At 57.2% G+C, this 111,801-nt stretch carries 112 protein-coding genes, 4 tRNA genes and 2 pseudogenes (2 of these 118 running past the window's edge); 68 read left to right on the forward strand and 50 right to left on the reverse strand.

Annotated features, from left to right (window positions below; genetic code table 11):
- From IEX40_RS07595 to ccoN, 6 genes are all read right to left on the reverse strand, one after another.
- On the reverse strand, positions 1-457 hold the 5' portion of the coding sequence (locus tag IEX40_RS07595; RefSeq protein WP_188746935.1) for a FixH family protein. 50 nt of this gene lie to the left of the window's left edge; the window shows 457 of its 507 coding nt (coding positions 1-457); it begins with the start codon at positions 455-457; its stop codon lies off the left edge, out of view.
- Positions 458-533: 76 nt separating this feature from the next.
- Positions 534-1,955 (reverse strand): cytochrome c oxidase accessory protein CcoG, encoded by a 1,422-nt coding sequence (ccoG, locus tag IEX40_RS07600; protein WP_188746937.1) that lies wholly within the window; start codon positions 1,953-1,955, stop codon positions 534-536.
- Between the two features lie 266 nt (positions 1,956-2,221).
- Entirely contained in the window at positions 2,222-3,115 is an 894-nt protein-coding gene (ccoP, locus tag IEX40_RS07605) for a cytochrome-c oxidase, cbb3-type subunit III (protein ID WP_188746939.1), read from the reverse strand.
- The gene (locus tag IEX40_RS07610; RefSeq protein WP_188746941.1) at positions 3,112-3,306 is read right to left on the reverse strand and encodes a cbb3-type cytochrome oxidase subunit 3; all 195 of its coding nucleotides are present in this window, start codon (positions 3,304-3,306) and stop codon (positions 3,112-3,114) included. Before IEX40_RS07610 ends, ccoP begins: the two co-directional genes overlap by 4 nt.
- 7 nt (positions 3,307-3,313) lie before the next feature.
- Positions 3,314-3,934 (reverse strand): cytochrome-c oxidase, cbb3-type subunit II, encoded by a 621-nt coding sequence (ccoO, locus tag IEX40_RS07615; protein ID WP_188746943.1) that lies wholly within the window; start codon positions 3,932-3,934, stop codon positions 3,314-3,316.
- A 22-nt stretch (positions 3,935-3,956) separates the two neighbouring features.
- A complete protein-coding gene (gene ccoN, locus IEX40_RS07620; protein ID WP_188746945.1) occupies positions 3,957-5,387 on the reverse strand; it encodes a cytochrome-c oxidase, cbb3-type subunit I in 1,431 nt (476 codons plus the stop codon).
- A gap of 442 nt (positions 5,388-5,829) precedes the next feature.
- Here ccoN and rlmM point away from each other — a divergent pair, with 442 nt between their 5' ends.
- Positions 5,830-6,903: a 23S rRNA (cytidine(2498)-2'-O)-methyltransferase RlmM gene (gene rlmM / locus IEX40_RS07625; protein ID WP_188746947.1), complete on the forward strand. Its 1,074-nt coding sequence runs from the start codon at positions 5,830-5,832 to the stop codon at positions 6,901-6,903.
- Between the two features lie 9 nt (positions 6,904-6,912).
- Here rlmM and IEX40_RS07630 read toward each other — a convergent pair whose 3' ends face one another.
- Complete coding sequence (locus IEX40_RS07630) at positions 6,913-7,194, reverse strand: antibiotic biosynthesis monooxygenase family protein (protein ID WP_188746949.1); 282 nt, start codon at positions 7,192-7,194, stop codon at positions 6,913-6,915.
- Positions 7,195-7,331: 137 nt separating this feature from the next.
- Here IEX40_RS07630 and tusA point away from each other — a divergent pair, with 137 nt between their 5' ends.
- The 3 genes from tusA to trxC all read left to right on the forward strand — a co-directional run bounded on the left by tusA (position 7,332) and on the right by trxC (position 8,708).
- Positions 7,332-7,574, forward strand: coding sequence for a sulfurtransferase TusA (gene tusA / locus IEX40_RS07635; RefSeq protein WP_188746951.1), 243 nt, complete (start codon positions 7,332-7,334; stop codon positions 7,572-7,574).
- Positions 7,575-7,576: 2 nt separating this feature from the next.
- On the forward strand, positions 7,577-8,179 hold the full coding sequence (locus IEX40_RS07640; RefSeq protein ID WP_188746954.1) for a ProQ/FINO family protein: 603 nt from the start codon (positions 7,577-7,579) through the stop codon (positions 8,177-8,179).
- A 94-nt stretch (positions 8,180-8,273) separates the two neighbouring features.
- Positions 8,274-8,708, forward strand: coding sequence for a thioredoxin TrxC (trxC, locus tag IEX40_RS07645; RefSeq protein ID WP_188746956.1), 435 nt, complete (start codon positions 8,274-8,276; stop codon positions 8,706-8,708).
- Between the two features lie 11 nt (positions 8,709-8,719).
- On the opposite strand, the gene IEX40_RS07650 is transcribed toward trxC, so the two are convergent.
- The 7 genes from IEX40_RS07650 to IEX40_RS07680 form a co-directional block, all read right to left on the reverse strand.
- The gene (locus IEX40_RS07650; protein WP_188746958.1) at positions 8,720-10,666 is read right to left on the reverse strand and encodes a bifunctional diguanylate cyclase/phosphodiesterase; all 1,947 of its coding nucleotides are present in this window, start codon (positions 10,664-10,666) and stop codon (positions 8,720-8,722) included.
- A 17-nt stretch (positions 10,667-10,683) separates the two neighbouring features.
- On the reverse strand, positions 10,684-11,316 hold the full coding sequence (locus IEX40_RS07655; RefSeq protein WP_308421596.1) for a transglutaminase-like cysteine peptidase: 633 nt from the start codon (positions 11,314-11,316) through the stop codon (positions 10,684-10,686).
- Between the two features lie 148 nt (positions 11,317-11,464).
- Positions 11,465-12,532, reverse strand: coding sequence for a DUF3080 family protein (locus IEX40_RS07660; protein WP_188746962.1), 1,068 nt, complete (start codon positions 12,530-12,532; stop codon positions 11,465-11,467).
- Positions 12,474-13,850 carry an MATE family efflux transporter gene (locus tag IEX40_RS07665; protein WP_188746964.1) on the reverse strand — a complete coding sequence of 459 codons (1,377 nt, stop codon included), beginning with the start codon at positions 13,848-13,850 and terminating at the stop codon, positions 12,474-12,476. Before IEX40_RS07665 ends, IEX40_RS07660 begins: the two co-directional genes overlap by 59 nt.
- 138 nt (positions 13,851-13,988) lie before the next feature.
- Positions 13,989-15,740, reverse strand: a complete 1,752-nt coding sequence (locus IEX40_RS07670) for a PHA/PHB synthase family protein (protein ID WP_188746966.1) — start codon at positions 15,738-15,740, stop codon at positions 13,989-13,991.
- Positions 15,741-15,866: 126 nt separating this feature from the next.
- Positions 15,867-17,378, reverse strand: a complete 1,512-nt coding sequence (locus IEX40_RS07675) for a methyl-accepting chemotaxis protein (protein WP_308421597.1) — start codon at positions 17,376-17,378, stop codon at positions 15,867-15,869.
- Positions 17,379-17,413: 35 nt separating this feature from the next.
- Positions 17,414-17,941, reverse strand: coding sequence for a PAS domain-containing protein (locus tag IEX40_RS07680; protein ID WP_188746967.1), 528 nt, complete (start codon positions 17,939-17,941; stop codon positions 17,414-17,416).
- A gap of 133 nt (positions 17,942-18,074) precedes the next feature.
- Here IEX40_RS07680 and IEX40_RS07685 point away from each other — a divergent pair, with 133 nt between their 5' ends.
- Positions 18,075-18,326, forward strand: coding sequence for a glutaredoxin family protein (locus IEX40_RS07685; RefSeq protein WP_188746970.1), 252 nt, complete (start codon positions 18,075-18,077; stop codon positions 18,324-18,326).
- Between the two features lie 11 nt (positions 18,327-18,337).
- Here the strand turns inward: IEX40_RS07685 and IEX40_RS07690 are convergent, their stop codons facing one another.
- Positions 18,338-20,296, reverse strand: coding sequence for a transglycosylase SLT domain-containing protein (locus tag IEX40_RS07690; protein ID WP_188746972.1), 1,959 nt, complete (start codon positions 20,294-20,296; stop codon positions 18,338-18,340).
- A 156-nt stretch (positions 20,297-20,452) separates the two neighbouring features.
- On the opposite strand from IEX40_RS07690, the gene IEX40_RS07695 reads away from it, so the two are divergent.
- A complete protein-coding gene (locus IEX40_RS07695; RefSeq protein WP_188746974.1) occupies positions 20,453-22,354 on the forward strand; it encodes an ATP-binding cassette domain-containing protein in 1,902 nt (633 codons plus the stop codon).
- Between the two features lie 20 nt (positions 22,355-22,374).
- On the opposite strand, the gene IEX40_RS07700 is transcribed toward IEX40_RS07695, so the two are convergent.
- Positions 22,375-22,818, reverse strand: coding sequence for a universal stress protein (locus IEX40_RS07700; protein ID WP_188746976.1), 444 nt, complete (start codon positions 22,816-22,818; stop codon positions 22,375-22,377).
- Positions 22,819-22,895: 77 nt separating this feature from the next.
- Between IEX40_RS07700 and IEX40_RS07705 the strand changes: the two genes are divergently transcribed.
- Both IEX40_RS07705 and IEX40_RS07710 read left to right on the forward strand, forming a co-directional pair.
- Entirely contained in the window at positions 22,896-23,399 is a 504-nt protein-coding gene (locus tag IEX40_RS07705) for a hypothetical protein (RefSeq protein ID WP_188746978.1), read from the forward strand.
- Between the two features lie 9 nt (positions 23,400-23,408).
- Positions 23,409-23,630 carry a DUF1653 domain-containing protein gene (locus tag IEX40_RS07710; RefSeq protein WP_188746980.1) on the forward strand — a complete coding sequence of 74 codons (222 nt, stop codon included), beginning with the start codon at positions 23,409-23,411 and terminating at the stop codon, positions 23,628-23,630.
- 10 nt (positions 23,631-23,640) lie between these two features.
- Here the strand turns inward: IEX40_RS07710 and IEX40_RS07715 are convergent, their stop codons facing one another.
- The gene (locus IEX40_RS07715; protein WP_188746982.1) at positions 23,641-24,351 is read right to left on the reverse strand and encodes a DNA topoisomerase I; all 711 of its coding nucleotides are present in this window, start codon (positions 24,349-24,351) and stop codon (positions 23,641-23,643) included.
- 198 nt (positions 24,352-24,549) lie between these two features.
- On the opposite strand from IEX40_RS07715, the gene topA reads away from it, so the two are divergent.
- Positions 24,550-27,186 (forward strand): type I DNA topoisomerase, encoded by a 2,637-nt coding sequence (topA, locus tag IEX40_RS07720; RefSeq protein WP_188746984.1) that lies wholly within the window; start codon positions 24,550-24,552, stop codon positions 27,184-27,186.
- An 18-nt stretch (positions 27,187-27,204) separates the two neighbouring features.
- Positions 27,205-27,732: a DUF6586 family protein gene (locus tag IEX40_RS07725; RefSeq protein ID WP_188746986.1), complete on the forward strand. Its 528-nt coding sequence runs from the start codon at positions 27,205-27,207 to the stop codon at positions 27,730-27,732.
- Positions 27,733-27,740: 8 nt separating this feature from the next.
- Here IEX40_RS07725 and IEX40_RS07730 read toward each other — a convergent pair whose 3' ends face one another.
- Both IEX40_RS07730 and lexA read right to left on the reverse strand, forming a co-directional pair.
- Complete coding sequence (locus IEX40_RS07730; RefSeq protein WP_188746988.1) at positions 27,741-28,145, reverse strand: SulA-like leucine-rich domain-containing protein; 405 nt, start codon at positions 28,143-28,145, stop codon at positions 27,741-27,743.
- Between the two features lie 15 nt (positions 28,146-28,160).
- On the reverse strand, positions 28,161-28,772 hold the full coding sequence (lexA, locus tag IEX40_RS07735) for a transcriptional repressor LexA (protein ID WP_188746990.1): 612 nt from the start codon (positions 28,770-28,772) through the stop codon (positions 28,161-28,163).
- Positions 28,773-28,899: 127 nt separating this feature from the next.
- Here lexA and dinG point away from each other — a divergent pair, with 127 nt between their 5' ends.
- The 5 genes and pseudogenes from dinG (at position 28,900) to IEX40_RS07760 (ending at position 34,427) form a co-directional block, all read left to right on the forward strand.
- Positions 28,900-31,026, forward strand: coding sequence for an ATP-dependent DNA helicase DinG (gene dinG / locus IEX40_RS07740; protein WP_188746992.1), 2,127 nt, complete (start codon positions 28,900-28,902; stop codon positions 31,024-31,026).
- 121 nt (positions 31,027-31,147) lie between these two features.
- Positions 31,148-32,344: pseudogene (rhlB, locus tag IEX40_RS07745) on the forward strand (ATP-dependent RNA helicase RhlB); the annotation flags it as partial.
- A 344-nt stretch (positions 32,345-32,688) separates the two neighbouring features.
- A complete protein-coding gene (locus tag IEX40_RS07750; RefSeq protein WP_188746996.1) occupies positions 32,689-32,898 on the forward strand; it encodes a hypothetical protein in 210 nt (69 codons plus the stop codon).
- Between the two features lie 23 nt (positions 32,899-32,921).
- Positions 32,922-33,944, forward strand: a complete 1,023-nt coding sequence (locus IEX40_RS07755; RefSeq protein ID WP_188746998.1) for an NAD(P)H-dependent glycerol-3-phosphate dehydrogenase — start codon at positions 32,922-32,924, stop codon at positions 33,942-33,944.
- A gap of 3 nt (positions 33,945-33,947) precedes the next feature.
- The gene (locus IEX40_RS07760; RefSeq protein ID WP_188747000.1) at positions 33,948-34,427 is read left to right on the forward strand and encodes a SixA phosphatase family protein; all 480 of its coding nucleotides are present in this window, start codon (positions 33,948-33,950) and stop codon (positions 34,425-34,427) included.
- Here the strand turns inward: IEX40_RS07760 and IEX40_RS07765 are convergent.
- Positions 34,366-36,048, reverse strand: a complete 1,683-nt coding sequence (locus IEX40_RS07765; protein WP_188747002.1) for a PglL family O-oligosaccharyltransferase — start codon at positions 36,046-36,048, stop codon at positions 34,366-34,368. The two genes, IEX40_RS07760 and IEX40_RS07765, sit on opposite strands and share 62 nt — an antisense overlap.
- A 199-nt stretch (positions 36,049-36,247) precedes the next feature.
- Here IEX40_RS07765 and IEX40_RS07770 point away from each other — a divergent pair, with 199 nt between their 5' ends.
- Genes IEX40_RS07770 through IEX40_RS07780 form a run of 3 tightly spaced genes read left to right on the forward strand, consistent with a single transcriptional unit; the run spans position 36,248 to position 38,879 of the window.
- Complete coding sequence (locus IEX40_RS07770; RefSeq protein WP_188747004.1) at positions 36,248-37,132, forward strand: alpha/beta fold hydrolase; 885 nt, start codon at positions 36,248-36,250, stop codon at positions 37,130-37,132.
- Positions 37,132-37,983 carry a DUF4892 domain-containing protein gene (locus IEX40_RS07775; RefSeq protein ID WP_188747005.1) on the forward strand — a complete coding sequence of 284 codons (852 nt, stop codon included), beginning with the start codon at positions 37,132-37,134 and terminating at the stop codon, positions 37,981-37,983. Before IEX40_RS07770 ends, IEX40_RS07775 begins: the two co-directional genes overlap by 1 nt.
- Before the next feature lie 2 nt (positions 37,984-37,985).
- Positions 37,986-38,879, forward strand: coding sequence for a patatin-like phospholipase family protein (locus tag IEX40_RS07780; protein WP_188747007.1), 894 nt, complete (start codon positions 37,986-37,988; stop codon positions 38,877-38,879).
- On the opposite strand, the gene folE is transcribed toward IEX40_RS07780, so the two are convergent.
- A complete protein-coding gene (gene folE / locus IEX40_RS07785) occupies positions 38,865-39,404 on the reverse strand; it encodes a GTP cyclohydrolase I FolE (protein WP_188747009.1) in 540 nt (179 codons plus the stop codon). The two genes, IEX40_RS07780 and folE, sit on opposite strands and share 15 nt — an antisense overlap.
- A 92-nt stretch (positions 39,405-39,496) precedes the next feature.
- Positions 39,497-40,054 carry a Smr/MutS family protein gene (locus IEX40_RS07790; protein ID WP_188747011.1) on the reverse strand — a complete coding sequence of 186 codons (558 nt, stop codon included), beginning with the start codon at positions 40,052-40,054 and terminating at the stop codon, positions 39,497-39,499.
- Positions 40,055-40,117: 63 nt separating this feature from the next.
- On the opposite strand from IEX40_RS07790, the gene prmB reads away from it, so the two are divergent.
- The 7 genes from prmB to phaR all read left to right on the forward strand — a co-directional run bounded on the left by prmB (position 40,118) and on the right by phaR (position 45,606).
- Complete coding sequence (gene prmB / locus IEX40_RS07795; protein WP_188747013.1) at positions 40,118-41,038, forward strand: 50S ribosomal protein L3 N(5)-glutamine methyltransferase; 921 nt, start codon at positions 40,118-40,120, stop codon at positions 41,036-41,038.
- A 39-nt stretch (positions 41,039-41,077) separates the two neighbouring features.
- The gene (aroC, locus tag IEX40_RS07800; RefSeq protein ID WP_188747015.1) at positions 41,078-42,169 is read left to right on the forward strand and encodes a chorismate synthase; all 1,092 of its coding nucleotides are present in this window, start codon (positions 41,078-41,080) and stop codon (positions 42,167-42,169) included.
- Between the two features lie 47 nt (positions 42,170-42,216).
- Positions 42,217-42,699 carry an adenosylmethionine decarboxylase gene (speD, locus tag IEX40_RS07805; protein ID WP_188747016.1) on the forward strand — a complete coding sequence of 161 codons (483 nt, stop codon included), beginning with the start codon at positions 42,217-42,219 and terminating at the stop codon, positions 42,697-42,699.
- A complete protein-coding gene (gene speE, locus IEX40_RS07810; RefSeq protein ID WP_188747018.1) occupies positions 42,680-43,534 on the forward strand; it encodes a polyamine aminopropyltransferase in 855 nt (284 codons plus the stop codon). The genes speD and speE overlap by 20 nt, the downstream gene beginning before the upstream one ends.
- A 15-nt stretch (positions 43,535-43,549) precedes the next feature.
- Complete coding sequence (locus tag IEX40_RS07815) at positions 43,550-44,728, forward strand: MFS transporter (protein WP_188747020.1); 1,179 nt, start codon at positions 43,550-43,552, stop codon at positions 44,726-44,728.
- Positions 44,729-44,810: 82 nt separating this feature from the next.
- Positions 44,811-45,065: a DUF6489 family protein gene (locus tag IEX40_RS07820; RefSeq protein ID WP_188747022.1), complete on the forward strand. Its 255-nt coding sequence runs from the start codon at positions 44,811-44,813 to the stop codon at positions 45,063-45,065.
- Between the two features lie 40 nt (positions 45,066-45,105).
- The gene (gene phaR, locus IEX40_RS07825) at positions 45,106-45,606 is read left to right on the forward strand and encodes a polyhydroxyalkanoate synthesis repressor PhaR (protein WP_188747025.1); all 501 of its coding nucleotides are present in this window, start codon (positions 45,106-45,108) and stop codon (positions 45,604-45,606) included.
- A gap of 3 nt (positions 45,607-45,609) precedes the next feature.
- Here phaR and phaC read toward each other — a convergent pair whose 3' ends face one another.
- The 3 genes from phaC to IEX40_RS07840 form a co-directional block, all read right to left on the reverse strand.
- Complete coding sequence (gene phaC, locus IEX40_RS07830; protein ID WP_188747027.1) at positions 45,610-46,674, reverse strand: class III poly(R)-hydroxyalkanoic acid synthase subunit PhaC; 1,065 nt, start codon at positions 46,672-46,674, stop codon at positions 45,610-45,612.
- On the reverse strand, positions 46,671-47,636 hold the full coding sequence (locus tag IEX40_RS07835; RefSeq protein ID WP_188747029.1) for a poly(R)-hydroxyalkanoic acid synthase subunit PhaE: 966 nt from the start codon (positions 47,634-47,636) through the stop codon (positions 46,671-46,673). Before IEX40_RS07835 ends, phaC begins: the two co-directional genes overlap by 4 nt.
- Positions 47,637-47,734: 98 nt before the next feature.
- A complete protein-coding gene (locus tag IEX40_RS07840; RefSeq protein WP_308421598.1) occupies positions 47,735-48,643 on the reverse strand; it encodes a LysR family transcriptional regulator in 909 nt (302 codons plus the stop codon).
- Positions 48,644-48,774: 131 nt separating this feature from the next.
- Between IEX40_RS07840 and leuC the strand changes: the two genes are divergently transcribed.
- The 13 genes from leuC (at position 48,775) to purF (ending at position 63,947) form a co-directional block, all read left to right on the forward strand.
- Positions 48,775-50,196 carry a 3-isopropylmalate dehydratase large subunit gene (leuC, locus tag IEX40_RS07845; protein ID WP_188747031.1) on the forward strand — a complete coding sequence of 474 codons (1,422 nt, stop codon included), beginning with the start codon at positions 48,775-48,777 and terminating at the stop codon, positions 50,194-50,196.
- A gap of 11 nt (positions 50,197-50,207) precedes the next feature.
- Entirely contained in the window at positions 50,208-50,858 is a 651-nt protein-coding gene (gene leuD, locus IEX40_RS07850; RefSeq protein WP_188747033.1) for a 3-isopropylmalate dehydratase small subunit, read from the forward strand.
- A gap of 25 nt (positions 50,859-50,883) precedes the next feature.
- Entirely contained in the window at positions 50,884-51,966 is a 1,083-nt protein-coding gene (gene leuB, locus IEX40_RS07855) for a 3-isopropylmalate dehydrogenase (protein WP_188747035.1), read from the forward strand.
- 118 nt (positions 51,967-52,084) lie between these two features.
- Positions 52,085-53,200, forward strand: a complete 1,116-nt coding sequence (gene asd / locus IEX40_RS07860) for an aspartate-semialdehyde dehydrogenase (protein WP_188747037.1) — start codon at positions 52,085-52,087, stop codon at positions 53,198-53,200.
- 90 nt (positions 53,201-53,290) lie between these two features.
- Positions 53,291-54,292: an Asd/ArgC dimerization domain-containing protein gene (locus IEX40_RS07865; protein WP_188747039.1), complete on the forward strand. Its 1,002-nt coding sequence runs from the start codon at positions 53,291-53,293 to the stop codon at positions 54,290-54,292.
- Between the two features lie 171 nt (positions 54,293-54,463).
- Positions 54,464-57,334, forward strand: coding sequence for a motility hub landmark protein FimV (locus IEX40_RS07870; RefSeq protein ID WP_188747041.1), 2,871 nt, complete (start codon positions 54,464-54,466; stop codon positions 57,332-57,334).
- Between the two features lie 4 nt (positions 57,335-57,338).
- On the forward strand, positions 57,339-58,202 hold the full coding sequence (gene truA / locus IEX40_RS07875) for a tRNA pseudouridine(38-40) synthase TruA (RefSeq protein ID WP_188747043.1): 864 nt from the start codon (positions 57,339-57,341) through the stop codon (positions 58,200-58,202).
- Between the two features lie 37 nt (positions 58,203-58,239).
- Positions 58,240-58,863, forward strand: a complete 624-nt coding sequence (locus tag IEX40_RS07880) for a phosphoribosylanthranilate isomerase (protein ID WP_188747045.1) — start codon at positions 58,240-58,242, stop codon at positions 58,861-58,863.
- 170 nt (positions 58,864-59,033) lie between these two features.
- Positions 59,034-59,894, forward strand: a complete 861-nt coding sequence (gene accD / locus IEX40_RS07885; protein ID WP_188747047.1) for an acetyl-CoA carboxylase, carboxyltransferase subunit beta — start codon at positions 59,034-59,036, stop codon at positions 59,892-59,894.
- A gap of 50 nt (positions 59,895-59,944) precedes the next feature.
- A complete protein-coding gene (gene folC / locus IEX40_RS07890; RefSeq protein WP_188747049.1) occupies positions 59,945-61,228 on the forward strand; it encodes a bifunctional tetrahydrofolate synthase/dihydrofolate synthase in 1,284 nt (427 codons plus the stop codon).
- Between the two features lie 36 nt (positions 61,229-61,264).
- Positions 61,265-61,816, forward strand: coding sequence for an SPOR domain-containing protein (locus tag IEX40_RS07895; protein ID WP_188747051.1), 552 nt, complete (start codon positions 61,265-61,267; stop codon positions 61,814-61,816).
- A gap of 63 nt (positions 61,817-61,879) precedes the next feature.
- Positions 61,880-62,374 (forward strand): CvpA family protein, encoded by a 495-nt coding sequence (locus tag IEX40_RS07900; protein ID WP_188747053.1) that lies wholly within the window; start codon positions 61,880-61,882, stop codon positions 62,372-62,374.
- Between the two features lie 49 nt (positions 62,375-62,423).
- Positions 62,424-63,947 (forward strand): amidophosphoribosyltransferase, encoded by a 1,524-nt coding sequence (gene purF / locus IEX40_RS07905; RefSeq protein WP_188747055.1) that lies wholly within the window; start codon positions 62,424-62,426, stop codon positions 63,945-63,947.
- A 40-nt stretch (positions 63,948-63,987) separates the two neighbouring features.
- Here purF and thpR read toward each other — a convergent pair whose 3' ends face one another.
- Complete coding sequence (gene thpR, locus IEX40_RS07910; RefSeq protein WP_188747057.1) at positions 63,988-64,536, reverse strand: RNA 2',3'-cyclic phosphodiesterase; 549 nt, start codon at positions 64,534-64,536, stop codon at positions 63,988-63,990.
- 38 nt (positions 64,537-64,574) lie between these two features.
- Between thpR and IEX40_RS07915 the strand changes: the two genes are divergently transcribed.
- On the forward strand, positions 64,575-65,588 hold the full coding sequence (locus IEX40_RS07915; RefSeq protein WP_188747058.1) for a tRNA dihydrouridine synthase: 1,014 nt from the start codon (positions 64,575-64,577) through the stop codon (positions 65,586-65,588).
- On the opposite strand, the gene amrS is transcribed toward IEX40_RS07915, so the two are convergent.
- The gene (gene amrS, locus IEX40_RS07920) at positions 65,557-66,663 is read right to left on the reverse strand and encodes an AmmeMemoRadiSam system radical SAM enzyme (RefSeq protein ID WP_188747060.1); all 1,107 of its coding nucleotides are present in this window, start codon (positions 66,661-66,663) and stop codon (positions 65,557-65,559) included. The two genes, IEX40_RS07915 and amrS, sit on opposite strands and share 32 nt — an antisense overlap.
- A 64-nt stretch (positions 66,664-66,727) precedes the next feature.
- On the opposite strand from amrS, the gene amrB reads away from it, so the two are divergent.
- Both amrB and amrA read left to right on the forward strand, forming a co-directional pair.
- The gene (gene amrB, locus IEX40_RS07925; RefSeq protein WP_188747062.1) at positions 66,728-67,528 is read left to right on the forward strand and encodes an AmmeMemoRadiSam system protein B; all 801 of its coding nucleotides are present in this window, start codon (positions 66,728-66,730) and stop codon (positions 67,526-67,528) included.
- Positions 67,506-68,078 carry an AmmeMemoRadiSam system protein A gene (amrA, locus tag IEX40_RS07930; RefSeq protein ID WP_188747064.1) on the forward strand — a complete coding sequence of 191 codons (573 nt, stop codon included), beginning with the start codon at positions 67,506-67,508 and terminating at the stop codon, positions 68,076-68,078. Before amrB ends, amrA begins: the two co-directional genes overlap by 23 nt.
- A 40-nt stretch (positions 68,079-68,118) precedes the next feature.
- Here the strand turns inward: amrA and IEX40_RS07935 are convergent, their stop codons facing one another.
- From IEX40_RS07935 to acnB, 3 genes are all read right to left on the reverse strand, one after another.
- Positions 68,119-68,538, reverse strand: a complete 420-nt coding sequence (locus IEX40_RS07935) for an Hsp20 family protein (RefSeq protein WP_188747066.1) — start codon at positions 68,536-68,538, stop codon at positions 68,119-68,121.
- 134 nt (positions 68,539-68,672) lie between these two features.
- On the reverse strand, positions 68,673-69,095 hold the full coding sequence (locus IEX40_RS07940; RefSeq protein WP_188747068.1) for an immunity protein Imm33 domain-containing protein: 423 nt from the start codon (positions 69,093-69,095) through the stop codon (positions 68,673-68,675).
- 140 nt (positions 69,096-69,235) lie between these two features.
- Positions 69,236-71,833: a bifunctional aconitate hydratase 2/2-methylisocitrate dehydratase gene (acnB, locus tag IEX40_RS07945; protein ID WP_188747069.1), complete on the reverse strand. Its 2,598-nt coding sequence runs from the start codon at positions 71,831-71,833 to the stop codon at positions 69,236-69,238.
- A 288-nt stretch (positions 71,834-72,121) separates the two neighbouring features.
- On the opposite strand from acnB, the gene IEX40_RS07950 reads away from it, so the two are divergent.
- Genes IEX40_RS07950 through IEX40_RS07975 form a run of 6 tightly spaced genes read left to right on the forward strand, consistent with a single transcriptional unit; the run spans position 72,122 to position 76,004 of the window.
- A complete protein-coding gene (locus IEX40_RS07950; RefSeq protein ID WP_188747071.1) occupies positions 72,122-72,583 on the forward strand; it encodes a hypothetical protein in 462 nt (153 codons plus the stop codon).
- A 53-nt stretch (positions 72,584-72,636) separates the two neighbouring features.
- Positions 72,637-73,692, forward strand: coding sequence for a hypothetical protein (locus tag IEX40_RS07955; protein ID WP_188747073.1), 1,056 nt, complete (start codon positions 72,637-72,639; stop codon positions 73,690-73,692).
- 11 nt (positions 73,693-73,703) lie between these two features.
- Positions 73,704-74,354 (forward strand): hypothetical protein, encoded by a 651-nt coding sequence (locus IEX40_RS07960; protein WP_229680640.1) that lies wholly within the window; start codon positions 73,704-73,706, stop codon positions 74,352-74,354.
- Between the two features lie 27 nt (positions 74,355-74,381).
- On the forward strand, positions 74,382-74,744 hold the full coding sequence (locus IEX40_RS07965) for a roadblock/LC7 domain-containing protein (protein ID WP_188747075.1): 363 nt from the start codon (positions 74,382-74,384) through the stop codon (positions 74,742-74,744).
- 39 nt (positions 74,745-74,783) lie between these two features.
- A complete protein-coding gene (locus IEX40_RS07970; RefSeq protein WP_188747076.1) occupies positions 74,784-75,245 on the forward strand; it encodes a PAS domain-containing protein in 462 nt (153 codons plus the stop codon).
- Positions 75,246-75,257: 12 nt separating this feature from the next.
- A complete protein-coding gene (locus tag IEX40_RS07975; RefSeq protein WP_188747078.1) occupies positions 75,258-76,004 on the forward strand; it encodes a phosphate/phosphite/phosphonate ABC transporter substrate-binding protein in 747 nt (248 codons plus the stop codon).
- 76 nt (positions 76,005-76,080) lie between these two features.
- Here the strand turns inward: IEX40_RS07975 and IEX40_RS07980 are convergent, their stop codons facing one another.
- A complete protein-coding gene (locus IEX40_RS07980) occupies positions 76,081-76,908 on the reverse strand; it encodes a M48 family metallopeptidase (RefSeq protein ID WP_188747079.1) in 828 nt (275 codons plus the stop codon).
- A 235-nt stretch (positions 76,909-77,143) separates the two neighbouring features.
- On the opposite strand from IEX40_RS07980, the gene IEX40_RS07985 reads away from it, so the two are divergent.
- Positions 77,144-77,770, forward strand: coding sequence for a MiaE family protein (locus IEX40_RS07985; RefSeq protein WP_188747081.1), 627 nt, complete (start codon positions 77,144-77,146; stop codon positions 77,768-77,770).
- Between the two features lie 2 nt (positions 77,771-77,772).
- Here the strand turns inward: IEX40_RS07985 and IEX40_RS07990 are convergent, their stop codons facing one another.
- The gene (locus IEX40_RS07990) at positions 77,773-78,498 is read right to left on the reverse strand and encodes a UDP-2,3-diacylglucosamine diphosphatase (protein ID WP_188747083.1); all 726 of its coding nucleotides are present in this window, start codon (positions 78,496-78,498) and stop codon (positions 77,773-77,775) included.
- Between the two features lie 2 nt (positions 78,499-78,500).
- Positions 78,501-79,022, reverse strand: a complete 522-nt coding sequence (locus IEX40_RS07995) for a peptidylprolyl isomerase (RefSeq protein ID WP_188747085.1) — start codon at positions 79,020-79,022, stop codon at positions 78,501-78,503.
- Positions 79,023-79,230: 208 nt separating this feature from the next.
- Between IEX40_RS07995 and IEX40_RS08000 the strand changes: the two genes are divergently transcribed.
- From IEX40_RS08000 to clpX, 10 genes are all read left to right on the forward strand, one after another.
- Entirely contained in the window at positions 79,231-80,910 is a 1,680-nt protein-coding gene (locus tag IEX40_RS08000; protein ID WP_188747087.1) for a glutamine--tRNA ligase/YqeY domain fusion protein, read from the forward strand.
- Positions 80,911-80,927: 17 nt separating this feature from the next.
- Positions 80,928-81,800: a hypothetical protein gene (locus IEX40_RS08005; RefSeq protein ID WP_188747089.1), complete on the forward strand. Its 873-nt coding sequence runs from the start codon at positions 80,928-80,930 to the stop codon at positions 81,798-81,800.
- 43 nt (positions 81,801-81,843) lie between these two features.
- A complete protein-coding gene (gene cysS / locus IEX40_RS08010; protein ID WP_188747091.1) occupies positions 81,844-83,232 on the forward strand; it encodes a cysteine--tRNA ligase in 1,389 nt (462 codons plus the stop codon).
- 173 nt (positions 83,233-83,405) lie between these two features.
- Positions 83,406-83,482 (forward strand) — tRNA-Arg (locus tag IEX40_RS08015).
- A gap of 41 nt (positions 83,483-83,523) precedes the next feature.
- Positions 83,524-83,599: transfer RNA gene (locus tag IEX40_RS08020), tRNA-His, on the forward strand.
- A 44-nt stretch (positions 83,600-83,643) separates the two neighbouring features.
- A tRNA-Leu gene (locus IEX40_RS08025) sits at positions 83,644-83,728 on the forward strand.
- Positions 83,729-83,741: 13 nt separating this feature from the next.
- A tRNA-His gene (locus tag IEX40_RS08030) sits at positions 83,742-83,817 on the forward strand.
- A 274-nt stretch (positions 83,818-84,091) separates the two neighbouring features.
- The gene (gene tig, locus IEX40_RS08035) at positions 84,092-85,432 is read left to right on the forward strand and encodes a trigger factor (protein ID WP_188747092.1); all 1,341 of its coding nucleotides are present in this window, start codon (positions 84,092-84,094) and stop codon (positions 85,430-85,432) included.
- Between the two features lie 118 nt (positions 85,433-85,550).
- Positions 85,551-86,186 carry an ATP-dependent Clp endopeptidase proteolytic subunit ClpP gene (gene clpP / locus IEX40_RS08040; RefSeq protein ID WP_229680641.1) on the forward strand — a complete coding sequence of 212 codons (636 nt, stop codon included), beginning with the start codon at positions 85,551-85,553 and terminating at the stop codon, positions 86,184-86,186.
- Between the two features lie 90 nt (positions 86,187-86,276).
- On the forward strand, positions 86,277-87,557 hold the full coding sequence (gene clpX / locus IEX40_RS08045) for an ATP-dependent Clp protease ATP-binding subunit ClpX (RefSeq protein ID WP_188747094.1): 1,281 nt from the start codon (positions 86,277-86,279) through the stop codon (positions 87,555-87,557).
- Between the two features lie 61 nt (positions 87,558-87,618).
- Here clpX and IEX40_RS08050 read toward each other — a convergent pair whose 3' ends face one another.
- Complete coding sequence (locus tag IEX40_RS08050) at positions 87,619-88,845, reverse strand: EAL and HDOD domain-containing protein (RefSeq protein ID WP_188747096.1); 1,227 nt, start codon at positions 88,843-88,845, stop codon at positions 87,619-87,621.
- A gap of 132 nt (positions 88,846-88,977) precedes the next feature.
- On the opposite strand from IEX40_RS08050, the gene ylqF reads away from it, so the two are divergent.
- The 4 genes from ylqF to IEX40_RS08070 all read left to right on the forward strand — a co-directional run bounded on the left by ylqF (position 88,978) and on the right by IEX40_RS08070 (position 91,301).
- Complete coding sequence (gene ylqF, locus IEX40_RS08055; protein WP_188747098.1) at positions 88,978-89,886, forward strand: ribosome biogenesis GTPase YlqF; 909 nt, start codon at positions 88,978-88,980, stop codon at positions 89,884-89,886.
- Entirely contained in the window at positions 89,876-90,163 is a 288-nt protein-coding gene (locus IEX40_RS08060) for a hypothetical protein (protein ID WP_188747100.1), read from the forward strand. The genes ylqF and IEX40_RS08060 overlap by 11 nt, the downstream gene beginning before the upstream one ends.
- Positions 90,164-90,258: 95 nt before the next feature.
- Positions 90,259-90,483 (forward strand): CDGSH iron-sulfur domain-containing protein, encoded by a 225-nt coding sequence (locus IEX40_RS08065; protein ID WP_229680643.1) that lies wholly within the window; start codon positions 90,259-90,261, stop codon positions 90,481-90,483.
- Positions 90,480-91,301, forward strand: coding sequence for a TIGR01458 family HAD-type hydrolase (locus IEX40_RS08070; protein ID WP_229680644.1), 822 nt, complete (start codon positions 90,480-90,482; stop codon positions 91,299-91,301). Before IEX40_RS08065 ends, IEX40_RS08070 begins: the two co-directional genes overlap by 4 nt.
- Before the next feature lie 6 nt (positions 91,302-91,307).
- On the opposite strand, the gene IEX40_RS08075 is transcribed toward IEX40_RS08070, so the two are convergent.
- From IEX40_RS08075 to IEX40_RS08120, 10 genes are all read right to left on the reverse strand, one after another.
- Positions 91,308-91,496 (reverse strand): YgaP family membrane protein, encoded by a 189-nt coding sequence (locus IEX40_RS08075; protein ID WP_188747103.1) that lies wholly within the window; start codon positions 91,494-91,496, stop codon positions 91,308-91,310.
- Between the two features lie 86 nt (positions 91,497-91,582).
- A complete protein-coding gene (locus tag IEX40_RS08080; RefSeq protein ID WP_188747104.1) occupies positions 91,583-92,236 on the reverse strand; it encodes a Crp/Fnr family transcriptional regulator in 654 nt (217 codons plus the stop codon).
- Between the two features lie 195 nt (positions 92,237-92,431).
- Positions 92,432-94,027 carry an isocitrate lyase gene (locus IEX40_RS08085; protein WP_188747106.1) on the reverse strand — a complete coding sequence of 532 codons (1,596 nt, stop codon included), beginning with the start codon at positions 94,025-94,027 and terminating at the stop codon, positions 92,432-92,434.
- Between the two features lie 531 nt (positions 94,028-94,558).
- A complete protein-coding gene (locus tag IEX40_RS08090) occupies positions 94,559-95,722 on the reverse strand; it encodes a cupin domain-containing protein (RefSeq protein WP_229680645.1) in 1,164 nt (387 codons plus the stop codon).
- Positions 95,719-95,970: a hypothetical protein gene (locus tag IEX40_RS08095; RefSeq protein WP_188747110.1), complete on the reverse strand. Its 252-nt coding sequence runs from the start codon at positions 95,968-95,970 to the stop codon at positions 95,719-95,721. The genes IEX40_RS08090 and IEX40_RS08095 overlap by 4 nt, the downstream gene beginning before the upstream one ends.
- A 67-nt stretch (positions 95,971-96,037) precedes the next feature.
- The gene (locus IEX40_RS08100; protein WP_188747112.1) at positions 96,038-96,766 is read right to left on the reverse strand and encodes an RNA methyltransferase; all 729 of its coding nucleotides are present in this window, start codon (positions 96,764-96,766) and stop codon (positions 96,038-96,040) included.
- A 127-nt stretch (positions 96,767-96,893) separates the two neighbouring features.
- On the reverse strand, positions 96,894-98,258 hold the full coding sequence (gene purB, locus IEX40_RS08105; protein ID WP_188747114.1) for an adenylosuccinate lyase: 1,365 nt from the start codon (positions 98,256-98,258) through the stop codon (positions 96,894-96,896).
- Between the two features lie 106 nt (positions 98,259-98,364).
- On the reverse strand, positions 98,365-99,051 hold the full coding sequence (locus tag IEX40_RS08110; protein WP_188747116.1) for a lysogenization protein HflD: 687 nt from the start codon (positions 99,049-99,051) through the stop codon (positions 98,365-98,367).
- Positions 99,051-100,166, reverse strand: coding sequence for a tRNA 2-thiouridine(34) synthase MnmA (gene mnmA, locus IEX40_RS08115; RefSeq protein ID WP_188747118.1), 1,116 nt, complete (start codon positions 100,164-100,166; stop codon positions 99,051-99,053). Before mnmA ends, IEX40_RS08110 begins: the two co-directional genes overlap by 1 nt.
- An 18-nt stretch (positions 100,167-100,184) precedes the next feature.
- The gene (locus tag IEX40_RS08120; protein ID WP_188747120.1) at positions 100,185-100,628 is read right to left on the reverse strand and encodes an NUDIX hydrolase; all 444 of its coding nucleotides are present in this window, start codon (positions 100,626-100,628) and stop codon (positions 100,185-100,187) included.
- Positions 100,629-100,756: 128 nt separating this feature from the next.
- Here IEX40_RS08120 and moaE point away from each other — a divergent pair, with 128 nt between their 5' ends.
- On the forward strand, positions 100,757-101,233 hold the full coding sequence (gene moaE / locus IEX40_RS08125) for a molybdopterin synthase catalytic subunit MoaE (RefSeq protein ID WP_188747123.1): 477 nt from the start codon (positions 100,757-100,759) through the stop codon (positions 101,231-101,233).
- Here moaE and IEX40_RS08130 read toward each other — a convergent pair.
- Positions 101,187-101,798, reverse strand: coding sequence for a pseudouridine synthase (locus IEX40_RS08130; protein WP_188747125.1), 612 nt, complete (start codon positions 101,796-101,798; stop codon positions 101,187-101,189). The genes moaE and IEX40_RS08130 overlap by 47 nt on opposite strands.
- 213 nt (positions 101,799-102,011) lie before the next feature.
- Complete coding sequence (locus IEX40_RS08135; protein WP_188747126.1) at positions 102,012-102,218, reverse strand: cold-shock protein; 207 nt, start codon at positions 102,216-102,218, stop codon at positions 102,012-102,014.
- 235 nt (positions 102,219-102,453) lie between these two features.
- Between IEX40_RS08135 and clpS the strand changes: the two genes are divergently transcribed.
- The gene (clpS, locus tag IEX40_RS08140; protein ID WP_188747709.1) at positions 102,454-102,786 is read left to right on the forward strand and encodes an ATP-dependent Clp protease adapter ClpS; all 333 of its coding nucleotides are present in this window, start codon (positions 102,454-102,456) and stop codon (positions 102,784-102,786) included.
- A 15-nt stretch (positions 102,787-102,801) separates the two neighbouring features.
- Positions 102,802-105,060 carry an ATP-dependent Clp protease ATP-binding subunit ClpA gene (gene clpA, locus IEX40_RS08145; RefSeq protein ID WP_188747128.1) on the forward strand — a complete coding sequence of 753 codons (2,259 nt, stop codon included), beginning with the start codon at positions 102,802-102,804 and terminating at the stop codon, positions 105,058-105,060.
- Between the two features lie 37 nt (positions 105,061-105,097).
- Here clpA and infA read toward each other — a convergent pair whose 3' ends face one another.
- The 4 genes from infA to trxB all read right to left on the reverse strand — a co-directional run bounded on the left by infA (position 105,098) and on the right by trxB (position 107,846).
- Positions 105,098-105,316, reverse strand: a complete 219-nt coding sequence (gene infA / locus IEX40_RS08150) for a translation initiation factor IF-1 (protein ID WP_091824146.1) — start codon at positions 105,314-105,316, stop codon at positions 105,098-105,100.
- A 129-nt stretch (positions 105,317-105,445) separates the two neighbouring features.
- Positions 105,446-106,153, reverse strand: a complete 708-nt coding sequence (locus tag IEX40_RS08155; RefSeq protein WP_188747130.1) for an arginyltransferase — start codon at positions 106,151-106,153, stop codon at positions 105,446-105,448.
- 4 nt (positions 106,154-106,157) lie between these two features.
- A complete protein-coding gene (gene aat / locus IEX40_RS08160) occupies positions 106,158-106,862 on the reverse strand; it encodes a leucyl/phenylalanyl-tRNA--protein transferase (RefSeq protein WP_188747131.1) in 705 nt (234 codons plus the stop codon).
- Between the two features lie 27 nt (positions 106,863-106,889).
- Positions 106,890-107,846: a thioredoxin-disulfide reductase gene (trxB, locus tag IEX40_RS08165; protein ID WP_188747133.1), complete on the reverse strand. Its 957-nt coding sequence runs from the start codon at positions 107,844-107,846 to the stop codon at positions 106,890-106,892.
- Between the two features lie 260 nt (positions 107,847-108,106).
- Here trxB and IEX40_RS08170 point away from each other — a divergent pair.
- From IEX40_RS08170 to IEX40_RS08180, 3 genes and pseudogenes are all read left to right on the forward strand, one after another.
- Positions 108,107-110,656 (forward strand): annotated as a pseudogene (locus IEX40_RS08170) (DNA translocase FtsK); the annotation flags it as partial.
- Positions 110,657-110,661: 5 nt separating this feature from the next.
- A complete protein-coding gene (lolA, locus tag IEX40_RS08175; RefSeq protein ID WP_188747137.1) occupies positions 110,662-111,294 on the forward strand; it encodes an outer membrane lipoprotein periplasmic chaperone LolA in 633 nt (210 codons plus the stop codon).
- Positions 111,294-111,801 carry the 5' portion of a replication-associated recombination protein A gene (locus tag IEX40_RS08180; protein WP_188747139.1) on the forward strand. Its footprint extends 845 nt past the window's final position, so 508 of the gene's 1,353 nt are visible here — the first part of the coding sequence; the start codon lies at positions 111,294-111,296; its stop codon lies beyond the right edge, outside the window. The genes lolA and IEX40_RS08180 overlap by 1 nt, the downstream gene beginning before the upstream one ends.

Below are 111,801 nucleotides of genomic sequence, written 5' to 3' on the forward strand. Positions count from 1 at the left end.
TCTCGACGCGCAGCTGCCACTCTTTATTCAACGGTTCGAGGATGACATATCGCTTGCCGACAAGCTCGGCCTGAAGGTTGCTGCCATACAGGCCGCGGCCATCGACCGAACGTAGATGCAGGATCTGATCGTATTTCTGGTGGGAAGGGTGGATCAGGCTCAGCTGCAGGTCTTGCGGCAAGGACTCCTTGCTTTGCAGCTGCAGGCGGATATCTCCGGTCAAGGAGTCGATCATCAGCTGACCATGGATGCCGAGCCGAGCCGCCATCTCTTCACGGGAGTGGTCGATGTTCAAGCCTCGCGCCACCTTGTAATAGTCGTCTTTCACCACCCCGTCGCTGGTACTGATCGCGAGGTATATGAAGACCGGTGCGTAGATCATCACCGCAATCAGCGGGGCGAGTACAAACCAGAGCCAGGTCTGTTTGTACCAGGGGGATTGGCTTTGTTCACTCATGGGATACCTCGAAATAGAGCGGCCGGGACTGACCCGGCCGCCATTCTAAACTAATTCGTTTTCGACTTGGACACTACTATCGTGCCGGAGTTGGTCCGATAAAGCGGTTGTCCTCGGTAATGCTGATAGAGGGGTTGTCCAGCGCTTCGACTGTGAATTTGATGTCGTAGTTCGGCAGCTCGATATCCGCCGGATCCATGTGCACCCGAACGGGGTAATCGAGCAACTCCCCGGCCGCAATACTGACGACGTTCTCACTTTCCAGGGACAGCCCTTCCGGACCGGTGAGGGTGATCCGATACTGATGCGCTACCTGTTCCTTGTTGGCCAGCTTGAGGGTGTATACGTTTTCGATCATGCCGCCGGATGTCATGGTGTACAGCTGGCCGCGATCTCGAATGATGTCGACCTCAAGCGGTACGCGGCTGTACAGGGTGTACGCAAACGCAGCGAACATTGCGATCAGCGCGATGAAGTAGCCTATGAGGCGAGGGCGGAACAGGTGGGTTTTCTTGCCGCTCAGCGAGTGCTCGGTGGTGTAGCGAATCAGGCCGCGAGGATAGTTCATGCGATCCATGATGTCATCGCACGCGTCGACACAGGCGCCGCAGGCGACGCACTCATACTGCAGGCCGTCGCGAATATCGATGCCGACCGGGCAGACGTGCACGCAGTTGCCGCAGTCTATGCAGTCGCCCAGGCCCTCTGCCTTGTAGTCCGAACCCTTTTTGCGACTGCCGCGCTGTTCTCCGCGTTTTTCGTCATAGGAGATCACCAGCGTGTCCTGGTCGAACATGACGCTCTGGAAGCGAGCGTAGGGGCACATGTAGATGCACACCTGTTCGCGAAGCCAGCCGGCATTGCCGTATGTGGCGACGGTGAAGAACGCCAGCCACCAGGTTTCCCAGGGGCCGAGATCGAAGGCCAGGATGCTAGGAACCAGTTCGCGGATAGGCGAAAAATAACCGACAAAGGCGATTGCGCTGGCGGCAGCGATGGCCAGCCAGAGCAGGTGCTTGGCGCTTTTGCGCATCGCTTTCTCGCCGTTCATTGGGCTTTTGTCCAGTTTCATCCGCTTGTTGCGATCACCTTCGGTCACGCGCTCTGCCCAGATAAAGAGCCAGGTCCAGACGAACTGTGGGCAGGCATAACCGCACCAGAGGCGACCAGCGAAAACGGTGACGAAAAACAGGGTGAAGGCAAGAACGATCAGCAGCCAGGAGAGCAGCATGAAGTCCTGGGGCCAGAAGGTGAGTCCGAAAACATGGAACTGTCGGTTGGGTAGGTCAAACAGCACTGCCTGGCGACCGTCCCACTGCAGCCAGGAAATGCCGTAGAACATAATCAACATCATGGCACCGGATATGATGCGCAGGTTCTTGAACAGCCCTTTGTAATACTTGACGTAGATATGCTCACGCTTGGCGTAGAGGTCGAAAGTTTCCTTGTCGCCAGCACCTTTTTTGGGTGTTAAATCTTTCACTGGAATCTGATTCATGCCTTACCACCGCAGGTGAATGTACATATAGACCTGCTAACACTAGGTCTATTAGGTGTTGCGAATATTACAGTGCTCGCGGTGGGGATTACCAGCGGGTGAGTATCCCCGGTCGCCATCAGTCACAACGGCGTGTCGCCGTGACTGGTCGGATTCAAGCATCAGGGGGATGATATCGTTTTGCGGGTGTTGTTGCACATGACAGGGGGCAACAAAAAAGGCGGCAAGATTTCATCACGCCGCCTTTCTGTGTTACTGGATCGAGATTACTGCTGTGACAGGCTGTACACGTAAGCTGCGATCAGGTGAATCTTCTCGTCAGAGAGCAGATCCTTGTGTGCCGGCATGACGCCCGCGCGGCCGTTGCGGATGCTGTGAGCAACCTGCTCGAAGCTGCCGCCGTAGAGCCAGGTGTTGTCGGTCAGGTTCGGTGCGCCCAGTGCCTGGGTGCCCTTGCCTTCCGCGCCGTGACAAGCTGCGCAGAGAGCCTGGAACTGGCTCTGGCCACGAGCGACCGCCTCGCTATCCAGGTTTTCAGCGCTGCCGCTCAGGGACAGTACATAGCTGGTAACGTCACGTACGCCATCTTCACCCAGCACCTGGCCCCAGGCCGGCATGCCGCCATTGCGGCCATTGGCAATGGTGGCTTTGATAGTGGCGGGATCGCCACCGTAGAGCCAGTCACTGTCGGTCAGGTTGGGGAAGCCGTATGCGCCGGTGCCCGCTGAACCGTGGCAGAGAGAGCAGTTGTTGGCGAACATGCGCTGGCCCATCTTCAGCCCCGTTTCCTCGTTCTGCAGTTGTTCGACCGACAGGGCGGCGAACTGCTCGAACATCGGACGGTACTGCTCTTCGGCGTGCGCCATCTCCTCTTCCCACTGACCATGGGAACTCCAGCCCAGCAGGCCTTGGAAGTTGCCTAGACCGGGGTAGAGGGCCAGGTAGCCCAGACCGAAGATGACTGTGCCCAGAAACATCTGGAACCACCATTTCGGCAGCGGGTTGTCGTACTCTTCGATACCGTCGAACTCATGTCCCAGAGTCTCTTCGGTGGTCTCTTTATGTTTCTCGCTTTTCCGGGTTGCAAACAGCAACCAGGTGCAGCCGAGAATTACGGCTAGGGTAATGACTGATACCCATGCGCTCCAGAAAGCACTCATTTGTCGTTTCTCCCGTTACTGGCGTCGCTATCCTGCGTTTTGGGCTTATCCTGCTCCTCATCAGCGAAGGGAGCCTGAGCAGCCTCGTCATACTTTTTGCTGTTTTTCGGGTTCGCCACCCAGATAAACAGGGCGACGAACGTGATCAGCATGATGACCGGCAGGTAGGGGCCATAAACTTCGTAACTCACTGAATAGTTACCGCTTGTTGGTGTAGACGCTATGCAGCTTGCCAAGCGACTGCAGGTAAGCGACAAGAGCATCGATCTCGGTCTTGCCGGCAACCGCTTCGCGTGCCGTGGCTACATCTTCGTCGGTGTACGGGACACCCAGCTTGCGCAGTGCTTCCATCTTGGCCTCGGTGTCCTGTCCGGTCAGTTTGTTCTTGAACAGCCAGGGGTAGGAGGGCATTTTGGATTCAGGTACTACATCGCGCGGATTGTTCAGGTGCGCTTTGTGCCAGTCGTCGGAGTAACGTCCGCCTACACGGGCCAGGTCCGGACCGGTACGCTTGGAACCCCAAAGGAACGGGTGCTCCCAGACATGCTCGTCTGCAGTGGAGTAGTGGCCGTAGCGCTCGGTTTCAGCACGGAAGGGGCGGATCATCTGGGTGTGGCAGACGTGGCATCCTTCCTTGATGTAGATATCGCGGCCCTCAAGTTCCAGTGCGGAATACGTGCGCAGGCCTTCGATCGGCTGAGTCGTAGAGCTCTGGAAGAACAGGGGAACGATTTCGGCCAGACCACCGCCGCTGATCACGATGATGATCAGCAGGATCATGAGGCCGATGTTCTTTTCAATCGTTTCGTGTTTGATCATTGCTATCTGCTCCTCGTCTCAATCAAGCAGTCTGAGCTGATGGCTCAGCTGCTTCAACAGAGCTTCCGGCACGGACTGTCTGCCAGACGTTGTATGCCATCAGCAGCATACCGGTCAGGAAGAACGCGCCGCCCAACCAGCGGACGAAGTAACCTGGGTGGCTGGCCTCGAGTGCTTCGACGAAGCTGTAGGTCAGGGTGCCGTCCTGGTTGACTGCACGCCACATCAGACCCTGAAGGATACCGTTAACCCACATAGAGCAGATGTACAGAACGGTGCCGATGGTCGCGAGCCAGAAGTGGGTATTGATCAGCGCAGCGGAGTACATCTGAGCCTTGCCGAACAGGCGCGGGATCATGTGGTAGATCGCACCGATGGAGATCATGGCTACCCAGCCCAGAGCGCCAGCGTGTACGTGACCCACGGTCCAGTCAGTATTGTGCGACAGAGCGTTGACGGTCTTGATCGACATCATCGGGCCTTCGAAGGTGGACATGCCGTAGAACGACAGGGAAACCACCAGGAAGCGCAGGATCGGGTCGGTACGCAGCTTATGCCAGGCGCCAGACAGGGTCATCATGCCGTTGATCATACCGCCCCAGGAGGGAGCCAGCAGGATCAGGGACATGACCATGCCGACAGACTGAGTCCAGTCCGGCAGGGCAGAGTAGTGCAGATGGTGACCGCCAGCCCACATGTAGGTGGCAATCAGCGCCCAGAAATGCACGATCGAGAGGCGGTAGGAGTAAATCGGGCGCTCAGCCTGCTTCGGAACGAAGTAGTACATCATGCCCAGGAAACCCGCGGTCAGGAAGAAGCCTACGGCGTTATGGCCGTACCACCACTGCACCATGGCGTCTACGGTGCCAGGATACAGAGAGTAGGACTTCAAGAAGGTTACGGGTATCGCCATGCTGTTGACAATATGGAGCACTGCAACAGTGATGATGAACGCCATGTAGAACCAGTTGCCGACATAGATGTGCGATGTTTTGCGCAGCTTCACGGTGCCGAGGAACACGACGGCGTAGGCCACCCACACAGCGGTGATCAACAGGTCGATCGGCCACTCCAGCTCGGCATACTCCTTGGCGGAAGTGATGCCCAGTGGCAGAGTGATTGCTGCCGCCAGGATTACGGCCTGCCAACCCCAGAACGTGAACGATGCCAGGGCGTCGGAGAACAGGCGCGTCTGACTGGTGCGCTGCACAACGTAATACGATGTGGCAAACAGGGCACAACCACCGAACGCGAAGATAACCGCGTTGGTGTGTAACGGACGGATACGTCCGTAGCTTAACCAGGGAAGGTCAAAGTTTAGTGCTGGCCAGACCAGCTGGGCCGCGATAAGGACGCCAACGCCCATACCGACAATACCCCAGACTACCGCCATGATGGCGAACTGGCGCACGACTTTATAATTGTAAGTCGGGTGTTCAGTTGCAGTGCTCATGTCAGGCTCTCATCAACAAGCTAGGAATAGTAAGAAGAGTTCCGCCGGCAATTATCTGGTAATACCCCATCTATTTCAACGCGATGTTGCAGTGCACTGTGGCGCATTGTCGCACCGTGAAAGTGCTATGAACTTATATTTATTAATAGCTTTTGGATGGGGGTGAATATTTATAACTTGTTGTATTTAAAGTATATATGTATTTTTTGTCGTCCAGGTAGTGCGGCATTTTCTGATTCTGTAGTTCGAATTTTGTTCGCTGGGTGAGCGCAGCCCTGAAAACAAAGAATGCTTTGCTTGATATGGATCAAGCCGGTGAATTTGGGTCGTTCTAGGTCTTTAGTATTAAGTTGGAGGGCCGGAAGTGTTGAGCATTATCGACCGGCTGTTATAGTGCGCCGTTCAAAATCCAGTCGCCCCACAAAAATCGAGAACTTGCCATATGACACAACCCGATTCTCTCCTGCTTCTCTGTCGTGCTGGTTTCGAGGGCGAGTGTGCTGCCGAACTCACTGAGCTTGCCGCAGCCTCGGGCTTTTATGGCTATCCGACCCTGGAGCGTAATGCGGGCTTTGTCGTGTTCCATGTGCAAGCCCCAGCGACAGCACTGCAGCTGATTGAAACTGTGCGCTTTCGCCGCCTTATCTTTACCAGGCAGTGGTTTGCTTGCGGGGCTATGCTGGAGGGGCTCGATCCGCGTGATCGTTTGACGCCTGTTGCGGAAAGGGCTGCGGAACTCCCCAAGTGTACAGAGTTGGTGATTGAAACCGCCGATACCACCGCCGGGCGTGAACTGCAGGGATTTGGGCGCAAGTTCGCTTCCGCCGTTGCACCCAAGTTGCGTCAGACCGATCTACTGGGCAAGCGTGGGCAGAAGGCAGACTGGCGCCTGCATCTATTGGTGCTCAGTGGGCGGGATATGTGGCTGGGTGTGGCGCCAGTACGTAACAGTGCCCCTGATCCTGGCGGGATAATTCGTCTGAAGTTTCCGGTCGCAGCGCCAAGTCGATCGACGCTAAAGCTGGAGGAGGCGTGGCACTGGTTTATTCATAAGGGGCAATGGGAGCAGCGGCTGGCACCGGGGATGAGGGCCGTTGATCTGGGGGCCGCGCCCGGTGGTTGGACCTGGCAGCTTGTTCAGCGCGGTATGTTTGTTACCTCGGTCGATAATGGGCCGATGAATCCGGATCTGATGGAGACCGGGCAGGTAGAGCATCTGCGAGAGGATGCGTTTGTTTATCAACCGTCGAAACCGGTGGACTGGATGGTCTGCGATGTGGTGGAGAAGCCTGCGCGCACCACCGCGATGGTGATCGAATGGGCGTTGAACGGTTGGGCTCGCGATATGATCTTCAATCTGAAGCTGCCGATGAAGCAGCGCTATGCGGAAACTCGCACCTGCCTTGAGCGTATAGAAGAGGCGTTGGGAGATGCTGGTTTGCGTTGGCGCTTGCAGGCTAAACAGCTCTATCACGACCGGGAGGAGATCACCTGCTGGTTGAGTCTTGAGCGCTGATGTCGATGTCTAGTGCTCGAAGATGGTCACGCGCTCTTCCGTCTTAAACAGCGGTTCCAGCGCTTCCATCATCTCCTTGCGCTCTTCGCTACCGTGCCAGCGCTGCCAGTCGCTGACCGTGCGGAAGGTGGCCATTACCAGACGATGGTTGGGATCATCGATATTTCGCAGCACCTCGCCAGAGATAAAGCCGTGGGCCTGCATTGCTTTCTGCAGGAGTTCGCGGGACAGGCGGTCGTAATAAATCCCCAGATCCTCGGCGATGTGGCGTTCTATCATTACCCTGATCATCCACTATTTCCTCCATAATGATGACTCATGCATACAGCATAATTCAGTGTGGCGGGGCTGCAAACCGAAGCGGTTGGCGGTTTCTCTGCATCGGGTTATTTGCGACAATAGCCGCCTTCGTCTCATAGGATCCGTTCATGGTACATATTGAAGCAGATCAGACTTTGGATGCATGTGGCCTTTTCTGCCCGGAGCCGGTGATGATGTTGCACAATCGGGTGCGTGAGCTGGCCGAAGGTGAGGTTCTATGTATCAGGGCGACAGACCCGTCGACCCAGCGCGATATTCCCAAGTTCTGTCATTTTCTCGGGCACGAGTTGCTTGGGCAGGATACTGAAGAGGGTGTGTTCGTGTATTACATCCGTAAAGGGGCGGCCTGAGCGTGACGGATATCGAAAGATTGAGCGAGCAGACCCAGGCGCTGCTCGATGAGTGTGAAAATCGTCTAGCAACCCTGGAGGTCAATATCCCCCAGGTAGGTAAATCGACAGATGAGAGTATTGTAGTGAATCAGACCGAAAAAACGCCGGAAGCGAAGAACCGTAACCGGGCCAAGAACCGTGCTGCTAACCAGGCAGCGCTTGTGCAACTGTGTGACACCTATCCCGAAGTGTTCAGTCGAGATAATGTGCGCCCGCTCAAGGTGGGGATTCAAGAGGATCTGATCGCAGACGAAAAGCTGGCGCGTAATCGAATCAAACGTGCCCTGGCCAGTTATGTGCGCAGTCCGCAATACCTGCGTAGCCTTCAGGCTGGCGCAGATCGTATCGGACTTGATGGTGCGGCCTCCGGACAGGTGAGCGAAGAAGAAGCGGCGCATGCGCAGGAAAAGCTGCAGGCGATCAAGGATCAGCGTCGCGAGCGTGAAAAGGCTGAGCGCAAAGAGGGGCGTGCAGAGCAGCGCAAGCAGGCGGTCAAGGCCAAGGAACAGCGCATCAACAAGAAGCTCGACCTGCTGCTGCAACTGAATAATCGTACCCGCTAAGCGGGCTTGATTTCGTTTTTTTTACCCCCATCAAGGTAGTCTGAACGACACCGTATGCATGAATGTGTCGTTTCCTGTCCTGATGGGGGTCTATATGACTTCAGTCGTTACTCTCAGTTGCCCATCCTGCCTGGTGACCAACAGGGTTGCCCGTGAGCGTCTGGAGGCTGCGCCGAAATGCGGTCGCTGCGGCCAGGCTTTGTTTCAGGGGCTGCCAATGGCCCTCGATCAAGCAGGATTTGATCGAGTGCTGGCCAATACCGAGATTCCGCTCGTGGTCGATTTCTGGGCGCAATGGTGTGGCCCGTGCAAGATGATGGCGCCTGTGTTCGAACGGGCGGCGGCCGAGCTGGAACCTGGCTGTCGCCTCGTTAAAGTGGATACCGAGGCGGCCCCCGCCTTGGCTCAGCGCTATCAGATTCGCAGTATACCCACGCTGATGCTGTTCTCCGGCGGTCGTGAGATAGCGCGTCAATCCGGCGCCATGGATTTCAGTACGTTAATACGTTGGGTTAGAACGCACCTCTGATAATGCGGTTTCTAGCTCAGCGTTTTGGGCTTGCCGTGCAGGTAACCCTGGCTACCGTCGATGCCGATGTTGAGTAGCTGTTCCAACTGGCTCTCGCGTTCCACATGCTCGGCGTAGACCTGAATATGAATATTATGGGCGACGCTGATCAGGCTGCGTACGAAGAATCGGTCCTCATCGTTCCGGTCGATATCACGAACCAGTGAGCCATCAATCTTCAGATAGTCCGGTTGCAGGGTGTACAGGTAACTGAAACCCTGGGGGTGGATGCCGAAGTTGTCGACGCCGAAACCCGTTCCCAAGGCTTTGAGCTGGGCGCGTAGCGCCTGGGTGCGTTCGATATTGTTCAGGATGACCGTTTCATTGATCTCGAAGCTGATCCGTTCCGGGTGCGCTAGTTGCGCGAGTTGACTGCCTATCCAGGCCGGAAAATCCTCCGCTAGCAGGCTGTCCTGTCCAAGGTTGATGCTGATGGCGATCCCCTGTGGCTCGCGCTGAAGATAGGTCAGGGCGCGACTGATAACGGTGCGGTCCATGGCATCCAGTAGTCCCAGTTCTCTTACCACGCCAATGAAGCGGACCGCTGGGCAGGGTTCGTTATCTTCGTCCAGAATGCGGGCGAGTATCTCACCATGCAGTGGCTGAGAGTCACTACCGATCAGGCTTTGGTACTGCAGAAACACTTGGCTGTTGCTGATCGCTGAGGCTACATGCTGCTGCCAGGTCTGTGAGCTGCTGTCGACCCCTGCTACCCCTGTGTATTCGATGATCTCGCCCCCCTGATCCTCGGCATGTTTGAGTGCCAGGCGGGCGTGGGACAGGAGTTGCGCCGATGCACCCTGCTCGGTGCTGTGGCTGACACCAATGATGAATGCCGGTGCTGGAGGCTGCTCAGCCCGGTACATGGTGTCGATATGGGTATTGAGCCGGATCAGCAGTTGCTCCAGTGCGGGTTTTAGTCGGGGCAGAGGGTGTTGCTCGAGCAGGAGCATGAACTCGCCGCCGGCAGTGCGCCCGACCACGGTGCGGTTAAACTGGAGGCTCAGCGCCTCAACTTCGTTGGCCACGAACTTCAACAGGTGATTGGTATTGTCTTCGCCACAGCAGCGGTTGAGTTCGGACAGCTCTCTGACACGAAGCATCACCAGGGTGGCAGGGCCGAAGTTGCGGTCATAATCGATGCGCTCCTGAAGCTGTGCCAGCGCAAAGCGTTGGTTGGCAAGGCCGGTCAGCGGGTCGCGATAGGCGATGGAGCGCAGCTCTTCTACGTTACGGCTCTGTTCGTCAAACATCTGCTTGACCTGCTTTACCATCGCGTTCATCGCCTGGACGACACTGCGCAGCTCACGGGTTTTGGGCAGGACCGGCTGCTCGATATAGGATTTTTGAGCCAGGGCGTGGGCCTGAAGCTCTACCTGGCGCAGCGGACGTAACAGGTAGTGCAGCAGCAGACTGATGGCGATTGCAGCAAGTAGGGCCAGGGCGACGAAGAGACCGAGCGCACGTTGCGCCGCTTCCCAGAAGCGCTCGTATGCATAGCCGGCCCTGCTCTGCACATGGATCACCCCCACATGTCGCCAGTTATGGGTGATCTCCCGTTCCATCGAGGGCGGGTCGATATGCACCAGATTGATGAACCAATGGGGGACCTGTTCGGATATGTCGGATGAGGTTTCTTTGCTGAATAGCGGTTCGTTCTCGGCCCCCTTGACCTCGATACGTTGATAGAAGCCGCTGTCGAAAATGGCATTCACCGCGGTTTCGATAGCGGCCCTGTCCTGTTCGGCCATGAAGGGCGCTATATAGAGTCCAAGGTGTGTGGCACTGTCCTGTGCATGGCTTCTGAGCTGGCTGAGCAGCATCGATTTGCCGCTGTCTGACATGATGAAGAGCGTACCGGAAGCAAGACCGATCAGAACTGCGAGTACCGCGGCGATCAATTGGTTAACCAGGGACATAGATTCCTTCCGAGTCTTCAGTTGAGATTGACATTGTTGGCGTCCACTCGCGACTGGAGTTTAACCCAGGGTTGGAGACGATCCGAGGTGCCAACCAGCTGTGATCGCCGGCCCTTCTTGCTAAGCCAGAGATTATCACCGTTGAAAGTATACACGTGGAGAAGGTCCGGTCGTTGATCGGCGGTTTTGATCTCGCCGATCAGGTTGTCCAGTACCAGGGGGATGGCATCGGGAGTGGGGTAGTAGGTCAGCACCATGTGGGCCTGATTCAGCTCCAGCGCTTTTACATAGGTCAGGCTCATCTTGTCGATGCTGACGCCAAGTTCTTTTAGCGTGTAGTACTTGGCGATGGTGAAGTCCTCACAATCGCCGCCATTGGATATCAGGAACTCAACCGGTGTTGCCCAGTAGTCCTCCTGGCTCCAATGCGTGATGTCGTCGAGAAAGCGTACCTGATTGAAAAAGGCGTTGACCTGTTCCAGCTTGGTCTGTTCGGTAGCATCGCTCAGATCGCGGATCAGGTCCTGCCAGGCGGTGAGGCGGCGCGCGGCCTGGTCGCCGTATATCTGACCGAAACGTTCTATATCGGCCGGTGAAAGACGTACGCCATCTCCTGCCAGGCTTGTAAACGTGAGCAGGATAATTAGCACGCCCGCCAGGCTGCGAAGCCGGAGCCGGCCCCCGCTTGCGAGGCGCATTAAAGGTGTTGTTGCACCGCGTGCTTGCACCATGAGCATCCATGAATGATAACGCGGCCATGATGGTGGAAAAGCCGCAGTTGCTCAAGGGGTTGGCTGATTAACTGCCGGGCATCATGCCGCATTGACGCAGCAGGCGCTGCCAGTTGCGGGTGTGGGCGTCGCGTGCGTCCAGATAATGCTGCCACAGGCCATCGGCTGCTTGTGGATTCAGCATTGCGAGGAAGTAGTGCTGCGCGCCCGAAGGGACCGGCAGCCGGTCCAGAATCTGCTGATGCGCGGTCAGCCACTCCTGCCCCTGGCGGTCTACCAGTGACATGTAGGGTTGCAACTCACCGGCATAGAATTTCTGGAACACATTGCGGATGATCTGGGCCTGATTGTTGGGCCGGTTGTTGAAGCAGATTGGCCGCCGCAGCAGGCGCCGCTCGATGGCGTCGGAAGTTTGCTTCAGTGTGTGGGTTAGTAGCACCAGGCTGGTAATCCACTGGGCCCCAAACGCCGAGCGGTAAAGGGCTTCAAAATCCTGCTCCAGCGTTGGCACGAACGCGGGGGTATCCCAGGCATCCTGTTCGCTAAGTTCAGCCAGAAGCTGGAAGTGGGCCAGGGCTGGTTTTAACGGCGCCAACAGAGTGGAGCCTTGTAAGGGGAGTGGGGCTTCGGTCAGAGCGAAGTGCTGCTCCATCTCGGTGCTGGCGTAAAGGGCATTCCAGATTGCGGCGCCGAGGGATTGCTGTTTTTGCTCAATGATCTGGGTTAGTCGTTCTTTCAATCGGGAGGGCGCTTCCGTATCCACCTCGTCGATACGGCGTTTGCAGCGCCTCAATGCGGGCAGCACTTCAAGTTCGTAGATCAGGCGCTGGGAGTGGCCCGCCAGGCGGGCCAGTGTGGTGTTGCGTTCGGCAATGCTATGCAAAAGGTCGCAGTGGCGGAAATCGAGCACATCGATTAGCCCTTCACTGATCGTTTTGATCTCGATAAGTCGCTGTCGTTTTGGTGGCAGACTGGGGCGGGCAGCCAGTGCGTTGTCGAATTCGGTGAGGATCGGTTCTTCTATGGCGTTGCCAACCCGCTCCGTATAGCGCTCAAGCATGGAGCGTGCATCCGGTTTACTGCACGCGGTCAGAATCAGGGGTAGTAGGAAAATGCAGAACGTGCGTAGAAGCATGGCTGATCCTGTAAAGGCGGGTAGCAAGCAGTAAGGCTCCAAGGCTGAGGCCGGCCACCAATCCCCACCAGTATCCGTATACACCAAGCCCCAATCGCTCGGCCAGCCAGTAGCCGAATGGAAGCCCGGCCAGCCAGTAGGCGATAAAGACGACGATCAGAGTGGCTGCGGTGTCCTTATATCCACGCAGAGCCCCTGATGACGCGACCTGAATCGAATCGGTGATCTGAAACAGTGCGGCAATCCACATCAATTTCATGGCGGTGTCGATGATGGTGCTGACCTCAGTATAGGCGGAGGCGATCTGCCGGCTGGTGCTGAGCAACAGCGTGGCGTTAATCAGTGCGATCAGTATGGTCAGTGCGAAACCGCACATTACACTGAAACGGGCGGCAGCATAGTGCTTGCGGCCTAGCAGCTGACCGGTTCTGATGGTGAGCGCCATGGATAGGCTTAGGGGAAACATAAACATCAGGCCGGTCACGCTGAAGGTGATCTGGTGGGCGCTGATAGTTTCCTCACCGTACTTCGCCAGAAAAAGCACGATAAGACTGAACATGCTGGACTCGATCAGCAATGCCAGGCCGATGGGCAGGCCCAGTGCGAGAAACTGGATCAGCGAGCGCAGCGTCGGAAACCGCCAGCGCATGGCGGCGCGGGCCTGTCGAAAAAGTGGCTCGCGTCGCAGGTGATATATCCCTAGCGCGAGCATGAGCCACATCACCAGGCTGGTGGCATAACCGCAGCCTACGCCGCCGAGCGCTGGAAGCCCCAGTTTGCCGAAGATCAGCACGTAGTTGAGAGGGATGTTGCACAGCATGCCGATGACGGCAATACGCATAATCGGTCGTGTGCGGCCAAACCCCTCGCTGAACCTGCGCAGGGCTTGGTAGAGCAGCAGGGCAGGGGTGCCCAGGCTGATTGCGCTCAGATAGTCCGAGGTCTTGGCTGCCAGTTCGTGCTCCAGCTGGAACAGTGAGAGTAAGGGGGCAGTATTGTTAAGCAGCAAAATGGCGGCAATGGACAGGAGTAGCGCAAGTGTGAGTGCCTGTCGCAGCACGGCAGCTGACTCCGCCTCCTGGTCGGAACCAACCTGATGGGCGACCAGGGGTGTGGTCGCCATAAGAATGCCGCACAGGGTCAACATAAGCGGAAGCCAGATGCCTGAGCCCATAGCGATGGCTGCCAGGTCCGTGGGTCCGGCCTGCGAGGCCATCAGTGTGTCGACGAAGCCCATTGCGTGTTCGGCTATCTGGGCGATCAGAATGGGCCAGAACAGCGCAAACAGCTGATGACTCTCGGCGATGACTGCGCGCATTGAGGGCACTGGAGGTAATCGTCTCTCTGGTTGGAGGGGGGGGGGCGGCAAAGCTTAAGGCCGAAAGAGGGTGGTTACAAGATGTAAAACGGGGCGCTAAAGCGCCCCTTTTTTTGGTTATAACCGAAGTGTCGTCTGTTAATCGATACGAGCGCGTACATAGGAGCCAGGCGCCGGTTCGATCACCGTATGGGTGTCGTTGCCATAATGCTTCGGTGCATCGACTTTCTTGCCGGCCCGGCGACGGAGCCATTCGGCCCAGTTTGGCCACCAGGAGCCTTCCTGGCGTTCGGCGGTCTCCAGCCAATGGTCGGCACCCTTACCCTGTTCGCCCTTGATCCAGTAGTTGCGGCGGTTTTTGGAAGCCGGGTTGATGACGCCGGCAACGTGACCGCTGGCGCCAAGCACGAACTCGATATTGCTGCCGAACGTTTCGGTGGCATTGAAGGTGCCTTTCCAGGGCGCGATATGGTCTTCGATAGTGGACAGGAAGTAGCAGGGGATCTTGATCTTACCCAGATCGATGGGTTCGCCGCAGATCTCAAGCGCATTCGGCTCCACCAGCTTGTTCTCGAGGTACATCTTGTTGATATAGAAAGTGTACATCGCCGCGGGCAGGTTGGTGGAGTCGCTGTTCCAGTAGAGGATGTCAAACGGCGGCGGTGTCTGCCCTTTCAGGTAGTTGTTGACCACATAGGACCAGATCAGGTCGTTGGAGCGCAGCATGTTAAATGAGGTCGCCAGCTCACGACCGTTCAGTATGCCCTGGGAGTTGATCTTGCTCTCCAGCTGCTTGACCTGGTAATCGTCAATAAAGACGCAGAGATCGCCCGGGTTTGAAAAGTCGGTCAGCGTGGTCAGGAAGGTGGCCGATCCAACGCTGGTGTCCTTGCGATTTGCCAATACCGCCAGCGCGGTCGTCAGCAGTGTTCCGCCTACACACCAGGCGACGGCATTGAGCTTGTCGGCACCGCTGATTTCGCGGGTCACTTCGATCGCTTTGATAACGCCGTCGGCGACGTAATCGTCCCAGCTCAGGTCGCGCTGATCGGCGCTGGGGTTGAGCCAGGAAACGAGGAATACGTTCTGGCCCTGCTCGATGCAATATTTGACAAACGAGTTGTGCGGCTGCAGATCAAGGATGTAAAACTTGTTGATGCTCGGTGGCACGATCAGTGTGGGGCGCTCGTATACCTGATCGCCTTCCGGTTTGTAGTGGATCAGCTGGAACAGCTTGTTCTGGAAAACGACCGCACCTTCGGTGGTGGCGAGGTTGGTGCCGAGTTCGAAGGCGCTCTCGTCCGTCATCGATATACGGCCTTTTTCGATATCACTCAGCAGGTTTTTCAGGCCGTCGACCAGGCTTTGGCCCTTGGTTTCCATCGCCTGCTGCAGCACCTCAGGGTTGGTGATGGCGAAATTCGTAGGTGACAGCGCATCGACATACTGTTTGGTGTAAAACTCGAGTTTTGCCTGTTCGGACGGGGCAAGCTTTGCGTTGGCCGCCATATCGACCAGCATGCGGGACGTGAGCAGGTAGGACTGCTTGATGTAGTCGTAGATCGGGTTGTTCGACCACTCTTCGCTTTGGAAGCGCCGGTCGCCGCGATCGGGGTGTACCACCGGTGATTCACTGCTGGTGCCGTTCATCAGATTACGCCACAGATTGAACTGGGCTTGCTGGTAATCGGCAATGGCACGGATCCAAACTGTCGGGTCTTCCAGTGAGCGGGTGGCTAGTTCAGTCCATGACTGAGTGAACTGGCGGAAAATGTCGTCGCCGCCGCTGGCGGAGAACATCTCCAGCACCTTGTTGGTTTCGCGCGCGACGTAGTTGATGAACTCCTGAGGATCGGTCGAAGGGTTTCCGCCTGATGTTGCTTTATCCATAGACTGCCGACTCCGTATGTTTCTGTGTGAGCGGCCGGAATACATAGCTAAGGTAAAAGGGTTGCTTCCGACCAGTTTTCGAGCATAGACCCAGCCAGAAGGGAGGACAACCCTTAATTGGTAGTGTTACCTCGCCCCGTCCGACCGATGACGTTCGTCTATCATTGCATCAATGTGTTGCAGTATCTTGTAACTCTCATCTTCGGCACGGGTCATCAAGGATACGATCTCGCGGCGCAGCTTGGCATCGGTGCGCCAGTTCTTTTCACGCAAGGCTATGGCACCTTGTACTGAGTGGTGTACGGCTTGGTGAGGCGCTTCCAGTAGTGCATAAGCGCGGGTATTGGAGAACAGTTCTGCGCCCTGACCCTTGTAATACCACTGTCCCAGGCGGCAGTCGGTGTGGTTGCGAGCGACAGCCTGCTCCTCGTCAGCCCACTTCTGGGCATCATCGAACATCAGGTAGCCGTACTGTTTGTAGATCACATGATCGGCTTTGGTCAGTGAGCCAAACGCGCGATCCTTGGCATGGCTCAGGTAGAGCTTGGTCTGTTCGGCCGCATTGGCGATAGAGTCGAACTGCTCACGGAAGTTTTCAACCATGGCGCTGACTTCGGCTGCCTCTTGGCTGGAGTCGGTTGCGCGCTCGACCATCTCATCGACACGCTGGTTAAACGTGCCGATGGTGTGGGTGACGTCGATGGCGGCATCTTTGGTCCGTCTCGACAGGGCTTTTACCTCGTCGGCTACTACCGCGAAGCCGCGTCCCTGTTCGCCGGCTCGTGCGGCTTCAATGGCGGCGTTGAGGGCGAGCAGGTTGGTCTGATCGGCGATATCGGTAATGATCGACAGGGATTCGGCAACCTTTTTGCTGTCGCTACCCAGTTTGTCGACCACATCGACAACCGATTCTATCGTCTCATGTATACGTTTTAACGCCGCCACCATGCGCGCAACTGCGGTTTGGCTATCTCGTGCCTCCTGGCGGGAGCGGTCGGCAATGCCCTCCGCCTGCTCCAGTTCATTGCTGATGCGGACCAGATCTGACTGGTTCTGCTTCAGGTTGCCGATAAGGTGTTTGGTATTCAGGCTGTGAAGGTCGGAGTTGAGCTCTTTTCCTGCGACGAACTCGGCACCCTTGCGCATCAGCTCCAGCGAGTTGTTGATACGGATCAGCGACTCACGTAACTGGCCTGGAAGCCCCTTGTAGAGCGCGTGTCGATCGTAACGGCCATCGGACACGTAGCGAAAACAGGTATCCACCTCTTTGAAGTAGGTTTCGATCTTGTCCAGGAAATCGTTGAGTTCCCAGGCGACCAGGCCAACTTCGCCCAGTTTCTCCGTGTGGCTGATTCGGCTGTCGAAACCGCCCTTGTTCGCCTTCTGGAGCGCCTGGTTGATGTTCTGCAGGGCTTTGAGTGGGCGTGCCGCCGAGCGATAGAGGTAGATTGAAAGCAGTACGGTTCCTAGCGCGGGAATTGCCGTCCATGCTGCCAGCTGAAGCTCCCCGCTTAGTGCTACAAGGGCAGCGGGAGCAAGGGCTAGGACGGGGAGCAGTAGGGTAGCCAGCTTAATCCTGTTTTGCAGGAAGAGGCTGCCTGAGCTGACGCCTGTCTTGTGTGTGGTCGATTGATGCACGATACGCGTCCTCGTATGGGTTGCTGGCGCCTCTGCTAGGCGTTGTCCAGCGACCAAATCAACTCTTCATAGCTGCAGCGCTGGGATTCACAAAACCCCTGCAAGTGCGCGATCGCGCGCTGAGGTCCCTCTTTGGGGCCGGCAGCGCGCTCAATATCCAGCATCTCCTTGTAGAGGGGAGTGATGGCTTGAATCGCTGCATGTGATGGTTTGCGTCTGACGGAGTAATAGCCAACTACTTCGCCTTCGGAATTCAGGTCTGGTGTTACGTTCGCCATCACCCAGTAGTAGCTGCCATCCTTGCACAGGTTTTTCACGTAGGCGAAAAACTCTTTGCCTTGATCAAGGGTTTCCCATAGCAGTTTAAACGCGCCGCGGGGCATGTCGGGGTGGCGGATGATATTGTGTTGAACGCCGAGGAGTTCAGGTTCCGAATAGCCCGATATTTTCATGAAGGTGCGGTTTACATAGGTAATAATACCGCGTCTGTCGGTTTTGCTAACGATGAACTCATCGTCGCTTAGACGTACTTCTGAGTTGGTCGGTACTACTCGATTTTTCATCGCAACCTCGCGAGCGTGGGTAACGGTCAACGATCGTCGGTTAAAAGGGCCGCACAGTATAAGGGAAATGGCCGCGCTTCGATATGGTAATCCAGATATAAGGTTCTGAGCAGTAATGGGGATTCGTAGGAAAATGCTTTATTTAGAGTTGATGACGACAGAAGGCTGTCATTTGTGTGAGCATGCGATTGCGGTGTTGCAGTCTGTATTGCAACCAGGCGATGCGGAGGTCGATCTGGTCGATATCGCGTTCGACGATCGGCTGTTGGAACGGTACGCGACCAGTATCCCCGTGTTAAGGGCTCCCGCGTCGGGCAAAGAGTTGGGCTGGCCGTTCAATGAAAGTGACCTGCGCCGCTATCTCAAGGATGTTGGCGCAGGCTGATCGGTTGCCAGCTACAGCTTGTTCGCTTTATTGCCATCCACCTGATTGAACGCCAACAGCTTCCGTTCGCTGTCGCTGAGCAGTCTCGCGGGTCGATCGGCCAAGCGGTCGTAGATGACCGCAAAAGACAGCACGTTCTGTACGTAGTTACGTGTTTCGTCGAATGGGATGGTCTCTATCCAGATGTCGAGAGGCAGGTCGCCGCGATCTTTCAGCCATGCTCTCACCCGGTGCGGGCCGGCATTGTACGCGGCGGTTGCAAACACACGGTTGCTGCCGAACTCTTGGTACATCTCACCAAGATAAGCACTGCCCAGATTGATATTGGTTTGGGGGTCGTACAGTGCGTCTAGACTGCCCAGCGGCAAAGAGTGCTTCTTGGCCGTCTGCTGGGCAGTCGCCGGCATCAGCTGCATCAGGCCGCGGGCACCGACGCGGGAGCGGGCAGACACCCAGAATGCGCTTTCCTGGCGTGCGATCGCTGTCGCCCAGGTGTTGGTGATGCCGGCACGTTCGGACGCGCTGGCGAACAGGCCGGTGTAGGGGTCTGGAAAGCGGATCTCCAGGTCGTTCCAGCGCTCGCTCTGGATTGCGCCACGAATCGCCTGGGTGTTCCAACCCCAGCGCTTGACCAGATGGGCTGCCAAGTGCTGCTCGGTTGGCGACATGGTCCGCGTCGCTTGGTTCCACTCGGAACGGGCTTCGTAAAGTTCGTCCAACTGAAACAGCTCGCGCATGCGCTTGAATGCAGGTGTTGCTTCCATCTGGTTAAGCACATGGGCATCTAGGGCGATCGGATCATGGTTCAGCGAAAACTGGCTCTGACTCAGTTCGGCGGCAAGAAACCCATAAAACGTGCGGTCTTGGCTCAGGGCCTGCAGCTGGGCCTTCACATCCTTGCCCTGTTGGCGCTGGGCTATGCTGAGCCAGTACTGCCAGCGCTCGTGGTGGAGCTTGTCGGGCGGAAGTTCGCCGATCAGCGCCTCTACTTTAGGCCAGTCGAGCTGTCTAAGCGCCAGCCGTGCGCGCCACTCCGTCAGGTCTGCCAGCCGGAACTCAGGGTCTAGCTGAGCGATTTGAGCTTCTGCATTGTCGTCGAATCGCTTGGCCTTCAATGTTCCCATTCGAATCGACAGCTCTGCCTGCTCCTCTTGTGGAATGCGCAGGCGATCCCGGTCGCGTACCCACAGCTTGATCGCGGCGTCCAGATCGCTTCTGCGCAAGCGGTTAACGGATAGCATCAGCAGTCGCCGGTGCTCGGGATCTTTGGCGGTTACCAATTTGGTGTTGGCAAGCAGCGATTTGGGGTCGCTATAAAGCGCTATGGCTTTGTCGATCTGTGCCTTGGTTGCGGAAGTGGTGGCTTTTTTGGCGGCATATCGGGCGAGCGCAAGGTTACCCTCCTCCAGAGCCGACAGCACGCGCTTGGCGACCAGCTCGTCCGTGAGTTTGCCCGCGCTCATCCAGTGTTCGAACAGTGGGTCGCAGGCATTTGGTTGGGAGTGGCCGGCAACCCAAAGACGTGACGCGATCGCATACGCGCTTTGGCGGTTGCCTTTCGCCAGTTCTGAGCGCCCCCAGTAGCACTCCTGCTCGGTGCTGGGGCGGTCTAGAGTTGGGTATAGCTTGCGGTAGGCCTCCCAGTCCTGGCGCTTTCCAAGCTCTGTGGTCAAAGCCCAGCGCAGTCGACCCTCTACCGGAGTGTCGGCAAACTGATCACTGAACTGAAGGGCGTCTTCCACGCGCAGGTTGCTGAGATTGGCGCGCAACTGAGTGTAGAGTATGTAGGGTTTAAGTGGATAGTTACCCAACTCTTTCAGCCCCTGGCGTACCGTGTTGTCGTCCCCCTTTTCCGCAGCTGCAAGGGTTTTCTTGTATAGCTGTTGTTGGGGGGTCAGAGATGCGGAAGCGGGGTGGCTGGCGATAAGGAGCGAGGTGGCGATAAGGTTTAGCAGTGTCAGGCGCGGCATCGTTGTCTCCATCCCTCGGTTGAACTGTGGCGCGAGCGGATAGTGTCAGTCTACCTATATCGGCAGAGATTATTAGATCCTTGAGTGTTTTTCATTTCGGACCGCGGTTTCAGGTAAACTATCGGCCTTTAAACTGAACAGAGTGCATAGCCGTAGATGTCGTTGATCAAATTCGATGAGCTTTGCGTGAGTTTTGGCACGCGCGCCTTGCTCGACCATGTCAATCTTCAGCTCGAAGCGGGAGAGCGTGTCGCCCTGGTCGGCTTGAATGGGGCCGGGAAGTCGACCCTGCTGAAGGTCGTGTCGGGATATCAGCAACCTGATTCCGGTGTCTACTGGAAAGATCCCGCCATCCGCATCGCCGAATTGTCGCAGATGCTTCCAGCCGCCGATGAGCGCATGGTGCGTGATGTGGTGATGGCAGGAATAAGCGAGGTTGTCGCACTGCGTGAGCAGTACGACGTGCTGGTTCAGCGGCATGATGCCAGTTCTATGGCCGAGCTGGAGCGGTTGCAGCATGAGCTGGAGTCGAGAGAGGGCTGGCACCTGGAGCAACGGGTAGACACGGTTCTGGATCGTTTATCCCTGCCTGGTGACAAGCGTATGGCTGAGCTGTCCGGCGGCTGGCGACGTCGTGCCGCGCTGGGAGCCGCGTTGGTGCAGAATCCGGACCTGCTCTTGCTCGATGAGCCTACCAACCACCTGGATATCGAAACGATCGAATGGCTGGAAGAGCAGATCCTTAACTTCCGTGGCGGTGTGCTGTTCATCTCGCATGACCGTGCATTGGTCGACCGCCTGGCGACCCGAATCATCGAGCTGGATCGCGGAACGCTGACCTCCTTCCCGGGTAATTACAGCCGTTATCTGGAGCAGAAGGAGGCGCTGCTGCAGGAGGAGGCGCGGCAGAACGCTGAGTTCGACAAGAAACTGGCGCAAGAGGAGCGCTGGATTCGACAGGGAATCAAGGCCCGGCGTACCCGCAACGAAGGACGCGTAAGGGCGCTGAAGAGGATGCGTGATGAACGCTCGCAGCGGCGAGAGCGTCAGGGCGGGGCTCGCTTCAATCTCGAAGAGGCGGTTAAGTCGGGCAAGCTGGTGGTTGAGCTTGAGCATGTGTCCCATGGCTACGAAGGGCAGCCGATCATTCGTGATCTTACTCTGGCGATCCAGCGCGGCGACCGGGTCGGGCTGATTGGGCCCAACGGTGCGGGCAAGAGTACGCTGCTAAAAATTCTGCTCGGAGAGTTGCAACCCGAGAGCGGCAAGGTGCGAATGGGAACCAAGCTGGAAGTTGCGTATTTCGATCAGTTGCGCGGCCAGCTCGATCCGGAACGCAGCATTATCGATAACGTCTCGGGTGGCCGGGAAAGCATCGAGATCAATGGTCAGAACCGTCATATCATAAGCTATCTGCAGGACTTCCTTTTCAGTCCCGAGCGGGCCCGCACTCCGGTTAAAGCACTTTCCGGTGGTGAGTGTAACCGCGTGTTGCTGGCACGCCTGTTCAGTCAGCCGGCTAACCTGCTGGTTCTGGACGAGCCGACCAACGATCTGGATATCGAGACGCTGGAGTTGCTTGAAGAGATACTGCTGAACTACGAGGGTACCCTACTGCTGGTCAGCCATGACCGAAGATTTCTCGATAACGTGGTCACCAGTACCCTGGCGTTTGAGGGTGAAGGGCGTGTGGCGGAGTATGTCGGCGGCTATCAGGACTGGTTGCGCCAGAGGCCGGCGGCCAAAAGGGCTGAGAAAGCGGCAGCAAAAGAGACAAGTGGTGTCGAGTCGGCCGCTGAGCCGAAGTCTGATAAGACGAAAGCTACGCGCAAGCTGAGTTACAAGTTGCAGCGGGAACTGGATGAGCTGCCGAAGTTGATGGAGGAGGCGGAGGACACATTATCCGCCTTGCAGGCGGAGACATCGGCGGCCGACTTCTACAGCCAGGATCACGCTCATGTTTCTGTGCGGCTGCAAGCGCTGCACGATCAGGAGCAGCGAGTGGAACAGCTGATGGAACGCTGGGTCGAGCTGGAGGAGATGCAGGCCGGGGGGTGATCCCGGCCGGCCGTTGAGGTTCAGTCTTTCTCTTTACGCACGCGCACCGCGAGTACGTCGCAGGGCGCGCCGTGGAGTACGCCATTGGCGGTTGAGCCCAGAAGCAGCGCGAGGCCGTGGCGTCCGTGGCTGCCGACGATGATCAGGTCAGTTTCTTCATTGCTGGCGACTTGATGTATCTCTGTTTCGGTGTTACCGGTTACGACAAACTTTTTGTCTACCGGATAACCCAGGGCCTCGGCGTAGGTGTTTAGCTTTTTTCGGGCATGTTCGTCGAGTTGTTCCTGAATCGTCGACAGATCCATTGGTACATCCCCGCCATAGGCAAAACTTAACGGCTCAACAACGTGGATCAGGCTCAACTGCGCCTGGTTGGTACGGGCAAGATCCACAGCGCGTTCAGCGAGCTGGGAGGATTCGTCGGACAGATCGACGGCAAGCAGAATGCGAGTATAACGGGCCATGGTTCGGGCTCCTTGTTGTGTTGAGTGTGGCGCCGGAGCGCCAGCACGTTCAGTTGTTCTACCTTAAGGATAACACCATGAAATGGTTAATCATTATTTTCATTGTCATGTCGTTGATCGGATCTGTGATGTGGGTCATGCCAACGCCTCGGCAGCGGTTCCAGGCGCAGCTGCGTTTACGTGCGAAACCCTTGGGTCTTCACGTTCAATTGGCCAATCTGCAGCTGCCGCGACAACGTGGCGAAGTGGAGGGCGAAACGTTAAGTGTTCCGGTATATCGAATGCAGCGCTTGAATCTGAATCGCGATGAAAAAGCGAACTGGAAAGGCTGGCAGCTGTTTCGTGGCGAAACCCTCGCGAATGAGGGGTTAACGGAGGGGTGGAGCTGGATTAAGGGGGAGCGCACGCTGTCGGATGCGGCAATGTCCCTGCTTAACCAAGTACTTAGCCAAATGCCGTCTGACGTGATCGCGCTGGAGTCCACTCCCACACATGCTTCCGCGTTCTGGCAAGAGGGCGAGGATGAGGATTTGGAGCGGATAGCCGAGCAGCTCAAAACACTGATCGAGCAGCGGGTATAGGAGGGTTGTATGGTCACCAAGGTTGATTTGGCGCCGGGCATCTATCGTCACTACAAGGGCCGGGATTATGAAGTGATCGGCACGGCGAGGCACTCGGAAACGGAAGAGTGGATGGTGGTATACCGGGCGCTTTATGGCGATTTCGGGTTGTGGGTCAGGCCCTTGGCAATGTTTGTCGAGACTGTTGAGCTGGCCAGTGGCGAGCGCGTGTCACGTTTTGCACCGTTATAAAACCGCAACTTTACTGGTTAAGGTAGTTGTCGATGGAGTCGGCTAGAGCGCCGGCGCCATAGTCGCGCTTGGGTTGCAGTTTATCGATCTCGCTCTGCAGTTTATTCAACAGTACCTGCTTCTGCTGTTGTGGAATGGTGGCGCGTACCAGTATCGCCTTGGCATGCTTGTAGTGTGCCAGGGCGCCATGCTTTTCACCGCTGGCTAGCAAGCGCTCCGCCTGATTGAGATGAGCCTCGGTCACCATCGATACATTTAACCAGTACAGCTCCTGCTGGTAGGCCTTGGCCAGCTGAGGTGTCAGACGGCCCTTGCGCCCCATTTCGATCAGCAGCTTCTCGGCGAAATTCAGGTAGATCTGCGCGCGGCGGACTGCTCGGTCGCTCTCCAACCCGCCCTGGCGCCGTTTGACGCGATCCGTACTCTCCTTGTTGCGCGCGATTTCGGTCATCAGTTCCGAATCCGGTGCAAGAGCGCTGATCTCTTCGATCAGTGACATGGCGTGTTGATTCAGCTTTTCAACGATGTCACTTCGGCAGCCAACTTCTTTCAGGATGCTGAGCGCATTTAGCGTATGCTCGGATTGCTGCTTGAGCCATTTCAGTCGCTCGCTGAGAAATTTGTTATGCGCCTCTCGAGCCGTGATGATGTAATTGGCGGCCAGTGCGGCCAATCCAACCAGCGCGATCAATACGACGTACATCAGATTGTCTGACAGCATCAACTTTGGCACTCTGAATATAGAGGGTTGCTGTATGGATTATAAAGCGACTCTATCGGCTTTGCGAAGTTGAGGTGCTGCCTCTATTGGCTGTACCTCGATATGAATTAATGGTCGCCTTGCTTGACCCCCGATAGCGCAACACTTATATATGCACGCAGCTTCTGGGGATGGTACCAGCTCTTTAAGGATGTCCTGATGGGAAAAACGCTAGTAATTGTGGAATCGCCGGCCAAGGCGAAAACGATCAACAAATATCTCGGAAGCCAGTATGTGGTGAAATCGAGTGTTGGTCATATTCGCGACTTGCCGACCAGCGGCAGCGCGGTTAAAAGCGACCCTAAGGAGCGCGCTAAGCAGGCGGCGTTGACCCGCAAGATGTCGGCGCAGGACAAAGAGGAGTACAAAAAGCGCAAATCCCGTGAGCAGCTTGTCGCCCGCATGGGCGTCGACCCCGAAAAAGAGTGGGAGGCGCACTATGAGATCCTGCCAGGCAAGGAAAAGGTTGTCGACGAGCTGAAGAAACTTGCCCGTACCGCTGACGAAATCTATCTCGCAACCGATTTGGACCGCGAAGGGGAGGCCATCGCATGGCATCTGCGCGAAGCCATCGGTGGTGATGACGGGCGCTATCGCCGCGTGGTGTTCAACGAAATCACCAAGAAAGCGATCAAGGAAGCATTTGAGGAGCCGGCACAGCTGGATCTAAACCGGGTCAACGCGCAGCAGGCACGCCGCTTTCTGGACCGGGTGGTAGGCTACATGCTGTCTCCCCTACTGTGGGAGAAGGTTGCCCGGGGACTCTCAGCCGGCCGTGTGCAGTCGGTTGCGGTACGTCTGGTGGTCGAGCGTGAGCGTGAGATCAGGGCCTTTGTGCCGGAAGAGTACTGGGAGGTCCATGCCGATGTGCAGACTCCTGATGCCGAAGCTCTGCGGTTGCAGGTAGCGAAACAGTCGGGAGCGGCTTTTCGGCCAGTCAGTCAGGCGCAGACCCAGATAGCGCTTGATGCGCTCAACGCGGCTCAATTTAAGGTGGTCAGTCGCGAAGATAAACCGACCAGCAGCAAACCGTCCGCGCCATTTATCACGTCGACCCTGCAGCAGGCGGCCAGTACTCGTTTGGGGTTCGGCGTCAAGAAGACGATGATGCTGGCTCAGCGCCTTTATGAAGCCGGCTATATCACCTACATGCGTACCGACTCCACCAACTTGAGTGCGGAAGCGGTAACGGCCTGTCGTGAGCATATTCAATCTAATTACGGCGAGGAGTATCTGCCGGCTGACCCGGTGCGCTACAGCTCGAAAGAGGGGGCCCAGGAAGCGCACGAAGCGATCCGTCCCTCCGATGTTGAGATAACCGCTGATCGGCTTGCTGGTATGGACAGCGACGCAGTTCGGCTGTACGACCTGATCCGACGTCAGTTTATCGCCTGCCAGATGACCCCGGCTCGCTACTTAAGCACCCGTTTACAGGTGAAGGCGGGTGAGTTTGAGCTGACGACCAAGGGGAGGATTCTTAAGTTTGACGGCTATACGCGGGTATTGCCGTCAAAAGGCAAGAGTGATGAGGATCTGATTCTGCCGGATGTGCAGCAGGGTGATCTCCTCTCGCTCAGTGCACTGGATCCCAAGCAGCATTTCACCAAGCCCGCCCCCCGGTACTCCGAGGCTAGTTTGGTCAAGGAGCTGGAGAAACGCGGTATCGGCCGGCCATCGACCTATGCATCGATCATCTCGACGATCCAGGATCGCGGCTATGTCGAGGTCCAGGGGCGCCGCTTCTACGCCAAGAAAATGGGTGACATCGTCACCGAGCGGCTTAATGAGAACTTCTCTGATCTGATGGATTACAGCTTCACCGCCCGGATGGAGGAGCAGCTGGACGAGATCGCGCAGGGGGATGTGGACTGGCGAGAGCTGCTCGATCGTTTTTACGGCAGTTTTGTCGATAAGCTGGAGAGCGCCCAGTCCCCGGAGGGCGGGATGCGGCCCAATAGCCCGACGCCAACCGATGTCGATTGTCCGGACTGTGGTCGAAAGATGATGATCAGAACCGGCAGTACAGGCGTTTTCCTCGGTTGCTCTGGCTATAACCTGCCACCCAAGGAGCGGTGTAAGGCCACTATCAACCTGATCCCCGGGGATGAGGTCGTAAGCGCGGATGGTGATGATGAAGAGGAGTCTCGTATTCTGCGCAGCAAGCACCGCTGCAAGCTTTGCGGTGCGGCGATGGATTCCTATCTTGTCGATGCCGAACGCAAACTGCACGTCTGCGGTAACAATCCAGACTGCGCTGGTTACGAGATCGAAGTCGGCAGCTTCAAAATTAAAGGCTATGACGGACCGGTCATCGAATGCGACAAGTGTGGTTCGGAGATGCAGCTGAAAACAGGCCGCTTCGGTAAGTTTTTCGGCTGTACCAATGCCGAGTGTAAAAACACTCGCAAGCTGCTGAAGAGCGGTGAGGTGGCCCCGCCCAAGATCGACCCTGTCGATATGCCAGAGCTCAAATGCGAGAAGGTTGACGATCACTACGTGCTGCGAGATGGCGCCAGTGGCCTGTTCCTGGCTGCAAGCCAGTTTCCGAAAAACCGGGAGACCAGGGCGCCTCTGGTATCGGAGCTGATTCCACATAAAGCTGAGCTTGATCCAAAATATCACTACCTGCTCGATGCGCCGCAACACGATGGCGAGGGCAATCCGGCAATAATCCGCTATAGCCGCAAAACCAAGGAGCAGTACGTTATGTCCGAGCAGGAGGGCAAGGCGACCGGGTGGCGGGCGTACTGCGTTGACGGCAGGTGGCAGGAAGAAAGCGCGCGCAAAAAGAAGTGATGGCTTGATGGGGGCGATATGAGCGAAATCTATGTAGCCAGGACCAATCAGAAGTTGGGTTTTGTGCGCCTGCATCTCGATTCATTGAGTCGGGCGCAAGACTCCAGTGCCTGGAACAAACACGGGATGATCGAATCCTACAATGAATCGGTTCTCTTTCATCTGAAAGGAGCTGTTCACGCTTTCGTTCGCGAAATTGGTGAGCGCTATCGTCTGGATGTAGCGGCGATTGATGGTGTCACTGACCTGCAGGCTCAGTTCGAGTCAACGGGTCAGGAGTCGCCAGAGCTGAACGAGTTGGCGCAGCTTGCCGCGAGTCCTGGAAGTTGGCTTGAAAGGTTGGAGCGCGCCTATGCGGCGTGTTGGAATGCATCCGCGCAGCGCTCAAAACCCACCGATAGCAGTCAAAGTTTGTCGGAGATCCACGTGCTGCAGGTCAATCCCGATCATGCGGAGGATGGGGCGTTGCTGTCTGAGTTGCGGCAGTGGTTTTCTGAGCTGAATCAGTTGATCGATCGTCAGCGCAGCGCGATGCTTGAGTGGTAGCAGACCGTTTAGTGGCTGCGTACCACTATGCCCTGAACATCCGCCAGGCTTGCTGCCTGCTGCAGCAGGCCTATTTCACCCTCGTCCAGATACTTGTGCCAAGACACGACCGTGTGGCAGGTGTCGGCGCTTAACGCGCGTCGTGCAAGATCCACCGTCGAGTGTTTGCTGTCCGGGCGTAATATCCAGATGCGGTCAAGCGCTACGCCGGCGGCAGAAAGAGCAGAGCGATCGATCTCTGCTGGTGCGCCAACCAGTGCGAGCCAGCGTTGCTGGCGGCTGAGTTGTGCCAGCATGGGCAGCAGGAGCGGCGATAGTGAGATATCGCCGTTGTGCTGGATGATCTCGGTAACGCGGCCTCCTGTGGATGCTGCTGAGGTATTCGTACCGTAGTCCAATGCTGTAGCGTGCATGCTGACACCTCGTTGTTAAAGATCTGCTCTTTGCCTAATGACGCCGACACCCAGACCCTCTATCTGTAACTCCTGCTCGGACAGGTCGATCTCGATTGGGTCGAACTCCTCGTTTTCGGCAATCAGGTACACCATGGATCCTTCACGGTGAAAACGTTTGACGGTGACGTCGTCACCGATTCTGGCTACCACGATCTGCCCCTCGCGCGCTTCCGGCGTCTGATGCACGGCTAAAAGATCGCCATCGAGAATGCCAATATTTTTCATGCTCATGCCGCGAACACGAAGCAGGTAATCTGCGTTAGGGTGAAAAAATTCAGCGCCGATAGTGCAGTAGTCATCGATATGCTGTTGGGCCAGGATCGGTTCGCCCGCCGCGACCTGTCCCACTATCGGTAATCCATGCTCGGTTATTTCAGGCTCGGGTAGGCGGATACCTCGAGAGGTGCCCGGAATTATCTCGATGGCACCTTTGCGGGCTAGTGCCTTGAGGTGCTCCTCGGCGGCATTTGCCGAGCGGAACCCAAGATCACGTGCAATATCGGCCCGTGTAGGCGGGTAGCCGGTATCTTCTATATGCTGGCGGATGCAGTCTAGGACTTCGCTCTGGCGTTTGGTCAGTTTCATAGTCGTATGTCTATTTATACAGTACATGTAGTTTTATACAGTATTTTTCCGGCGTCAAGCAATTATCTGTTTAAACATCCAGTCTCTTGTTATGATGCCCCGCCACCCAGGATCGGAAGGAGCCCCCTTGCTCGACGCAACGCTCAAACAGGCGATTCAGTCTGCCTACAGCCAGTTTTTGACCAGTCGAGGGCTGAAGGCACGCGCTGCCCAGAAACAGATGATTGCCGAAGTTGCACGTACCCTTGCCGGCATCGGGGTGGGCGAGCAGGGTGAGCGTCTTGGTGAGCGGCACGTCAGTGTGGTTGAGGCGGGTACGGGTACCGGAAAAACAATCGCCTATCTACTGGCGACATTGCCCATCGCGCGGGTGCGCAAGAAGCGCATAGTGTTGTCGACCGCTACGGTATCGCTGCAGGAGCAGTTGGTTAACAAGGATCTGCCCGAGGTGATTCGTCACGCTGGCCTGGAGATTCGTTACCAACTGGCCAAAGGGCGTGGACGCTATCTCTGCGTTAACAAGATAGAGCAGCATCTCGAGCGACAGGGCGAGTTAGGGCAGATGGCCTTGTATGAAGACGAGTACGCTGAGGTGCTTGATGCCCAGACGCTGGCCACCTACAGAGAGCTGATGGATCGCTTTGTTTCCGGCGGTTGGGACGGTGATCGGGATAACCTGCCGGATTCTCTGGAAGAGGGGTTGTGGCGACCGCTGACCAGCGATCATATGCAGTGCAGCAACCGGCGTTGCCTTAACTTTTCTGCCTGTCCATTCTACCGTGCCCGGGACCAGCTCGACAGTGTTGAGCTGGTGGTTGCCAACCACGACCTGGTCCTTGCTGATCTGGCGCTCGGCGGCGGGGCGATACTGCCGGATCCTAAGGACACGATCTATGTACTGGATGAGGGGCATCATCTACCGGATAAAGCCAGCGGTCATTTTGCCTTTTCGATGAGGCTGGGCAGCAGTCAGAAGTTGTGTCAGTCCCTGCCGAAAAGGCTGCATGGGTTATTGGATGAGGCGGGGACAGCAGTGGCGCTGCTGGATCCGATCGAGCGCATCGCAAATCCATTACGCGAGATGGGTGAGGTGCTAAGTCAGCTCGAGCCGCAAATACAGGTACTGCTCGATTCGGAAGAGCGGGGGCAGCGGGTACGTTTCTCACGGGGGCTGATTCCGGAGCCGCTCAGGATTTTGTGCCGCGACCTTACTCATGCCAGCGAACGGGTTCAGCAGCATATGGAGCAGTTGGTGTCGGTGCTGCGCGAAGCGATGGAGGGGGACATCGCCGAAATCGATCGCGCCCTGGCCGAGCGCTGGTACCCCCAGTTGGGTGTGCTATGGGGACGCGTGCAGCAGATCAGCTGGTTGGCGCGCAGTTACGCGACGCCGGATCCTGAGGGGCGCATGCCGACGGCGCGCTGGTTGTCGCGCATAGAACAGGAGCAGTTGACCGATGTTGAGCTTCGCAGCGCCCCCGTGTCAGCTGCCGATACCCTTCGCGAGCATTTATGGGAGGTGTGTTTCGGTGCGGTCGTCACATCGGCGACGTTAACCGCACTGGGCCGCTTCGACCGTCTGCTCGATCAGTTGGGGTTGCCGGTGGATACAAGCTGTGTCCGCCTGCAAAGTCCGTTCGATCACTACGCGATGGGCACGCTTGAGGTGCCCGCCATGCGCTCGGATCCCGGCGATCAACAGGCTCATACCGAGGAGATCGCGGAGTACCTGGCCGAGCAGTTGGGGGGGATTCAGGCGGCGCTTGTGCTGTTCAGCAGTTGGCGCCAAATGTTGGCTACCCTTGAACGCCAGCCTGAATCCATTAAGAATAGGATCCTCGCTCAGGGGGACCATAGCCGTCAGGAGATCCTGAGGATTCATCGAGAGCGTATCGATGCAGGGCAGCCAAGCGTTATATTCGGCCTGGCTTCCTTTGCGGAGGGGGTCGATCTTCCCGGCGGCTATTTGACCGATGTGATTATCACCAAACTGCCGTTCGGTGTCCCGGATGATCCGGTCGATGCCACCATGGCGGAGTGGATAGAGCAACAGGGCGGGAACGCGTTCTCCGACTGGGCAGTGCCCGCGGCCTCGATGCGTTTGACGCAAGCGGTCGGTCGGTTGTTGAGAACGGAACAGGACAGGGGGCGAGTGGTGTTGCTGGATCGTAGAGTGGTCACCCGGCGCTACGGCCGCCTGTTGTTGGATTCTCTGCCGCCTTTTCGCCGCCAGATAGATAACCGACAGCTTTAATTAAAAAGGTAAGCACTTGAGTACAGAAGAGAAAGTGAAAGCGAACGCAGCCGATAACAGTGATGCAGGCGCGAAGTCACGTCGCCGTCGGCGTTCACGCAAACCGCGCGCCGCTGCAGCCATGAGCTGGACGCCGGAGAGCTTCAAGGTCGCGGCGGTTGAAGGCAAGAAGCGTTTCCATGATTTCAAGCTGCCGGATGTGTTGATGCATGCCATCGCGGATCTCGGATTCGAATACTGCACGCCGATCCAGGCTGAAACCATAGAACCTGCTCTGGCCGGTATGGATATGATCGGCAAGGCGCAAACCGGAACCGGTAAGACGGCGGCCTTTCTGATTGGCATTATCACCGACCTGCTCGATTTTCCCCTCGACGCCCGGCGCAAGCTTGCCGAACCCCGCGCCCTGATCATCGCGCCGACCCGCGAGCTGGCGCTTCAGATCGCCTCGGATGCCGAAGGGTTGTGCAAATATACGGAGCTCAGCGTTGTCTCCCTGGTGGGCGGTATGGACTACGAGCGTCAGCGCAAGGATCTTGCGCGAGGGCCGGTCGACATCCTGGTGGCGACACCGGGTCGACTGATCGACTTTGTGCGCGGAAAAGAGGTCGATCTTTACAACGTCGAGGTGCTGGTCCTGGATGAGGCGGACAGAATGTTGAGCATGGGGTTCATCCCCGATGTGCGGACCATCATTCGCCACACGCCACGGAAGGGGCCGGAGCGTCAGACTCTGCTCTACAGTGCGACCTTCACCGACGAGATCATGCGTCTGGCGCAGCAGTGGACCGTCGATCCGGTGCGCATCGAGATCGAGTCCGAACGCAAGACCACCGACAGCGTGTCGCAAAAGGTGTTCCTGGTCTCCAGTCATGAAAAATATCGTCTGCTGATCAATTATCTGCGGGCGCATGGTATCGACCGCGCAATTGTTTTCTGCAATCGACGTCACGAAACCCGGTCATTGGCAGAGAAGCTACGTAAGGATGGTCTGAGCGCCGCGTTGATGTCGGGCGAGATTCCGCAGAACAAGCGTTTGAAGACGCTGGAAGATTTCCGCAGCGGCAAAATCCAGGTGCTGGTTGCCACCGATGTGGCCGGGCGGGGGATCCATATTGATGGTGTCACCCACGTTATCAATTATCAGCTCCCGGACGATGCGGATGACTATGTCCACCGCATTGGGCGTACCGGGCGTGCCGGCGCGACAGGTACTTCGATCTGCTTCGCCTGTGAGGATGATTCATTCATGATTCCGCAGATCGAGGAGGAAACCGGCGTCAAGCTTGAGTGTATCCATCCCGACGCGGAGTTGCTGTTGGAGCCTGCTATTAAGACTGACAAGGTGGAAGCTAAAGAAGACGAGCCGACTGATCTGGAAGACTCCTCCGACGCTGAGGCGGTCGTTGTTGAATCCGAGCAGCTGGTCGCCGATGATCAGGCTTCACCGGAGCAACTGGCTGTCGAAGCCGAACAGGAAGCGGGTCAAGAGGGTGAGGATAAGCGAGCGGGCGAGCCGGACAGCGCCCCTGATATCGCGCCTGTTGCGGATCCTGAGGTTACCGGTGTGGAACAGCCTAGCGAGGAGGTTCGTGAGTCGAGTGATGATCAGTCTCCGGACGACAGCGAACGGCAAAAGCAGGATTGATAGAGGGCGGACGTTTGGATCGGCATCGTACGGGTCGAATCAGCAACCTGTTGGCGATCATCGCCAGTGCGTTTTTTGCGGCTGTGGGGCTTGCGGGTTATGGGCGCACTGAGGATCCGCGTCAGTTGTTGCTGTTTTTGGGGTTGGCGGTGGTTGCCTTCGGGGTGGTCAAACTGGCCTTCTATGGCATAAATCGATTGCTCGATAGTATCGACGAACGCTGAACAGTTTTCAGGCGGAGGAGCGTATGAGCAGTTCTGCTGCAGTGGCAGTACTCGGCGGCGGCAATTTCGGCACCGTGATCGCCAATATGATCGCTGAAAAGGGGCGAGAGGTTCGCCTGTGGATGCGCGATGCCGATGCCGCCGAGCAGATTAACGCGGTTCACGAAAACCGGCGCTATCTGCCCGGGGTGAGCTTGTCTGAAGGTTTGATTGCCACATCGGATATGGCACAGGCGCTTGATGGTGTAGATATCGTATTCGTATCCGTGCCCTCTAGTGCGGTGCGCGAAGTTGCGCGCCAGGCGCGACCCTGGATCAAGCCCGGGCAGATCCTGGTCAGTACCACCAAGGGCATAGAGGCAGGCACTTTTTGCCTGATGAGTGAGGTGATATCCCAGGAGTTGCCGGATGCACGGGTCGGTGTCCTCAGTGGCCCCAATTTGGCCAAGGAGGTAGCGCAACGGGAGCTGACGGGAACGGTAATCGCCTCTAGTGATGAGCAGCTGCGCGACAGCATTCAGGCGTTGCTCCACAGTGGTTATTTTCGCGTCTACGCCAGTAGCGATACCTATGGCGTCGAACTCGGTGGTACATTGAAAAACATCTATGCCATAGCGGCGGGCATGAGCGCGGCATTCGGTATGGGGGAGAACACCAAAAGCATGCTGTTGACCCGCAGCTTGGCCGAGATGAGTCGCTTTGCAGTCAGTATGGGGGCAAATCCGCTGACCTTCCTTGGGCTGGCCGGCGTGGGCGATCTGATCGTTACCTGCATGTCGCCACTGAGTCGTAACTATCGTGTTGGTTACGCGCTGGGTCAGGGGAAAACCTTGCAGGAAGCGATCGACACGCTGGGCGAGGTTGCTGAAGGGGTCAATACCCTGCGCCAGGTGCGCAACAAGGCCGCCGAGAAAGAGGTCTATATGCCGCTGGTGGACGGTCTCTATCAAGTGGTCTTCGAAGGGGCTCCTGTGCAGGAAGTTGCCAAACGCATGATGCTCAATCAGCAGGCCAGCGATGTCGAGTTCGTACTGCCGCGGAGCTAAGCGGTGCGGTTGATGCTGATGCGCCACTGCGAAGCGGTGGTCGGTAGGGATTCAGATTCAGAGCGGCCCGTCACAGCAGCCGCTCTGGCGCATCTCTACCAAAGCGCCAGTGCGCTTCGTGAGCCTCTGGGCCGGGTGTCCTGGTTGGTATCCAGCCCCTGGCGCAGGGCGCGTGAAACGGCGGAGGCGCTACTCCCTTTTCTGTCTCTCTCCGTTCAGCAGGAAATTAGCGATCTGCTGTTGCCGCAGGCCGTTCCAGGCCAGACACTAACAATGCTGGAGCGATATTTCACTGAAGGCGTTGATGGTGATACTTCATTGCTGTTGGTGGGGCATCAGCCGCTTGTCGGGCGGTTGATCGGGCTTCTGTGTGAAGGTGACAGTGGGGCTGGATTCAGCCCCACTCCGGGTGAGATCGCCGTTATTGAGCTTGACTGGCCGGCAGCGGGGATGGGGTCGCTTCGTCACTGGTGTCGGCTGTAAACCGACCACTCACCACCGCGTCCTCGAACTTCTCCAGCTGTTTGTCGTCTGGATAAATAGCTCTGACATGGGCCAGGGTCTCGATAGCCTGCTGCTGCTCGCCCAGGTGCAGGTAGGCCCGGGCTATATCCGTGTAGACCAGCTTGTCTGGAGTCTGTTGGGTATAGTGATGCGCCCAGTCGATGAATTCTTGGGTGTGATCCGTCACCTTCTGATGCATCTCTCGATAAAGCAGCGCACGCATCCAGAAATACTCGCCCATCTCTCTAAAGTAGAAATCGTTCATGGCTGGGGCCAGGTGTTTGGGCTGGGTGCCTTTGCTGCGCATATATTGAACTAATCCGGAAGTGGCTAGCAGCGCGTGAGCAAGGAATATTATCAGTAATGGAGTCGCAAATAGCGCGGTAACGCGTACCCCGTTTTGGGCCGGACGACTGAGTTGTATTCTCCGCACCTGTTTGCCGCTCTGGAAGCAGAGGAACAGTAGAATCAGCAATATTATCCAGTGGATGCTGGATATGTAGAAAGGAAGCTCTACCTGGGTGTGCAGTGCGATCGGTGCCAGCAGCGCCGCCATGGCGGCGCCTCTTTGCCAACCCATCTGTATCAGTTGCCAAACAACGGCGACAGCGGCGGCGGCGATCGAGAGCAGCGCCAAAATGCCACCTTCGATCATCCAAAACAGCAGTTCGTTGTGGGGGTGGCTGAAGCGTTTGTCATCCAGCTTATAGTTGGGAACTTGCTGGTAGTAAGCTGGCCTGTTCTCCTGAAAGACATGCTGGAAGCTGCCTATCCCATGCCCGATGAGCGGCGACTGCAGGAAGGTATGCCATGCCAGTCGGTAGATATGGGGACGGGCGTCGCCGCTGACGCCTTCATTAGCGGTCAAACGCTCAATTTTGGCGAGGGTTTTAATAGTGCCTGTGTCACTTGCATTCAGGCCGATCGCCGCGCCCCCGGCAATCGCAGCGACCAGCAATGCAGTGGTCAGCTTGCGCCTGAACAGTAATCGGCCGCGAGAAAGAATAAGCAACGTCAGTGCAATCACCAGCCCCAGGTAGCCGACTCGGGATCCTATGGTGACAATATTTGCACTCGCTAAGAGCAGTGTCATCAAAACCAGAGCTTTGAAGGGCCAACGCATGCGTAAAAAGGCGGGTGTCGTGGCCTGGTACAGCGCCAGAGCTATGCCTGTGGCCATCATCGACGCATGCAGGTTCGCCTGCTGGTAGATGCCGGCGGGAACCTTGCCGGATACCCAGGGCATGAGGCCTTTGAATGGGTTGTTGGGCAGTATCTGGCTAAGGCCGATCAGGCCCTGGATCATGATACTGGCCAGTACCAGATAGATGGCAGTGTCGACTTGACGGCGAGTCAGGCGGTACTGGAATAGCGAGAACCAGAACAGCATTCCGCCCAGGATCACACCGAGGCGGATCAGCCACTCCGCGGGGCGCTCGATCCCGGTCAGGAATCCACCCAATACCAAACCCGCAGGGAATAGCATAAGCAGACCGAAATGTCGGGGGTAAACAAAGGTTTCATGCTTGAGCATGGCGAATAGGCCGCCTGTCATGGTGATCAGGCTTGCCGCCCAGATGCTGGCGTTATAGGGCAGCATCAGCCCCTCGCCGCCAAGATTGGGTTGATAATAAAAGGGGGCTATCAGTACCAGAAGGGTGAAGGTGAGAAAAAAGACTCTCTGCTCCCGCGTCAGTGCGGTGCGCTCCAGTAACGGCATCGGTGGCTCCTTGCTTCGGTCTGTGTGGGATCCTAACGAATCGGTTATGCTTGGGAAAGGAAAACCGCTAAGGAAATTTATGAGTATCAATGAGCTCAGTATCGATATCGGTGGCCGTCGTCTGGCGGCGATCGATTTTGGTGGACCTGCGGATCGGACAGTGCTGGCGGTGCATGGTTGGCTGGATAATGCCGCAAGCTTTATGGAGCTGGCCCCTCGGCTGGAGGGATATCGCGTTATTGCGGTCGATCTCGCCGGCCACGGTCGATCCGATTGGCGCGATCAAAGCAGTTGGTATGCTATCTGGGACTACGTGCTCGATCTTCGGATGGTAATTGAGGCACTGAGTCTGCAGAAGGTTCATTTGCTGGGACACTCTCTCGGTGCGGCGGTAGCGTCGGTTCTCGCGGCAGTGTTGCCGGAGCGGATTCAAAGCCTGGTGATGCTTGAGGGGCTTGGGCCTCTGACGATCGAAGCCGCGGATATGCCCGAGCAGTTGCAGGCCGCACTGGAGTGGCATACCAGTGCAAAGTCTTCGTCCGTCGTGTATCAAGATCCAGCGCGCATGGTTGCGGCAAGAATGCGGGGACGCTTCCCTGTTGGCGAGGGCGCCGCCAACCACTTGGTGTCCAGAGCGCTGAAGCAGGTGCCGGGTGGCTACGGTTGGGCCCACGATCCACGCTTGCTGGCGCCTTCGCTGTTGCGCTTCAGCGAGGATCAGGTTCAAGCGTTGTTTCGCGTGATTGAAATGCCGGTCCTTGTTTGTCTCGCTGAAGAGGGGATAGCGACAGATGAAACGCGACAGAGACTGAACTCGCTTGCGCAATTGCGACTGCTCGAGTTTGCCGGTGGACATCATCCACACCTGGAGCCGGCGACGGTTGATCTGGTAGCTGATGCGGTAAACGCTTTTTATCGCGATTTGCATAAAACTGTATTTGCCAGAAAGGAGGCGCTCGCTTGATGAACAGGAACGTTATCCTACCGATATTGCTGGTAATGAGTCTGCTGGAGGGAGGGCTCGCGCTTGCCGAACTGCCGGATTTTCTGGAGCCGTTTCCACGCAGTCGCCAGATTCAACAAATAGCCATCGATGCGCAGGAGTACAGGGTTATGCTCGGTGGTGTGGTCAAGATCAATCGTCTGATCAGGACCGATCGCGAGCTTCGATTGAGCGGCAAATTGGAACGGACAACCTGGCAACTGCCGGTCGGTCATTCGCCGGAGGATGGGTTTCGATATCTGCGGGGGCAGTTGCAGGATGCAGGTGCCGAAATGCTGTTTGAGTGCAGTGGGCGGCAGTGCGGGGCCAGTAACATCTGGGCCAACGATCTTTTCGATACATCGCGACTATACGGCGTCGATGAGAGTCAGTTCTACCTGGCGGCGAGAAGAGGGGTGAACTATCTGGTGGTGTATGCCGTGCGGCGGGGCAACGGTCGGGTCTTTCTGCATCTCGACTGGTTGGTAGACGCCTCAAGCGACGATCAGGGTTGGGCGCAGGTGCTTGAGCAGCAGGGTTATGCCGAGTTACCAGATTGGCCTGAGTCGCCGGACAATGCGATCCGCGCTATGGCGGCGCTGCTGGAGGAGCGTCCGGAGAAACACTTGGTTTTGGTGTTGCACCAGGCTGGGCGCGATATCGAGTTGAGCCTGCGTCAATCCCGTGAGCTGGCGCTGCGGTTACGCGACCAGGTGTTGGCGGAAGGCATCGCGCCTAACCGAATCGACGCCCACGGTGCCGGCGCACTTTCGCCGAGCGTGTTGGGCGGGCGCAGGCAAGTGGCGGTGGTGATACTGACTGATCAGGAGTAGTTATGACAAAGGTATCTCTGGTGTTGGGGACAGGGGGCGCGCGCGGATATGCACATATTGGTGTGATAGAGGAGCTTGAGGCCAGGGGGTACCAGGTGACCTGTATTGCCGGGTCCTCGATGGGGGCGATGATCGGAGGTCTTTATGCGGCCGGTGGTATGGAGGCGTATCGTGCCTGGGTCGAAACCTTGCGCTGGATCGATGTTGTCCGCCTGCTTGACCTGAATTTCAAAAATAGCCTGTTCAGCGGCGACAAGGTGTTCGCCCGATTGAGGGAGCTGATCGGTGATCCGGCGATCGAGACACTCCCCATAGCCTATACAGCGGTGGCGGCCGATCTGACCAGCAACAAGGAGGTCTGGTTTCAGCGCGGTAGTCTGTTGCAGGCGATGCGTGCGTCGATAGCGATTCCCGGAATCGTATCGCCTGTTATTCGCGGCGAGCGCGTGTTGGTCGATGGCGGTGTGCTAAATCCCTTGCCGATCGTGGCGACCGTAGCGGCTCATGCCGACCTGATCATCGCGGTTGATGTTAACGCCTCGCGTGACTCTGTTGCCATGCATCTGGATCCCGAAGATCTCGAGCATCAGCAAAACAGGTCGCCAGCCCGCATGGGGCGCTTTGCCGTGCTGCTGAATTCGATGGAGGTGATGCAGGGCGCTCTTACTCGCTACAAAATTGCCGGTTACAGCCCGGATCTGGTAATCCGGGTGCCGAAGGAGGTTGGCGGTTTTCACGAGTTTCATCGCGCCAAAGCGCTGATCGATGTCGGTCGGAGAATGGCGCGCCGCCAACTCGATCTGTTCGAGGAGCTGGCGGCGGTCAGACCCGACCCGGAGGCCGGTATCGGGGTGCAGGATGTTGAGACTGTGGAGGCTGACTCAGCTGACCAATGACAGGAACTCGGCGCGGGTGGCCGGATTGGATCTGAACGTCCCCAGCATCATCGAGGTTTTCATCTCCGCATTCTGTTTCTCTACGCCACGCATCATCATGCACATGTGCTGAGCCTCAATCACCACGCCGACACCCAGAGCGCCGGTGACCTGCTGGATCGCTTCCGCAATCTCCTTGGTCATGTTTTCCTGGATCTGAAGTCGGCGGGCATACATGTCCACGATGCGGGCAATCTTCGACAGTCCAACCACGCGCCCGTCGGGAATGTAGGCAACATGGGCTTTGCCGATAAACGGCAGCAGGTGGTGCTCACACATCGAATAGAGCTCGATATTTTTTACCAGCACCATCTCGCTGTTATCAGACGGAAAGAGGGCGCCGTTGACCACCTCTTCCAGCGACTGCTGGTAGCCTCGGGTCATAAACTGCATCGCCTTCGCTGCACGTTTAGGCGTGTCCTTCAAACCCTCGCGTTGCAGATCTTCACCGAGTGATTCGATGATTTTGGCGTAGGATTCTTCCATCTGTGGCTCCATCAGAGAGATATGTGGCCCGACCGGGTCGAAAAAAGCGCTTAAGGTACGTCATCGCTCGTGTCAGGTAAAGAAAAGTGCGATTAACGCGCCGGTTTTTGTTTAAGTAGCACATAAACAGCACCGGCGCCTCCATCGGCTGGCTGAGCTGAACAAAATGCCAGCACTGGGGCGAGTTGGCGTAGCCAGTCGTTGACGTGGGATTTCATCAGTGCAGGTTGGCCGGGTTGGGAGTATGACTTGCCATGCACAATCAGCGCACAACGTAGCCCGCGAGCCTCACAGTCTCGTATAAAACGTGATAGCTCCTCACGTGCCTGGTCGAGAGTGTAGCCGTGCAGATCCAGTCCCGCCTGCCAGGGGATATGGCCGCGGCGCAGTTTCTTCATCTGCCGGACCTGTATGCCGGAGCTGGCAAACAGTAGATCCTGTTCCGATTCGATAATCTCGACCGCCGTTGTCGACAGGCCGTCGACGAAAGCTTCGCTCTCCTGCTCTGCGGCCTGACGTCTGTAGTGATGAGTTTGAGATGGGCTGGGCTTGCCATCACGTTTCAGCGATGCGCGATCATTCCGCAGCGGACTGACGTCGGCGACAGCACGCTTAAAGTCGGTTAGATCGGATTGCGGTTCATCAGTCATAGCGTTTGAGGTACGTTTTCTTTAACATGTGCGGCCTGTAAAACGCCCATTATCGGACCTGCGATGAATCTGGATCAAGCATCTCTGCTCGACGAATTGGAAAGCCTGCGTGATTTCGTGCGTTTCAGTCTGAGTGCGTTCCATGAGCATGGCCTCTATTTTGGTCATGGTACGGACAACGCCTGGGATGAGGCCGTACAGCTGGTGTTAAACGCGGTTCATCTGCCTTGGAATACCCGTCCGGAAGTGCTCGACGCCCGGTTAACGCGCAGTGAAAAACGTCGTGTTCTGGAGTACCTGAGTCAGCGTGTCGAGCTGCGTAAGCCGCTACCCTATATTACCGGCGAGGCCTGGTTCATGGGGTTGGCGTTCAACGTGGATGAGCGGGTGCTGATTCCGCGTTCACCCATTGCCGAACTGATCGAGAACGGCTATGAGCCCTGGTTGCGGCCTGGGCCGGTTGAGCGCGTGCTGGACCTGTGCACCGGCAGCGGTTGCATCGGCATCGCGACCGCGCTGGTCTTTCCCGAGGCCTGCGTCGACCTGGTCGATATCTCGGAAGATGCGCTGGCAGTAGCGACGGGCAATATCAAGCGCCATCAACTGACCGATCGCGTGCAGGTCGTCCACAGTGATCTGTTCGGCGCCCTGGACCCGGCACAGCCCTATGACCTGATCGTCAGCAATCCGCCCTATGTGGATGCTCAGGATTTGGCCAGTATGCCTGACGAATATAGGCATGAGCCGGATCTGGCGCTCGGTTCGGGCGACGATGGCTTGGATATTACGCGACAAATACTGCGAGAAGCGGGGCGCTACCTGAGCGATGACGGACTTCTCGTCGTCGAGGTGGGGAACTCCGAAGTGCACCTGATGGAGCAGTACCCCGACCTGCCATTGATGTGGATCGAGCTCGAACGGGGCGGCAACGGCGTGTTTTGTATTACGGCGCAGGAACTGCGTCAGCACTCAGATAGAATATGATGGTGTCCCGACGGGGCGCGGCGAGACAGGATAGAAGCGATGTCCGGAAATAGCATTGGCAAACTCTTTACCCTGACCACCTTTGGTGAGAGTCATGGCCCAGCGCTTGGCTGTATTATCGATGGCTGCCCTCCAGGTATCGAGATCAGTGAAGCCGAGCTGCAGGTCGAACTGGATAGGCGCAAGCCCGGCACTTCGCGCCATACCACCCAGCGACGTGAGGCCGACGAAGTGCGCATACTTTCAGGCGTGTTCGAAGGTCGTACCACAGGTACCCCGATAGGTATGCTGATTGAGAATACCGATCAGCGCTCCAAGGATTACAGTGACATCAAGGATACCTTCCGACCGGCCCACGCTGACTACACCTACAGTCAGAAGTACGGCATTCGCGACTATCGCGGGGGTGGGCGTTCGTCAGCTCGGGAAACGGCGATGCGGGTGGCCGCCGGCGCGTTGGCCAAGAAGGTGTTGGCCAAGTATGGTGTTCAGGTACGCGGTTATCTGGCCCAGCTCGGGCCGGTGGCGATCGATCCGACCCGGTTCGACTGGAGTCAGGTTGATCAGAATCCGTTCTTTTCGCCCGATGCCGAAGCGGTCGCTGAAATGGAAGAATACATGGATGCGCTGCGCAAAGAGGGTAACTCAATCGGTGCGCGGATCAATGTGGTTGCGTCCGGGGTGCCGGTTGGCCTGGGTGAACCGATCTTCGACCGCCTGGATGCGGAGCTGGCCCATGCGCTGATGAGTATCAATGCGGTGAAGGGGGTGGAGATCGGTGATGGTTTTGCCGTAGTGGAGCAGAAGGGGACGGAGCACCGGGACGAGATGACCCCGGAAAGTTTCCTCTCCAATCATGCCGGTGGCATTCTCGGCGGGATCTCCAGCGGTCAGGATATCCTGGCCAGTATCGCGCTGAAGCCGACCTCCAGCCTGCGTCTGCCAGGGCGCAGTATCAATAGCCAGGGCGAAGCGATCGAGGTTGTAACCAAAGGGCGGCACGATCCCTGTGTCGGTATTCGCGCGACACCGATCGCCGAGGCGATGGTGGCCATTGTGCTGTTGGATCACCTGTTGCGTAATCGTGCCCAAAATGGGGATGTGGAGCGTACTATCCCGGTGCTGAGCTAACCCGCGAGGGCGCAAACACTGTGGCCTTGAATTCCGGAGCAACGAGTATGGATGATCTGACAGACAAGCCCGATCAGACGCTGTCCTCTGGCAAAGGGGATTGGCCTGCCTATGCTCCGGGTAACAAAGAGACGCGCAAGGACTATTTTATCGAGAGGGCGGGGTATCGCTTTGCCGGTACCCACCTGATCATCGATCTGCTGGGTGCGTCCAACCTGGACGAGCTGGAGCGAATGGAGCATGCGCTGCGCGACTCGGTAAGAGCCGCGGGTGCTACGCTGCTGCACCTGCATCTGCACCATTTCACGCCTAATGGCGGCATATCCGGTGTGGCCGTACTCGCCGAGTCGCATATCAGTGTGCATACCTGGCCGGAGCGTGAGTTTGCGGCCTTCGATGTGTTTATGTGCGGAGATGCTCGGCCGGAGCAGACCATTGCGGTACTCGAGCGTGCCTTTGAGCCGACCGAAACCCGTGTTCAGGAGATTCTGCGAGGACGGATAGCGATCGATGACGACCACCTTCGTTGAGACACTTCATAACGGCTATGGACAGTGCTTCACCGTTGATGAGTTGCTGTTTGAGCATCGCACCGAACATCAGGAGTTGCTGATTTTTCGTAACGCGACCTTCGGTCGGGTGATGGCGCTTGACGGCATAGTACAGACCACGGAGCGTGACGAGTTCATCTACCACGAGATGCTTACCCATTTGCCCCTGCTGGCGCACGGTGGTGTGGCGCGGGTATTGATCATTGGCGGGGGTGATGGCGGTATGCTGCGTGAGGTGCTCAAGCATCCGACGGTGGAAGCGGTTACCCAGGTCGAGATCGATCAAGCGGTAATCGATATGTGCCGACGCTATCTTCCCAACCACTCCGCTGGTGCGTTCGACGATCCCCGGGCCAATGTCGTGATTGCCGACGGCGTCGATTTCGTGCGTGACACCAGCGAGCGCTACGACCTGATCATTTCGGACTGTACCGATCCCGTGGGGCCAGGCGAAGTGTTGTTCACCAGCGAATTCTATGCCGGCTGCAAGCGCTGCCTGAATCCCGGAGGGGTCTTCGTTGCGCAGAACGGTGTCGCGTTCCTGCAGCTGGATGAGGTGCTTAATACCCATCACCGGTTGTCGCCACTGTTTGCCGACCAGAGCTTCTATTGCGCGGCGGTGCCGACCTATGCCGGAGGGCTGATGACCTTTGCCTGGGCCAGTGACGATCCCGCATTGCGGCAGGTGGCGCTGGATGCGTTGGATCGGCGTTACCGGGCTTCAGGTATCCGTACCCGCTACTACAATCCGCAGATCCATGCCGGCAGCTTCGCGTTGCCGCAGTACATCCTAGACGCCTTCTCGGGTAGCTAAGTGGGTGGCGGCTTGATGCAGGCGTCGGCGACGATACCCCGTACCCGGCTGTCCGGGTTTTATCTGTTCTACTTCGCCTTTCTTGGTGCTCTGGTGCCTTACTGGAGCCTCTACCTGCAATCCTTCGGCTTCGGTCCGGAGTTGATCGGCGTGCTGATGGGGATGCTGCACGCGACCCGCATCATCGCGCCCTCTCTGTGGGGGTGGTTGGCGGACCGCAGTGGTCGCAGGATGCGTATTGTGCGGCTCGGATCTCTGGCGGCCTGGCTCGTTTTTGCACTCATCTTTTGGGCCGATCGGGCGCTTTATATCGCCTTGGTTACCTTGGCGTTCAGTTTCTTTTGGAACGCGATACTGCCTCAGTTCGAAGTGGTAACCCTGCGTTATCTCGGTGAGGATAAGCACGACTACAGCCGCATCAGAGTCTGGGGCTCAATCGGATTTATCGCCTCGGTTTCCGCTACCGGCTATCTGATGGAGTTGGTTCATATCCGTATGCTGCCTTGGGTGTTACTGGCGCTGCTGGTGCTGATCTGGTTGAACACACTGGTCGTTCATCAGCGGCAGGAGAGGGTGGCAGAGTCCGAGGTGCAAGCTGGTCAGGCATTCCTGCCGCTGCTTAGGCGGCCGCAGGTGCTCGCCTTCTTTGCGGTCTGTTTCCTGATCCAGTTTGGTCACGGACCCTACTACAGCTTCTTCAGTCCCATGCTGGAGCAGTTGGACTACACTCGCGGCGTCATTGGTATGCTTTGGTCCCTTGGTGTGCTGGCCGAGGTGGTGTTGTTCATCTATATGCGCCGCGTTCTGCAGCGCTGGTCTTTGCGCCACATTATGCTGGTCAGCCTGTGGCTGAGCGTGTTGCGCTGGGTGGTTACCGCTCTGCTGCCCGCCTATATCCTGCCACTGGTGTTGGCTCAACTGCTGCACGCGGCCAGTTTCGGCAGTCTGCATATCGCGGGTATCGCGCTGGTGCAGCACTATTTCCCGACCTACGCGCAAGGGCGCGGGCAGGCACTGTTTTCCAGTCTGGGGTTCGGTGCCGGTGGCCTGCTCGGCTCCGTTGTTGCGGGTTTGATATGGCAACAGGGAGGGGGGCTGCCCGCTTTCCTGGTTTCAGCACTCGCTTGCCTTGTCGCTATAGTGTTGACTTCTGTCTGGATATATCCGGAAAAGGTGCAGCAAAATAGCGCTTGACGCTGTATTGTGCCAAGGGTCTTATACTACTATTCAAATAGTTAGCAGAGCGGCCGGAGAGGTCGGGGATTGAGGGGCTGGTATGAAATTCACGATCAATATCGACATGACCCCCGAGGAGCTGCGCAGGGCGTTGGGACTGCCCGATGTCGCTGCACTGCAGGATGAGATGATCAGTCGCGTTCGCGAGCAGATGAATGCGGGTGCGGAGGGCTACGACCCGTTGACACTGCTCAAGCCTTACATGAGCCAGGGCGTGGGCTCCATGGAGGCATTTCAAAAAATGTTATTTAGCATGATGAGTCAGTACGGCCGCAACGATGACCGTAAGGACTGATCCAGTTCGAGGTAGAAGCGAGGCAATGAAGGAGACAGACGTGCGCATATTGAGGAAGTACACCAACCGCCGGCTGTATGATACCTCTCGCAGCTGTTATGTGACGCTGGAGGATGTCAAACAGCTTGTCCTCAACGGTGAACAGTTCCAGGTTCAAGACTCGAAAACCGGGAATGACCTGACCCGCAATATCCTCCTGCAGATCATCAGCGAGCAGGAAGCGGAGGGGCATGGCACTCTATTGACCAATCAGGTGTTGCAGCAGCTGATCCGTTTCTACGGTGACAGTATGCAGGGAATGATGAGCCAGTATCTTGAGCAGAGTATCGCTGCTTTTCTGGAGCATCAGGACCGCATTCGCGAACAGATGCAGACCATGATCGGAGCAGCGAACCCGCTGACCATGATGAACCGAATCGCCGACCAGAATATGGCCGTTTGGAACATGTTCTCGCCGCGCAACGAGGGGGCTAAGGACGAGTCCAAACAGGAGTCGAAGCCGGAGAGCGGCGACGACGAGGAGAAAAGTAAAAAGGGTTAAAGGTTAATCGCGCGCCTTGAGCCAGCGCGCGATGCTTTCGGGGACCTGCTTCAGTGCTCGGCTGCTGACAAACACGCCGATATGACCCGCCTTAATGCACAGCTCGTTGTAGTCCTGGCTGGACGTCGCGGCTTCCAGTGCCCGCGATGAGGAGGGCGGAACCAGGTGGTCATGAGCGCCTATGATATTCAGGATCGGCTGGTTAATCGCTTTCAGATCAACCTTTTTCGAACCGATTCTCACCTCTCCCCTGAGCAGCAGATTCTGTTGAAAGAACTGCTGAATGAAGCTGCGGAACGCTTCGCCCGCCTGGTCGGGACCGTCATTGATCCACTGTTCCATGCGCAGGAAATTAAGAGCCTTGTCTCGATCGCTAAGCTGAGCCGGCAGGCCAAGGTTTTTCTGTACGCCCAGCCGCATCGGCATCAGCGAGTTGTAGGTATCGTTCAGTACCTCTCCGGGGATGTTACCGTAGGTAGCCACGGCCAGGTCCGCATCTACTTTCATCGCAAGGTGGCTGAGAATGAAGTCCTCGGTCTGAAAGTCTACCGGGGTGACCATTGCGATCAAATTGCGCACCCGTTCCGGATGTAGCGCTGCGTAACAGAGGCTGAACGTGCCGCCCTGGCATATGCCAAGCAGATTGATCTGGTCGCTGGTCGCGTGCTCTGCGCAGGCGGTCACACAACTGTCCAGGTAATCCTCGATATAGTCATCCAAATCGAGATATCGGTCCCCTTCGTCCGGGTAACCCCAGTCGATCAGGTACACCGGTATGCCCTGATCCAGCAGCGCGGCGATCAGCGACCGGTCGGGCTGCAGGTCGGCTATGTAGGGGCGGTTGACCAGGGCGTAACAGATCAGCACCGGTGTTTTGGTCTGGGCCTGGCCGCGCGCCGTGTAATGGTAAAGGCGGGTTTTGTCGTTGCGGTATATCTCGGTGCGGGGGGTCGTGCCGACTTCGACACCATCGATCGTTTTCAGCGTCTCGTAGCTTTGCTGGAGGCGCTGATTGAAAAGCGACAGCTCATCCCGGATGGTATCCGGATTCAGTTTTAATCCCTTCATGCCTTGTCTTCGCTTTTTGGCCGCTTCGGCGTATTGCGGCCCGCCTTTCGGGCGGGCGCGCTATGGCGCTTGAACTGTTCCATCTCTTCACGCAGAGAGCTGAGCGCGGCAACTTCACGACGCAGCTGCTTCAGTTCGCGCCGCTGGTCGTTAAGTCGCTGGAATATAAGATCCAGTTGCGTACTGTTGGGTATGCCCAGTTGCTGTAGCTGAGTATTACGCAGATCCTGCAGGAACTGTCGCAGGGCCATGACCGAGTTGCTGATACGGCCGTGAGCATCCCGGTATCCTGCTGTGGCTATCCGCTCCGCGTAACCGCTTTCATAGGCCTCGACCCAGAGGTCGTGTAGCTGGCCAAGCGAATCTATCGCAGGGGATGACTGTTCTATCCGTTCGAGAAAGCGGGACGTTGCACTGGTATTGATCTCTGCATAGTGAGCGGAGTAGTCGCGTAGGGCCTGCTCGTACTCGATCAGCAGGTCGACCCCCTCTTTTAGTTGGCGCTGCAGGCTGTGCTGTAAACCCAGTATCGAAGGGGTGTTGAGCAGGCTTTTCACGCCGTGGATGAAGGGATTGTCGAGCAGCAGATCATCCTGGAAACTATGGGTCCGAAACAGCGCTCCCAACTGCTCGGGTAGCTGCCAGCGCTTCAGTATCCACTCCTGGGTCAGGCCTCGAAGGTGGTTGTGAAACTGGTTTACCAGCCCGTTCATCTCGCTGTGGGAGCCGCTTTGCTCCAGCTGGTTAATCAACTGCTCTGCAAAGCGGGTGAATTCGAGCGACTGCTGGGTGAGCAGGGCCATCAGCTCCGCCTGTTGCGGCGGCAACGGGTCGTCGGTGGCCAGTTGATCCTTCAGCAGTTGCCACCAGGGCTGGAAAGGGTCGCTGTCCGATGTGGTGCCGACGTTGTTTTCCAGATGTGCCATCCACTGCTGCATCATTTTCAGCAGATCATCCGCCACAACCATCTCCAAGTGCACAAATTTTATGAGGCGATCTTACCGTGCGGCGGTGGACAATGGCCAGCGTGTATCCTCCTAAGTTCGCCCTCGCTCTAGGTTTATCGGCTATCGGATGCCGGCGGCGGGCAGGTATCCCGGAGCATTTTCACCAGCTCTCGCGCGGCGTTGGTAAGCGTACGGTCCCGGTGGTAGATAAGGCCGAGGGGGCGGTGGATCGGTCGGTCGGTTATGGGTAGGCGTGTCAGCCCGCTATCGATCATCGATTCCGGCAGCAGGCTCCAGCCGAGGCCGATACGTACCATCATTCTGATCGTATCCAGATAGTTGGTGCTCATGCCCAGGTTCGGTTCCAGACCCAGGCGTGCCAGCTGCTTCTGTACCAGTTGATAGGTGAAAGTATCGGGGGCGGGCAGCAGTGCCGGATAGCGATTCAATGCGCTGAGGTCAGGTTTGCTGAGCTGGGCCAGTGGGTGATCGCTGGCCACGACATACTGCAGGGAGTCGACCCAAAGGGTTTCGCTGTGGATGCGTGGATCTGACTGCGGCGCCAGGGTGATCAGGGCGAGTTCCAGGTCGCCTTTGAGCACCCCCTCGTAAGCAATCTCGGATTCGTCGAATCGCAGGTTGAGCGCGACCTGGGGGAAGCGTTGCGTGTAGGCTCGCAGTACAGGCGGTAGTCGATGGAGGCTGATATGGTGGCTGGCCGCCAACGATAATTTGCCACTGACATGACCTGAGAGGTTTTGCAGCGAGCGGGCGGCATCTTCCAGAGCGTGCAGAATGTCCCTCGCCTGCGGTAGCAGCGTGCGCCCCGCCTCCGTCAGGCTGACCTGTCGGCCGATTCGATCGAACAGCCGGGTATCAAGTTGCTGCTCCAGTAGTGCGACGCGTTTGCTCACTGCCGACTGGGTTAAAAACATCTGCTCGGCAGCCTGGGAAAAGGAGCCCGATTCAGAGACCTGCACGAATGCGACTAGGCTGGCACTATCCATCTTTGGTTGCAACATGGGCGGATCCGCGAATAATTGTATTCTTAAATGGAATGCTTTTTAGAAAAATAATGAATTTGTCTATTTGAAGCAACTGCTCTAGCATCAGCCTACACTTACCTACCTAACACAAGCACGGGGACACGCTGATGGCCGGTAAAACCCTCTACGACAAGCTCTGGGAAGCCCATCTGGTGCGCCAGAATGAGGATGGCAGCTCGTTGATCTACATCGATCGCCAGATCCTTCACGAAGTGACCTCTCCGCAGGCGTTCGAGGGGCTGCGTCTGGCGGGGCGTAAACCCTGGCGTATCGATGCCAACCTGGCTACCCCGGATCACAACGTTCCGACGACCGCGCGCTCAGGCGGGGTCGATGAGATCGTCGACCCAGTATCGCGGATTCAGGTCAAGACGCTGGACTCCAACTGCGACGATTTCGGCATCGTCGAATTCAAGATGAACGATACCCGGCAGGGGATCGTGCACGTGGTCGGCCCTGAGCAGGGGATGACACTGCCCGGTTCCACCGTGGTCTGTGGTGACTCCCATACCTCGACTCACGGTGCCTTCGGCGCGCTGGCGCACGGTATCGGCACATCCGAGGTGGAGCATGTACTCGCCACCCAGTGCCTGATCGCGAAAAAGATGAAGAACATGCTGGTCCGTGTTGACGGTGAGCTGGGGGCTGGCGTTACCGCTAAGGATGTAGTGCTGCACATTATCGGTGTGATCGGCACTGCCGGTGGCACGGGATGCGCTATCGAATTCGGCGGCTCGGCGATTCGCAGTCTCTCCGTAGAGGGGCGCATGACGATCTGTAACATGGCGATCGAGGCGGGTGCGCGTGTTGGCCTGGTGGCGGTCGACGAGAAGACGATCGAGTATTTCCGCGGCCGCGCCTTTGCGCCGCAGGGCGAGTTGTTCGAGCAGGCGGCTGCGGCCTGGAAGTCTCTGGTATCCGACGCGGATGCCAAGTTCGATCGCGTGGTCGAGATTCGTGCCGAAGATATCAAGCCCCAGGTGACCTGGGGAACTTCGCCGGAGATGGTGGTCGCGGTCGACGGTAGCGTGCCCAACCCGGAAAAAGAGTCGGATGCGGTCAAGGCGGATGGTATTCGGCGTGCGCTGAAATACATGGGGCTGAGCGCCGATCAGAAGATTACCGATATTCAGCTTGATCGCGTGTTTATCGGCTCCTGCACCAACTCCCGTATCGAGGACCTGCGCGCTGCTGCCGAGGTGGTCAAGGGGCGCAAGGTCGCCGCTACGTTGAAGCAGGCGCTGGTGGTACCGGGCTCCGGTCTGGTCAAGGCGCAGGCAGAAGCGGAAGGACTGGATAAGATTTTCATTGAGGCCGGTATGGAGTGGCGCGAACCGGGTTGCTCGATGTGTCTGGCGATGAACCCTGATAAGCTCGGCCCGGGTGAGCACTGCGCGTCTACCTCGAATCGTAACTTCGAGGGGCGTCAGGGCTTTGGCGGGCGTACCCATCTGGTAAGCCCCGCGATGGCGGCAGCGGCGGCGGTCGTTGGGCATTTTGTTGATGTGCGCGAATTGATGGCCCAGTAAGGAGTGGCGAGATGAAAAAATTTACTCTGCACACCGGTATCGCGGCTCCGCTGGATCGCGCCAATGTCGATACCGATATGATCATCCCGAAGCAGTTTCTGAAGTCGATCAAGCGGGCTGGCTTTGGGCCCAACCTGTTCGACGAGCTGCGCTATCTGGATGAGGGCCAGCCGGACCAGGATTGTTCGGGGCGCCCCCTGAATACCGAGTTCGTGCTCAATCAGCCGCGCTATGCCGGTGCCAGTGTGCTGCTGGCGCGGGAGAACTTCGGCTGCGGCTCCAGTCGTGAGCATGCACCCTGGGCGCTGGATGATTACGGCTTCCGCGTGATCATCGCGCCGAGCTTTGCCGATATCTTCTACAACAACTGCTTCAAGAACGGTCTGCTGCCGATTGTGCTGAACGAGGCCCAGGTCGACCAGCTGTTCAAAGAGGTTGAGGCCAATCAGGGGTATCAGCTGACCGTCGATCTCGAGCGCCAGGTTGTGATTAGCCCGTCGGGTGATGAGTTTGCGTTTGAGGTTGATGCCTTCCGCAAGCACTGCCTGCTCAATGGGCTGGATGATATCGGTTTGACCCTGCAGTATGCCGAGGATATCAAAGCCTACGAGACGCGCCGTCGCCAGGAGGCGCCCTGGCTGTTTGACGCTATCCATAACTGATTGATACAGGATTCAGGACATGACAATGAGCAAGAACGTACTGCTGCTGCCGGGTGATGGAATTGGGCCGGAGATCGTGGCTGAAACTCGTAAGGTGTTGGAGGTTGTCAGCGAGAAGTTTTCTCTGGGGCTCGAGCTGAGCGAAGCGCTAGTCGGTGGCTCAGCCATTGACGCGTACGGTAAACCGTTGCCGGAAGAGACGCTGTCGGCCGCCAAGGCGGCGGACGCGATTCTGCTGGGAGCTGTTGGTGGTCCCAAGTGGGATACCAATCCCGATTTCCAGATCCGTCCCGAGAAAGGGCTGCTCGGGCTGCGCACCGAACTTGAGCTCTTCGGTAACCTGCGCCCGGCGATTCTCTATCCCCAGCTGGCGCACGCCTCGACGCTGAAGGAGGAGGTCGTATCGGGCCTCGATATCCTGATCGTGCGCGAACTGACCGGCGGCATCTACTTCGGCAAGCCGCGCGGCATTCGTGAAAAAGAGGGTGGTATTCGCGAGGGCTACAACACCTACGTCTACGACGAGAACGAGATCCGCCGTATCGGCCGGGTCGCGTTCGAGGCCGCCCGGGCGCGCAACAAGAAGCTCTGTTCGGTCGACAAGGCCAACGTGCTGGAAGTGACCGTGCTCTGGCGCGAGATCATGGAGGAGCTCAAGGCCGAGTATCCGGATGTCGAACTGAGCCATATGTACGTCGACAACGCCGCCATGCAGCTGGTGCGCGCGCCCAAGCAGTTCGACGTGATCGTCACCGGCAACATGTTCGGCGATATCCTCTCCGATGCGGCGGCGATGCTGACCGGTTCCATCGGCATGCTGCCCTCCGCGTCACTGGATAAAAACGGTAAAGGTATGTACGAACCCTGTCATGGTTCGGCGCCCGATATCGCGGGTCAGGGCAAGGCTAACCCGTTGGCAACCATCCTGTCAGCGGCTATGATGTTACGTTACTCGCTTGATCAGGGCGAAGCGGCCGATGCGATCGAAGCGGCCGTCAGCAAGGTACTGGATCAGGGGCTGAGAACGCCCGATATCCTGTCTGAAGGTATGCGCCAGGTCAGCACATCCGAAATGGGTGACGCTGTGGTCGCAGCACTGAACAGCTAAGCTGAGATAGCCGACGGGTTCTAGGCGGGATGGGCGCAAGCTCGTCCCGTTGCTGTATCTGTCGGCACCCTGTTTAGAGCGGGTAGGCTAATAGAAATCCATATTATTGGGGGCACGAATGAAGCGTGTAGGTTTTGTAGGCTGGCGAGGAATGGTCGGATCGGTCCTGATGCAGCGTATGCTGGAGGAGAAGGACTTCGATCACATTGACGAGCCGGTATTTTTCACCACTTCTCAGGTTGGCGCTGCCGGACCGGAGATCGGCAAGGCGATTCCGGCACTGAAGGACGCTCGCGATATTGACGAGCTGAAACAGATGGACGCGATTATCTCCTGCCAGGGTGGTGACTACACGACCGAGGTGTTCGGCAAGTTGCGTGCCGCCGGCTGGGAGGGTTACTGGATCGATGCCGCTTCGACTCTGCGTATGGCGGACGACAGCATCATCGTGCTCGATCCGGTCAACCTGGACGTGATCAAGAACGGTCTGAGCAAAGGCGTCAAAAATTATATTGGCGGCAACTGCACCGTGTCGCTGATGCTGATGGGCCTCGGTGGCCTGTTCAAGGCGGGGCTGGTCGAGTGGATCAGCTCCATGACCTATCAGGCGGCTTCCGGCGCCGGTGCACAGAACATGCGCGAGCTGATCAAGCAGATGGGGCAGATCCACGCCGGTTCCGAAGCGTTGCTGGCCAATCCGTCATCCGCGATACTGGATATCGATCGTCAGGTTGCCGACACCATGCGCTCGGACGAATTTGCCACTGCTAATTTCGGTGTGCCGCTGGCCGGCTCACTGATCCCTTGGATCGACAAAGCGGTCGAAGAGGGTCAGAGCAAGGAGGAGTGGAAGGGCTTCGTCGAGACCAACAAGATCCTGGGTCTGTCTGATTCTCCGGTGCCGATCGACGGTACCTGCGTGCGTATCGGTGCCATGCGCTGTCACAGCCAGGCATTTACCGTCAAGCTGACCAGGAATGCGCCGCTGGATGAGATCGAGGCGATGATCGCAGAGGCGAATGATTGGGTCAGTGTGGTGCCGAACGAGCGCGAGATCACCATGCGCGATCTGTCGCCGGCCAAGGTGACCGGCACTCTGGGCATCCCGGTCGGTCGTCTGCGTAAGATGAAGATGGGTCCCGACTACCTGAACGCATTCAGTGTCGGCGACCAGTTGCTCTGGGGCGCAGCAGAGCCGCTGCGCCGCATGCTGCGGATCCTGCTGGAAGGTTGATCCAAGGCACGAGCCGATAACCAGCCCGGTCCGGTCGATGACGACTGGCCGGGCTGTTTTGTTTTTAACCGCTAATAGGTTTTGTTGAGAGTGAATGTAGCGATTTTTGGTCCCAGTACCCTGGCCGGTGAAAACCTGTTTGAACTCCTTGATGCTCATGACCTCAAGGTTGAGCGTCTGCGGCTGTACGACCGTGAAGATGAGGCCGGGCGTGCACTTATGTTTCGTGGTAGCTCGGTCAGGGTCAAACCGATCGAGAGTGCGGAGATAGAGTCCGATCTTGATGTCGCCTTTCTGTGTGACCCCGATCTCGACTCCGCGCAGCTGACGCGGATAAAAGCGAGTGGTGCGCTACTTATCGACCTTTTTCCATCTCGTCAGTCTGACGCGGTGTTGATTGTGCCGGAGGTCAATGGCGAGAAGCTCTCCTCAATTCAGCGTGGAGACGTGGTTGGCTGTCCGGATGCGGCGAGTATCGCCGCAGCGATGGCGCTGGCACCGCTGCAGGCTGACTACCAGGTGTTGCGTCTGAATGCAGTCGCCATGCAGTCTGCCGCCTCATTGGGGCATAAGGGGGTCGAGGCGCTGGCGGCGGAAACCGCTCGTCTGCTTAACGGTCGCGATGCGGAAGCCTCGTTATTTGCGACGCAGTATGCGTTTAACCTGGTACCTCAGGTTGGTGCTCTTGATGGCACGGGCTTCTCTGACGTGGAACGTCGATTTGCAATAGAGGTTCGAGAGTTGCTCGATGATGACCAGATCGAGATCGTTGTCAATGTTTTGCAACTGCCGATCTTTTATGGTGTCGCCGTTACATTGCAGGCTGAAACGGCCCATCCGGTCGATCTTGAACGTGCAGCTTCACTGTTCGGGAAAGCGCCCGGCCTGAGCCTGAATCGCAGTGCCGATCCGGTCACGCCGGTAGGTTCGGCTGCAGGGAATGATCTGGTGCATGTGGACAGGTTGCGACTTGAAGAGGGCGGTGATTGTGCTTTTGGAATCTGCGCAGTGACCGATAACCTCCGTAAGGGCAGTGCGCTGAACGCCATCCAGATCGCGGATAGCTGGCAGAAACAGCGCTGTTCTCAGTAAAAAATGGCGCCGATTAGGGAAATTTGGTGTGTATAAACATCTGTTTGGACACCGTCTTGACCCACGCGGCAGTTATCAATGATACTTGGCGATGACGCTGGAAACGCAACTCTCTGATTTTGGTGGCATATTCATCGGAGGGCGCGAGTCATACAAGAGGGAATCAAATCAATGCTGCGCAAACTTGCCTTAAGCCTCGCGGTTGCCGGGGCTCTTAGCGCCACCCAAGCCAATGCTCTAGGACTGGGTGAAATCCGGGTAAACTCCGCGCTTAACGAACCACTCAACGCCGAGATAAAACTGCTGCAAGTGCGCGACTTGTCGCCTCTTCAGATTCAGCCTCGTATGGCCGATATCGACGAGTTTTCGCTCGCCGGAATCAGTAAGTCGAGGTTTTTATCCGATGTGAGCTTCGATGTCCGAGTAATGCCGGACGGTTCCGGAATTATCCGGATGAAATCCACGGCGCCGATCAAAGAGCCGTTCCTGAACTTTTTGGTTGAGGTGAACTGGCCGGCGGGCCGTCTGGTACGGGAATATACGCTGTTGCTCGATCCTCCGGTGTTCGATCCAACGCCGGTGCCGGGAGTGACCAGTGTGCAGCAAGCAGAATCCACAGCTGCTAGCATGCCGCGGTCGACGACGGCGCAACCGCTGACCTCCAAACCTGCCCGCCCCGAAAACGTATCCAATATAAAAACCCGCATGGACCCGAATTCCGAGGTCTATGTGGACGTGCAGACTACGTTGTGGGAGTTGGCGCTAAAACATCGCCCCAGCAGTCAGGTCACTCCCGAGCAGATGATGTTGGCGTTGGTGCGAAAGAATCCCGAATCCTTTCCTACCGGCAATATCAATGTCATGAAGGCGGGTACCGTCATGCGTTTGCCGACGCTTGATGAGATCAACACTCTGACACCGGCACAGGCGCGAGCGGAAGCAGCGCGCCAGACTCAGGCCTGGCGTCAGGGGCGTAGCGCTTCGCAGCCCGCTGCCGAAACCATGAAGGCGAAAGAGGCCAGCGATACGGGAAAGCCTTCGGAGCCGGCCAAGCCTGAACAGCAGGCAGCGTCGGCAGACGCTGGCGCCTCGGATGATCCTGCAAGCCAGTTGAAGGTAGTGGCACCTGAAGGTGGTGCTATCGACGCCTCTGCGCAGTCGGCTACCTCGGATGATATGTCCGCGAATGAGCAGGCCGGCAGCGAGCAGTCGGCAGGAGCCCAGGATGAGATGGCCTCGGAGCAGGCTCAGGCGCTGATTCAGCGCAATGAAGAGCTGGAAAACCGGCTGCTCGTCACGCAGGAGTCAATCTCGGTTATCGAGCGTGAGAATACCGAGCTGAACGATAAGGTCGATGCCATAGCATCGCAGCTGGATAAGTTACAGCGCCTGATCGAACTCAAAGATCGCGAGTTGGCACTGATGCAGCAGCAGCTTCAGCAGAAAGAGGCGGCTGCAGCGTCTGCCAATAGTGGCAGCTTCGTCGATAAGGTGATGCAAAGCCCCACCTACCTGGGCGCCATCGGAGCGGGGGCTGTGGCGATCCTGCTGGGCTTGTTGCTGGCGCTGCGCAAGAGAAAGAGTCGAGAGCCTGAATCGGCGGAGCCTTTCCTGCAGACTGAAAAATCAGTAAAAGCCGACGCCGATGCCATTCCGCAGATGGCGGCTACCGCAGCCGCCGCCGGTGCGGTGGCGGCTGCAGCAAGTGAGCCGGAAGAGGTCGAAGCGGAACCTTCGGTCGAAGCGGCGCCGTTGGCAGTCAGTGAGCCTGACGAGATTGACGATCTCGATCTTGATCTCGATATGGATATGGAGCTCGATCTGGATGAAAGTGCGTCGGCGGCGTCGCAGCCGGTAAGCGGAGCGATCGACGACGAAGAGTTTGATCTTGGTATCGAAGAGATCGAGTCGGCGCCTCAGGCTGATGAGTCGCTCGATTCCGCATTGGACGACATCCTCGCTGGCAGTGCTGAGGTCCAGGGCGACGATGATATCGACACCGGTCTGGATGATCTGCTCTCTGAGACCGCTGGCGCTGATGATTTCGCTGATGATCTGCCAGGCCCGCTGGACGAGCCTGAACTCGAACAGTCATCTTCTACGGAAGAAGTGGACGAGGATGACTCGATCGATGGGTTGGACTTCTCGATCGATACGCCCAGACAGCAGGCGGAAGAAGAGGAGCTGCTGGATCTGCCCGATGACCTCGAATTCGACCTTGCCAAAGCGCTGTCGGACACGGATGAGGGGGCTGAGGATGTCGGTCAGGAAGCCGCCGTCGAAGAGGATGAGCTGGCTGGCCTGGATTTCTCCGTAGATCCGGCGTCGGAAGAGTTGTCAGCCAGCGGTGCTGATGATGATTTCCTGGATGATTTCTTCGCTGAGGATCCGGCGGAGAAGAAAGAGGGCCTGGGTTCGCTGCCAGAGACCTCTGACGAGGATCTGGAGCCGTTGACAGATGCAGAGGTCGAGTTCGAATCCGATGATGCGGCGGTAAATCTCGGTACGGTTGATATCACTCCGGAGGATGAGTCGTTCGAAGAGGACGATGATATCGAGGAGTTGATGCAATCCGTTGTTGGGATTGAAGAGGACGAGATTGCAGAGGATGCATCGTCTACTCCAGTAAATGAGTTCGATGATCTTGATGCGATGTTGGCCTCGTTCGAGCCGGAAGAGGATGAGCCGGTTGAGCGTAAGCCGACTCAGAACGAGTTGGTGGAGGATGAACTTACTGCCAACATCGCTCACGATCTCGAGATGGATCTGGATGCGGAGCTCGATAGTCTGCTTTCCTCCACCGACGATGAGATAGCGCTGGAGGAAGACAGCGCTGAGGAGTTGGAGGAAGAGCCCGATCTCCTGGACTCGATGAATCTGCTCGATGGTGCAGATGAGATCGAAACCAAGCTCGATCTTGCGCGTGCATATATCGAGATGGAGGACTCGGACGGTGCCAAGGATATTCTCAAAGAGATTCTCAATGAGGGTAGCCCTGATCAGCGTCGAGAGGCTGAACTCTTGCTTGAGACCCTGAACTGACCTGATGACAAAACAGGAACACAACCAGGGGGCGACGGAAGTCGCCCTCTTTCGTTACGCGGCAGCAGTCGAGTACGCTGGCGCACCATACAACGGCTGGCAAGCGCAGAGCGGCGACAACGTTCGTTGTGTGCAGCTGGAGGTGGAACGGGCGATATCGCGTGTTGCCAACCATCCCGTCGGCGTCATCTGTGCAGGGCGTACCGATGCGGGGGTGAATGCCAGCTACCAGATCATTCATTTTGACGCGCAGGTCGAGCGTCCCGAACGTGCCTGGGTGATGGGGTCCAACACCTATCTACCGGACGATATCGCCATCCTCTGGGTGCAGCGGGTCGGCTCAGAGTTCCATGCTCGCTTCTCGGCTGAACAACGCCGCTATCGCTATCTGATCTACAGCTCACCGGTTAAACCAGCGCTGCTGGCGCGCGGTGTGACCTGGACGTACAAACAGCTCGATACTGCGCGTATGGCTGAGGCGGCGGCTTTCCTGGTTGGTGAGCACGACTTCACCTCCTATCGCGCGGTGGCCTGTCAGGCGCACAGTCCGGTGCGGGAGGTTAAGTCTCTTGACGTCTACCGCAGTGGAGAGTTGATCGTGATCGACATCTGTGCCAACGCTTTCCTGCACCATATGGTGCGGAATATCGCCGGCGTGCTGATGAAAATCGGTGCTGGGGAAGCGGAGCCGGTGTGGGCCAAATCGGTGTTGGACGCGCGCGACCGCCGCCAGGGTGGCGTGACGGCGCCGCCCTGGGGGCTGTATTTCGTCGACGTGCGATACCCTGGAGCATTTGAGCTGCCGCCATCGCAGCTGGGACCCTATTTTTTATCAGCTTCCCGGACTGACGAGTTGAAGAGGCTCTGATAGAATTTCGACCTTGTGATTTAAGCGGGAGAGTACGGTGACGCGGGTCAAGATCTGCGGCATAACCAGGTTGGAGGATGCCCTATGTGCGGTTGAGGCTGGGGCTGACGCGCTGGGTTTCGTGTTTTACGATCCGAGTCCGCGCGCTATTGCTGTCGACCAGGCTGCCAGTATCATTGCGCAGTTACCGGCGTTCGTGACCACCACGGCGCTCTTTGTTGATCCGGCACCGGAGCTTGTGGACAGGGTTGTACAGGATGTGCAGGTGGATCTGCTGCAGTTTCACGGCAAGGAGTCTCCCGAGTTTTGCCAAGGCTTCGCACGTCCATGGATCAAGGCGCTGAGAATGAAACCAGACCTGGATGTGTTGCAGCAGGCGCAAAGGTTTCATGCGGGACGGGGTATCCTGCTGGATGCCTATCGCCCCGGTGTGCCGGGCGGTACCGGGGAGGCTTTCGACTGGGATAGGATTCCGGTGAAACTGGCGTCCAGGATTATTCTGGCCGGCGGCTTGAATCCGGAAAATGTGGCGCAGGCCGTGTGCCGTGTCAGGCCCTTTGCCGTCGACGTCAGTGGAGGCGTTGAAGAGGGGCCGGGTATCAAGAGCTGCCGCAAGATCAAGGCATTTATCGACCAGGTCAGAGCGGCGGACCGAAGTTAGCGCGCATCGCTGATCAGCCCCCAGCGTTGGGCTGGATAAGCTGGTGCAGAAGAGCGGCTGACTTCGCTTTTAGGTTGCTGACCGGATAAGATTCTGTAGCGGCGTTTTGAAGGTCCAGGTGGAGCCGGGCTTCAGAGTGCTGAAAAGAGAAAATTCAGGAAAGGATAGAGATGAGCAACTGGCTTGAAAAGATCGTTCCATCCCTCGTGCGCAGCGAAAAGAAACGCAGCAGTATCCCCGAGGGACTTTGGGACAAATGTCCCAAGTGTGATGCGGTGCTTTATCGCCCGGAGCTGGAGAAAAACCTCAATGTGTGCCCGAAGTGCGAGCATCACATGCGCCTGGTTGCACGTCGGCGTCTCGAGCTGTTCCTTGACGAGGGGAGTGCCACCGAACTGGGCGCTGACGTCGAGCCGGTTGATCGCCTGAAATTCCGTGATTCGAAAAAATACAAAGACCGTCTGGTGGCGGCGCAGCGCGACACGGGTGAAAAGGATGCGTTGATCGCCATGCGAGGGGAGCTTGAAGGGATTCCCGTCGCTGCCGTCGCCTTCGAGTTTCGTTTCATGGGTGGTTCCATGGGGGCTGTGGTCGGTGAGCGCTTCGTTCGGGCGGCAACGCTCGCACTTGAAGAACGCATGCCACTGATCTGTTTTTCTGCCTCTGGTGGCGCACGCATGCAAGAAGCGCTCATTTCGCTGATGCAGATGGCGAAAACCAGTGCGGCGCTGGAGCGTATGCGCCGGGCGGGCGTGCCGTTTATCTCCGTACTGACCGATCCTGTCTATGGTGGTGTGTCCGCCAGTCTGGCGATGTTGGGCGATCTTAATGTCGCCGAGCCGCGGGCTCTGGTGGGCTTTGCCGGCCCCCGGGTTATCGAGCAAACCGTACGAGAAAAACTGCCTGAGGGGTTCCAGCGCAGTGAGTTTTTGCTCGAGCATGGGCAGGTGGACATGATTATCGAGCGGCGTGAGATGCGCCCGCGACTCGCCTCGATTCTGCGCAAGCTGCTGCACCTGCCGGCTGCCTGAGTCTCCTGTAGCGACCGCCGTTCGGCGGTCGTTTCCGTTTCGGAGTAAACATGCACACAGATTATCCCTCTTCTCTTAATGCCTGGCTTGAGCGTATCGAGGCGTGCCATCCGGCTGAGATTGAACTCGGCCTTGAGCGCATACGCTGTGTTGCCGAGCGCTTGGCTATCGATCTCGGGGAGAGCCGCAAGGTGTTGATCGCCGGTACCAACGGCAAGGGTTCGACGGTGACCATGCTGGACTCGATACTGCGAGCGGCGGGATTGACCACCGGCGTTTATACCTCACCCCATTTTCTGCGTTATAACGAGCGCATCCGCATCAATGGTGACGAGGCCGGCGATCAGCTGATTTGCGCTCAATTCGACAGGATCGAACGCGCACGAGGCGAGATCGAGCTGACCTACTTCGAGTACGGCACGCTCGCAGCGCTGCTCTGTTTCGCCGACGCGAAGCCCGATGTGTTGTTGCTCGAGGTTGGTCTTGGCGGACGCTTGGATGCGGTCAATATTGTCGATTGCGATATCGCGGTCGTGACCAGTATAGCGCTGGACCATACCGATTGGCTGGGCAATGACCGCGAGCAGATCGGTCGCGAGAAAGCCGGTATCGCAAGAGCAGGAAAGCCTCTGGTATGTGGCGATCCTGAGCCTCCCGAATGTGTGGTTTCTCAGTGTGCTCAGCAGGGCGTGCCGCTGTGGGTGCGCGATCGCGATTATGGGCTGGAGCTGGACGGTAGCAGCTGGTGCTGGTGGGGGACCGGTCAAGAGCGTGAGCCTAAGCGATATGAGTCGTTGCCGCAGCCGGAGTTGCCGGTTATCAATGCCGCGACCGTGCTCCAGGTGATCGAGTTGCTGGGCCTGGAGGTTACGGCAGCGGAGATCGCAGAAGGGCTTGGCAATGCGAGAATGACCGGTCGGATGCAGCGGGTCTCTTTGCCGGAAGGGCCCTGTATACTGGATGTGGCGCACAATCCGGAAGCGGCTGCCTATATGGCCGGATGGCTGGAGCAGCATCCGGTATCGGGTCGTACGCTATTGGTGATCGGCATGCTCGCCGACAAGGATATTGATAGCGTTATCGAACAGCTTGGCGGTTCGATCGATCTCTGGTTCCCGGTCTCCCTGGAAGGTACAAGGGGGGCGACTGCACAGCGACTGGCTGCGCCCATCAAGTTGATGAACGGACAGGTTCAGGCCGAGTACGCTCGGGTGGCCGATGCGCTGGCCGACGCACGGCGGTTGTTGGAGCCGGGCGATCGATTGCTGGTGGCAGGGTCTTTCGTTACTGTAACTCAGGCGCTGTTGACACTCGATGAAAACGCCTCGAATTGAACACCGCGCCGGGCTTGGAATAACGGAACACAGGGCATGAACAGAGAGCTGAAAAAACGGGTACTTGGGTTGTGCGCAATCGTTATAGTCGGTGCTGCCGTGCTGCCATTGATTCTTGATGGTGCAGGCTATCGTGAGCGGCACCTGGAAAGCCGTATTCCGCCAGCTCCAGCGCCCGTCGGTTTGGCAGATGTAGAGCCGCAGATGCAGCCTTTGCCCAGCACCGCTGAACCGGCCTTGCCGTCTGAGCCTGCCGTTGTCAGTGTGCCGGTTGAGCCGGTAAAAGAGGCAATTGAGAAAGTGGAGCCCAGTATCGATCCAACCGGTGATACGCCAGGATTGGATCAGGAGGGTGTTCCCGTTGCCTGGACACTGCAGTTAGCCAGTTTTCGCGACGAGTCCAATGCGCGGGCGCTGCGTTCCGAGCTACTGGAGGCGGGATATAAGGTGTATATCCGCCATATGGCCGGACTGGTTAAGGTGTTTGTAGGTCCGGAGCTGCAGCGTACTCGCTTGGAGAAGCTGCAGGCGCAGCTAAAGCAGGAGTACGCCCTGGATGGCATCGTCGTGCGTTTTACGACACAGTGATCGGCCGTTGGGTTCGCTGGCAGGCTCTGTTAGAATGCGCGCTGTTTTCAAGGGTAGTTATCGATGAACTGGGCTGACTGGGTCATACTCGCGATCGTGGTAATATCAAGCGTGCTGAGTCTGCGCCGCGGTTTCGTTCGAGAGGCGGTTTCACTGGCATCTTGGGTTCTAGCCTTCGTTGTTGCGCGGCTCTTTGCCACATCGCTGTCGGTCGTGTTACAGGACTATATTGCCACTCCATCGCTCCGACTGATGGCTGCCTTTGCTATCTTGTTTATCATTACGCTAATCGTTGGTGCACTGATCGGCATGCTGATCGGTGCGCTTGTATCGGCTACCGGACTCAGTGCTACGGACAGGGTGCTGGGTATTGGCTTCGGCGCTGTCCGCGGGGCGCTCGTCGTCGTGGTTATCGTTGCGCTGCTCGGCATGACGCCGGCAGTCCAGGACTCATGGTGGCAGGACTCCAGCCTGATTCCCCATTTCGTGTTGATGGAGGGGTGGACGCGCGCCGTTGCTTCCGATGTTGGCCAGATGATCTGGAACGTCGGACGTTGAACCCTTCATGCAAACTACAGCTACTTATGTTCCGTCTGAGGTGAACTGAATGTGCGGTATCGTCGGCATCGTTGCCAAAACCTACGTCAACCAGACCATCTTCGATGCGCTGACGGTGCTGCAGCACCGCGGCCAGGATGCGGCCGGTATGGTAACCTGCGAAGGGAACCGATTCTTCCTGCGTAAGGATAACGGTCTGGTCAATGAGGTGTTCCGCACCCGGCATATGAAGCGCCTGGAGGGGAATATGGGGATAGGCCATGTGCGCTACCCCACGGCCGGTAGCTCCAGCTCTGCCGAGGCCCAGCCGTTTTATGTTAACTCGCCTTACGGCATCGCGTTGGCGCACAACGGTAATCTGACCAATACCGAACAGCTGGCCGACGAGATTTTCCGTTCCGACCTGCGCCACATCAACACCACCTCAGACTCGGAAGTGCTGCTCAATATCTTTGCTCATGAGCTGCAGGCGCTGGGCAAGTTGCGACCCTCTGCCGAGGATATCTTCAAGGCGGTCAAGCGTGTACATGAGCGTTGCCAGGGTGGTTACGCCGTCGTTGCGATCATCACCGGTTACGGTATCGTGGCGTTCCGCGACCCCTGTGGTATCCGTCCGTTGGTGTATGGTAAGCGGGAAACCGAGGCCGGAATCGAGTACATGGTCGCCTCGGAGAGTGTGGCGCTTGATACCTCGGGCTTTATCCTTGAGCGTGATCTGGAGCCGGGTGAGGCGATCTTTATCGACACCCATGGTCAGGTCTTTACCCAGTCCTGCGCCGAAAAAACTAAACTGGCCCCCTGTCTGTTCGAGTACGTTTATCTTGCGCGTCCCGACTCCATCATCGATGGCATCTCGGTGCATGAAGCGCGCATGGAGATGGGCGTAAAGCTGGCGGAAAAGGTTAAGCGTGTGATGCCGGATCACGATATAGACGTGATCATCCCGATCCCTGATACCAGCCGCACAGCGGCGTTGGAGATGGCCAACAGTCTGGGGGTCAAGTTCCGCGAAGGCTTCATCAAGAATCGTTACATCGGCCGCACCTTCATTATGCCGGGGCAAACCCAGCGCAAGAAGTCGGTGCGGCAGAAGCTGAACCCGATCCAGGCCGAGTTCAAGGATAAGGTGGTGATGCTGGTCGACGACTCTATCGTACGTGGCACCACGTCGAAGCAGATCGTGCAGATGGCCCGTGAGGCCGGCGCGCGCAAGGTCTATTTTGCCTCGGCAGCGCCTGAGGTACGTTACCCCAACGTCTACGGTATCGATATGCCGGCGGCTAGCGAACTGGTCGCGCATGGGCGTACCGCGGAGGAGATCGGCAAGTATATCGGCTGCGACTGGATGCTGTACCAGGATCTGGACGATCTGAAAGCATCGGTGTCCAAATACAATCCAGGTATCACTGAGTTCGATACCTGCGTATTCGACGGCCTCTATGTGACCGGTACCGTGTCACCGAGCTATCTGCGCCGCCTTGAGGAGCGTCGCAACGACGGTGCCAAAACTGCGGGTGATAGTGATCATGCGGGCGATAATGAATCCGCGGATCTGCTCAGCCGTATCGAGTGACAGACTGGGGTTCTGTGCTGTTTGCGGCTGTGTAATCTGGTTACGGAACAGGGTTATAGAGCCGCAGGGTCTGGTGTAATGGCGCGCTGCCGCTGCTGAGGATGCTGTTTTTCAGTACAAACTGATCCACCCGCATCGTCATTGGCTCCGGAACGAGTTCGCCATCGAGCTGGACAATCAACTGCTCCGTGAGCGGAGCCCGGCTATACGCGATGGTGATATGGGGTTGGTAAGGCCGAGTGTCGACCTTGACCGCCAAGGCTTGCAGGGTCGAACGGATCTGTTGGTGAAGTTGCATCAACTCGCTGCAGGGCTCGCATCCAAGCCAGAGCGTTCGCTTGCTGAAAGCCCCTATCCGGTCCAGCTTCAGCTCGAAGGATTTGAAGCGGATGAGGTCCAAGGCTTCGTCAAGCAGTTGCAGCCTGGGTTCGGGTAACGGCCCGATGAAGGCCAGGGTCAGGTGCAGGCGTTCTGGCGCGATCCAGCGTAGCCCGCGCAGCTCGGGTCGGCGCAACGCGATCCGCTCCTGCAGCGCCTCGTTTAATTCGATGGCGATAAACAGCCTGTTCGCTTGCGTGTGCTCACCCATAACTGCAGCCTAGTACCGTTTTAGTCAGGGTAAAACCCATGCGAATCATTTTGGCCCCAATGGAGGGTGTCGTCGACTATACGCTGCGCGAGTTGCTCACCGGCGTCGGCGGAGTCGATCAGTGTGTCACCGAGTTTATCCGGGTCTCCGACCGCCTGCTGCCGCGTGCCGTGTTTCACCGCCTGGCACCGGAGCTCAATCAGCAGGGCTTTACCCGGGCAGGTACGCTGGTACTGCTGCAGCTGCTCGGTAGCGATCCGCAGGTGGTTGCCGAGAATGCCGCCTTGGCTGTCGAGTTAGGGGCGCCGGGCATCGATCTGAATTTTGGCTGTCCGGCCAAGACCGTAAACAAGAGCCGAGGTGGCGCGGTACTGCTGGATGAGCCTGAACTGGTGGGGGATATAGTGGCCGCCGTTCGCCGCGCTGTTCCGGCACATATCCCGGTCAGTGCCAAGATGCGTCTTGGCTTCCGGGACAAGTCCAGAGCCTTGGAGAACGCCTGGGCTATCGAGTCGGCCGGTGCCCAGTCGCTGGTCGTACATGCCCGTACCAAGGAGGAGGGCTACAGGCCGCCTGCGCACTGGGAGTGGATAGCGCGTATTCGGGAGGCGGTGAACCTGCCGGTAATCGCCAATGGAGAGGTATGGACACTTGAGGACTATCATCGTTGTCGTGAAGTCAGTGGATGTGACGATGTGATGATAGGGCGGGGCCTGGTTGCCAATCCGTTCCTGGCGCTGGAGATCAAGGGCGACGAGCTTGGGCGGGATGCGGCCTGGGCCGAGGTTCTGTGGTTGCTGGAGCGCTTTCACCGGCAGGTGATGCAGGATCTGTCACCTCGCCATGTGCATGGGCGTCTTAAGCAGTGGTTGCAGATGCTCGGTTGGCACTTCCCGCAAGCGAAGAGGCTATTCCCCGAGCTGCGCACGGAGAGGGAACCGGAGCGGCTGCTGGAGCTGCTGTGCCGGGCACGCCAGCAATATTTACGGGATATGTCTGCTGCCGATCCTGCTTTTGAGCTCAGGAGCGCTCCCGTGGCTCTACCAGCCTAATCGGTTGCCGCCGCGCGCCCCAGTCACCGGGTAGTGCCTCGAACACGCCGGGCAGCGGGTCGCCGCAGTTCGCGCAGCAACCTCTCGCATCCAGACCCCAGTGGCCCAATCTATACCAGTCGCGTTCGATCAGCAGGGCTCCACAGCCGGGACACCAGGTAGACCCCCCGTCGGGGTCGTGCACGTTGCCGGTGTAGACGAACAACAGTCCCTCATCGAGCGCGATACGCCGTGCCCGGCTGAGCGTGACGGGGGGCGTGGGCGGCTTATCCAGCATCTTCCAATCGGGGTGAAAAGCGCTGAAGTGCAGCGGGGTTTGTGGGCCGAGATGGTCATGGATCCAGCGCGACATCTCTCTTATCTCCTGATCCGAGTCGTTCTCTTCCGGAATTAGCAGAGTGGTAAGTTCGAACCAGACATCGGTCTCGTTGCGCAGGTACTCCAGCGTATCCAAAACGGGCTCGAGATGGCCGCCGCAGATACGGTGATAGAAACGCTCGCTGAAGGCTTTCAGATCGATGTTTGCTGCGTCCATATGCTGATAGAACTCGCTGCGTGGCCCGGGACAGACGTAACCGGCGGAAACCGCAACGCTCTTGATCCCCTGCTCGCGGGCGGCAGTGGCGCAGTCGATGGCGTATTCGTGAAAGATCACCGGGTCGTTATAGGTGAAGGCGATACTGCGACAGCCGTACCGCTTTGCAGACAGTGCAATCATCTCGGGGGTCGCCTGTTGGGTCAGCGTGTCCATCTCCCGTGACTTGCTCATATCCCAGTTTTGGCAAAAGCGGCAGGCCAGGTTGCAGCCCGCGGTACCAAACGAGAGCACCGGTGTGCCGGGCAGAAAGTGGTTCAGTGGCTTTTTCTCTATAGGGTCGATGCAGAAACCGCTGGAACGGCCATAGCTGTAAAGCCGGACCTCACCATCCTGCACACCGCGGACGAAACACAGGCCGCGCTGCCCTTCGCTGATATGGCAGTAGCGAGGACAGATGTCGCACTGAACCTTGGATTCAGAGACGCGATGCCACCAGCGTGTCGGGACGCTGTCGCCTTCTAGCTGTTGATCGCTCATGTTGCCCTCCGTTGAGGTGACTACTGACTATAATTTTAGGTCAGTAACCCGGTCGGAGTGTTGTATGGGCAGAATTCGTAATCCCGCTGTCGCGGGGCTGTTCTATCCAGGGCAGGCGGAGGTCCTGCGCCGGATGGTGTTGCAGCTATTAGCTGACAATCCGGTGCCCGGCGAGGTTCCGGTAAACGCCAGGGCATTGATAGTGCCGCATGCCGGTCTGGTCTACTCAGGTCCCGTGGCGGCGCGGGCATTTAATCTGTTGAAGGCGAGCGCGGCTAATGGTCACCGTTGGCGCAGGGTTTTGATGCTGGGGCCGAACCATCGTGTGCCGTTGCATGGCATTGCCGCACCCGATGCCGAGATGTTCGCTACTCCAATCGGCTCGGTATCGATCGATACCAAGGCCCTGGCCGAGCTGGAGCGGCAGTTCGATATCCAGGTCAGGCCAGATGTGCATCAGCATGAGCACTGTCTGGAAGTTCAGTTACCCTTTCTGCAGGAGCTGCTCCCTGGCGCAAAGCTGATTCCCTTGGTCGTCGGTCAGGTGTCGGCGGATGCGGTGGCGGATATCGTGGATTGGGCCTGGCAGCAGCCCGATATTCTGGTCCTGGTCAGTAGCGACTTAAGCCACTATCACAGCTATTCAGAGGCACAAGTGATCGATGCGGAAACCGACCAGGAACTATGTATGCTGCAGAGCGATATACGGCCGAATCAAGCCTGTGGTGCCTATGCATTAAATGGTTTGATGCTGGCGGCTAAACGAAGAGGCTTGAAGATCGAACGGCTCGACCTTCGTAACTCCGGCGATACCGCCGGTGGTCAGGATCAGGTGGTGGGTTATGGAAGCTACGTCCTTTACTGATGACGAGCTGGAGCAGATGCTGACGTTGTCGCGGGAAAGTCTGCTCAGCTCGTTCGATCTATGTAGCAAGCCGCAAGTGCCCGAATGGTTGGAGGCGCCCGGTTGCTGTTTCGTTACCCTGAGCCGTCAGGGTCGGTTGCGCGGCTGTATCGGCACACTGGAGCCGATTCGCTCCTTGGGGCGTGACCTGATCGAGAATGCGCGAAACTCAGCCTATTCCGACCCCCGATTTTCATCACTGGAGCGTGACGAATTGGGCGATCTGGAGGTAGAGGTGTCGGTGCTGACCCCTTCGCGACAGATCAGCGTTGATACCGAGGCGGAACTGCTTGCAGAGCTCCAGCCTGGAGTGGATGGCGTTATTGTCGAAGAGGACGGTTGTCGAGCAACCTTTCTGCCGACGGTGTGGGAGCAGTTGCCGGAGCCGCAGGAGTTTATTGCGGCGTTAAGAACCAAGGCGGGCCTGTCGCCTTTCGCGTGGTCGGATCGGATGCGCTGGTATCGATATGAAACGCAGCACGTTAAAGGCAGGTTGCTGGTGAACGGATAACGGCTGCCGCTGGCAGCCGTTATCGCGAGAACGCCGGCGATTAGTTGATCTCGATGCGTCGGCTTTTCATCGCTTCAGGAATCTCGCGGACCAGGTCCACGTGCAATAGACCGTGCTCCAGAGCAGCTTTGACCACTCGGACATGGTCGGCGAGCTGGAACCTGCGTTCGAAATTGCGCGCGGCTATACCCTGGTAGAGATACTTGTGCTCCTGCTCATCGGGTTCTTTGCGTCCGGTAATGGTCAGGTTGCCGTTTTCGGTCTGGATATCGATTTCGCTGTTGTTGAATCCGGCTACCGCCATGGTGATGCGGTACTCGTTTTCACCCAGTAGTTCGATGTTGTAGGGCGGGTAGCTGGGCTGTTGTTCGTTGCTGCGGTTGGCGGCATCGAGCATCGACGCGAGACGGTCAAATCCGATAGCGGAGCGGTAGAGCGGAGACAGGTCGAAATTACGCATTGGCATATCCTCATCAAGCAATATGGAAGTATCTGCCAGCCCATCTGGGCCTGGCTTGGAGACCGGCCTCCTGATGAGCACCGGTGTCTGTTTGTTTAGATAGGGACTGCCTGGCGGGATTTCAAGGGCAGACTTTAACTGCCTTCTCGGGGCGATTTGAACGCTTCCACGTCGTTGGTAATTTCGACCTCGACCTTGGGGGCCGGGATTTTGAAGTCGTACACGCGCTCCCAGCCTTCGGACTCGGGGGTGCGCTCCCACACGGTACCGGCGTTGTAGCTAACCAGTTCAGTCAGCGACGGATCGAGCTGAACCATGCGCTCGACTGGCATGGGGAGCATATTGAGCTGTTCGTTTTCGAGAAACTCGTCGGTTTCATAGCCGGTGTACATGCGCCAACCGGTATCGTTGAGGTGTTCGGGCACCGTTTTGTACATGAAGCGTACCGGCAGCTTCTCGTCGAACACAAGGCGGGATACCAGTGCCAAAAAGCCGTTCTTGGTCTGATTGGTTTCATCTTCACTGGTCAGTGGCTGGTCGGCTTCGGGCTTGCGCATGAGGTGCTCTCTGGTCTGGTTCGTTTTGCTACGGCAATTGTACCGGTAAACCGGTTTCTGGCGTAGCTGGATGGAAATGAAAAAGCCCCGGGCAATGCCGGGGCTTTTCGCTAAAGCCGCCACAGAGAGCGGCTTCAGGATCAGGCTTCTACGGTCGGAATCACGCTGGACGCCTTCGCGACGTAGTTTTCGATCTGATCGAAGTTCAGGTAGCGATAGATATCGCCGGCCATGCTGTCGATCTTGTTCGCGTAAGCCATGTACTCCTCAACGGTGGGCAGTTTGCCTTCCAGCGCTGCAACTGCAGCCAGCTCGGCAGATGCCAGGAAAACATTGGCACCGTCGCCGAGACGGTTCGGGAAGTTGCGGGTTGAGGTGGAAACAACCGTTGACTTGGCGGCTACACGTGCCTGGTTACCCATACACAGAGAACAGCCCGGCATTTCCATGCGAGCGCCGGCCTTGCCGAAGATGCTGTAGTAACCTTCGTCGGACAGCTGAGCCTGGTCCATCTTGGTAGGCGGTGCAATCCACATACGGGTCGGGATCGATTGACCGGATGCTTCCAGCAGCTTACCGGCAGCACGGAAGTGGCCGATGTTGGTCATGCAGGAACCGATGAACACTTCGTCGATCTTGTTACCGGCCACATCAGACAACAGGCGAGCGTCGTCCGGGTCGTTCGGAGCGCAGAGGATCGGCTCCTTGATCTCGGACATGTCGATCTCGATCACTTCGGCGTACTCGGCGTCGGCGTCGGCACGCATCAGGCTCGGGTTGGCCAGCCACTCTTCCATGCCCTTGATACGACGCTCGATGGTGCGCACATCGCCATAGCCTTCAGCGATCATCCACTTCAGCATGACGATGTTGGAGCGCAGGTATTCCGCGACGGAATCTTCCGACAGGGTGATTGTACAACCGGCTGCAGAACGTTCGGCAGAGGCGTCGGACAGCTCGAATGCCTGTTCGACGGTCAGCTCTTCCAGACCTTCGATCTCAAGGACGCGACCGGAGAACGCGTTCTTCTTGCCCGCCTTCTCGACGGTCAGTAGGCCCTGCTTGATGCCGTAGTAGGGGATGGCATGAACGAGGTCGCGCAGGGTGATGCCAGGGTTGCGCTTGCCCTTGAAGCGAACCAGAACCGATTCCGGCATATCCAGCGGCATAACGCCGGTCGCAGCAGCAAAGGCAACCAGACCGGAGCCGGCCGGGAAGGAGATACCCAGCGGGAAACGGGTGTGAGAGTCACCACCGGTACCTACGGTGTCCGGCAGCAGCATGCGGTTCAGCCAGGAGTGGATAACGCCGTCACCCGGACGCAGGGAAACACCGCCGCGGTTCATGATGAAGTCCGGCAGCGTGTGGTGGGTATTAACGTCGACCGGTTTCGGGTATGCCGCAGTATGGCAGAATGACTGCATGACCAGATCGGCTGAGAAGCCCAGGCACGCCAGGTCTTTCAGCTCGTCACGGGTCATCGGGCCGGTGGTGTCCTGAGAACCAACGGTTGTCATCTTCGGCTCGCAGTACATGCCAGGGCGTACGCCCTCCAGGCCACAGGCCTTGCCGACCATCTTCTGAGCCAGGGTGTAACCCTTGCCGGTGTCGGCTGGCTGCTCGGGCTTGCGGAACAGATCAGAATGACCGAGGCCCAGTGCTTCACGGGCTTTCTCGGTCAGACCGCGACCGATGATCAGCGGGATACGGCCGCCGGCACGTACTTCGTCGAGCAGTACCTGAGTTTTCAGCTCGAAGGTGCTGATCACTTCGTCGGTGCCGTGCTTGCACACCTTGCCTTCGTACGGATAGACGTCGATGACGTCGCCCATCTCCATCTTGTCGACCGGCATCTCGATCGGCAGAGCACCAGCATCTTCCATGGTGTTGTAGAAGATCGGCGCGATCTTGCCGCCGAAGCAGTAACCGCCGGCGCGCTTGTTCGGTACGTGGGGGATATCATCACCGAAGAACCACAGTACAGAGTTGGTAGCGGACTTACGAGACGAGCCGGTACCGACCACGTCGCCGACGTAGGCAACCGGGAAACCTTTGGCTTTAACTTCTTCGATCTGCGCCAGCGGGCCTTTTACGCCTGGCTGTTCCGGGTTGATACCCTCACGCTCCATCTTCAGCATGGCGTTGGCGTGCAGCGGGATATCCGGACGAGACCAGGCATCCGGAGCCGGAGACAGGTCGTCGGTGTTGGTTTCACCCGGCACCTTGAATACGGTAACGGTGATCTTGTCTTCCAGCTTAGGCTTGCTGGTGAACCACTCGCCGTTGGCCCAGGACTCCACGACCTGTTTGGCGTAGGCGTTGCCGGCGTCCATCTTCTCCTTCACATCATGGAAGGCATCGAACATCAGCAGGGTATGAGAGAGCGCTTTGGCAGCGGTCGGCGCCAGGGCTTCGTCATCCAGTGACTCGACAAGCGGTGCAATGTTGTAGCCGCCGAGCATGGTGCCGAGCAGTTCTACTGCCTTGACCTTGTCGACGAGCGGTGAAGACGCTTCACCCTTGGCAATAGCTGCCAGGAAGCCCGCCTTGACGTACGCTGCCTGGTCTACACCGGCCGGAACGCGGTTAATCAGCAGCTCCAGCAGGAACTCCTCTTCGCCTGCCGGCGGGTTCTTCAGCAGCTCGATCAGCGCTGCGGTCTGTTCCGGGTCCAGGGGTTTCGGCGGCACGCCTTCTGCGGCGCGTTCTTCTACATGTTTACGGTAAGCTTCTAGCACGACTTGGCCCTCATCTGTTGTAATCGCCGGATGCGCTTTATAAAGCCTCACCCGCTTGTCCGGCGACATATCGATTAGGTATCGATTTGGTGTTTGGCGACGCGGATTTTAGCTGAAGAGGGGCTTAAAGTTAAGTTTGTCGACAATCTTGAGGCTTAGACTTTGGGTCTAGCTTCACGTAAATTGTTCTCTTTGATACGCATCAATTAAAGTAAGCCTGATGTTGCTTGTCATCCTCGACCCACGTATAACGCATCATACACCTGTTTGGAACATGGAGGATTGTCCATGAATGTGCCGTTAGTAGACCCGCTGGAACCATCTGCCGGGAACGGTGCTCTGCAATTCCAGATCAAGCGACAGCTCGAACTGTTCCGGATTCAGGAAGATAGCCATCTGATCTACCGCGGTGAAGAGAACCTGATCGTTCTCCGTTATCTCCAGCGCCGAGTCGCCGCGCGTCCCAAACAGCTACGCAATCATATTCGACGCGTATACCTGTCGATCAAGAGCCGGGACGCCGAACACCTTACGGGTGCGCTGGTCGACCTGATTCTCGTGCTGCACGGACGTGGGCGGTATCTGATCAAACGTATGCTTGAGCAGTCCAAGCCGCTGCTCCACCAGTCTCATTTCAAGCTCATGCACCAGGTCAGCGAGTCGGGTGACCTGGATCGCCTGCGAGCGCTGTCCCAAGGGGAGTCCGTGTTAAGTAATGGGGGAATGCCAACGGTGGTTGGCCTGCAATGACTGTATCGGGATATACAATCGGACTTATAGGGTTTTCCGGGCGTGAGCTGGGCATGCTCGAAGTGTTCTTCGATAGCTCAAACAACCCCGGGTTGAAAATTGGTTCACCGGAACGGTCGGCTGCGTTACTGGTCAATCTGGAAACCGAGACCGACCTTAAGCAGTTTCTGCAGTGGTACGCGTCGAGGCCTGATTGCCCGGTGATTGGGGTGGTGTCGGAGCTGAGTGTGCCTCGCGGTGTGCTTGAGCTTAAGCGACCACTGGAGGTGACCGGTCTGAAGTTGACCCTGACCCGTGTGCTCGACGAGCTGCATAAAAAGGCAGCCAGATCACCTTTGGCTGGAGCGCAGGGGGCTGGTCAACAGAAAACGGCGCTGAAGATGGATCCGGCCGATCTGAAGGCATTGATAGCTGAGGCGGGCGTGTCCGCTCCCAAGCCTGCACCCAAGCCCCAGCAGTTGAACACGGTTCGTGATGCAAGCAAGTCGCGTTTGATTATGCGCTGGAGCGAGGCTGAGCGGGATATGCTGATGCGCCGCGCCTGCGGTTCGCTGCCGGATCTGGATCCGGAGCTGCCCGGCTGGAGTAAACGGATACTCTTTTCGCTTGAGGGGCGTTTTATCGACCAGGTGAATAAGATGGTCCGGCTCGCGCAGGAGCAGCAGGCTCCGATGCAGGTAACCGGGATTCCAGGCTCGTTTATCTATTTTCCGGATCGAGAGCTGTTCAGTTACGATCTGGATCCGGATCTGTTGGTGCAGATGGCCAGCAGTCGATTCGGCTTTGGTGAGCTGGATTGCCATCCGGTTGAGCTGAAATCGCCGGTCGATCCCGTTGCCAAGCGCGATCAACTGCTTTGGATGTTGGGGCTGCTAACCTCGGCAGGACGTTTGCCTGATCATCTTGACCCTGCAGAATCGTATCGCCTCGCCGACGCTTCAGATCTGCAACGCTTTCTGCTGCCACCGCAGGCGGAAACGATTGCCAAAGCTTGGTCCGTCGAATACCGGAGTGCGTTGGAAATCGTCAAGTTGCTCAAGCTTCCCCAACGGTATGTGTTTTCGTTTATGGCTGCTGCTGATGCGGCCGGATTATTCGAGCGTAGATAAGGAGATGACGCATGAGCGTTCAATCCATCAAGCCACACGGCGAAAGTGACGAAACGCTGTATTTTCAAGTACTTCCGGCAGGTGCTTACTACGCTACTTTTAGTGGTGAGCCGGATGAGATGCGTGCATTGCTGTTGCAGCTGCTAAGTTCCGATACCCCAGTTCCTTATATACCGGCATTGCTGGAAAGGTTAACCGGGCTTGATGCTGAAGGTGCGCAACAGATTCTCGTCGATATGCACTCTCGTAACTTTATTGAGCTGCTGCCCAACCCGAACGAGATAGTGAACGGCTCTCTGGAAAAGATACTGCCGGACCTGATCGCGCCTTTGGGAGAGGGCAAGGTGTTGTTGGCCGATGAGCAGGGCTTTTCGCTGGCGCAAAAAGGGTTTTCGACTGCCGACGAAGAGGCGGTAGCCGGTCTTGCGGCAGATATCATGATGTTGACTGAGCGTCACAGCAAACTGATCAATGATAATCTTGGGCTCTATGGTTGCTCCTGGGCGTTGGTAAATGCCGTCGGTCAAAGCGATCTGGGGTTTTGGGTGCTTTCGATCGGCCGGGAAAAATTTCTATTGATTATTGAAGGTATGCCCTACCTTAATCGGCAGCCCTTTGTTGATCTGACTTCAGTTCTGATCCGGCGCTATCTGGATCACTAAGACTTTGCAGTGGAAAAGGAGATTTTCATGCGCGCGGAAATGCTGAATACGATTTTGCGTGATTTGAACAGTACCTCGACCGAAATCGAGGCGTGTGCCGTTATTTCAACCGACGGCTTGGTGATCGACTCTCTGCTGCCGGCGAGCATGGACGAGGACCGGGTTGGCGCCATGAGTGCCGCCATCCTGTCGCTCGGTGAGCGCACAGCCCGGGAGCTGGCGCGAGGCGAGCTCGAGCAGGTTCTGGTTAAGGGGGATCAGGGCTATATTCTGATGACCCATGCCAACGATGAGTCCGTGCTGACCGTGGTCGCAAAACCCAATGCTCGACTGGGACTTATTTTCCTGGACGTTAAACGCGCTGCTGAAGCGATAGGCAAGGTGCTCTGAGTCAGGTCCTTGCCTAACCGCGAATAGAGGAGTCGCAATATGTCCGAGAAGGATACCGGCGCAGTCCGAGAAGAGTTAATTAAGTATTACGATGGCGCCGAGCGTGTTGCGACCATCATCGATGAAGAGGTCGCATTTCCCGATGGCAAGCTGATCGTATCCAGGACCGATCTGAAGGGGATTATCACGCACGTGAACCAGGCGTTTGTCGATATGTCCGCTTATAGCCGTGATGAGTTGGTTGGGGCCAATCATAATATCCTGCGCCACCCGGATATGCCTGCCGTAGCCTTCAAGGGTTTGTGGGACACCATCGAAAATGGCGAGAAATGGCAGGGATACGTCAAGAATCTGCGCAAAGATGGGCGTTACTACTGGGTAAAAGCAACGGTGATACCCAATGTTCGCGACGGCAAGCTGGTGGGCTATACCTCGGTTCGGCGTAAGCCTTCGCGCAGCAAAATTGTCGAGAGCGAAAAGCTCTACAGTACATTGATGTAGGGAGCAGGGAGTATGCCTTTCAATTTCACGGTCAGTCCCGATTTTGCTCCGGATCACATGTCGGGCTGGTTCTACTTCAACACCTGGCTGCAGCGCAATCTGGAAACGGAGATCCATCTCGAGTTGTTCGATAGTTTTGACGAGCAGCGGGAGGAGATCCGTGCTGGCAAGATCGATTTGATCTATGCCAACCCCTACGATGCGTCGATGCTGGTGCGTGAGCATGGCTTCAAGGCGGTGGTTCGACCCGCCGGGAAGCGCGACGAGGCGGTGGTGGTCGTGCCGGCCAGCAGTGGTGCTGAGGTCGTGGAGGATCTCTCCGCTGGTGTACGCCTCGCCACGACGGCCGATCCCGATGTGCATACCATCGGTATGATCATGCTGGAGCCGGCAGATCTCGATAAGAGCAATATCACCCAGCGTGAGTACGATACCTACATTCTGGTGGCCAAGGCTCTGCTGAGGGGGGATGCCGATGTCGGATTTTTCCTGAAGCAGGGGTTCGACGAGCTGTCCGATCTGATCAAGAAGCAGATGCGGGTGCTGGTAAGCAGTCAGATCAGTGTCGTGCACCATTCGTTGCTGATTGGTCCGAACATGCAGGAGTATTCCGACTCCTTGAATGGGCTGCTGGTCAATATGCACAACGAACCGAAAGGTGCGGGCGTGCTTGAGAGCATGGGGATCAAGCGCTGGGAGTCGATGAGTGTCGAGCAGACGGAGTTCATGATCGATCTGATCGACACGTTGATGATCTGATAACCGTTTCCGTGCTTTCGCAATAAGGACTGGTCCTACGAACTCGTAGCACCGGTCCTTTCTGTTTATGAGGTCGTTATTTCTCTTGGTGCGGCCGCAGGCGGTCGCAGTTGGGTCGGGTGCCTTTCGCCAGGACGCGCTGCCAAGTGCTGGTTAGACTCGCTGCCTGGGTGTCGAGCTGCCGAATGCGGGTCGATGGAGCGGGGTGGGTGGATAGGAGTTCGGGCGGTGTGGCGCGGGCCTGCTTGGCCATCGTCTGCCACAACGTTGATGCTTCCCTCGGGTCGAACCCTGCGTACGCCATTAGCTCCTGTCCCATCCGGTCAGCTTCGCTCTCGTGCAGCCGGCTGTAGGGCAATAAGATCCCATACTGGGCGCCAAGGCCCAGCGCAGTCATTGCCGCTTGCTGGGTATTGCTGTCGAGACTGTCTCCAAGAATTAGCGAGGTGGTGGTCAGCCCTAGTTGGGTCAGCTGTTGCTGGCTCAGACGTGCGTTGCTGTGTTGGGCCAGGACGTGCGCTACCTCGTGGCCAATGACTGAGGCCAGTTGGTGTTCGTTCTGGGCCAGTTGAACCATGCCGGTATAGACGCCGATCTTGGCCCCGGGTAGGGCGAAGGCGTTAATCTCTTTGTTCTTGAATACGACCAGCTCCCAGTCTGCGGGAGCATATCCATACTCTGGTGGGACTTGGGCGACAATGGCGTCGGTTATGCACTCCACGTAGCGATTGGTCTGCACATCCTCTTCGACGGGTTGCTGCTGTTTCATCTCCTCAAACGATTGTCTGCCGATCATGTTCATCTGGGATGGAGAGTTTAGCAGCAGGGTTTTTTCTCCGGTGGGGGAGAGGGCGCAGCCGGTTGCGGATGCGCCGAGCACCGCTGCAAAAAGAATGCGTTTCATCAAACTCAACCTCGGTAGTTCAGCGTTGGGCGTCAGTATCGCTCCCGCTTGGCAGGGGCGCAATGAGGGCTTTGAGTCCACTGGTGTGCGACAGTTCGGTCTGGGGGCGAGTTGGCTATTGCTGTTTGGAGTCTGTTAAAATTTCCACCCCGAGTTTGTTAAAAGGTAAGCCGCCACCGTTAACAAACCTGCAGAGAATATTCCACAACGTTAGCGGCTGGTAGCAGACTGTTCGATGGACGCGCTTAATGAAATTTTGGCCTTTCTGGCCGGTCCGACCCCCCAAAGCTGGATCGATAGAGCGGCGAAGCCGGAATCGTTGCCGATCCTGCTGATCGATCACGCGCACTGTGAGAAAAAAGCGGCATCGACCGCGATGAATCTGATGTTTCGCTATGTCGATCGCAGCGACCTGCTCAATAAAATGTCACGCCTGGCGCGCGAAGAGCTGATCCATTTTGAACAGTGTCTGTCGCTGATGGAGGCGCGGGGTATCGAGTATGGCCATCTTTCACCCGCGCGGTATGCGCAGGGCTTGCGCCAGGCGGTGCGTACCAGTGAGCCTGGTCGTTTGATCGACCTGCTGATCATCGGTGCGTTTATCGAGGCGCGCTCCTGTGAACGCTTTGCGGCGCTGGCGCCCTGTCTTGATGATGAGCTGGGCAAGTTCTACCGCTCGTTGTTGAAGTCCGAGGGGCGTCATTATCAGGATTACCTGGGGCTGGCGCGAGAGTATGCCGGCGAGCCGATCGATGAGCGTGTGGCCTATTTCCGCGCACTGGAGCAGGCTCTGGTTGAGGAACCTGATCCTGAGTTCAGATTTCATAGCGGAGCGCCCTCTGAGGAGGAGGTCGCCGCCTGAGCCTACTCCGGGGTGAAGCGTATCAACTCTCGCCCCGACTCATCCACGCGCAGATACCAGCCGCTCTCGGACCAGTCGCCGAGCACTATGCGTTCACCTTGACCTGAGCCGATCTGGTTTTGGTGGATATTCGGGCGATGGGTATGGCCATGGATAAGCAACTCGACCCTGTGTGCCAGCATGGTATTGCGTACTGCATCGGCATTGACGTCCATAATTGCTTCGGCCTTCATGGCGCCCTGTTGCTGGCTTTGCTGACGCATCTGTCGCGCGATCGCTTCTCGCTGTTCTATCGGCTGTGACAGAAAGCTTTGTTGCCATTCCGGGTTGCGCACCTGGGTACGAAACTGCTGGTAGGCGCTATCGTCGGTACAGAGTTGGTCACCGTGCATTATCAACGCGGCTCCGGTGGGTAGCTCGATGCGTTGAGCTTCAGGCAGAAGCTCCGCGCCCAGCTGCACCATTAACGCCGAACCGACGAGAAAGTCTCGGTTGCCGTGCTGGAAGTATATGCGGCTTCCCGCGTCGCTCAGTGCTCGCACTCTCTGGAAGATGGGCTCAAGTCCGGGAAGAGGGGCGTCGTCGCCGATCCAGTATTCGAAAATATCGCCCAGCATGTAGAGCGCATCGCCCGGTCTGGCGATATCGTCGAGGAAATAACGAAACGCCCGGAACAGTTCCGGGCGCTCGGGTTGCAGGTGGAGATCTGCAATAAACAGGTGGCGCATGATCAGGCTTTGTCTGACTCTTCGCCGGCGTCGTCGCTGACCACTGCGCGTTCGATGATGACATCTTCAACCGGCACGTCCTGATGGCCAGCGCGCATGGTGGTGCGTACGGATTTGATCTTGTTGATCACTTCCATGCCCTCTTTGACTTCGCCGAACACGGCGTAGCCCCATCCCTCGGTGGTTTTGGCGGTATGGTCGAGGAAAAGGTTGTCGGAGACGTTGATGAAGAACTGAGCAGATGCCGAGTGTGGGTCCATGGTGCGTGCCATGGCGACGGTGCCGGTTTTGTTGGAGAGTCCGTTGTCAGCTTCATTCTCGATCGGCGCGTTAGTCTTTTTGTTCACCATGCCGGGCTCAAAGCCTCCGCCCTGGATCATGAAACCGTCGATCACGCGATGGAAAATCACACCGTCGTAGAAGCCCTCGCGTACATACTGCTCAAAGTTGGCTGCCGTTTTGGGGGCTTTCTCATAGTTCAGCTCAAGCTTGATATCGCCATGGTTGGTGTGCAGGGTGATCATGTTAGGCTGGTCCCGTTCCGCAATATTTAGTTATTAGACGAGACATTATACTCAAGTCGCAATTGTATACGTCAATATAACAACGGATATCAGCCTTCTGCCGGCAGTGCGTTGGCGTCGAATCTACGGTTATAATGTCGCGCTCGGGTTTCAGCCGCGTTGATAATTGGACGCGGCTGCGTCAACACAGTATCGATAAGACGCGGATATGACCAAAAACGATAGCTCCAAGCCGACCAACTTTATCCATCAGATCATCGAAGAGGATCTTAAAAACGGCGTGAACGACGGAAAGGTCGTCACACGTTTTCCGCCTGAACCCAATGGTTATCTGCATATCGGCCATGCCAAGTCGATCTGCCTCAACTTTGGTACCGCACTGAAATACGGTGGGCAATGCAATCTTCGTTTTGATGACACCAATCCGGAAAAGGAGAGTCAGGAGTATATCGACTCTATCGTGTCCGACGTACGTTGGTTGGGCTTTGAATGGTCGGGCGATATCCGCTACACCTCCGACTACTTTGATACGCTGCATGAATGGGCTTTGCACCTGATCAATGAGGGTAAAGCGTATGTGGACAGCCTCAGCGCCCATGAGATGCGTGAGTATCGCGGCACTTTGACCGAGCCGGGCAAGAACAGTCCCTATCGTGACCGCAGTGTTGAGGAAAACCTGGACCTGTTCGAAAAGATGCGCGCTGGCGCGTTTGACGAGGGTGATTGTGTGCTGCGTGCCAAGATCGATATGGCGGCAGCCAACATCAATCTGCGTGACCCGGTGATCTACCGTATCCGCAAGGCACATCACCATCAGAGCGGGGACAAGTGGTGCATCTATCCCTCATACGATTTCGCCCATGGTCAGTCTGATGCGCTTGAGGGGGTAACTCACTCGATCTGTACGCTGGAGTTTGAGGATCATCGTCCGCTCTACGACTGGTTCGTCGAGAACCTGCCGGTGCCGGCCAAGCCGCGCCAGTACGAATTTGCGCGTCTGAACCTGAACTACACCGTCACCAGCAAGCGCAAGTTGAAACTGCTGGTGGACGAACAGAAAGTTAATGGGTGGAACGATCCGCGGATGCCGACCATCTCTGGCCTGCGTCGTCGTGGTTATACTCCAGCATCGATCCGCAACTTCTGTGACATGATCGGTGTGACGCGCTCCAACGGTATCGTCGATATGGGTATGCTGGAGGCGGCGGTGCGAGAGGATCTTGACGCCAATGCGCCGCGAGCCATGTGCGTCCTCGACCCGATCAAGCTGACCATAACCAATATGCCCGAGGGTGAATTGGCGTGGTTCGAACTGCCGGCGCATCCGAAGGATGAAGCGATGGGTATTCGCAAGGTCCCGTTCACCCGCAATCTGCTGATCGAGCGTGAAGATTTTGCCGAAGTGCCGCCGAAGAAGTGGAAGCGTCTGGCGCCGGGCGAAGCGGTCCGCCTGCGTGGTGCCTACGTTATTCGTTGTGAAGAGGTGGTACTTGATGAGACTGGCGAGGTGGTAGAGCTCAAGGCCAGCTTCGATCCGCAGACGCACGGCGCCAATCCAACCGATTACAAGCCCAACGGTGTAATCCACTGGGTATCGGCGGATAACGCTGTGCCCTGTGAGGTGCGTGCCTACGAGCGGCTGTTTACCGAACCGAACCCGGATGGCGATAAAGAGCGTGATTTTCACGAGTTTATCAATCCCGAGTCGCTGGTCGTCTATCCCAGGGCTCATGCCGAGATCGGTCTCAAGCACGCGGCGGTCGAGAGCCGTTACCAGTTTGAGCGTCAGGGTTACTTCTGTGTCGACCCCGATACCACCGAAAACCGCATGGTATTTAACCGTACCGTGGGGCTGAGAGACTCCTGGGCCAAGATTCAGGGTAAGTAATATCCAGGGTGGATAGAATGTTACGCCGGGCTTTATCTATCGCGTCGATGCTGGTGCTGAGTGGTTGCTCGGCACTGCCGAAGGCGGATGGTCAGGGGTACCTTGAGGTGGAAACCCTCGGTTCTCTCAGCAGCGAGATCGGTGAAAGCTCGGCGTTGGCGCTTGATGGGCATCGGGTCTGGACGCTGAATGACAGCGGCAACGGGCCATGGCTCTATCGCTTGGGCCTGGGTGGACAGATCGAACGACGGGTTCGCCTGGCTGGTACGACCAATATCGACTGGGAGTCGATGGCGGCGGACGAGGATCGGCTGTTCGTAGCGGATTGTGGTAACAACAGCGGGCGTCGCGACTGGCTGCAGCTCCATTCGGTTGGCTGGGATCAGTTGCGTGAAGCGCAGGATGGCGCTGAGGTCGAAGCGCAGACTATTGCGTTTCGACTGGCTGATCCGGCACCGGTGAGTGGCCCTCAGGCGCATGACAACGACTGCGAGGCGATCGCGAGTGTAGAAGGGGAGGTCTGGCTGCTGACCAAGGGCTGGGCCAGCTCAGCCTCCAGACTTTATCGCCTCGATATCAGCCGTGATCAGCAGTCGATAGAAGCTGTTGCGACCTGGCCAGTCAAAGGGCTGGTGACCGGGATGGATTACAGCCCCCAGCGCAAGGAGTTGGTGGTGCTGGGTTACACCCTCGGACGGCTGCATAGTGATACTTTTATTTGGCGTGTTCCGGTCAGCGGGCATGAGCCTGATTGGTCGGGCGCCAGCCGTTATATTCTGTGGCCGTCGGGTCAATGGGAGGCGGTGGTCTGGCAAGGTGACGAGTTGCTGCTGACGCGAGAGAACAGCTTGCTCGGTGAGGCTAGACTTGGACGGGTCCGTATCGAATAACCGGTACGAAGACTGAACATTTATCTGCGATTGGCGAAATTTGATGCTGCAAATCCACAACACACTGACCAAATCCAAATCTCCGTTCACGCCGTTGGAGAAGGGCAAGATACGGATGTATGTCTGTGGCATAACCGTATATGACTACTGCCACATAGGTCACGCCCGTGTAATGGTCTGCTTCGATCTGATTACGCGCTATCTGCGCTATCGAGGCTGGGACGTCACCTATGTGCGCAACATCACCGATGTCGATGACAAGATTATCAAGCGCGCGGCCGAGAACGGTGAGCCGGTCGATGCGCTGACCGAGCGCATGATCGCAGCCATGCATGAGGATGAGGACCGCTTGGGTGTTCTGCGCCCGGATATGGAGCCACGTGCAACCGGTCATATGGGCGATATCATCGACATGGTGCAGATCCTGATCGACAAGGGCTACGCCTACGTCGCCGGCAATGGGGACGTGTACTATCGCGTCGAGAAGTTCGAGCACTACGGGCGCCTGACCAACAAGGTGGTCGAGGAGTTGCGCGCGGGGGCGCGTGTCGAGGTTGGGGAGGCCAAGGAGAGCCCGCTCGATTTCGTGCTCTGGAAAGCCGCCAAGGCGGGCGAAGTCAGCTGGGAGTCGCCCTGGGGGCCGGGTCGGCCGGGATGGCATATTGAGTGCTCGGCGATGTCCAAATGCTGCCTGGGCGACACCTTCGATATCCATGGCGGCGGTCCGGACCTGCCGTTCCCCCATCATGAAAACGAGATCGCCCAGTCGGAAGCGGCCAACGGCAAGACGTTTGTCAATTACTGGATGCATGCAGGCCCGGTGCGGGTAAACCAGGAGAAGATGTCCAAGTCACTGGGTAACTTCTTTACCATTCGTGACGTGCTCCAGGTGTATAACGCGGAGGTGGTGCGGTACTTCCTCTCCTCGGTGCACTATCGCAGCTATATCGACTACTCGGAAGAGAGTTTGCGCGAAGCGCGTCAGGCGCTGGAGCGTTTCTATCAGGCCCTGCGTGATGCTCCTCAGGGGGAGGAGACTGGCCTCGATAACGACTACGAAGCACGTTTTCAGCAGGCGATGGATGACGACTTCAGCACCCCACGTGCGTTGGCCGTGTTGTTCGATCTGGTCACTGAGTTGAACAAGGCTGTGCGTGAACAGAGTGCAACGGCTGGCGCCCTGGCGGCCCAGCTGAAACGCCTGGGTGGCGTGCTGGGACTGTTGCAGCAGACGCCGGAGGCTTTCCTGCAAGGGGAGGATCGGGCTGGTGAGGTCACTGCCGCCGAGATCGAACTTCAGATTCAGGCGCGCAATCAGGCGCGTAAGGATCGTGATTTTGCCGAGGCGGATCGTATCCGTGACACGTTGGCGGAGCAGGGCGTTATACTCAAGGACAGCCGTGAGGGTACCAGCTGGTATCGAGAAGGTTGAGGGCGGCTTTGGAAACTCCCGGCGAATCAGGGAGTTGTGCATAAATCGCACAGCTCCTTGTTTCTGTTAAAAAAATTGTATCTCGCTATTGACGGCTCCGGCCGCCTCCCTTAGGATACGCACCACTTCGCGGCCGGGCCGTCAGGTTGGTTGCGAAGGCTGGACTGCAAGAGGCGCCCGTAGCTCAATTGGATAGAGCAACGGCCTTCTAAGCCGTAGGTTGCAGGTTCGAGCCCTGCCGGGCGCGCCACTTGCACGGCAGATGCGTAGTCCGGTAATGCGAAGGTTATGGTGGATGTAGCTCAGTTGGCAGAGCTCCGGATTGTGATTCCGGCGGTCGTGGGTTCAAGCCCCATCATCCACCCCATTCCCTAGCATATTTAATGACGCGGCTTCGGCAGCGTACGTGTCGCGGAAGTGGTGAAATTGGTATACACGCCGGATTTAGGTTCCGGTGCCGCAAGGCGTGAGAGTTCGAGTCTCTCCTTCCGCACCATTTCCATACAGTGGTGGATGTAGCTCAGTTGGCAGAGCTCCGGATTGTGATTCCGGCGGTCGTGGGTTCAAGCCCCATCATCCACCCCATTCCTTTTTTTGATCTCTTTCCTGAATCGACCGGTGCTTTAGTGCCCGTTTTCGCACGTCTGCTACTTGTTGTAGAGCGTATGCGGTATGGGGGCTTTGGCTTGACTAATCCCCTTGATTGCCGGACAATTTTGCGCTTTACGATTTTAGGCTCTGTGGGTCGGATGTCTGGTTCCAATGCGATTTGACTGGGGTAGTAACGCTGGTCGAAAAGGGAATCGCAGGCGCGATCGCAGGTCGCTATAAACGCTGCAATGTATTTGTGAGGAATTTCATGCAAGTTTCTGTCGAAACGACTTCCGGCCTTGAGCGTCAGATGACCATTACGGTCCCCGCCGAACGAATTGACCAGGACGTGAATAAACAGGTGATGCAGCAGGCCCGGACTCGCCGCATGGATGGTTTCCGCCCGGGTAAAGTGCCGCCGAAAGTGATCAAGCGCATGTACGGCGATGCGATCCGTTACGACGTTCTGAACCGTGTCGTGCAGGAAAGCTTCTACAAGGCGGTCCAGCAGGAAGAACTGAAGCCGGCTGGTGGCCCGAGCATCGACCTGAAGAACGACAAAGAGGGTGAAGATCTGCAGTTTGTAGCGACATTCGAGGTTTACCCGCAGATCGAACTGGCAGACTTCTCATCCGCTGAGATCAGCAAGCAGAGCGCTGAGATCAAGGATGCAGATCTCGACCAGATGATCGATACCCTGCGCAAGCAGCAGTCAACTTGGGCAGTCGTTGAACGCGCAGCGGCAGACGGCGATCGCGTCAAAATCGATTTCGAAGGTTTTATCGATGGTGAAGCCTTTGACGGTGGCAAAGCAGAAGGTCATGACCTGGTGCTGGGTTCCAACTCCATGATCCCGGGCTTCGAGTCTGGTCTTGTGGGTGCCAAGGCAGGTGATGAGGTCGAGCTGGATGTGACCTTCCCCGAGGAATACCACGCGGAAAACCTGAAGGGCAAGCCTGCCAAATTCAAGGTTAAGGTGCAGAGCGTTTCCGCATCTGAACTGCCGGAGCTGAACGCCGAGTTCTTCGCCAAATTCGGCATCGAAGAGTCCGAACTGGACGGCTTCCGCGCTGAAGTGCGCAAAAACATGGAGCGTGAACTCAAGCACTCGCTGAAAACCAAGCTCAAGGAGCAGGTGTTCAACAAGCTGGTTGAGCTGAACGCTATCGATGTTCCTGCTGCACTGGTCGACGACGAAATCGACAATCTGCGTCGCCAGGCGGTTCAGCAGTTCGGTGGTCCGAACTCCCAAATCGATCCGAACACCCTGCCGAAGGAGATGTTCGAAGAGCAGGCCAAACGCCGTGTGACTGTGGGGCTGTTGGTGCAGGAAGTGGTCAAGGCCAACGAGATCAAGGTTGACGACGCTCGCGTGCAGGAAACCATCGCAGAAATGGCTGAAACTTATCAGGAACCTCAGCAGGTTATCGAGTGGTACAACGGTAACGAGCAGATCCTGAATCAGATCAAAAACATGGTTCTTGAAGATCAGGTAGTTGATCAGCTGGTCGCATCTGCTAAAGTCTCCGAGACAGAAGTCAGCTACGAAGAGGCGATCAAACCGGCTCAGCAGGCAGCAGAGACTGCCGACGCTGAAGCTGGCGAGTAAGCCATCGCGACAAAAGCGCTCAAACGTCCACCCCGGTGGGGCGCCGAAATCTCGAAAACGACAGTTGGCCACGGCTAACTGTCGTTTTTGCTTTCAACGGCTCTAAGGAGAATTGATTATGACGGACATCTTGAATGGGCGTTCCAGTGGTATCACCAACAGCGGCCTGGTGCCGATGGTGGTCGAACAGAGTTCACGCGGCGAGCGTGCCTATGATATTTACTCCCGCCTGCTGAAAGAGCGGGTTATCTTCATGGTCGGCCAGGTAGAAGATCACATGGCCAATCTGATTGTTGCTCAGTTGTTATTCCTGGAAGCTGAAAATCCGGACAAGGATATTCACCTTTACATCAACTCGCCCGGCGGGTCGGTAACCGCAGGTCTGGCTATCTACGATACCATGCAGTTCATCAAGCCCGATGTAAGCACCATGTGTATCGGTCAGGCGGCCTCCATGGGCGCGTTGCTGTTGGCAGGCGGCGCAGCGGGTAAGCGTTATGCGCTGCCAAATTCGCGCATGATGATACATCAGCCGCTGGGTGGTTATCAGGGGCAGGCTACGGACATTGAGATCCATACCCGTGAAATTCTCACAATCCGTAATAAACTGAATAGCATACTGGCTCAACATACCAGTCAGGATGTTGAGACTATCGCCCGCGATACCGACCGTGATAACTTCATGGATCCGGCTGCGGCTGTGGAGTATGGGCTGATCGACGCGGTGCTCGATCGCCGCACAATGGCAGAGTAAGGATTGCTCTGACAGCCCTCTGCCCGCCTTGAAAAGTGGGTAGAGGGCCGCATATTGCAAATGGAGATCAAAGGTTTTTGAGGTATCAGAATGTCGGATGAGATCAGCGGTAAAGGCGGAAATGGCAGCAAGCTGTTCTGCTCTTTCTGTGGCAAAAGCCAGGATGAAGTGAGAAAGCTGATCGCAGGCCCGTCTGTTTTTATCTGCGATGAGTGTGTCGATCTCTGTAATGATATTATCAGTGAAGAGATTCAGGATAACGAAGAACAGGCGCCCAGCGAGCAGTTGCCGACGCCGGCCGAGATCAAGCATACGCTTGATGAGTATGTGATTGGCCAGGAGCGGGCCAAGAAAGTGCTCGCGGTTGCCGTGTACAACCATTACAAGCGTCTGCGCTTCCAGGATAAGGGCAAGGGGGATGTTGAACTCGGCAAGAGCAACATCCTGCTGATCGGGCCTACCGGTAGCGGCAAGACTTTGCTGGCCCAGACTCTGGCGCGGTTGTTGAACGTGCCGTTTACCATTGCCGATGCCACCACGCTGACCGAAGCGGGTTATGTCGGTGAAGATGTGGAAAATATCATCCAGAAGCTGCTGCAGAAGTGTGACTACGACGTGGAGAAGGCTCAGCTGGGTATCGTCTATATCGATGAGATCGATAAGGTGTCCCGCAAGTCCGACAATCCGTCGATTACGCGCGATGTCTCCGGCGAGGGTGTTCAACAGGCTCTGCTCAAGCTGATAGAGGGTACTGTTGCGTCGGTACCGCCTCAGGGGGGGCGTAAGCATCCCCAGCAGGAGTTCCTGCAGGTCGATACCTCGAACATCCTGTTCATCTGCGGTGGTGCGTTTGCCGGGCTCGAGAAGATCATTCGCGATCGTAGCGAGCGTAGCTCCATAGGTTTCAGCGCAACGGTGAAGAGCAAGGATGAAAGCCGTCTGGCTGAAGTGCTGCATGACGTGGAGGCTGAAGACCTGGTCAAATACGGTCTTATTCCCGAGTTTGTCGGTCGACTGCCGATGGTGGCGACACTGTCCGAACTTGATGAAGAGGCGCTGATCCAGATCCTGACCGAACCGAAAAACAGCCTGGTCCGTCAGTATCAAGCGCTGTTCGACATGGAAGGGGTCGAGGTTGACTTCCGCGCGGATGCGCTCACGGCGGTGGCGCGTCATGCGCTTGAACGTCGTACCGGCGCTCGCGGCCTGCGCTCCATTCTGGAGGCGACGCTGCTGGAGACTATGTACCAGCTGCCGTCGATGGATGGTGTGGGCAAGGTTGTGATCGATGAAGGCGTTATCGAGGGTACCTCAGAGCCGATTTTGATCTACGAGCAGCAGGAGCAGTCAAAGGCTGCACCTCAGGACTAAGGTCCAAACCAAGGCTCATAAAAAAGCGACCTGCGGGTCGCTTTTTTTGTCTCAATCCTAGCTACTCGTACATCGCCTGCATCGATTCTTTAGCCCAATGCAGGCTGTTGCGATAGGCGCTTTCGAACAGGGTGACGTTGAAATCTGCCGGCAGCTTTTCCCAGTCGCCGCTTTCATAGGCTGTGGCCTGTTCGAGTATGCGTCCCATGTCGCCCTCATGGTTGGCGATCGCGGCCTTGATATCATCGCCCAGCGGTACCTGTTCGAGCATCGTTTGCTGGTCTATATCGAGCATTACATGAAGCCCTGACATCATACCGGTCATAAAATAGGAGCCTGCGTTGGGGCGCTTTTCCCCTTCAGCGATCAGTTCGCACATGCGGCCCCGAATAAGCAGGGCGCGTGACAGCTCCTCGGGCTTGTTGTCCTGATTGGTCATCGCGATCAGGGTGGCCCATTTGCGCACCTGGTCCATGCCGAGGAGGACCACAGCTTCGGCGATCGACTCCACTTTGCGTACCAACGAATAGGCTGCGGAATTGACGATACGCAGCAGCTTGTAGGTCAATACAGGGTCGCGAATGATCAGCTCTTCCAGCGCTTCCGGTTTTGTATTCGGTTTTTGCAGCTCCTGAATCAACTGCATCAGGGTCACTTGGTTGGCGCTGACCCGGCGGCCCTTGATCACTTTCGGGCGGCTTAGGAAAGAGCCCTCAAACAGTTTGAAACCGGCGTCGATACAGTGTTCGAGCTGCTCGATAGACTGGATATTGGAAGCAAGCAGTGTGACCTTGTGGGGCTGTAGTTCACGCACCCGGGTTTTGAGCTCAGCTTCCTGCATCAAGCTCACGTCCAATTTAACGATATTTGCCAGCTTCAGTAGAGGCTCCAGGTCCGGCGTATAGGTGCCAATTTCGAGCGTTACGCGATAACCGTCCTTCAGTATCTGCTGAAGTGCGCTGGCACACTCCGTATGGCGGCCTGCCGGCGCGCTGATCATCAACACCACCTGCTTGGCCGGCAGCTTGGGCATGGTGCCGCTGTTGATCATCTCCAGTGGTACAGGCAGGAAGGCGGGAACGCGTTTGACTTCACCCTGGTCACTGATGCTGGTGTAGGTGCTGAGGATCACTTCTGAGCTTGAGCTGGCATCGGGGTCCATTGCCATCATATCGCCCAGATTGGTGTCCCGATGGTAGTTCAACTCGTAGGCAATAACGCGTTGCTGGCTGTCAAAGATCGGGTGGCGCGCGATCAGCGCCTGGCCTGGATCGAGTTCATATGACATGGGTGGTTGGTCCTTCCCTTGGTGTAGGCGGTGAATTTTAACGCGCTATTAACCCTATGACACCCGTTGAACGGCTGATTGCGATGAATATGCAGAGTATACTATGCGGCCTATCCAAGAAATTTAGTCTATATGACACGTATTAACTGGTTCCCTGGCCACATGCATAAGGCTCGCAAAGAGATTGCCGAGCTGATGGATGAGGTCGATGTGGTGATAGAGGTGCTGGATGCGCGGCTTCCTCGCTCAAGTGAAAATCCGTTAGTCGATAAGCTTCGCCGTGGTAAGCCCGTCATCAAGTTATTGAACAAACAGGATCTGGCCGATTCTGTGCGTACACGTGAGTGGCTGTCGTACTTCAACGCCCAGGATAGCGTTACGGCGATCGCGATGGATACGGCACAGAAGAGGTTGGTGCAGAATATACCGGCTCTGTGCAAGGAGGCTGTGCCGGCGCGGGTTCGCGCCGGTCGTCCGGTACGGGCGATGATCATGGGCATCCCTAACGTCGGCAAGTCAACGCTGATCAATGCGTTACTGGGGAGGCGAATTGCCAAGGTGGGTAACGAACCGGCGGTAACCAAGGGCCAGAAGCGCTATAGCGTACACAATGGCATGGCGCTATCCGACACCCCGGGGATATTGTGGCCGAAGATCGAGGATCAGGACTCTGCCTACCGTTTGGCGGCCAGTGGTGCGATCAAGGATACGGCTATCGAGTATGAGTCGGTTGCGACCTATGCAGCGACTTTTCTGCTTGCAGCATACCCGGCGCTGGTTGCTGAGCGTTACCGGTTGGCGGAGTTGCCGGACGGGGCGGAGGCCTTGCTCGACCAGATCGGGCGCAAAAGGGGATGCCTGAAACCCGGTGGTGTGGTGGATCTATACAAGGCTGCGGATATCCTGCTGACGGAGCTGAGGGCTGGCAAGCTCGGTGCGATCACGTTTGAGACGGTGGCCGAGTGGGAACAAAAGCGTATTGAGGCTGAACAGGCGGCGGCTGAAGCCGCGGCCGAGGAGAACAAAGAAAGTGAGTCGTAACAAGAAACAACGCCGTACCGGCAGCTTCATGGCGGTGCTCGAGCAGAAACCGAAAAAACAGGAGCGCCTCGCTGATCCCGACAGTAAGGAGAGTCGCAAGCAGCGTGCGCTCCGCAACAGCAAGAAGCACAAGTCCGTATACGAGAAAGCGCAGGCAACGCAATCACGCTTGGAACGCGACGCTGAAGCGGGTCGTAAAGGCACTCGTCATGGCGGTCCGCTAGCGGAAAAAATCCGCCGACTGAATAGCGACAAGCAGGAGTCGGAAGAGTCCTGAGTTTGACCGCTCTCCCGGTGTCGCCTAATTTTAGCGACAGAGCGGGAGGATCGGTCATGAGCCACTCACCAGTCCACCGCGCAGGGAACGCGCCGGTGAAAGTTGAAGTTAAAAAGGACGAAATCTACACATGGTGCGCCTGCGGACGCTCTTCGAATCAGCCATTTTGTGACGGCAGTCATGTGGGAACCGGGCTGGATCCCTTGGTGTTCGAAGCGGAAGAGGATGCCGAACTCTATCTCTGTACCTGTAAGCAGACCCGAACACCGCCGGTATGTGATAACAGTCACTGCAAGGACGAGGGCGAGGTTGGAGTGTGAGTCCTATTGACGCGACGGCACAAACCATCTCGATGCCCAAAGGGCTGCTATTGGATCTGGATGGCGTGCTCTACGTGGACGATGCGCTTATCCCGGGTGCCATTACCGCCATTGAGTGGTTGAACTCCCATCAGCTACCTTTTCGCTATATCACCAACACATCGACGAAAACCCGCGACCAGTTATTGGCCAAGCTGGATAGGTTAGGCCTGCCTGCGCGTGCAGAGCAGGTGTTCAGCGCGGTGCAGGCCAGCGAAGCCTGGCTGGAGGCGCAATCGATTACCCGAATTGCAGCGTTGGTCAGCGAGAGCGTACGCCTGTCGCTGGAGGAGCGGTTCGAGCTCGATGAATCGACGCCTGAGGCGGTGCTGATCGGCGATATAGGCGAGGCGTGGAACTATAGCCGACTCAACCAGGCATTCCACTGGTTGCTGAGTGGCGCGAAACTGGTGTGTGTGCACCGCAATCGGTATTGGCGCACGGGGGAGGCGTTGTCGCTGGATATTGGAGCGTTTGTCGCTGCGCTTGAATACGCCGCCGATATACAATCCATCGTAATTGGAAAGCCGTCAGCTGCGTTCTTTGATGCTGCCTGCGCCAGCATGAGCTTGTCCCCGGGGGAGGTAATGGTGATCGGCGATGATGTGGAGACCGATGTCGGGGGCGGTCAATCCTGTGGCTGCCGGGGTGTACTGGTCGAGACCGGCAAGTTTCAACCCGACCTGGTGGCGCGTAGCGCCGTTGTGCCTGATTATCAGATCCCGTCGATAGCAGAGCTCCCGGCTCTGCTCGGTGGCGGGGCCGGGAGCGGCGGCTGAGTGGATCTAGCCAGCTTTCTTGGTGCAGATGCCCAGCACGCTATAGAGCGGGCAGAAGCTGAACAGGCCTGTAGCCAGAGGGATGATGCCGATCCAGCCCCATACGGGTAGTGCCCCAGCCAGCGTGGCTGCTATTAGCGCGACACCCAACAGGATGCGAAGTATCCGGTCAATACCACCAACATTTGCTTTCATTTGAACTCTCCTCATTGATATCCCTTTGATCTAACTTTAGATCAACGCTGACAGCAGTTCAGTGACTTAGTTACAGAAGCGGATTGTTACATCAGGCTCAGCTGACTTAGCTTTTCGGGCTCGAGTATCTCAATCGACGCGCGTGAGAGTTGGAGCCAGCCTTTGCGCTCGAACTCCTTCAGCGTACGACTGACCACTTCGCGGGCGGTGCCGAGTTCGCGGGCGATCTGCTGGTGTGTGATCTTCAAGTGACCGGGGTGTTGATTGAGCAGGTAGGCCGCCAGGCGACAGTCGAGCCGGCCAAAGGCGATCGCTTCGATCAGCATTAGCAGCTCGGTAAGCCGCTGGCCGTACCCGGAAAAGACGAACTCGCGCAGAGCTGAACTGTCCTCCATGGCCCGCTGAAAGGCGGCTGAAGGGATAACGACAGCCTTGACCGGAGATTCGGTAAAGGCCTCTGCTTGATACTGCCGGTTTCCTAGCAGGCAGGCGGTGGTCAAAATGCAGGACTGGCCCGCTTCAACGCGATAGAGCAGTATTTCGCGCCCGCTGTCAGACAGTTTCTGTACCCTCACCGATCCCTCCAATACGAGCAGAAACTGGCGACAGCTGTCTCCTGTTTGAAATACAGGCTGTTCTGCTGCTAGTTCCACCACCCGAGCCTGGGCGCATGCCTGCTGCCAACCACTGCTGTTGATCATTTGCAGTGCGGGAAAATGTGCCAGCCAGTTACTGCTCATCCTTAGCTATACCCTTTGGAGGCTATCGATGAGGTTCAGTGTATCTGGAATAGGCGGTGGTAGTAATGGGCTCTATGAGAGGACTGGGTGTAAAAAACCCGCGGTGATCATCACTGGGGAGAGATGACCTACCGCGGGTAATCAATGGTGCAGCAGTTTCGAACTAATCAGTAATCAGTGCCTTGTGGGCGGTGATTAGAACTGGTTCATGGTGTTGTCTTTACCGGACGCCTTGAGTGCGGCATCACCGGAGAAGTACTCTTTGTGGTCGTCGCCCATGTCGGAGCCGGCCATGTTCTGATGCTTGACGCAGGCAATACCCTGACGGATCTCCTTGCGCTGCACGCCGGCCACGTAGCCCAGCATGCCGGCTTCACCGAAGTACTCTTTTGCCAGGTTGTCGGTAGACAGGGCGGCAGTGTGGTAGGTCGGCAGTGTGATCAGGTGGTGGAAGATACCTGCTTCACGGGACGCGTCACGCTGGAAGCTCTGGATGCGACGGTCAGCTTCAACAGCCAGCTCGGTTTCGTCGTACTCAACGCTCATCAGGTTGGCGCGATCGTAGGCCGACAGGTCTTTGCCCTCTTCGGTCCAGGCATCAAATACCTGCTGACGGAAGTTCAGCGTCCAGTTGAAGGACGGACTGTTGTTGTACACCAGCTTGGCATTCGGGATCACTTCGCGGATGCGGTTAACCATGCCACCGATCTGGCCCACGTGCGGCTTCTCGGTTTCGATCCATAGCAGGTCGGCGCCGTTCTGCAGAGAGGTGATGCAGTCCAGTACGCAGCGATCTTCACCGGAGCCTTTCTTGAACTGGAACAGGCCTGATGCCAGACGCTTGGGCTTGAGCAGCTTGCCGTTGGCTTTGACTACCACATCACCGTTGGCGATATCGTCAGCACTGTCGACGTAGTCGCCGTCCAGGAAGGCGTTGTACAGGTCGCCCAGGTCGCCCGGTTCGTTGGTGACCGCGATCTGCTTGGTCAGGCCGGCACCCAGGGAGTCGGTACGGGCCACGATAACACCATCGTCAACGCCCAGTTCCAGGAAGGCGTAGCGTACGGCACGGATCTTCGCCAGGAAGTCTGCGTGCGGAACGGTTACCTTGCCATCCTGGTGACCACACTGCTTCTCGTCGGAGACCTGGTTCTCGATCTGGATCGCACAGGCACCAGCTTCGATCATCCGCTTGGCCAGCAGGTAGGTGGCTTCTTCGTTACCGAAACCGGCATCGATATCGGCGATGATCGGCACTACGTGAGTCTGGAAGTTGTCGATCTTGTCCTGAACGGCCGCTTCTTTAGCGCTGTCGCCAGCTTCACGTGCGGCGTCCAGTTCGCGGAACAGACCGCCCATTTCACGAGCGTCTGCCTGACGCAGGAAGGTGTACAGCTCTTCGATCAGTGCCGGTACAGAGGTCTTTTCGTGCATGGACTGATCGGGCAGCGGACCGAACTCGGAACGCAGGGCTGCGATCATCCAGCCAGACAGGTAGAGGTAACGCTTGTTGGTGGTGCCGAAGTGCTTCTTGATCGCGATCAGCTTCTGCTGACCGATGAAGCCGTGCCAGCAGCCCAGGGACTGGGTGTACTGAGAGGAGTCAGCGTCGTATTCAGCCATATCCTGGCGCATGATCTTCGCAGTGTAGCGTGCGATGTCCAGACCGGTCTTGAAGCGGTTCTGTACTTTCATACGTGCAGCGTATTCCGGGTTGATAGCTTCCCAGGGAGCACCATTGACCGCCTTCAGGCTGGCAACTGCATCGATCGCTTTCTTGTATTCTGACATGGCTTTTCCTCTACAGATTGACTGTTGGGTTAATCAAAAGCTTCGCGTTTTGTGCTGCATCCTGTTGGGGTTGGTGCAGCGCTATGGGACGAATGATGTGTTGTCGTGGAGGGGGTGTCAAAGCGACTTTGTGCATAGCAGCAAAGTATGTATTAGGACTACAAAGTGAATGTGTCGGGGGGTGTAGTATTACTACCTCGCTGTTTTTATGCTGCGGCGCAAAATACCCTGTGCTGACAGGGGCTGGAGTCTCTATTTCCTTGGTATGAAAGACTTTGGTCGTAGGGTGAAAAATCACTTTTTACATAAACTTATAGTTATAAATAAAAATATTTATAGATCATAAAAGTCTATAAAAACTTGACTACAAAACGCCTGTATTTATTGATTTTTAGTGGTGTAGATTTTAGGTCTTTAACTAAAGTCTAAGGTTCGCTCTCTAAATAAGAGTGAATATGAACGATATTTTATCTGGCGGGGTGTAGCCGAACCCGCTTTCGGGGCGGGTTGGGCATATCGCTAAGAGGGGCTTCAGCCTTCGGTAAGGTAACAGCAGCCCTGTTGGAGCAGTTTCTTCAGCAGGGACAGGGCGTCGGGAGTCAGGGGTGATAACTGCCCAACGTCGAGTTCGCGCTCGCGGCAAAGTTGACGGGCAAGAGTCGCCGCCCCGCTTTGGGCGAGATGCTGCTGACTGTCAGCAAACAGCAATACAGTTTCGTCGTCGTGATCGACAAAGGCCAAGCGCGATCCCTCCGCACGTCTGATCGAATAGCCCTCGGCCAGCGCGCCGGCTATCTCTGACTCCTCCAGCAGTTCACCCTCTTCCGCCAGTTCGGGGTACTTTGGCTCAGTCATATATTGGCCGAACCAGCTTTCAAGCTGGTCCCGGTTGCCAAGATAGCCACGCAGTATGTCGGCGACGCGGTCCAGAGCGGCAGCTGAGATCTCTCCAGGGTTGGCCTGCAGCGTCAGGTCTGCATCGGAATAACGCTGCTCGCGGCCGAGTTGCTCGCCGATAAAGTCGCTGAAACTGCGCAGAATCTCATTATGGGCCGGTGCACGAAAGCCAATCGAATAGGTGACGCAACCATCGCCGACGGCGACGCCGTTATGGGCAACCTGGGGCGGTAGGTAGAGCATATCGCCCGGGTTCAGCTCGAAGCTCTGCTTGACCTCCCATTCGGGCAGGATCATCACCGGTGCATCCTCTCGCCTTGGCGAATGCTCGTCGCAGATACCGCCGAGCTCCCAGCGGCGGGTGCCCTCGGCCTGCAGCAGAAACACATCGTAGTTGTCGTAGTGGGGGCCGACGCCACCGCCGTCAACGGCGTAACTGATCATCAGGTCATCTACTCGCCAGTTGGGGATGAAGTTGAACCTATCCATCAGTTCGGCGGCTTCCGGTACCCAATGGTCTACGGCCTGCACCAGTAACGTCCAGGATGTAGAGGGAAGGCTGGAGAAGTGAGTCTCATCGAAGGGGCCCTTGGACAGCGTCCAGCTGTCGCCCTTGGCGTCGAAGCGGATAAGGCGGGATTCGACATCCTGTTCGCAAGCAAGGCCAGCCAGCTCGTCTGCACTGAGCAGAGGCTCAAAATCGGGGAGGGCGTCGCGGATCAGCAGGGGTTTTTTCTGCCAGTAATCACGAAGAAACTGTTCCGGCGTCAGCTCTCCCAGCGGTACCTGTTTGTTCACTTGACCAATAGCTCCATCAGTTCGTTGGTTGCGGCTTCGAGTTGATCCATCACCTTGCGGGTATCCCGGGCCGAGAGCGCGGCGGTGCGGTTGTTGCCCACCATCTTCACGCATTTCGCGATCTGTTCGGCGCAGCGCTGAATACCCTGTAGGTTGTACTCGTACTGCTCCATGCTGTCGGCGGCGCCGGCTAAGGCTTGCTGCAGCTGCGCGGCTTGAGCGGCGAGCTGATGAAGTGTCTGGCTCATGGTCGTCTCCCCGGTCGGTTGTTGTGGCTACTTTATCAGCGCCGTGGGGACGATGTAATGCCGGGGCTCAATCCTTGGTCAGCCTTGCCACCGTTTCTTCCACCGATGCCAGAATGCCCCTGAGCATACCGAGCTCGGATTTTTCCGGCCGGGAGCGATTGAAATAGCGCTTGAGCTTATCCATCACGCGCCCTTCATGCTGGGGGATAATGAAATTGGTGACGCGCAGTACCCGTTCCAGATGCTCGTAGAACAGCACCATCTCCCGCTGCCGGGGGTAGGGGGCGGGCTCCAGGGGCGCGTTTTCTGTCCTGCCGACCGCCCGGCGCAGTTCATAGCAGACCAGTTGGATCGCCTGGGCTACATTAAGTACCGGGTAATCGGGGTTGGCGTCTATGTAAAGGTGGCGGTTGCAAAGCAGCATCTCGGCGTTGTTAAGTCCCATTGTCTCTCGGCCGAATAGAATGGCGATCTGGCCACTGGCCGCTTCGTGAACGGCGACTCCGGCCGTTGTTTCAAGATCGAGCAGGGGTAGGTCGTAGCTGCGCTCTCGGGCACTGGTACCGATTACCAGTTGGCAATCGGCGATCGCCTCTTCGACGCTGTTGACCACTACCGCATCGGCGAGCAGGTCCTTGGCGCCGGCGGCACGCGATTCTGCTTCAGGATCAGGAAAGACGCGCGGATCGACCAGATAGAGCTGGGATAGCCCCATGTTCTTCATGGCGCGGGCGGCGGCGCCAATGTTACCGGGGTGGAACGTCTGGACCAGAACGATACGGATATTGCTTAGCATTGCTGTAGTGCCGTGTGCCGGTGGTTTAAGGTTTCCCGCCCCTCTGCAACCATGCGTCTGCGGGATAGTTGCTACTGGTAATAAAAGAGCCGGCAAATTGCCGGCTCTTTTATGGATTGGCTGGCGATCAGATCCGCTTGGCCTGCTCGATCGCATTGCCGATATAGCTTGCCGGGCTTAACGCCTTGAGTTCCGCTTTCGCCTGCTCGGGAATCTCCAGCGTGTCGATGAACTCCATCAGGGTATCCTTGGTCATCGCCTTGCCGCGAGTCAGGGCCTTGAGCTTCTCGTAGGGCTCTTCGATGGCGTAGCGACGCATCACGGTCTGGATCGGCTCGGCCAGTACTTCCCAGGCGTTGTCCAGATCGGCATTGAGGCGCTCGGCGTTCATCTCCAGTTTGCTGATCCCCTTCAGGCTGGCCTGATAGGCGATCAGGCTGTAGCCGAAGCCAACACCCATGTTGCGCAGTACGGTGGAGTCGGTCAGATCGCGCTGCCAGCGGGAGATCGGCAGTTTGACCGCCAGGTGCTGCATGATCGCGTTGGCTAGCCCCAAGTTGCCTTCCGAGTTTTCGAAATCGATCGGGTTGACCTTGTGCGGCATGGTGGAGGAGCCCACTTCGCCGGCGATGGTCCTCTGCTTGAAGTAACCCAGGGAGATGTAGCCCCACACGTCGCGGTCGAAGTCGATCAGGATGGTGTTGAAACGGCAAACGCAATCAAACAGCTCGGCGATATAGTCGTGCGGTTCGATCTGAGTGGTGTACGGGTTCCAGTTCAACCCCAGTGTCTCGATGAAGGACTGGGCATTGGCTTCCCAGTCGATCTCCGGGTAGGCAGACAGGTGGGCGTTGTAGTTACCCACCGCGCCGTTGATCTTGCCGAGGTACTCAATGGTGTCGAGCTGCTTGAGCTGACGTTGCAGGCGGTAGGCAACGTTGGCCATCTCCTTGCCCAGCGTGGTCGGTGAAGCGGTCTGGCCATGGGTGCGCGACAGCATCGGCTGCTCGGCGTGCTTGCGGGCCAGCGCCGCGATCTCATCGGCCACCTGCTGCATCTGAGGACGAATGACGGCAACACCGTTTTTCAGCATCAGGGCGTGGGAGAGGTTGTTGATATCCTCTGAGGTGCAGGCGAAATGAACGAATTCGCTGATCGCGGCCAGTTCCGGCAGGTCAGCGATACGCTCCTTGATAAAGTATTCCACCGCCTTGACGTCATGGTTGGTGGTGCGCTCAATCTCTTTGATACGGGCGGCATCCTGCTCACCGAACTGGTCTACGATGGCGTTCAGGCGGGCGCCGGCTTCGGCGCTCAGCGCAGGTACTTCGGCGATCTGCGGGTGGGCGGCAAGCTGCTGCAGCCAGCGGATCTCGACCTCTACACGGAAACGGATCAGGCCGTATTCGCTGAATACGTTGCGCAGGTCGGCAGTCTTGCTACCGTAACGTCCATCGACCGGGGAAATAGCGGTGAGGGCAGAAAGCTCCATGTCACACAGTCTCACTAGTTGGCGGTTGTTCGAATAAGGGCGAAAAGGGCGCATATTATAGCGGAAATCGGCGCTAATGTTTAACCGACATCCGCTCGTCGCAAAATTAGGTTGTGCTGCCGATCTTGTTTAATGAGGGGCGGACACGAGATTTGAAGAAGAACAGGTGCCAGCGCTTGCCGCCGACCTGGCGCCACAGGATCACGGCACGAATCCCGGCCAGCAGCAGGGCTCTAATTCTGGCTGCATTCTCGCTGTTCTGCAGGTGGCGAGGATCGCCGCCGACCTGGATTCGGGTCGAGAAGGTGCTCAGCGTGTCCTGATAGAGCGCTGCTATACCGGCTATGACGTTGGCATGGGTGTAGATCGACGGGTCGGGCAGGTTGTCAGGCTGCGCCTGAGTTTCACTGCTACCCCCGAAGTACTGCGCCTTCCCGGCAAGCTGATCCAGGCGTTTGCCGATCTCATCCAGCATATCGGGCCTGGCACTGAGCTTGCGCTCCAACTGGATCATCGACAGTGCGTAGCGCATCACATCCTGGTTGAGCCCGCCCGCGCGCTTATCAACCAGCTCCTGCATCTGTTTCAGCCCGAGGCTCAGATTGAACGGCAGGTCCCGGGTGCCGCCGTAGACATCCTCCGTGGTTTTCGGGTCGGAGACAAACAGGCTGGCAATCGATGCTTCATAGCTGTTTTGTGCCACCATGCCACGTCGGGCGATCTGCTCAACCAGGCTGGCAGCCTGAAACACGCCGGCCAGTGCTATTGCTTGCTCATCATGTGCTCGAGCCATCAGCAGGTCTCCTCAGGATGGGTGCGAGACGTGGTTTCGATAACGCCACCGCCTAGACACAGGTCGTCAAGGTAGAACACCGCCGACTGCCCCGGGGTAACTGCACGCTGCGGCTCGTCGAAACGGACCAAATAACCAGATCCGGAGCGCTCGATGACACAGCCCTGATCGTTCTGGCGGTAGCGCACCTTGGCCTTGCAGCGTAGCGGCAGCTCCGGTACTGCGCCATTGATCCAGAAAATGTCGGAACAGGTCAGCCATTCGGCGAACAGAAGCGGGTGGTTGGTGCCCTGAACCGCGATCAGGACGTTGCGCTCCAGGTCTTTGTCGGCAACGAACCAGGGCTCCTCCGGGTAATCGGCAAGGCCGCCTATGCCCAGTCCCTGACGCTGGCCGATGGTGTAATACATCAAGCCCTGGTGGTCGCCTATGACATCGCCATTCGGTGTCTCAATTCTTCCTGGCTGAGCCGGCAGATATTGCTTGAGGAAGTCGCTGAAGCGACGTTCGCCGATAAAGCAGATGCCGGTGCTGTCTTTCTTGTCGTGGGTCACCAGGTCGTGCTCTTCCGCCAGCGCCCTGACCGCCGGCTTTTCCAGTTCGCCAACCGGGAACAGTGTTTGTGCCAGCTCGGCCTCGCCCACCTGATGCAGGAAGTAACTCTGGTCCTTGTTGGCGTCCAGCCCCTTGAGCAGCACGGCGTGACCATCAATCGTGCCTCTGCGAACGTAGTGCCCGGTGGCGATAAGTTCGGCGCCCAGCATCTGGGCGTACTCAAGGAAGGCTTTGAACTTGATCTCCCGGTTGCACAGGATGTCGGGGTTGGGCGTGCGTCCGGCCTTGTATTCGGCAAGGAAGTGCTCGAACACGTTATCCCAGTATTCCGCGGCGAAGTTGGCCGTGTGCAGATGGATGCCCAGTTTGTCGCAGACTGCCTGGGCATCGGCCAGGTCCTCTTTCGCAGTGCAGTACTCGGTGCCGTCATCCTCCTCCCAGTTCTTCATGAACAGGCCTTCGACCTGATACCCCCGCTCCTTGAGCAGCAGGGCGGATACAGAGGAGTCGACACCGCCGGACATGCCGACGATCACTTTGATAGCTGAGTTTTCGCTCATTGGATCGAGTAGTTCCGTTCAGGGTTCATGAATCAGTGACAGCGGAAAACGTGTTCCGGCCAGATAGTCATCGATGCACTTTAGCACCAACTGGCTTCTAAGCCTGTCAGCATTGGCGGCGATTTCGTCGCGCGTCATCCATAGGGCGCGCACTATACCCTCATCGAGCTGGCGATGGGGGTCCTGCCCAACGGCTCTGGCAATAAAGCAGGCCCGGTGATAGGTGACGCCATTGGACGGTGCTTTGTAAACATAGAGTCCCAGCAGATGCTCGGGTTCGACGTGCCAGCCGGTTTCCTCCAGCGTTTCGCGACGAGCGGCATCGAGGAAGCTTTCATCCTCTTCGAGATGCCCGGCGGGTTGGTTCAATACCAGTGAATTTCCTGCTTCCTCTTCTACAATCAGAAAGCGTCCGCTGTCTTCCACAATGGTGGCGACAGTTGCATGAGGTGTCCAACGCATGAGTGAATTTTCAACTACTGTCTTGGTCGATTACTGATGCAAACCTGCTGCGGTTTAGCTATCTATAGGTTGGAGCAGATAGTACCATTTTGCAGGACTGTAAGCTGCCCCGGGAGTGATAAGAGAGTATGCCACTGGATGATGTTGCCGTTCAGGCCGAAGATTTTGATCTGGCCCTGCTGAGTCAGCGCCTCAGGGGGGAGGGAGCTGCGCAGGGGGCTATTGTAACGTTTACCGGCTTGGTTCGAGAGCTGATGGGTGACCATCTGCTGGCGCTCGAGCTCGAACACTACCCCGGAATGACCGAGAAGTCGCTGCACAAGATCGTCGAGCAGGCTCGTGAGCGCTGGGGGCTGGGGCGGGTGCTGATCAGGCACCGTGTGGGGCGCCTGCTGCCGGGTGACAATATCGTGTATGTCGGCGTGACCAGTGCCCATAGAAAAGCGGCCTTCGAGGCTGCTCAGTTCATCATGGACTACCTCAAGCGCGATGCTCCGTTCTGGAAGAAGGAGATCCTGGATAACGGTGAACACTGGGTAGAACAGAAAGCGAGCGATCTCAGCGCCGCGGCCGCCTGGCAGGGGGACGATTCGGGCGACTCCTAGCTGGTCGGGGAGGATTGGCTGGCAGGTTAACCTGCTCCACGCGGTACTCGCCTGGGGAGAGGTTGTCTAACGTCCAGTGGCCTATCGCAACCCGGATCAGTCGAAGGGTCGGGAAACCCACCGCTGCTGTCATTCGGCGCACCTGGCGATTGCGTCCTTCACTGATCTTGAGCTCCAGCCAGCTGGTTGCTTGATTGGCTCGCTGGCGAATGGGTGGCGTTCGTGGCCAGAGCTCAGGTGTAACGAGTCGCTTTGCCTTGGCTGGTCGGGTTGGGCCGTCCTTGAGTTGGATACCGCATCTTAGTTGCTCAAGTGCCGCTTCGGTTATTTCGCCCTCGACCTGCGCCCAGTAGGTTTTATCCAGCTTAAACTTCGGGTCTGCCAGGCGGTGTTGCAACGCACCGTCATCCGTCAGTATCAGAAGTCCTTCCGAATCGTAGTCAAGGCGGCCTGCTGCATAGAAACCGGGTTCTGTGATGTAGTTTGCCAGTGTTGCGCGCTCATCGTTGTCAGTAAACTGGCTTAGAACGTTGAAAGGCTTGTTAAACAATAGGATGCGGGACATTGTTAAACTTAACTTTTGCCTTGATGTCCTGCTCGACTGGGCGGCAAAACGGTGTTGGTGTTAAACGGAGTGGTTGAGCTGCGCAACGACCTGAGGGCCGGCGCAGTGAGCAGCGGTATTGGCTGCCCAAGGGGCACAATACACCCGTTGGGATAAGGCGGGCGCCGAATCCCAGAGTGCTAGCGGATAGTGCGGCGGTGTTCCGTTACCTGTTCAATCCAAAGTGCGGATGTTGACCGCATGTATCCCTTTCGGGCCCTCTTTGGTCTCGAACTGCACCGTTTGCCCGGCTTTCAGGCTTTTGTAGCCTTCCGCCAAAATCGCAGAAAAGTGTGCGAACAACTCCTCATCAAACTCCTCTGAGAGGATAAAGCCGTAACCCTTGGCGTTGTTGAACCACTTTACTTTCCCTGTTTGCATATGCTGCTCCCATTGATTTCGCTCTTCGCGAACCTTCGCGCCCTGCGTGGCGCGAAAGGTACTCCTTTACATCATTGCAGGGACTGCTGATACTGGAGGGACCACTCCTGCTCGGGGCAGTATAACACTTGGTCGGCCCGACACTAGGGCTGGATATCAGAATTTAGTATTGTTTATTGAATCGTAGAGAAATCAGCTGGTTATGTCGTTCTACAGTAACAGAACAGTCAGAATGATGGCGGATGACGCCGATGGAGAAGATCAACGAGACGATCACGGCTCGGTGGCTGCTGAGGAGGTCAAGCCGGCGCTCAAACGCCCCCCAATGTATCGTGTCGTATTGATGAATGACGACTACACCCCGATGGATTTTGTGGTCGAGGTCTTGATGATATTTTTCAATATGAATCAGGAAAAGGCGACACAGGTGATGTTGTCGGTCCATACTCAGGGAAAGGGGGTGTGTGGTGTATTTACTCGAGATGTAGCGGAAACTAAAGCGGCGCAGGTGAATCAATATTCTCGTGAGAATAAGCACCCGCTGCTTTGTGAAGTAGAGTCGGTCTGACAGGAGGCTGCAGCCATGTTGAATCGCGAGCTTGAAGAAACCCTCAGCACAGCTTTTAAGTCTGCGCGGGACAAGCACCATGAGTTTATGACGGTCGAGCATCTGCTGCTGGCACTGCTGGATAACCGTCAGGCTGCCGAAGTGTTGCATGCATGTGGGGCTGATTTTGACCGTTTGAGACAGCAGTTATCGGTGTTTATCGATGAAACCACACCGTTGCTGCCGCAGAATGTACCCAACCTGGAAACTCAACCTACCTTAGGTTTTCAGCGCGTTCTGCAGCGCGCCGTGTTCCATGTCCAGTCCTCCGGTAAGTCGGAAGTCAGTGGTGCCAATGTTCTGGTCGCGATCTACAGCGAACAGGAGAGCCACGCTGCCTACGTTCTGCAGCAGCAGGGCATAGAGCGTATCGATGTCGTCAACTACATCTCTCATGGCATCTCCAGAGTTGGAGAGCAGGAGGGGCAGGAGTCCGAGTCTGTCACCGATGGTGAGGAGGGGGGCGAGTCCGGCAAGAGCCAGTTGAGCCAGTACGCCGTTAACCTCAATCAGCAGGCGGCTCTGGGCCAGATCGATCCTCTGGTCGGGCGTGATGCCGAGGTCGAGCGAGTGGTACAGATCCTGTCGCGCCGCCGCAAGAACAACCCGCTGCTGGTCGGTGAGGCCGGAGTGGGTAAAACCGCGATTGCAGAAGGTCTTGCGAAGCTGATCGTCGAAGACAAGGTGCCCGATATCATCTCGAAGAGTGTTGTATATGCTCTGGATCTCGGTGCGCTGCTTGCCGGTACTAAATATCGTGGCGATTTCGAGAAGCGTCTCAAGGGGCTGCTGGCGGAGATCAAGCGACAGCCCAATGCCATCCTGTTTATTGACGAGATCCACACCATTATCGGTGCGGGTGCTGCATCAGGTGGCTCGATGGATGCGTCAAACCTGCTTAAGCCGCTGCTGAGTTCGGGTGGGATCCGTTGCATCGGCTCCACCACCTTCCAGGAGTTCAGGGGAATTTTCGAGAAGGACCGCGCCTTGGCGCGTCGTTTCCAGAAGGTCGATATTCTGGAGCCGAGTGTCAGTGATACCTATCAGATACTGCGTGGCCTCAAGTCCCGCTTCGAAGAACACCATAACATCGAGTACACCGATGAGGCGCTGTTGGCCGCATCGGAACTCGCCGATCGGTATATCAACGACAAGCATATGCCGGACAAGGCGATCGATGTGATCGATGAGGCGGGCGCCTATCAGCGCCTGCTGCCGGAAGAGAGGCGTAAAAAGATTATCGATGTCGGCGATGTGGAAACGGTGGTTGCGAAGATTGCCCGCATACCGCCGAAGAGCGTCTCGGTATCGGATAAGGAGCAGTTGGCTAAGCTCGAGCCTAACCTGAAGATGGTTGTGTTGGGCCAGGATGAAGCGATCGGCACGCTGTCGGCGGCGATTAAGTTGTCCAGGGCAGGGCTCAAGGCGCCGAACAAGCCGGTTGGATCCTTCCTCTTTTCCGGACCTACAGGGGTCGGTAAAACCGAGGTTACGACGCAGCTGGCCCGCGTGCTGGGTATCGAGCTGGTGCGCTTCGATATGTCCGAGTATATGGAGCGGCACACGGTTTCCCGTTTGATCGGTGCGCCTCCGGGTTATGTCGGTTTTGATCAGGGCGGCCTGTTGACCGAGGCGATCACCAAGTCACCGCACTGCGTATTGCTGCTTGATGAGATCGAGAAAGCTCATCCTGAAGTTTTCAACCTGCTGCTGCAGGTGATGGATAACGGCACACTGACCGACAACAACGGACGCAAGGCGGATTTCCGTAACGTGATTCTGGTGATGACCACCAACGCCGGTGCCGAGCAGATGAGCCGGGCGTCGATAGGCTTTACCCGTCAGGATCACAGCACCGACGGCATGGAGGCGATCAAGCGCCTGTTTACGCCTGAGTTCCGTAACCGCCTGGATGCGATCATCCAGTTCAAGCCGCTGACAGTGGATATTGTCAAAGGGGTGGTCGACAAGTTTCTCACCGAGCTGCAGGCGCAGTTGGATGAGAAACGCGTCGTGTTGCACGTCGATGATGATGCCCGTAGCTGGCTGGCTGAACATGGCTATGATGAGTTGATGGGTGCCAGGCCGATGCAGCGTCTGATCCAGGAGAAGATCAAGAAGCCTCTGGCGGAGATGATCCTGTTTGGAGAGCTTGCCGAGAACGGCGGAGATGTTGATATCCGCGTCGGCGATGATGGGGAGTTGGAGCTTGAGGTGGCCACGGTGGCAGCTTAAGGGCTGCTCACCGTCTCGTGTGCCGCGTTCAAGTCAATTAACGAGCGCGGTATACGATGCGGCCTTTGCTCAGATCGTACGGTGTCAGTTCGACTTTGACCTTGTCGCCGGTCAGGATGCGGATATAGTTCTTACGCATCTTGCCTGAAATGTGCGCTGTAACGACGTGACCGTTTTCCAGTTCAACACGGAACATGGTATTCGGCAGGGTGTCGATTACGGTGCCTTCCATTTCAAATGAATCTTCTTTGGCCATTCACTCTTTACCTCAGGGCTGTTTTTTGTACCCGGCAGGATACGCGCCGGTCGGAAAGCGCATTATTTTGCCTGATTCCTGCTTCTATATCAAAGAGATTTGCGGCTTTCTAGGAAGTGGAGAGGCGGCTCAGACGCGAATCCACTGGTCTGCTATGAGCATATCCAGTGGTTGGTAGGCGGTCTTGTAGTTCATTTTGCGGCAATCGCGAACCCAATAGCCCAGATAGAGATAATCAAGCCCCGCTTGGCGGACAGACTCAATCTGCCAGAGGATGGCATAAGTGCCGAGACTGCGTTTCTCCTGTTCGGGAGCGTAGAAGGTGTACAGGGCCGAGAGTCCCTGGTCGAGCTGATCGGTTACAGCGATAGCGACCAGCTCATCCTGGCGGTCGCGAAATTCATAGAACGTACTCGGCTGACGCCCCTCAACCAGAAAGCTCATAAACTGGCTTGGCGATGGGGGATACATATCGCCATCGGCATGGCGCTCGGTAATGTAGCGATCATAGAGGCGGTAATATTCTATGGTCAGTTGAGGTGCCACGTTCCGAACACTCAGATCCGAGTTGCGGCGCCATATTCGACGCTGGGTTTTCGAGGGTTTGAATTCGCGTACCGGTATTCTCACCGAGACACAGGCGTTGCAGCTGTCGCAATGAGGTCTGTAAATATGTGAGCCACTGCGTCGGAAGCCCAGGTCGCTGAGTTGACTGTACAGTGTGGCATTCACCTCGGCCTGAGGATCTACGAACAGTGTTTTGGCCTTGCGCCCCGGCAGGTAGCTGCAATCGTGAGGCGGAGTGGCGTAAAAACGAAGGGTTTGCAGGTCACTCATGGGGTTAACCTTTCGTTTGAAAACTGCGTGTTGCGCGCCATTCGTGCTCCGGATGTCGCTCAAGCAGAATGGTTAACTGGTCGATAAAGTCCGCTCGTGGGATCTCCCGGGCACCCAAGCTGGCCAGGTGGTCGTTGTAAACCTGGCAATCAATCAAATCATAGCCCCAGATTTTCAGATGTTCGACCAGATAAGTGAATGCGATCTTCGAAGCATCCGTGCGTCGGCTGAACATCGACTCCCCGAAGAAGACGCTGCCGATTGCGAGGCCATACAAGCCGCCAACCAGTTCATCGTCCATCCAGACCTCGACGCTGTGGCCATAGCCCAACTCATGAAGCTCGATATAAGCGCGTTGCATGGCAGGGCTGATCCATGTGCCGTGGCTGTAGCTGCGCGGCGCCGCACAGGCCTCGATCACTTGGCGAAAGGCGGTGTCGAAGCTTATGCGGTAATTCGGCTTGCGCAGTGCCTTGAGCAGGCTGCGCGAGATGTGTAACTCGGATGGGGTCAGGACGCAGCGGGGCGCGGGGCTCCACCAGAGGATAGGCTCGTCATCGTTGAACCAGGGGAAGATGCCTCGGCGGTACGCGGCAAGTATGCGCGCGGGGCGAAGATCGCCGCCCGCTGCCAGCAACCCGTTGGGTTCATCCAGCGCGGTATCGACCGGGGGGAATTCAAGGCGTAGCGGATGAAGCCATGGAATCATGCGTACGCCTTGAACGGATGTGCAGGATTATTTGCTGAGCTTATCAAGATAGCGCTCGGCATCCAGAGCCGCCATGCAGCCGAACCCTGCCGACGTCACCGCCTGGCGGTAGACGTGATCGCAGACATCGCCGGCAGCGAAGACGCCTTCAATATTGGTCTGGGTGGCGTTACCCTCCAGGCCTGAGCGTATCTTCAGGTAGCCGTTGTGCATCTCCAGCTGGCCCTCGAATAGCTCGGTATTGGGGCGGTGTCCGATGGCGATGAATACGCCCTGCAGCTCCACGTCGCGAGTGCTGTCGTCCTTCGTGCTCTTGATGCGCATACCGGTTACGCCGGTCTCGTCGCCAAGTACTTCGTCGAGCTGATGGTTCCAGATGATATTGATGTTGCCATTCTCAGCACGCTCAAATAACTCATCCTGCAGGATCTTTTCGCTGCGCAGGCTGTCACGGCGATGGATCAACGTGACTTCTGCTGCGATGTTGGACAGGTAGAGCGCTTCTTCAACAGCGGTATTGCCGCCGCCAATGACGGCAACTTTCTGGCCGCGATAGAAGAAACCATCGCAGGTGGCGCAGGCGCTGACACCCTTGCCCTTGAATGCCTCTTCCGAATCCAGGCCCAGATACTGGGCAGAGGCGCCGGTGGAGATGATCAGCGCATCACAGGTGTACTCGCCCATATCGCCCTTGAGCCTGAACGGGCGGCTCTGCAGATCGGCTTCGTTGATGTGGTCGAAGATGACCTGGGTATTGAAGCGCTCGGCGTGAGCCTGCATGCGTTGCATCAGCTCGGGGCCCTGTACGCCTTCGGCATCGCCGGGCCAGTTATCAACATCAGTCGTTGTCGTCAGCTGACCGCCGGCCTGCATGCCGGTGATCACGACCGGGTTAAGATTGGCGCGCGCCGCGTACACGGCAGCGGTATAACCGGCCGGGCCAGAACCTAGGATAATAAGACGGTGGTGCTGTAATTCGCTCATGATGATCTGAGGGTCCGTTTCAAATGGAGGTCAGTGATAGCATTAGTATCTTGGGGCACGCAGTGGGATTTCAACGCGCGCAGATGATCGGGAATGTAACTCCTGTGCCGGGCAATGTCCATGGAGCAGTATTGGCGTTACAGGCTCGGCGAGTGCCGAGTAAATATGGTATTTTTCACCCTCAATTGCGTGGGTGATGCAGTAAGGAACAAGGCTTGAGCGAAAAGCGTATCGATACTCCGACAGCACTGGGCGTAAAACTGGCCCGAGCGGGCAAGGAAGCGGGACTGGTGCTGGCAATCGGCTGCAATCTCTTCGTGTTGTTGGCGATATTCAGTTATGACGCACGGGATCCGGGCTGGTCTCATCTGGGCTATCAGAGCCAGGTATCCAATCTGGCCGGCATCACCGGTGCCTGGATCGCGGACGTTGCAATCTCGATGTTGGGCGTGGGCGCCTACCTGGTGCCGCTGTTGGTGATCTGGCCCGCTGTGCGCTTCCTGCGGCGACGAGGCGAGGGTGTGCTCGATGCTATCCCCTATATCATGCTGCGTACCACTGGCGCGGTACTGATGCTGGTAGCGCTGGCGAGCCTCGCCTCGATGCATATCTCGAATGAGGTGTTGAAGTACCCTTTTACCGCCGGCGGCCTCGTTGGACAGGCGCTTTCGGATCTCTCCGTGATCTGGTTAAGCCTGGCCGGCGGTTCGGTGGTGCATTGGACGCTGATGCTGTTTGGCCTCACCCTGTATGCCGACATCTCCTGGCGGGTCGGGCTGGAAGCGTGCGGTGGGCTGCTGCTTCAATCCTGGGAACGTGTTTCGGCGCTTTTCGTGAGAAATGCTGACACTCGACATGAGGTTCGCGAACACTCCGAGGAGCCGGTAGCCCGACCCAAAAAGCCACTGTCTCCGCACACGTCGGCCGACACCCGGCATGAGGCGAGGGTAGAGCCGACCCGGGCAAGCAGGGAATCCGAGGCCACTATCCGCTCACGAACCCAGCCTATGCCGGAGATGGCCGATCAGGATGGTCGTCTTGAGCCTTCTTTTTCTTTTGGTGACCTTGGCGGCGCTGATGCTGATCCATCGGAGCAGGATTCGCCACCCTGGAAAGACTCATACGCCGAGACGGAAGCCGCTAACGTATCGCAACACGAGAGTTCCAGTGGCGCTGAGGACCCTGTCGCGCAGATGGGTAGCAGCAGGCGTGGGTTGAAGATCGTGCCTCTGTCCGAGTCGCACAAGCCCCTGGTCGACGACGAGCCGATGGAGGCAAAATCGACCGAATTGCCGCGTAAGCCCAAACATGTGCTGCCATCCCTTGATTTGCTTGACCCGCCCGAACTGCAGACGGAGCAGGGCTACAGCGAAGATGAGCTGGAGGAGATGTCGCGCCTACTGGAGCAAAAGCTGAAAGACTTTGGTGTTATCGCCGAAGTGGTTGAGGTGAATCCGGGCCCGGTCATCACTCGTTTTGAGCTGCAGCCTGCTCCGGGGGTCAAGGCGAGTAAAATCTCCAACCTTGCACGTGACCTGGCACGCTCGATGGCGGTGTCCGCCGTGCGTGTGGTGGAGGTTATTCCGGGTAAATCGGTGGTGGGTATCGAGATCCCCAACGCCTCCCGGCAAACGGTCCGTCTCAGCGAAGTGCTTAACGCCAAGCCTTATCTTGAGGCGGGCTCCCGTCTGACCCTGGCGCTCGGTAACGACATCGCCGGCAATCCCATGGTGGCCAATCTGGCCAAAATGCCTCATCTACTGGTGGCCGGTACCACCGGCTCCGGTAAGTCAGTTGGCGTTAATGCGATGTTGCTTAGCCTGTTGTTCAAGGCCACTCCGGATGAGGTTCGACTGATGCTGGTGGATCCGAAGATGCTGGAACTGTCGATATATGACGGTATACCGCATCTGTTGACCCCGGTTATCACCGATATGAAGGAGGCTGCCGGTGGTTTGCGCTGGTGTGTCGCGGAGATGGAACGCCGTTACCGGCTGATGGCTAAGATGGGCGTACGTAATATTGCCGGTTTCAACGAAAAGCTGGTGCAGGCGCAGCAGCGTGGCGAGACTGTGCCGGATCCGCTGTGGAACCCGCAGGAGATGGGGTTCGACCCGGATGAGCCGGCGCCCGCACTGGAGACGCTGCCCTATATCGTGGTGGTGATCGACGAGTTCGCCGACATGATGATGATGGTCGGTAAAAAGGTAGAGGAGCTGATCGCACGTATCGCTCAGAAAGCGCGCGCCGCGGGTATCCATCTTATCCTGGCCACGCAGCGGCCGTCCGTGGATGTGATTACCGGCCTGATCAAGGCGAACATCCCGACCCGTATCGCGTTCCAGGTTTCGTCCAAGATCGACTCGCGTACGATTCTGGACCAGTCAGGCGCGGAGAACCTGTTGGGGTATGGCGATATGCTTTACCTGCCGGCAGGTACCAGCGTGCCAAACCGGGTGCATGGCGCATTCGTCAGCGACGACGAAGTGCATAGAACCGTCGAGGCCTGGCGTGCGATGGGTGAGCCGGTTTATATCGATGATATTCTGAACGACCCGGGTGGCGAGGGCGGAGCCGGTGGTGGTAGTGGCAACCTGTTCGATGACGAGGCCGATCCGCTGTACGACGAGGCGGTGGCGTTCGTGACCGAGTCGCGTAAAGCGTCGATCTCGTCGGTACAGCGCAAGCTCAAGATCGGGTACAACCGGGCCGCACGCATGATTGAATCTATGGAGATGGCCGGTGTCATCACTGAGGCGGGTACCAATGGTCAGCGCGAAGTGCTGGCCCCGCCACCACCTAGGGATTGATGAATATGTCACACTATTTCAAGGGCGCCGTATTTGGTGCGCTGTTCAGTATCAGTACGGCCCTGCATGCCGCCGCCGTCGACAGGCTCAGTGAGCTGCTGACGCGGCACCAGAGTTTTGGGGCCGAGTTTGAGCAATACACCCTGTCCGAAGAGGGCGGGCGTCAGGAGCACTCAAGCGGCGAATTTGTACTGGCCAGGCCAGACCGTTTCGACTGGCTTACCCATACCCCCTTTGAACAGCGTATCGTCAGCGACGGCGAGTATATCTGGATCTATGATCCCGACCTGGAGCAGGTCACGCGCAAACCTGCCAGCGGGCAGACAGAAAGCGCACCGGCATTGATCCTCAATGGCAAGATCGACGCGTTGAGCGAGCGATTTGATATTCGTCAGATTGAGCAGGGGAATGATCGTGAGGTGTTTGAACTCCTGCCACTGACCGCTCAGCGCAGCTTCGAGCGTATTCGTCTGCTGTTCAAGGATGAGGTGCTCAGCGAGCTGCTGCTCGAGGACAGTCTTGGGCAACGCACATCCATATTGCTGAATGCGATTGAACTGGATGCAGATCCCGATCCGGAGCGGTTCGAGTTCACGCCCCCTGAAGGGGTGGATCTGATTCTTGATCCGGGGGTCTGATGCAGGATCTGTTTTCGGAGCAGACAAGCGGCTATGAGCCGCTGGCCGCACGGATGCGCCCGCGCACGCTGGATGAATATGTCGGCCAGACCCACCTGTTCGGTCGTGGTAAGCCGCTGCGCCAGGCGCTGGAGCAGGGACTGGTGCACTCCATGGTGCTCTGGGGGCCGCCGGGCGTGGGTAAAACCACGCTGGCTCGTCTGATCGCCCATCAGGTGGATGCGCACTTCGTGACTATCTCGGCGGTGCTCTCCGGGGTTAAGGATATTCGCCAGGCTGTCGATCAGGCATCGTTGATCAAGGCGCAGAGCGGGCGTAAAACCATCCTCTTTGTCGACGAGGTGCATCGCTTCAACAAGTCGCAGCAGGATGCCTTCCTGCCCTATGTCGAGGATGGCACGGTTATATTTATCGGCGCCACTACCGAGAACCCGTCGTTCGAGCTCAACAACGCGCTGCTCTCCCGTGCCCGTGTCTACCTTCTACGCGCGCTGGAGCACGACGACC

This window comes from Marinobacterium zhoushanense, assembly GCF_014641945.1.
GTDB classification, from domain to species: Bacteria; Pseudomonadota; Gammaproteobacteria; order Pseudomonadales; family Balneatricaceae; genus Marinobacterium_D; species Marinobacterium_D zhoushanense.

What these genes read in the sequence shown, in the direction of transcription:
- IEX40_RS08085 (WP_188747106.1), bottom strand. Translation starts at nt 94,027, where the DNA reads ATGTCAGAATACAAGAAAGCGATCGATGCAGTTGCCAGCCTGAAGGCG.
- IEX40_RS08075 (WP_188747103.1), bottom strand. Translation starts at nt 91,496, where the DNA reads ATGAAAGCAAATGTTGGTGGTATTGACCGGATACTTCGCATCCTGTTG.
- trxC (WP_188746956.1), top strand. Translation starts at nt 8,274, where the DNA reads ATGACTTCAGTCGTTACTCTCAGTTGCCCATCCTGCCTGGTGACCAAC.
- IEX40_RS08000 (WP_188747087.1), top strand. Translation starts at nt 79,231, where the DNA reads ATGACCAAAAACGATAGCTCCAAGCCGACCAACTTTATCCATCAGATC.
- IEX40_RS07955 (WP_188747073.1), top strand. Translation starts at nt 72,637, where the DNA reads ATGCTCGAAGTGTTCTTCGATAGCTCAAACAACCCCGGGTTGAAAATT.
- IEX40_RS07960 (WP_229680640.1), top strand. Translation starts at nt 73,704, where the DNA reads ATGAGCGTTCAATCCATCAAGCCACACGGCGAAAGTGACGAAACGCTG.
- IEX40_RS07995 (WP_188747085.1), bottom strand. Translation starts at nt 79,022, where the DNA reads ATGATCACCCTGCACACCAACCATGGCGATATCAAGCTTGAGCTGAAC.
- IEX40_RS07650 (WP_188746958.1), bottom strand. Translation starts at nt 10,666, where the DNA reads ATGTCCCTGGTTAACCAATTGATCGCCGCGGTACTCGCAGTTCTGATC.
- IEX40_RS07950 (WP_188747071.1), top strand. Translation starts at nt 72,122, where the DNA reads ATGAATGTGCCGTTAGTAGACCCGCTGGAACCATCTGCCGGGAACGGT.
- amrS (WP_188747060.1), bottom strand. Translation starts at nt 66,663, where the DNA reads ATGAGCGATCAACAGCTAGAAGGCGACAGCGTCCCGACACGCTGGTGG.
- clpS (WP_188747709.1), top strand. Translation starts at nt 102,454, where the DNA reads ATGGCGGATGACGCCGATGGAGAAGATCAACGAGACGATCACGGCTCG.
- leuC (WP_188747031.1), top strand. Translation starts at nt 48,775, where the DNA reads ATGGCCGGTAAAACCCTCTACGACAAGCTCTGGGAAGCCCATCTGGTG.
- ylqF (WP_188747098.1), top strand. Translation starts at nt 88,978, where the DNA reads ATGACACGTATTAACTGGTTCCCTGGCCACATGCATAAGGCTCGCAAA.
- tig (WP_188747092.1), top strand. Translation starts at nt 84,092, where the DNA reads ATGCAAGTTTCTGTCGAAACGACTTCCGGCCTTGAGCGTCAGATGACC.
- rlmM (WP_188746947.1), top strand. Translation starts at nt 5,830, where the DNA reads ATGACACAACCCGATTCTCTCCTGCTTCTCTGTCGTGCTGGTTTCGAG.
- IEX40_RS07685 (WP_188746970.1), top strand. Translation starts at nt 18,075, where the DNA reads ATGCTTTATTTAGAGTTGATGACGACAGAAGGCTGTCATTTGTGTGAG.
- topA (WP_188746984.1), top strand. Translation starts at nt 24,550, where the DNA reads ATGGGAAAAACGCTAGTAATTGTGGAATCGCCGGCCAAGGCGAAAACG.
- lolA (WP_188747137.1), top strand. Translation starts at nt 110,662, where the DNA reads ATGTCACACTATTTCAAGGGCGCCGTATTTGGTGCGCTGTTCAGTATC.
- IEX40_RS07660 (WP_188746962.1), bottom strand. Translation starts at nt 12,532, where the DNA reads ATGCTTCTACGCACGTTCTGCATTTTCCTACTACCCCTGATTCTGACC.
- IEX40_RS07935 (WP_188747066.1), bottom strand. Translation starts at nt 68,538, where the DNA reads ATGCGTAATTTCGACCTGTCTCCGCTCTACCGCTCCGCTATCGGATTT.
- clpA (WP_188747128.1), top strand. Translation starts at nt 102,802, where the DNA reads ATGTTGAATCGCGAGCTTGAAGAAACCCTCAGCACAGCTTTTAAGTCT.
- IEX40_RS08110 (WP_188747116.1), bottom strand. Translation starts at nt 99,051, where the DNA reads ATGGCTCGAGCACATGATGAGCAAGCAATAGCACTGGCCGGCGTGTTT.
- IEX40_RS07840 (WP_308421598.1), bottom strand. Translation starts at nt 48,643, where the DNA reads ATGTTGCAACCAAAGATGGATAGTGCCAGCCTAGTCGCATTCGTGCAG.
- infA (WP_091824146.1), bottom strand. Translation starts at nt 105,316, where the DNA reads ATGGCCAAAGAAGATTCATTTGAAATGGAAGGCACCGTAATCGACACC.
- ccoN (WP_188746945.1), bottom strand. Translation starts at nt 5,387, where the DNA reads ATGAGCACTGCAACTGAACACCCGACTTACAATTATAAAGTCGTGCGC.
- speD (WP_188747016.1), top strand. Translation starts at nt 42,217, where the DNA reads ATGGATGATCTGACAGACAAGCCCGATCAGACGCTGTCCTCTGGCAAA.
- ccoO (WP_188746943.1), bottom strand. Translation starts at nt 3,934, where the DNA reads ATGATCAAACACGAAACGATTGAAAAGAACATCGGCCTCATGATCCTG.
- IEX40_RS07705 (WP_188746978.1), top strand. Translation starts at nt 22,896, where the DNA reads ATGAAATGGTTAATCATTATTTTCATTGTCATGTCGTTGATCGGATCT.
- IEX40_RS07870 (WP_188747041.1), top strand. Translation starts at nt 54,464, where the DNA reads ATGCTGCGCAAACTTGCCTTAAGCCTCGCGGTTGCCGGGGCTCTTAGC.
- IEX40_RS08135 (WP_188747126.1), bottom strand. Translation starts at nt 102,218, where the DNA reads ATGCAAACAGGGAAAGTAAAGTGGTTCAACAACGCCAAGGGTTACGGC.
- amrA (WP_188747064.1), top strand. Translation starts at nt 67,506, where the DNA reads ATGGAAGCTACGTCCTTTACTGATGACGAGCTGGAGCAGATGCTGACG.
- IEX40_RS08155 (WP_188747130.1), bottom strand. Translation starts at nt 106,153, where the DNA reads ATGAGTGACCTGCAAACCCTTCGTTTTTACGCCACTCCGCCTCACGAT.
- IEX40_RS07680 (WP_188746967.1), bottom strand. Translation starts at nt 17,941, where the DNA reads ATGAAAAATCGAGTAGTACCGACCAACTCAGAAGTACGTCTAAGCGAC.
- IEX40_RS07970 (WP_188747076.1), top strand. Translation starts at nt 74,784, where the DNA reads ATGTCCGAGAAGGATACCGGCGCAGTCCGAGAAGAGTTAATTAAGTAT.
- IEX40_RS07725 (WP_188746986.1), top strand. Translation starts at nt 27,205, where the DNA reads ATGAGCGAAATCTATGTAGCCAGGACCAATCAGAAGTTGGGTTTTGTG.
- tusA (WP_188746951.1), top strand. Translation starts at nt 7,332, where the DNA reads ATGGTACATATTGAAGCAGATCAGACTTTGGATGCATGTGGCCTTTTC.
- aroC (WP_188747015.1), top strand. Translation starts at nt 41,078, where the DNA reads ATGTCCGGAAATAGCATTGGCAAACTCTTTACCCTGACCACCTTTGGT.
- IEX40_RS08005 (WP_188747089.1), top strand. Translation starts at nt 80,928, where the DNA reads ATGTTACGCCGGGCTTTATCTATCGCGTCGATGCTGGTGCTGAGTGGT.
- asd (WP_188747037.1), top strand. Translation starts at nt 52,085, where the DNA reads ATGAAGCGTGTAGGTTTTGTAGGCTGGCGAGGAATGGTCGGATCGGTC.
- IEX40_RS07630 (WP_188746949.1), bottom strand. Translation starts at nt 7,194, where the DNA reads ATGATCAGGGTAATGATAGAACGCCACATCGCCGAGGATCTGGGGATT.
- IEX40_RS07895 (WP_188747051.1), top strand. Translation starts at nt 61,265, where the DNA reads ATGAACAGAGAGCTGAAAAAACGGGTACTTGGGTTGTGCGCAATCGTT.
- IEX40_RS07730 (WP_188746988.1), bottom strand. Translation starts at nt 28,145, where the DNA reads ATGCACGCTACAGCATTGGACTACGGTACGAATACCTCAGCAGCATCC.
- cysS (WP_188747091.1), top strand. Translation starts at nt 81,844, where the DNA reads ATGCTGCAAATCCACAACACACTGACCAAATCCAAATCTCCGTTCACG.
- phaC (WP_188747027.1), bottom strand. Translation starts at nt 46,674, where the DNA reads ATGAAGGGATTAAAACTGAATCCGGATACCATCCGGGATGAGCTGTCG.
- IEX40_RS07670 (WP_188746966.1), bottom strand. Translation starts at nt 15,740, where the DNA reads ATGGATAAAGCAACATCAGGCGGAAACCCTTCGACCGATCCTCAGGAG.
- IEX40_RS08120 (WP_188747120.1), bottom strand. Translation starts at nt 100,628, where the DNA reads ATGCGTTGGACACCTCATGCAACTGTCGCCACCATTGTGGAAGACAGC.
- leuD (WP_188747033.1), top strand. Translation starts at nt 50,208, where the DNA reads ATGAAAAAATTTACTCTGCACACCGGTATCGCGGCTCCGCTGGATCGC.
- IEX40_RS07940 (WP_188747068.1), bottom strand. Translation starts at nt 69,095, where the DNA reads ATGCGCAAGCCCGAAGCCGACCAGCCACTGACCAGTGAAGATGAAACC.
- IEX40_RS07710 (WP_188746980.1), top strand. Translation starts at nt 23,409, where the DNA reads ATGGTCACCAAGGTTGATTTGGCGCCGGGCATCTATCGTCACTACAAG.
- IEX40_RS07815 (WP_188747020.1), top strand. Translation starts at nt 43,550, where the DNA reads ATGCAGGCGTCGGCGACGATACCCCGTACCCGGCTGTCCGGGTTTTAT.
- IEX40_RS07915 (WP_188747058.1), top strand. Translation starts at nt 64,575, where the DNA reads ATGCGAATCATTTTGGCCCCAATGGAGGGTGTCGTCGACTATACGCTG.
- IEX40_RS08130 (WP_188747125.1), bottom strand. Translation starts at nt 101,798, where the DNA reads ATGTCCCGCATCCTATTGTTTAACAAGCCTTTCAACGTTCTAAGCCAG.
- IEX40_RS07700 (WP_188746976.1), bottom strand. Translation starts at nt 22,818, where the DNA reads ATGGCCCGTTATACTCGCATTCTGCTTGCCGTCGATCTGTCCGACGAA.
- IEX40_RS07765 (WP_188747002.1), bottom strand. Translation starts at nt 36,048, where the DNA reads ATGCTGCCCTATAACGCCAGCATCTGGGCGGCAAGCCTGATCACCATG.
- IEX40_RS08050 (WP_188747096.1), bottom strand. Translation starts at nt 88,845, where the DNA reads ATGTCATATGAACTCGATCCAGGCCAGGCGCTGATCGCGCGCCACCCG.
- IEX40_RS07775 (WP_188747005.1), top strand. Translation starts at nt 37,132, where the DNA reads ATGAACAGGAACGTTATCCTACCGATATTGCTGGTAATGAGTCTGCTG.
- accD (WP_188747047.1), top strand. Translation starts at nt 59,034, where the DNA reads ATGAGCAACTGGCTTGAAAAGATCGTTCCATCCCTCGTGCGCAGCGAA.
- IEX40_RS07790 (WP_188747011.1), bottom strand. Translation starts at nt 40,054, where the DNA reads ATGACTGATGAACCGCAATCCGATCTAACCGACTTTAAGCGTGCTGTC.
- IEX40_RS07975 (WP_188747078.1), top strand. Translation starts at nt 75,258, where the DNA reads ATGCCTTTCAATTTCACGGTCAGTCCCGATTTTGCTCCGGATCACATG.
- clpX (WP_188747094.1), top strand. Translation starts at nt 86,277, where the DNA reads ATGTCGGATGAGATCAGCGGTAAAGGCGGAAATGGCAGCAAGCTGTTC.
- IEX40_RS08080 (WP_188747104.1), bottom strand. Translation starts at nt 92,236, where the DNA reads ATGAGCAGTAACTGGCTGGCACATTTTCCCGCACTGCAAATGATCAAC.
- IEX40_RS07715 (WP_188746982.1), bottom strand. Translation starts at nt 24,351, where the DNA reads ATGCTGTCAGACAATCTGATGTACGTCGTATTGATCGCGCTGGTTGGA.
- IEX40_RS07990 (WP_188747083.1), bottom strand. Translation starts at nt 78,498, where the DNA reads ATGCGCCACCTGTTTATTGCAGATCTCCACCTGCAACCCGAGCGCCCG.
- mnmA (WP_188747118.1), bottom strand. Translation starts at nt 100,166, where the DNA reads ATGAGCGAAAACTCAGCTATCAAAGTGATCGTCGGCATGTCCGGCGGT.
- IEX40_RS07755 (WP_188746998.1), top strand. Translation starts at nt 32,922, where the DNA reads ATGAGCAGTTCTGCTGCAGTGGCAGTACTCGGCGGCGGCAATTTCGGC.
- ccoG (WP_188746937.1), bottom strand. Translation starts at nt 1,955, where the DNA reads ATGAATCAGATTCCAGTGAAAGATTTAACACCCAAAAAAGGTGCTGGC.
- speE (WP_188747018.1), top strand. Translation starts at nt 42,680, where the DNA reads ATGACGACCACCTTCGTTGAGACACTTCATAACGGCTATGGACAGTGC.
- IEX40_RS07780 (WP_188747007.1), top strand. Translation starts at nt 37,986, where the DNA reads ATGACAAAGGTATCTCTGGTGTTGGGGACAGGGGGCGCGCGCGGATAT.
- IEX40_RS07965 (WP_188747075.1), top strand. Translation starts at nt 74,382, where the DNA reads ATGCGCGCGGAAATGCTGAATACGATTTTGCGTGATTTGAACAGTACC.
- aat (WP_188747131.1), bottom strand. Translation starts at nt 106,862, where the DNA reads ATGATTCCATGGCTTCATCCGCTACGCCTTGAATTCCCCCCGGTCGAT.
- moaE (WP_188747123.1), top strand. Translation starts at nt 100,757, where the DNA reads ATGCCACTGGATGATGTTGCCGTTCAGGCCGAAGATTTTGATCTGGCC.
- thpR (WP_188747057.1), bottom strand. Translation starts at nt 64,536, where the DNA reads ATGGGTGAGCACACGCAAGCGAACAGGCTGTTTATCGCCATCGAATTA.
- IEX40_RS07695 (WP_188746974.1), top strand. Translation starts at nt 20,453, where the DNA reads ATGTCGTTGATCAAATTCGATGAGCTTTGCGTGAGTTTTGGCACGCGC.
- purB (WP_188747114.1), bottom strand. Translation starts at nt 98,258, where the DNA reads ATGGAGCTTTCTGCCCTCACCGCTATTTCCCCGGTCGATGGACGTTAC.
- IEX40_RS07985 (WP_188747081.1), top strand. Translation starts at nt 77,144, where the DNA reads ATGGACGCGCTTAATGAAATTTTGGCCTTTCTGGCCGGTCCGACCCCC.
- leuB (WP_188747035.1), top strand. Translation starts at nt 50,884, where the DNA reads ATGAGCAAGAACGTACTGCTGCTGCCGGGTGATGGAATTGGGCCGGAG.
- trxB (WP_188747133.1), bottom strand. Translation starts at nt 107,846, where the DNA reads ATGAGCGAATTACAGCACCACCGTCTTATTATCCTAGGTTCTGGCCCG.
- IEX40_RS07690 (WP_188746972.1), bottom strand. Translation starts at nt 20,296, where the DNA reads ATGCCGCGCCTGACACTGCTAAACCTTATCGCCACCTCGCTCCTTATC.
- IEX40_RS07665 (WP_188746964.1), bottom strand. Translation starts at nt 13,850, where the DNA reads ATGCGCGCAGTCATCGCCGAGAGTCATCAGCTGTTTGCGCTGTTCTGG.
- purF (WP_188747055.1), top strand. Translation starts at nt 62,424, where the DNA reads ATGTGCGGTATCGTCGGCATCGTTGCCAAAACCTACGTCAACCAGACC.
- IEX40_RS07770 (WP_188747004.1), top strand. Translation starts at nt 36,248, where the DNA reads ATGAGTATCAATGAGCTCAGTATCGATATCGGTGGCCGTCGTCTGGCG.
- lexA (WP_188746990.1), bottom strand. Translation starts at nt 28,772, where the DNA reads ATGAAACTGACCAAACGCCAGAGCGAAGTCCTAGACTGCATCCGCCAG.
- IEX40_RS08100 (WP_188747112.1), bottom strand. Translation starts at nt 96,766, where the DNA reads ATGCTAAGCAATATCCGTATCGTTCTGGTCCAGACGTTCCACCCCGGT.
- IEX40_RS07900 (WP_188747053.1), top strand. Translation starts at nt 61,880, where the DNA reads ATGAACTGGGCTGACTGGGTCATACTCGCGATCGTGGTAATATCAAGC.
- folC (WP_188747049.1), top strand. Translation starts at nt 59,945, where the DNA reads ATGCACACAGATTATCCCTCTTCTCTTAATGCCTGGCTTGAGCGTATC.
- prmB (WP_188747013.1), top strand. Translation starts at nt 40,118, where the DNA reads ATGAATCTGGATCAAGCATCTCTGCTCGACGAATTGGAAAGCCTGCGT.
- IEX40_RS07980 (WP_188747079.1), bottom strand. Translation starts at nt 76,908, where the DNA reads ATGAAACGCATTCTTTTTGCAGCGGTGCTCGGCGCATCCGCAACCGGC.
- amrB (WP_188747062.1), top strand. Translation starts at nt 66,728, where the DNA reads ATGGGCAGAATTCGTAATCCCGCTGTCGCGGGGCTGTTCTATCCAGGG.
- folE (WP_188747009.1), bottom strand. Translation starts at nt 39,404, where the DNA reads ATGGAAGAATCCTACGCCAAAATCATCGAATCACTCGGTGAAGATCTG.
- IEX40_RS07820 (WP_188747022.1), top strand. Translation starts at nt 44,811, where the DNA reads ATGAAATTCACGATCAATATCGACATGACCCCCGAGGAGCTGCGCAGG.
- clpP (WP_229680641.1), top strand. Translation starts at nt 85,551, where the DNA reads ATGACGGACATCTTGAATGGGCGTTCCAGTGGTATCACCAACAGCGGC.
- ccoP (WP_188746939.1), bottom strand. Translation starts at nt 3,115, where the DNA reads ATGAGTGCTTTCTGGAGCGCATGGGTATCAGTCATTACCCTAGCCGTA.
- IEX40_RS08095 (WP_188747110.1), bottom strand. Translation starts at nt 95,970, where the DNA reads ATGAGCCAGACACTTCATCAGCTCGCCGCTCAAGCCGCGCAGCTGCAG.
- truA (WP_188747043.1), top strand. Translation starts at nt 57,339, where the DNA reads ATGACAAAACAGGAACACAACCAGGGGGCGACGGAAGTCGCCCTCTTT.